This window comes from Arthrobacter sp. P1_A5, from assembly GCF_056406825.1.
Genome location: NZ_JBFTZL010000004.1, coordinates 1 through 83,857 on the forward strand (window position 1 = coordinate 1; position 83,857 = coordinate 83,857).

Genomic DNA, 83,857 nt, shown 5'->3' on the forward strand with positions numbered 1-83,857 from the left:
GATCCTCTGTCGAGGGCCTACTACGACCGGAAACGAACCGAGGGCAAACGCCACAACCAGGCCCTCATCGCCCTCGCCCGCCGCCGATGCGACACCCTCTACGCCATGCTCAGAGACGGCACCTTCTACGAACCACGACAACCCTCAGCCGCTTGACGAAAACCATAGAGGCACCCCCTGCCGCCGGGCGTGGTGTCAGCCGACGTGGACCCACGGACGCCGGGTGACGTCCGGCTCGGCCTCGCGCAACACTTCGCGCGTCACCGGGGCGATCTCGCCTTCGCCGAAAGCCAGGAACCGCAGGAGGTTGGTGAACGGGTTTCCCTCCGTCCAGCGGAAGTAGATGTGCGGCATCAGCCCGGTGACGTCGCGGATGTGCAGCAGCACGGAGGCGATCGTGTTCGGAACAACAGGCCCGTGGACCTCCAGGATCTGGTACCCGTGCCGGCTGACCCCGCGGACCTCGAGCGCGGTCTCGAAGTCCGAGGAGTCGTCCACCACGACTTCGAGGAACAGCGCCTGGGAGTCCAGCGGGAGGTGGCTGACCTCGATCGCGGACGTGAGCTTGTCCAGGTACGCCTGGGCAGTGAGCCGCAGCGGCTCATGGGCGATGATCGCGATGGGTCCGGATTCATTGGCGGCCAGGAATTCCAGGGCCGGGGTGTCCATCCGCACATGCGTGGCATGGAGCTCGAACGAGCGCCGGATGCGCGAGAGCAGGGAGATCACGATGATCCCGATGATAAAGAACGCGGCGATCCGGATGCCTTCGGGCCGCTCGAAGATGTTGRCCACCGTGGTGTAGATGAACACGACGGCGATGATGCCGAAGCCGATGCTGCGCTTGCGCTGCCGGTGGCTTCGTGCGGACAGCGTCACGGCAATCGCCGCCGACGTCATCAAAACCAGGACACCGGTGGCGTAAGCGCCGCCCTGGGCGTCGACGTCGGCGTCGAACAGCCAGGTGATCAGGAACCCCACAAGGGTGAACACCAAAACCAGCGGCCTGACCGCCCGGGCCCATTCCGGAGCCATGCCGTACCGGGGCAGATAGCGCGGCACGAGGTTCAGCAGCCCGGCCATGGCGGAGGCGCCGGCGAACCACAGGATGGCGATTGTGCTCAGATCGTAGACGGTGCCGAATCCGTTTCCCAGGTATTCGTGCGCCAGATAAGCCAGGGCGCGGCCGTTCGCCTGCCCGCCGGGCTGGAACTCCTGCGCCGGGATCAGGACCACTGTGGTGAAGCTCGTGGTGACGAGGAACGCGCTCATGATCAGGGCCGCCGTCGTCAGCAGCCGGCGCGCACCCTTGATCCGGCCCTGAGGGTTCTCCTCGGTGTCCGTGGCGTGGCCGCGGATCTGCGGCATCACGGCGACGCCGGTCTCGAAGCCGGACAGGCCCAGGGCCAGCTTGGGGAACACGAGCAGCGCGATACCCACCACCATCAGCGGGCTCCCGTGCTGGGTGGTCAGGGCCAGCCACCAGTTATCGACCGCCACCGGGTGCTGCAGGACCTCGATGATCGTTGTGATGACCACGACGACGTTCAGCCCGAGGTAAATGCCCACCAGGACGACGGCGACGCCGATCGCCTCCTTGAAACCGCGCAGGAACACCGCGGCGAGCAGAGCCAGCAGGAACAGCGTGACCGCGACGTTCTGGCCCTGCATCCAGGCGGGGGCGAACGGGTTCTCGAGCGCGTGCGCGGTCGCGTCCGCGGCAGAAAGCGTCATGGTGATCATGAAATCGGTAGCCGCGAACCCCAGCAACACCAGGACCAGGAGTTTCCCGCCCCAACGTGGCAGCAGCCGCTCCAGCATGGCGATGGACCCTTCACCGCGCGGACTTTCACCGGCCACCCGGCGGTACACGGGCAGTGCGCCCAGCAAGGTCACGGCCACCAGGACCAGGGTGGCCAGCGGCGAAATCACGCCGGCCGCGAGCGCGGCGATGGCGGGCTGGTAGCCCAGGGTGGAGAAGTAGTCCACGCCGGTCAGGCACATGACCTGCCACCACGAGTGCTTTTTCAGGTGGCTGTCGCTCACGGCCCCGGGCCCCTGGTGGATTCCCTTGGCGTCTTGGAGGCCGAACAGCAGCCAGTTCCTGAAGTGTTCCCCGGCGCCGGGCCGCGGCGCGGAGGGGTCTGCCGGGGGCCGGCTGAGGGTGGTCATGATGTCCTTTCCACGCGGCACACCGCGCCGCTTCCGTCCGAGACGCTACCAGCCCCGGAGGCCGCCGCTACCGTCCGGCGAACAATCCTGATGGTTCCTTAACGCGGCCCTCAAACCGGCGCTTCGGGTGCCCGTCCGGGTTCCCGCGCGTCGCCGGCCTCGCCGGACCCGCCACCGTTAATGCGGCATCAAGATCCAGGCCGCAACCATCAAGGAAGCGTTAAAACCGCCGGTTCGGGCCGGCGACGGGGTTTGACTGGAGCTGTCTCCCAACGGGGACACCGAGGAAAGGAATGCCCAATGGCTGATTTGGCTGTGATCGGAATCCTGATGCTGTCGATGGGATTCGTAATGTGGATCGGCCACGTCCTGGCCGGGATGGTCGGCAGTGCCGATGACCGGCCGGAGGGTGGCAAGTGAGCGCCGATGCGGTGATGTGGCTCGTTCTGTTGCTGGCAGGGCTGTGCCTCTTCGGCTACCTGCTGGCCGTCCTGATCCATCCGGAAAAGTGGTGAACGGATCATGACCTTCAACCCTGCGTCCTTTGCTGTCCAGGTGGCGGCGCTACTCATTGTCCTGGCGGCCATGCACAAGCCTCTGGGCATCTACCTGGCCCGGGTTTTCGAGGGCACGACGTCAGCCCGGGCCGAGCGCCTCTTCTACCGGCTGGCCGGGGTCGACGCCGGCACCGAGCAGACCTGGCCGGTCTACCTGCGCAGCGTTCTAGCGTTCTCGGCCGTCTCGATCCTGGCCGTGTTCGGCCTCCAACGGCTGCAGGGCGTCCTGCCCGGCAGCGGTTCGCTGCCCGGCGTCGACCCGTGGGTGGCCATGAACACCGCTATTTCCTTTGTGACCAACACGAACTGGCAGACCTACGTCCCCGAGACCACGGTAGGCATCTTCGTGCAGATGTGTCTGCTGGCGGTGCAGAACTTCCTCTCCGCCGCCGTCGGCATCGTGGTCGCCGTCGCCCTGATCCGGGGCATTGCCCGCACACGGACACAGCGGCTGGGCAACTTCTGGGTGGACCTGACCCGGACGACGTTCCGGGTCCTGCTGCCGCTGGCGTTCGTCGCGGCAGTGGTGATGGTCCTCGGCGGAGTGGTGCAGAATTTCTGGTCCACCGAGGTCACCAACCAGGCCACGGGCCTTTCGCAGAGCATTCCCGGCGGCCCCGTCGCCTCCCAGGAAGCCATCAAGGAGCTCGGGACCAACGGCGGCGGCTACTTTAACGCGAACTCCGCCCACCCGTTTGAAAACCCCAACGCCTTCATCAGCCTCTTTGAGGTGTTCCTGCTCCTGCTCATCCCCTCCGCCCTCCCGTATGCCTTCGGCCGGATGGTGGGCGACCAGCGGCAGGGCTACACGGTCGTCGCCGTGATGGGCACCCTGTGGCTGGCTTCGATTTCGCTGATGGGCTGGGCCGTCGCTGCCGGCCAGGGAACCGCGACGGCCGCCGCCGGTGGCCTCGGCGAAGGCTTCGAACAGCGCTTCGGCCCCGTGCCCAGCGCGATCTTCGCGACGTCCACCACCCTGACCTCCACCGGCGCCGTCAACACCGCCCACGATTCCCTGCCGCCGCTGGCCGGCGGAGTGGCCATGGTGAACATGATGCTCGGCGAAGTCGCCCCCGGCGGAACCGGGTCCGGGCTCTACGGCCTGCTGATCCTGTCCATCATTTCCGTCTTCATCGCCGGCCTCATGGTCGGGCGCACCCCGGAGTACCTGGGCAAGAAGATCGGACCGACGGAAATGAAACTCGCCGCCATGTACATCCTCGTCACCCCGAGCCTGGTGCTGGCCCTCGCCGGCATCACCGTCCTACTGCCGGACGCCATGGCCAACGCCCCAGCCACCGGCCCGCACCAGTTCAGCGAAGCGCTTTACGCCTTCACCTCCGGGGCCAACAACAACGGCTCCGCGTTCGGCGGCATCACCACGTCGGGCCCATACCTTTCGGTCATGATGGGCCTGGCGATGCTGCTGGGCCGCTTTCTCCCGATCGTCCTGGTGCTCGCCCTGGCCGGCTTCCTCGCCCGTCAGGGCAAGGTTCCCACGTCCGCCGGCACCGTCCCCACCCACGGCCCGCTGTTCGGCTCGCTGCTGCTCGGCGTGACGGTAATCCTGACCGCCCTGAGCTACTTCCCGGCCCTTGCCCTGGGCCCCCTCGCAGAAGGACTCCTCAAATGACCCGGTCCCACACGGCGTTAGCCACGGACACCGAAGCCCTGACCTACGCCGACGGAAACCCCCTTGGCACCCCCGGCGAGCACAAGCACCACACCAAAGCCCCGGCAAAACTGACACTCACGTCCGTCATAGCCGCCCTGCCCCTCGCGGTCAGGAAACTCTCCCCGCGGCAGATGATCCATTCCCCGGTCATGTTCATCGTGCTGGTCGGGGCCGGCCTGTGCACCGCGATCTCGGTGTACCGGCCGTCCGTGTTCGGCATCGCCGTGACGGCCTGGCTGTGGCTCACCGTCCTCTTCGGCACCCTGTCCGAATCCATCGCCGAGGGCCGGGGCAAGGCCCAGGCCGACAGCCTGCGCGCCAGCCGCAAGGGCGTCCAGGCCCGGCTCCGGCAGCCCGGCGGCGCCACCCGGGACCTGCCGGGGACGGAGTTGCGGCGCGGAGACGTCGTGGTTTGCGAGGCCGGGGACGTCATTCCCTCGGACGGCGAAATCATCGAAGGCCTGGCCAGCGTCGACGAATCCACCATCACGGGCGAATCAGCCCCGGTCATCCGCGAATCCGGCGGAGACCGGTCCTCCGTCACCGGCGGCACGAAGGTCCTCTCGGACCGGATCGTCATCCGCATCACCGCAGAGCCGGGCCAAACCTTCATCGACCGGATGATCAGGCTTGTCGAGGGCGCCGTGCGGCAGAAGACTCCCAACGAAATCGCGCTCCACGTACTGCTGGTGTCCCTGACCATCGTCTTCCTGGCCGTCACCATGTCACTGGCACCGTTCGCCGCCCTCGCCGGCGCCACGCCGTCCCCGATCGTGCTGGTCGCACTGCTGGTCTGTCTGATCCCCACCACCATCGGGGCCCTTGTCCCGGCCATTGGCATCGCCGGCATGGACCGGCTGGTCCAGCACAACGTGCTCGCCACCTCCGGCCGTGCCGTGGAAACCGCCGGAGACATCACCACCCTGCTGCTGGACAAGACCGGAACCATCACCTACGGCAACCGCCGCGCCGTCAATTTCTTCCCCGCCGATCATGTGGACCGGACCCAACTCATCGAAGCGGCCCGGGTCTGCAGCCTGGCCGACGAAACCCCCGAGGGGCGCTCCATCGTGGACCTCGCCGCGGACAAGGGCGTGACCGGGGCCGATCTGACCACCCTTGAACACAGCGCCAGCGATTTTGCCGTCGTCCCCTTCAGCGCCAGCACGCGCATGAGCGGGTTGGACCTTGACGGCCGGCAGATCCGCAAGGGCGCCGCCTCCACGGTTGCGGCCTTCGTTGCCGAGTACGGCGGGCACTCCCCGGCGGAGGTCGAGCACCGGGTCACGGAAATCTCGGCCCAGGGCGGCACACCTCTCCTGGTCGCCCAGGTGGGCAAGGACGGCAGCGCCGACGTCCTTGGAACCATCCACCTCGCCGACGTCGTCAAACCCGGCATGCATGCCCGCTTCGCCGAACTGCGGCAAATGGGCATCCGGACCGTCATGATCACCGGCGACAACCCCATCACCGCCAAGGCGATCGCCGCCGAGGCCGGCGTCGATGACTTTCTGGCCGAAGCAACCCCGGAGGACAAGCTCGCGGTCATCAAGAAGGAGCAGGCCGCAGGCCGGCTCGTGGCCATGACCGGGGACGGCACCAACGACGCCCCGGCGCTGGCCGCCGCGGACGTGGGCGTCGCCATGAACTCCGGAACCCCCGCCGCGAAGGACGCTGCCAACATGGTGGACCTCGACTCCGACCCCACCAAACTCATCAACATCGTCGGCATCGGCAAGCAACTGCTCATCACCCGCGGCGCCCTGACCACCTTCTCGGTCGCCAACGACGTCGCCAAGTACTTCGCGATCGTCCCGGCCCTTTTTGCCGCCGCCTTCCCGGGGCTAGGGCTGCTGAACATCATGGGCCTGGCCACCCCGTCTTCAGCCATCCTGTCCGCGGTGATCTTCAACGCCCTGATCATCATCGCGTTGGTTCCGCTCGCGCTTCGGGGGGTCAAATACCGTGCCGTCTCCGCCAACCAGGCACTGGCCCGGAACCTGCTGATCTACGGGCTCGGCGGCCTGATTGCACCCTTCATCGGCATCAAGATCATCGACCTGATGATCTCCCTCATCCCAGGAATCGGCTAGGAAAATCCCTATGAACACTCTCGCTGGCTACCTCCGGCAGGCAGGCACGGCCCTTCGGTTCTTGCTCTTCGCCACCCTGGTCCTCGGCCTTGCGTACCCGCTCGCCGTCTTCGGAACCGGACAACTAATCGCCCCGTACCAGGCCAACGGCTCCATCCTCAAAGACAGCGCCGGCGCCCCGGCCGCGTCCGCCCTGATTGTCCAGGTCGCGGCCAACGATTCCGGTGTCCAGGACCCCCGCTGGTTCCACGCCCGCCCTTCGGCTGCGAAGTGGGATCCGGCGTCGTCCTCGCCGTCCAACCTGGGCCCCAACGATTCGAAACTGCTCGAGGCCGTGACCGCCAACCGGTCCGCCGTCGCCGCGGCTGAAGGCGTGGATCCGGCAACGGTGCCCGCCGACGCCGTGACCGCCAGCGGTTCCGGACTGGACCCGGACATTTCATCCGAGTACGCCAGGGTTCAGACGGCGCGGGTGGCGGCAGCGAACGGCCTGGGCGCCGACGCCGTTGCCTCCCTGGTGGAGCAGCACACCAGCAGTGGGTTAGTCGCGTTTCTCGGCCAGCCGTCGGTCAACGTGACTGCCCTCAACCTCGCCGTGGCGGCGGCCGCACGGCCGTCGCAGCCGGCACAATCCAAGTGAGAGAATGACGGCATGGCACGTGGAACGCTGCGGATCTTCCTGGGCGCCGCGCCGGGTGTGGGCAAGACCTACGAGATGCTCGAAGAAGCCCACCGGCTCGGCAAGCGCGGCGAGGACGTCGTCGTCGCGTTCGCCATGGACCACGGCCGCAGCGAGACGCGGGCGCTGCTGGAGGGACTCGAAGTCATCCCGCCCAGGAGGCTGCCCTACCGGGACACGGAGTTTGAGGAGATGGATCTTGACGCGGTCCTGGTCCGGGCGCCAGGGGCCGCGGTTGTGGACGAATACGCCCATTCCAATGTCCCGGGCAGCCGGAATCCCAAGCGTTGGCAGGACGTTGCCGTGCTCCTCGACGCCGGCATCAATGTTCTCTCCACGGTCAACATCCAGCATCTGGCGTCCTTGGGGGACGTCGTCAGCGCCATCACCGACGTCCGCCAGGCGGAGACGGTGCCGGACGACGTTGTCCGCCGAGCGGATCAGATCCACCTCGTGGACATCTCCCCCGAGCTGCTCCGCCAGCGCCTGGGCGACGGCAAGATCTACGCGGCCGACAAGATCGACGCGGCCCTCTCGAACTACTTCCGGCTGGGCAACCTCACGGCGCTGCGCGAACTTGCCTTGCTGTGGCTGGCCGACCGGGTGGACGAGGGCCTCGCCAAGTACCGGGCCGAACAGGGCATCGATGAAAGCTGGCCAGCCCGGGAGCGGATCGTCGTCGGGCTGACCGGCGGCCCGGAAGGGGAAGTCCTGATCCGCCGGGGGGCCCGCATCCTCAACCGGGTCAACGGCGGGGACCTGCTGGCGGTCCACGTCCGGGCCGCTGACGGCGTTGCCGGCGAATCCCCCCAGGCGCTTGAGGCCCAGCGCCATCTCATCCTGGACCTGGGCGGCAGCTACCACATCGTGACCGGGGAGGATCCGGCCGCCGCCCTGCTGGACTTCGCCCGCAGCGTCAACGCGACCCAAATCGTCGTTGGCATCTCCCGGCACAAGAAGATCGCCGGGCTGATCGGAAACCTCCTCGGCGGCGGAGTAGGCACCCGGGTAGTCCGCGATTCAGGCGACATCGATGTCCATATGGTCTCCCACCCCCTCGGCGGCCGCGGAACCCGCCCGTCACGGCAGCGCGACTTGGGCCGGGTCCGGGTCGCCGTCGGGTTCGGCTTTGCGGTGCTGCTCCCGGTGGTCCTGCAACTCTTGCTGTCGCTCCTGAACCCGGAGCGGAACGTGGCCGCGGCCATGCTGGTCCAGCTCACCGGTTCAGTGGCGGTGGCGCTGATCGGCGGATTGTGGCCGGCCATCCTGGCCGCACTGTGGAGCAGCCTTCTGGTGAACTACTTTTCAACCCCGCCGTTGGGCAACCTCACCATCAGCGATCCCCAGAACTTCCTGGCCCTGCTGGTGTTTGTGGGCGTCTCAGCCGCCGTTGCCGTTGTGGTGGACCTATCGGCCCGCCGCTCCAAAGAGGCCGCGCGGGCCCGCGCCGAAGCCACGACGCTCGGTGACCTGACGCGCAGTGCCGTCGGCTCGGATGACACGGTTCAGGCATTGCTGGAGCAAGCCCTGAGCGTCTTCCAGGTGCGCGGTGCTGCTGTTTTCAGCCTTGGCTACGGCCTCGCGGACGGCGACAGCGGCGCAGGACCAGACCGGCGATGGCAACTTCAGGCCGCCGTGGGAGAAATTCCGGCCCTGCCCGCCGGCGCGCCAGGGGACGATGCCACCGGCGACAACGTCGAAGAAATCGACGCTTCCACGCGCCTGGTGCTCTTCGGACGGATTCTGCCGGCCAGCGACCGACGTCTCCTCGGCGCGTTCGGTGTTCATCTGGCGGCCCAGCTGGAACGCCAGCAGTTGGTGACCAGCCGGCGGGAGATGCTGCGATTGGCCGAAAGCAACACGATGCGGACCTCCATCCTCCGCGCAGTCTCCCACGACTTGCGCACCCCCTTGGCCGGGATCAAGCTTGCCGTCGGCGGGCTGCGCCACGACGACGTCCATTACACCAAGGAAGAGGAACACGAACTGCTGGCAACGATCGAGGAGTGTTCGGACCGGTTGGACGCGCTGGTGGGCAATCTGCTGGACATGTCCCGGATCACCTCGGATGCCGTCAATCCCCTGCTCAAACCCGTGCGGTGGTACGAGGTCATACCGGGTTCCCTGAGCGCCGTCCCCGCGGGCCGGGTGCGCGTGGACCTGCCTCCGAACATGCCGGAGGTCGACGCCGACCCCGGCATGCTGGAACGGGTGATTGCGAACATCGTCGAGAATGCCGTGAAATACGCTCCAGATTCGGACATCGTCCTTGTTGGGGCGGCTGGCGGCCTCAGCCCTGCGACTCTCGAAGGGCGCCCTGCCGGGGAGCTTCGGGTCATCGATCACGGCCGGGGAATCCCGGCGGAGAGCGTCCTGGAAATGTTCCGGCCCTTCCAGCGGCTCGACGACACCCCGCAAACCAGCGGGATCGGGCTCGGGCTTGCGGTGGCGAAGGGGTTCACGGATGCCATGGGTGGCAGCCTGACCGCAGAAGCCACACCGGGCGGAGGGCTGACGATGATTATCCGGCTTCCGTTGTCCACGGGAACCCCATATGACGGGCACCGCGCCCAGGCCCCGTTCGAGCCCCGGTCGCTGGTGGCGCGCCGCGGTCATGCGCTGCCCCTTACGTCCGGACCGGACACCGCATGACGGCCGTCCTGGTCGTCGACGACGACCCGCACCTGTTGCGGGCCCTGCGCATTACCCTGCAGGCCCACGGCTACACCGTCACCACCGCCGTGGACGGGACCTCGGCGCTGCTGGCCGCCACCCAGAACCCGCTCTCACTCATCATCCTGGACCTCGGCCTGCCTGACATTGACGGGACCCGTGTCCTCAAGGAGCTGCGCGGGTTCAGCAGCGCGCCGGTCCTGGTGCTCTCCGCCAGGCACGGCTCCGAAGACAAAGTCGAGGCTCTCGACGCCGGCGCGGATGACTACATCACCAAACCGTTCGGCCTCGACGAGCTCCTGGCCCGGCTCCGGGCGCTGCTGCGCCGCAGCGTCGAACCGGAGCGCGAAACAGTGGTCAGGACCGATGCCTTCACCGTGGACTTGGCCAAGCACCGGGTGACCAGGGACGGCGCGGACGTCCGACTGACCCCCACGGAATGGAAGATTCTGGAGGTTCTGGTCCGCAATCCGGAAAAGCTCATCACCCAGCAGCAGCTGCTCTCCAGGGTCTGGGGTCCGGCCTACGCCAAGGAGACCAACTACCTCCGGGTTTACATGGCGCAGCTGCGGCGCAAGCTGGAGCCGGATACCGCCAGCCCGCGCCATCTGCTCACCGAGGCCGGCATCGGCTACAGGTTCATGCCCTGATGGTTTTCCGATGCCGCCGCCTGCAATGGATACTGGGGCAATGACTAATCGCAGCCCGCTGAACAGGGACGATGCCGGTCCGTCGCCACTGCCTGAGATTCCGGCGCAGCTGCGGGCTGTCCTGAACGGAATCCCGGCACTCGTGGGCTATTGGGACACGGGACTCCGCAACCGCCTGGCCAACGACGCCTACTGCGAGTGGTTCGGTTTCGCACCCCAGCAGCTTCACGGCATGCATGTCCGGGACGTGCTCGGCGAGACCGTCCTGAAGGCCAACCTGCCGCACATCGAGGGGGCGCTCGCCGGGAAGCGGCAGCAGTTCGACCGGACCCTGGTGGATGCCGCGGGCCAGTCCCGCTTCACCGAGGTGACCTACACCCCCGATACCCAGGACGGCGCGGTGCAGGGCTTCTTCGTCCTGGTCACGGACATCACCGAGCGTGTCCTGGCCGACCGGCGCCGGCAGCGGGACATGGACCGGTACCGCGCCCTGGCGCGGAGCGTCCCCGGCGTCTTCGTCCTCCTCTTCGACGCCGAGCTGCGCTACCTGATCGCCGAAGGCCAGGAGCTGGAGACCTTCGGCTACCGCAGGGAAGAGCTCGAAGGCCAGCGCATCCAGGACGTGCTCAAGGGCAATCTCGCCAGCGAGCTCGAGCCGCGCTATCTCGCGGCCCTCGCCGGCCGCGAGGTGTCCTGGAGCCGGCAGATCGGCCACCGCACCTACCGGCTGAACGCCGGGCCGGTCTACTCCGACGACGAGGCCGCGGCCGGCATGGTGGTGGCGGTTGATATCACCGAGCGCCTGCAGCAACAAAAGGTTTGGGAGGCTTTGCACGAGATAGCCACCGAAGTTGCCCGCAACGCGGCCCCCGCTGCCATCTCTGAGCGGGTCGCCGCGATTGTCCGCGACCTGTTCAACGTCGATTCCGCCGCCGTCGTCCGTTTCACGGGCGCGTCGTCGGCGGAAATCGTCGCCATGGCGCCGACGCTGCCGCCGACGCTGAGCCGGCGGCAGATCTTCGCCCCGACGGACGAGTCGGCCACTGTCCGGGTGGCCGTGACCGGCAAGCCGGCCCTGGTTCGCTACCGGGCGGAAGGTGGACCGGCAGCGGAGCAGATGCGCGCCGGCGGCTTCCAGTCCGCGGCGGCGGCGCCGATCCGGGTCGGCGGCAGCCTGTGGGGCGCCGTGAGCCTGACGTCGAAGTCGCGCACCGGGGTTACGGAGGCGATGATGGAGCGGCTGGCCCAGTTCGCGGAGCTCGTCGAGATCGCCATCGGCAACACGGAGGCCCGGACCGACCTCGAACAGCAGGCCACTACCGATGCCCTCAGTGGCTTGCCCAACCGGCGGGCCCTGGAACGGCACCTCGCCGAGCATGTTGAGCTGGCCCTGAGCCGCGGGACAAGCCTGAGTGCCGTCGTCCTGGATATCGACCACTTCAAGAGGGTCAACGACACCCACGGCCACCTGACGGGCGACGTGGTCCTGGCGGAGGTCGCGGCCAGGCTCCGGGCGGTCGCCCGCGCCGAGGAGATCGTGGCCCGGTTCGGCGGCGAGGAGTTCGTGTGGCTGCTCCCGGCGACGGACGGCGCCGAGGCCCTGCGCGCCGCCGAACGCGCCCGCAAGGCCATCGCGTCCGAACCGTTCGGGGAAGTGGGTTTCCTGACGATCTCTGCCGGAGTCTGCGAGCACAGTGACGCCGCGGCCGGCTCGCTCCTGGACTGCGCGGACCGGGCCCTGTACGAGGCCAAGAACGGCGGCCGCAACCGCACGTCCCGCTACGGCCACGCCAGCCCGGCGGTTCAGCCCGCCCCGGCCGGGCAGGCACGGAACAGCCCGGCACAGAACGGGCAGGCACGGAACGGCCAGGCGCGGGACGGCGCTGGCACACTCGGAGCCTAGACGAAAGCGGACTTTCCCGTCACGGCCCGCGCCACGATCAGTGAATTGATTTCGTAGCTGCCCTCATAGGTATAGAGAATCTCGGCGTCGCCGAAGAGCTTGCCCATCTCATAGTCGCTGCTGATGCCGTTGCCGCCCATGAGGGACCGTCCCATCGCCACCGAGGCACGCGCCAGCCGCGTGGTGGTCGCTTTGGCCATGGCGGCCTGGACCATCTCGAGCTTGCCCTCTTCCTGGATGCGCGCGAGCTGGGCCATCAGGGCCAGGGAGGCGGTCGCGTTGCCCAGGATCTCGGCGAGCTGCTGCTGGATGAGCTGAAAGCGGGCGAGTTCCTTGCCGAACTGGCGGCGCTTCAGCGAATAGGCGCGCGCGACGTCGAACGCGGCCAGCTGGATGCCGGCACCCTGCCAGCCCACCCAGGCCCGCGAATCGCGCAGGAGCTCGTTGGCCTTGGAGAAGCTGGTGGCGCCGGGCAGCAGGTTGGCCGCCGGGATCCGGACCTCGTCGAGGACGATGTCCGCGTTCTGCATGATGCGCAGGCCGATTTTGTTGGCGATCTTCGTTGCGGTGTAGCCCGGACGGTCCGTCTCCACGATGAAGCCCTTGATGTGCTGGTCAGCGACGTCCCGGGCCCAAACAAGGGCGAAGTCCGCGATGGTGCCGGCGCCGATCCAACGCTTGGCGCCGTTGAGGACCCACTCATCGCCGTCCAGCCGCGCGGTGGTTTCCAGGCCGCCGGCGATGTCCGAGCCGTGGTCCGGCTCTGTCAGGGCGAACGCCCCGAGCTGGGTGAACGCGGTGAGGCCAGGGAGCCAGCGCGCCTTCTGTTCCTCCGAGCCGAGCTCGTCGATCATGCCGACGATCAGCTCGTTGTGGATCCCGACGAGCGCCGAGAGGGACACGTCGGCGCGCGCCACCTCGACATACATGAGCCCCTTGAAGAGCTTGGACGTGCCGTCCGTCTGCAGCCCGCCCAAACCGTATTTGCCGAGTTCGGCGAGCAGCCCGAAGGGAAACTCCTCGCGGTTCCAGTAGTCGATTGATGCGGCCCGGATCCGGGACTGCAGGAATTCCCGGACCTCCTGGTAGCGGAGCTGTTCGTCCGGCGGCAGCAGGTCCACGATGTACATGAGGTCGGCGTCGGGAAACGGCGGCTCCGCCGCAGCAACGGGGGCGGCGACCGCAGTAGCGGATTCGGCTGTGTCTGATCCCGCTCTGTTTTCGGCTCTGTTTTCGGCTCTGTCTTCCGCTCTGTTTTCGGCTGGCGCCGACGGTCCGCTGGCACGTCCTTGTGGCTGCACGGGCACGTATCCCTTCGTCATGCAACGCCTGCAGAGCAGCGTCGCCCTTCCAAACCCTTGGATGTCCTAGTATATTGCACAGTGACGGGGATCACTAGGCAGGCACCGTGCCGGGCCGGTGGATCCCAGGCAACGGCGCCGTGCCACCGACCGCCCGGAACGGCAGCGCCAGAGGACTTCGAAAGGTGCAACATGACCGTGACTGAGGAATTCCGGGCCGCGCGAGACCGGCTGCTTGCCCTGCGCGGGGACTACGACGGCGCCCGCAACGAATTCCAGTGGCCCCGCTTTGAGGAGTTCAACTTCGCACTGGACTGGTTCGACCAGCTCGCCGCGGACCCGGCCAAGGCGGACAAGCCTGCGCTGGTGATCGTTGAACAGGACGGGTCCGCGACCCGGCGCAGCTTCGCTGACCTCTCCCGGCGCTCGTCCCAGGTGGCCAACTGGCTGCGCGGGGCAGGTGTGCGGCGCGGGGACCGGATGATCATCATGCTCGGCAACCAGGTGGAGCTCTGGGAACTGATGCTGGCCGGCATCAAGCTGGGGATCGTCATGATTCCCACCACCACACTGATGGGACCGGCCGACCTCCAGGACCGGGTGGAACGCGGCGGTGCGGCCTGGGCCGCCGTCGGCAGTGCCAACATCGCGAAGTTCGCCGACGTCGCCGGCCAGTACACGCTGATTGAAGTTGGCGCCGGCGCCGGGGACCCCGCCGCTGCCCAGGCCAATGCCCTGCAGTACTACGGGGCAGATGCTGCCGCGGCCGGTGCGGATTTCACCCCGGACGCCCCCACCCCGGCCGACGAGACGCTCCTGCTGTACTTCACCTCGGGCACCACGTCCAAGGCCAAACTCGTCGAACACACGCACACCTCCTACCCGGTGGGACATCTGTCCACGATGTTCTGGATCGGTATGGAACCGGGCGACGTGCACCTCAACGTGGCCTCGCCGGGCTGGGCCAAGCATGCCTGGTCCAATGTGTTCACCCCCTGGATCGCCGAGGCGTGCGTGTTCATTTATAACTACGAACGCTTCGACGCCAGGGCGCTCATGGAGCAGATGGACCGCGAATCCGTGACCAGCTTCTGCGCCCCGCCGACGGTCTGGCGGATGCTGATCCAGGCCGATCTCACACTGCTCAAGAATCCGCCCACCAAGGTGGTGTCCGCCGGCGAACCGCTCAACGCCGAGGTGATCGACCAGGTCCACCGCGCATGGGGGCAAACCATCCGGGACGGCTTCGGCCAAACCGAATCCACCGTGCAGATCGCGAACACGCCGGGCCAGCCGATCAAGATCGGCGCCATGGGCAAGCCGCTGCCCGGCTACGACGTCGTGCTTGTGGACCCCGCCACGGGTGAGGAGGCCGACGACGGCGAGCTCTGCCTGCGCCTCGACCCCCGCCCCGTGGGGCTCATGAAGGCGTACTACGGCGACCCGGACAAGACGGCGGAGGCTTTCCGTGACGGCTACTACCACACGGGGGACATGGCGAGCCGGGATGAGCGCGGCATCATCACGTATGTGGGCCGCGGCGACGACGTCTTCAAGTCCTCCGACTACCGGCTGTCCCCGTTCGAACTGGAGAGCGTGCTGATTGAGCACCCCGCAGTGGCGGAGGCCGCCGTCGTCCCCTCCCCTGACCCGCTCAAGCTGTCAGTGCCGAAGGCGTTTGTGGTCCTGGCCGCTGGCCACCAGCCGGGCCCCGAGCTGGCCGAAGACATCCTGCGGTACTGCCGGGAGCACCTGGCGCCGTTCAAAAGGATCCGCCGGCTGGAGTTTGCCGAGCTCCCCAAGACGATCTCCGGCAAGATCAGGCGCGTGGAGCTGCGGCACAGCGAGGAAGTGCGCCACGGCGGCGGGCCCGTCCCGGAAGGCCTCGGCATCGAGTACTCCGACTCCGATTTCCCCGGGCTCAAGGGGCAGGGCTGAACATGGGAACACCGCTGCCGCGAGATCCGATTGCCGACGCCCGGCTGAACTGGGAGCGCCACGGCTGGTCCGACGTCGCCGCCCCGATGGCCGCCATCACCGCCATCATGCGGACCCAGCAGATCCTGCTCGGCCGGATCGAGGCGGTGCTCAAGCCGTTCGGGCTCACGTTTGCCCGGTACGAGCTGCTCGCGTTGCTCAGCTTCGCCCGCAGCGGGGCGCTGCCCATGAACAAGGCGAGCGCGCTGCTGCAGGTCCATCCCACCTCCGTGACCAACGCTGTGGACCGGCTCCAGGAGGCCGGGCTGGTGATCCGCTCGCCGCACCCCACGGACGGCCGCACCACCCTGATCGAGCTCACCCCGGAAGGCCGCACCCTGGCCAAACGGGCGACGGCGGTGCTGAACTCCGAGGTCTTTGGCCAGTCCGGCTTCGCGGACCAGGACGTGGACCAGCTGATCCGGATCCTGGGCACATTCCGCCGGAACGCCGGTGATTTCAGCGGCTGACGCCCGGGTGCCGGGCGATCGGGAGCGTTCCTTCGGCGGTATTCCTTCTGCCTGCCCGGCGTCAGCTTGAGACGAACCGGCGTTCGAGGATCTGCCCGGGCCATTCCTTGACCTTGATCGTTTCGGTGCGCCGGTAGCCGGCGGATTCGTAGAAGCGGACCAGGTCGCCCTGGCCTCCCCCATAGCAGTCAACCCGCAGGAGCGGCACACCCAAGCGCTTGGTCTCGTCATCCGCCAGCCAGGCGACAGCCTCGTCGAATAACGCCAGAACGGCATACGACTGGCCCCGCCATGAGGACTGTGACTCAGAGCGTGAGCACACCCTCGGGGTGTGGATCCACACCCAGCGGTACAAAAACCGCCGCAATGAACTGGACCCCGTGAAGGTCAAACTCCTGGACGCTGCCGCTCCCGGTTGGCAGGCCGGGAGGACCGGGGGCCGCCCGCGCCGGCGGTGATCTGGAAGGCCGCGCTTCCCGGGAGGCCAGCGGCCAGGACGTCACGCCGGCTAGTACCCTTAGAGTGGTTCTCCAGTCCCCCCAGCTTGGAGAACCGGGAGCCTCCGCGCTTGAGTCCCTGGATTCGCGCGGAGGCTTTCCTCATACTCCCGACCAAGACCGCGCTCAAAGTGCCATCAAGGGCCGGGCCGGCGCACGTCAGGCGGCCGGCACGGCGCCGCGGACTCCCGCGGCCGGCCGGCCGGGAAGCGGCGTGACCTTTTCCGGGCCCTGGTGTGAGATGAGTTGAGGACCGGCAGGTGCCTCGAGCACGGCGAGCGGGAGTTCGCGGTGGACCAGGTAATCGCACGCGGCCGGGCCGGTCATCCTCAGGCCCGGGCACCTGCGTCCACGGTATTCAATGTGGACATCGGCTGCGCGCAAACCTGCTCTGAACGCCCTGCCACTAACTGGTGCAAACCCTCCAAGCCCGCACCAGCTCAGATACAAGCCATACAGTTCCTCCACGCTGAGACCGCCGTCCGGATCCGGTGCGACGCACTCAGTGAGGAAATCTTCCAGTGGTGTCTTCGTCATCGTGGCCTCCTGCATCCTGGCGGCAAAGCCGCTCAAATGAAACAGCAACAGCATGAATGTGAAGCATGACCAACCCAGAAACACTAAAAAATCTAGAAGCACCAATCCCCACTGTCAACCAGATTTTCCGGAGCGAGCCAGGCCTGCCCGCACGGAGCCGTGGGGCAGTCCACAACCCTGAAGGAGAGCCGCAGCAAGGCCCGCAGGGGTTGTGCCCACTGGGGTCAGGTGGAGCCCTCCGCGCAGCTCAGGCTGTCCCCATTGGCGTGCAACCCGTTGATTGTCGGAGCCCTCCCCCATACTGAATCCAGCGGCTGAGAAGTATCGGTAATCCGTTGAGTAGCTTCTCAACGAATAGCCTCCGAATTCGCCCGGTTAGCGGTCCTCGGCGTCACCCAGAGCTGGTAGCGGACTACCTCCCGCCGGAAGATGAACCAGATCCACGCCAACAGCAGCATCCCAACTCCAAGGTCCACACTGTTTCCCGTTCCCGTTGAATCGATCCCTGTCCCGGGTACCAATACGATGTATAGGCCAACGGAACCCAGGAGCGCGCGCACTGCGAGACTTAGCTGCCGGTGCCGGGGACGCCAATTGGTGTGGCCCCACCGCAAGGAGGAGCGCTCCGCTAGAACCCGCCTGCCACAGCCAATGCCAAGAGCGATGCGCCGGACAGGACCAGCAGGGGTTCGTGCATGGAATCCTCTTCGAAGATACTGAGGCCAGACTACAAGTGGCCGACAACGGTTCTGAACGCTGGGACGGCGAGAAGCCCAGGGTAAAGATTCTTCCGGGGCGGACGGTCCGGCCCCCGCAGGGTCAGTTTTTCAGGTTGAGCTTTCCGCGGGCGATGCTGTCGGCGGAGTGGGCGGGATCCCCGTTGTACGGCTGATTGGAGATGTCGACGATGGGGTACTGGGCCAGGTCGATGCCGGCAGGGATGGTGAAGTTGCCGGATTCGTTGGCGAGGACGCCGAGGCTGACCATTTTGGTCAGGTCGGCGGAACCGACCCACACTCCCCGGAATCCCGTGATGTGGTCGTTGGAGAGCCGGATCATCAGTTGGCGGGTTCCATCCGGGAGTTGCTCCACCCGCGCGTCTCCGCTGCCGGTGTGCGCGGGCAGGGGGGACAGGGACGTTTGGGCGAGGACAATGGATGCTGGAGCCGTCTGGGTGGAGGAAGGGGACGGCGTGCCGGTGTGTCCGATGACTCCGGCGGCGACCCATCCGGCGGCCGTGCCGAGAATGATGCCGGCCGCGGCCGCCATCATCCAGAGTCCGGGACGGGCGGCCCGGTTTTTGGCGCTGGGCCGAATGGGAGCCGGTGCCGACGCTGTCTTGCTGCCATGGTTCAGGGGCGCTTGCGCCGTGGCCGGGTCGATGGCCGACCGCTCCGGAGGTGCACCGCGCGGTACGGAGTGCTGGTGCAGGGGATCCGTCGCCAGCGCCGGGGAGAGCCCGAGGGCCTGATGGATGGCGGTCCAGTTCTGGCTGCCGGGTTTTTCGAGTTCAACGCCTCCCGGGTCGAGGGTGGCAATGTGYACGGCGTGCCGCAGCCCTCGCAGGGTATCGCTGCACGTGGGGCAGCCGGCGAGGTGGGCGGCGTCGGCGTCTGTGCCTACGGGCTCGCCCAGGGCCAGCAGACTGAGAAGGTCCGCGTCAAGGTGTTCCATGTTCCACCTCCAGGCGGGTGCGCAAACGGGCGAGGCTGCGCCGGATGTGGCTTTTGACGGTGCCGAGCGGCAGGTTGAGGCGCGATGAGATTTGGTCGTGGGTCAGGTCTTCATAGAATGCCAGCCGCATTATTGCTTGCTGTGGGTCCCCTAATTTTTCCAGTTCTTCGTCCAGGGTTAGGCGGTCGGCGACCTCGTCGACGTCCCCCGCATCTGGCTGGGTGGCGGGGTCAACGACCAGGAGCGTGGCCGCTTGTTCGAGATGACGCTGGCGCGCGCGGGCGGACAACGCGTCGGAGATGGCATTGCGCGTGATCCCGATCAGCCAGGCTGGCAGCCGTGCCGCCTCAGGCCGGTAAGTGGTCCGTGATTTCCAAGCGCGGATGAAGACCTCCTGGGTGACGTCGTCGGCAGCGGCACGCTCTCCTAGGGATCTCAGCGCCAGCGTGTAGACCAGCGGACCAAACCGTCGGTATGCCTCCGCGAGGGCGCGTTCGTCGCCGCCGACAAATGCGCGATCGAGACCGGGGTCCCAGTCATGCGTTGCGGCAGCCTCCATCGGGCGCTCCTTTGAGCGATAAGCGGCCCTGTTGACCCACATTATGCCGCTAACGCGGGAGCTCCGCCACGGTCGAATGGCGGCGGTGGTCCGGGACGTCATTTCGCACGCCTGCCGGTGGGGCCGCAGTCGAAGCGGTCCCACCGGGCAAGAGGACGTGATGGCGGCACGAGCCCTAGGAGCCTACTCGTCGTCGCACTCGTCTCCTTGCGAGGCGGAGTCCACAACCTGTACGGCGACTTTGAGGTTCTTGGCGGCGAGGCTGCCCCAGGCGTAGACGATAGTGTTTTTCCCCTCGGTGATCCGGACGTTGGCCGGGCCGATCAGCGGGGACGTGGTTCCGGCCGCTGCGACCGACGCGGAGACAGTACCGGCCTTAAGGGTGAGGGTCTTTTGATGCGGGTTGGTGAGTTCTTTGACGACGGCGGTCCTTCCGGCGAGGACGTCGACGGCCGGGGCCGCGGCAACGTGCCGGACGGTCAGCTTGCCCTTTCCATCCGGGCTGGTCGAGGTGTCATTGGTGAAAAGTGTGGCCGTCGGTTTGCCGTTGGCGGCCAGGTGCGCGACCGCGGTGTAGTCCTGGCCTGCTTCCAGGTCGACCGTGACGGGGCCAATGACGGGGTTGGCCGCGCTGGTGGCGTTCGCCCCGGTGATGGCAATCTTGTGGTCTCCGTCGGGGACGTTCAACGGCCCGGCCACCTTCCCCGGCGTGAAGTTGTCCAGGGCGCGCTTGCCGTCGACCCAGACGTCCACGGTCAGGCCCGGGACGCCATGGAGGACGGACAGTTTCGCTGTGCCTTCGTCGTGGTGGTGCCAGGTGCCGGCCTGGGCGGGGGCAGCCAGGGTCAGTGCTGCCAGCAGCGTCATCGCTCCGGCGGCTGCAGTAAGTGTCTTGCGCATTTCCAACTCCTCATAAGGTGCCCGCATGGGGCGGTGGTTGTGCTTACACCCTTACTACCGGCCAAAGCCCGTACCCGGATGCACCCGCATGGAAGTTTTTTAACGGACCGGCTGCCTGGCGCAGGGGTATGGTTCCGCGGTCCACAGCGTAACCGGGCTGATTTACCACGCGGGGGCACCCTGCCCGCGTCCGCTTCTACGATCGGACCTTGCATCGCACGCGGCGCGGAGGGTGCGGGCCGTCAGGACGGGGGAATTTGGGTGGAGGAGGCGGTGCCAGCGGTGTTCTAATTGCTTGATGCGACGAAATCCGGCCCAGTTGGGGCCGGTTTGATCAGCTAGCCGATGCCACGCAGGGTGTGGAACTTGGGGGGCCGGCGGCGTTGGTCTTCCGCCGGAGATAGGAGATGTAGAGCTCGACGTTGTTGCCGCGCCGGTCGGGGTTTTCCGGGCCAGACGTGGTTCACGATTTCGGCCTTGCGCACGACGTTCCCGGGTATTCCATCAGCAGCTCCTTCTCCCCCACCATGTTCTTTTGCCTGCTGGCGGAGCATCGCGGAGCTGTGCCCGACGKAGCCCGCGCAACCCGAAGGGCAAGCACCTGATGGATTGCGGGGAGGAAATAAGCGCAGCGCCGACCACAACGCATCCGGTGCGCGGTCGTCCGCAGGACGGTTGCGCCCGTGTAGCGGGCACGTATGATCCAACGGACAGCAGCAAAAAGAATGAAAATGCTTGTGCTGTCCGAGCGCAGCGAGGCCCGTTTTGCCCTTGATGGGATCCGGGACGGCCTGGGGGTGATTCCCGGCGAGATCGTTCCGGATTCCTGGTCCTGGACGATATGAACCCGGGGTTCCAGTCCTACGTCAGCGAGCACCACAGTTCATATCGTCTAGGCCAGCGGGAGCTGAAGATGTCGTTCTGAACGGAGCCCACCGAGACGGGGTGGACGGTAGTCACATGCGTGACGTTCACGAACGAGAGTCGACCAGTCTTCTTCGACATCATTTACACCTATGCAACGTGGGCCCGCAGGGTTCCACAGGTATTACTCAGCGCGTACAGACAAAATGTTGATTCTAGCTGGGCATCAAACGCCACTTGGTAATCGGTCCGCCGGGGGCTGGGCCAGAGAGAAGCCGGAACGGATGAGCCGAAATACCTTCAAAATTCTGGGGCTGGACAGCGCGGCGCGACCCGCGGCGCTGATTCTCGCTGCGACCCTCGCGGTCGCGGCCACGGCCTGTGAGCCCACCCCGCCAGGAGGCGGGCCATCGCCGGGGCAGGACAAGACAACGGCCGCCCCCGGAACTCCTGCGACAACCCCCTCTGCAGAACCCACACAGGCCCAGGGGAAGCCCGGCCACGTCTTCGTGATCAACCTGGAGAACCACGATTACAACGATGTCTGGGGTGCTGGTTCGGCGGCCCCTTACTTGTCGAAGACCCTGCGCGCCGAGGGTGTGCTGCTCTCCCGGTACTACGGGATAGACCACAATTCCCTCCCGGACTACCTGGCCCAGATTTCGGGGCAGGGCTCGAACGCCATGACGCGCGCCGATTGCCCGGTGTATGCCGGGTTCAAACAAACCGGAACATCCGAACTTAGCCAGGTGCAGGGTACCGGCTGTGTGTACCCGGCCTCGGTTCCGACGCTTGCAGGCCAGCTCAGTTCCGCCGGCAAGACCTGGAAAGGCTACATGGAGGACATGGGCACTCCCTGCCAGCATCCCGAGCCCGGCTCTAAGGACGATCACCACAAGGCGAAGGAGGGCGACCAATACGCAACGCGCCACAACCCGTTCGTGTATTTTGAGGAAATAACATCGTCCCCGGACTGCCAGAAAAACGTGGTGGATTACACCCACTTCGCCGATGACCTGAAGTCCACGGACGCGACACCGAACCTTTCCTTCATCACACCCAACCTGTGCAATGACGGGCACGACAGCCCCTGCGTCGACGGGAACCCGGGCGGTCTCGAAAGCGCCGACGGCTGGCTGCAGCAGCAGGTTCCGGCCATCCTCGACTCCCCGGCCTACAAACAGGACGGGATGCTGGTGATCACCTTCGACGAAACCGAAGCCAAGACCTCCGGCCCGTCGGGCATCCCCGGGGGCACGGCCGGCGGCCGGGTCGGGGCGCTGGTGATCTCGCCGTTCACCAAGGGGGGCACGACGTCGGACAGGATGTACAACCACTACAGCCTGCTTGCCAGCATCGAGGACATCTTTTCAGTACCCAGGCTCGGCTACGCAGGCGCGCCGGGGCTGAACAGCTTCGGCCCGGACGTCTTCAACGCCCTGTAATCGCCCGTGGCACCGAATCTCCAAGCATCGCCGCTCCCCCGACCCGGGGCTCCCACACGGCAAGAAAAACCGCAGCTTCAGAACCTACTGTTGCGTTGTGGCACAGCAGCCCAGTCAGGGGCACGCCACAACGTCATTCAACCTCAGAATGACGAAGCGCACCCCAGAGACCGGCTCCACCTTCCTTAAAGATGGAGCCGGCCTGAGCGGCCCACCGAGAAACGCGCGGAGCGATGCCCTGCAGATAGCGATCGACTTCGCTCAACGGCAGCACGGGCTCTCAATGAAGGTGCTGAATTGGGTCCGCACATGCAGCGAAGTAGGACGTTTGTCTCCCGGAGAGGCCCACAAAAGGTATCCCCCAGGCTCCAGCGAGGATTCGGCTGCTGACCTACTCACCGCCACGCCTGCTGTGACTTTGCAGACGTCCGGCGCGCGCAAGCTACGCGGACTGATTGTATCCGCGCGCCGCCCGAGTCTGTACCTAGGACGCGTGCTGGCTTCGTGAGTCCAAGTAAGCAGCCCTTGTGCGCTCCGATGGCCCAGCGCGTCAGCTTAGGACCGGGGGCGAGGACCCCTAATACCCGGGCATTTTGTGCCGCCGCCGGCTGTAACCCTGCGGCTGATGTTGTCCGTAAGGGGGAGCCAATCCATTCGCTCTGGTCGGGGCAACTTTCCGTGTCAGGTGCGGTCCATTCTGCTCGAGCCTCGGTGTGGAGCGCTCCGGTCGTCGTGGTTCTGCTGTTCCCTCCCGGCGGCGTCGGCGCGCTGTTCGCGGAGTTCGCGGCCGCGGCGGATATCCTCTTCTTCGCGGGCTTGAATCTTGTCGCTTTGTTTGGTGTCGCGGGGCGGCAGCTGGATGGTCTTTTCGGCTTCGATGCCGGACTGGAGCTGGCGGCCGCGTTCCGTTTCGGCGTCGAACTCGGCACCGAACAACAGGGACATGTTCAGTATCCAGAGCCACAGCAGCGAGATGATCACGCCGCCGATAGTGCCGTAGGTCTGGTTGTAACTGCTGAAGTTGCCTACGTAGAACCCGAAGGCCACGGAGGCGAGCAGGAAGATCACTAAGGCCATCAGGGACCCGATGCTCATCCAGCGGAACTTGGGCTGCTTCACGTTAGGCGTGGCGTAGTAAAGGATGGCGATCACGACGATAACCAGGAGCAGCACCACGGGCCATTTCGCAATGTCCCAGACGGTCACGAAGGCCCCGCCGAGGCCGACCGCGTTCCCGACGGATTCTGCCACGGGGCCGGTCAGGACCAGCATGAGGGCGAGGAGGGCGACAATCATCACGGTGACGACGGTGACACCGAGCATGGTGCTCCGGAGTTTGATGAAGGGCCTGCCTTCGTCAACTTCGTAGATCCGGTTCATTGCCCGGCCAAACGCGCCCACGTAGCCCGAGGCGGACCAGAGCGCGACGAGAATGCCAATGAGCAGCGTAAATCCGGCCGAGGAGGAACTGGTGAGCTGCTCGAGGGGCGCCCGGACGGCGTTCACCGACTCGGCAGGGGCGAAGCGCTGAACGATCTCGAGCAGCGTTGCAGTGGTCTTCTCGGCTTGCCCGAAGATGCCAAGCAGGGACACGAAGGCCAACAGGGCAGGAAAAAACGAGAGTACCGCGTAGTAGGTCAGGGCCGCGGCGAGGTCGGGGCACTGGTCCTTGGTGAACTCCCGCAGGGTCTTCTTGGCGATGTACCGCCACGAGTGTTTGGTGACATCGGCGGGGCTGTCGGGCTTGCGGGGATCGTCGGGGGCGGGCGCCGTGTGGGCTTTGGCCGTGCTGCTCTCCCCTGTCTCGGCGTCGGTGGCGGTGCCATCTTCTGCATTGGAAAGGTTCTTGGCCATGGAAATTTTCCTTCGTGAAGTTAAGTGCAGAGGCCGGCCGCCCAGCGCATCAGCGGGGGCAGCCGGCCGGATCCTGATCAGAGCCCTTAGGCCTGCTGCACGTTGTCCTTGGCCTCGGTGGCCCGGTCCTTGACGTCCGCCACGGCACCCTGGCCTTCGGCCTTGACATGATCGGTGGCGTCGACGGCGGTGGCTTTGACGTTCGCCACGGCCTCCTGGGCCGGTTCCTTCAGCCCTTCGGCCACGTGCTTCGCCGCCTCGGTCAGTTCCGTGGTGAGCGGCTCCGCGGCCGTCTTAAGAGCATCCGCGGCCTCGCGCTCCTTCTGGCTGGCCGGGATCAGGGCAGAGACCAGCAGCCCGGCGCCGAACGCGATCAGACCTGCCGCCAGCGGGTTGCCCTGCGTCCTGGCCTTGACCTGCGCAGGGGCGTCGCCGACGTGCGTACCGGTACTGGCCGTGGCCGAGTGCACGTTGCCGGCAGTGTGGTCCGCTGCGCCCATGACTTTCTCCTTTACTCCAAAGACGGCGTCCTTGACGTTCTCTTTGACTTTGTCAGTTTGCCGCTGGACGATGTGCGACGGTGTGACCTTGTCCGCTACGGCATCGACGTTGGTACCCAGCCGGGCACGGGTTGCTTCGATATCTGCTCGGATGACATCCGGGTTTTCACTCATCGTGTTTCCTCGCTGAATCTAGGTGTTGGGTTTGAGCGTGGGCGGGATTTCCTGCAACGTCTCAGTGGTCTGGGGCATCCCCTTGACCGCCTTGAGTTCCTTGCGTCCGGTCGAGGACAGGATCGCGGCAACGGCGCCCCAGATCACGGCGAGAACCACGGCGGACCAGGCAGGCCCAATGACGTAGCCCAGAGCCCACCAGAGCGCCAGGGACAGGAACAGGAGCACGAAATGTCCAGCGACGGCGGCGCCCGCCAGCATCCCCGCACCCTTACCGGCCCGCTCGGCCGACTGCTTGAACTCGACCTTGGCCAGCTCGACTTCCTGCCGCATCAGCGTGGACATGTCCCGTGTGACATCACCCAGGAGATCGCCGAGGGAGGCGGATTCCGCTTTCGCCTGTGCGGCTGTGGGAGGTGGCTCCGGCATCTGGCTGCTCACAGCTGACCACCCTCCCGGTTCGGAAAGGGAACGTTGTCCCGAATGGATCCGTCGGCTGCGGTACCCGGCGGCAGGGTGTGGGCCGAAACGGGACCCGCTGTGCCGGGGAGGGCCGGTTCGTCGAAGAAGCGGTCACCGGAGCCGGCGGCGATGACGGTTTCCTGGTGGGCGGGGGGCGTTGCCGGGGTCGAGAGACGAGCGGGTTTCGACGCCGCCTGCTGCGTGTCCGGGGCTCCGGCTTGCAGGCTTCGTCCCAGCCGGCCGGCGAGCAATCCGGCGCCGGCTGCGACCAGGAGGAATGTCCCCGGCCGCTGCCGTGCGAACGACTTCACTTCCTCCAGCAGGGATCCGGGATCCCGGTTTTCAAGCCAGGAAGCCACGGACTGTGACCGTTCGGCGGCCTGACGGATGAGGTCAGCCGCGACGCCGGGCTCCTCGGATGCGTCTGCCATGGTGTGCAGCTGCGAAGAGAGGGTGCGGATTCCCTTGGCGGCTTTCTGCTGCTGCGCGCCTGCCTGATCCGTCAGGTCTGCCTTTGCCTGGTAAAGGAGATCCTTGGCGTTTGTCTTCGCCTCTGCCGCGACATTGGCAGCCTCGGCCTGGGCGGTTTCGGCCACGTTCTTCGCTCTCCCTGCAGCGTGTCCCGCCACTGCGGCGGCTTCATCCTTTGCTGCTTCTTTCGTGGAGGGAGAGCTTTCCACTCCACCGGAGGGCGCTGCCACGGTATGCGCATACTCGCCCGTGGGCGGCTCTGGAGTGGCCTGGGTCCATTGATTCTCTGTCATCGTTGCTCTCTTTCAGGAAGGGCCCGCCGGCGAATGTGGAACGCGCGGCACCGGATGAATTAGGCCAGATGAATTAGTAAGCACGGCTACCAATTAGATAGTAAGCATACTTTCCGTTTGTTGCGCAAGAGGTGCCGGTCGGAACAAGAAAAAATAGTAAGTAGGCTTGCCAAACTGTTACTAAGCATGCTTATGGTGGGGTCCTGCAGCGTTCCACCCGAAGGTGCTGCAGTCCCAAACCGCATCACAGATCCAAGGAGACATTCATGCTCGCCAAGGAACATATCGATGACCTGCTTCGGCGCAACGGAAGCGTCCTGTCCACTGACGGGGACAAGATCGGGTCCATCGGCCAGGTTTACGCGGACGACGACAACGGCCAGCCCACGTGGGTCACGGCCAAGACCGGATTGTTTGGCACGTCCGAATCCTTCGTCCCGCTGGAAGGAGCCCGTACCGAAGGCGGCGACCTCGTCGTCCCGTACACCAAGGACCAGGTCAAGGATGCGCCCCGGGTGGACACCGACGGGCACCTTGAACGCGCCGAAGAGGACCGGCTCTATGCCCACTACGGCATCGGCGACGGGAACCGGACGTACACCGATGCGGCAGCCGGTCGGGACGGGGACTACCGCGACGCAGACTACGCGGACACCGGCGGGGGCGCCGTGGGGCGCGACACCTCGGGACCCACCACCGACGATGCCATGACCCGTTCGGAGGAACGCCTGAACGTCGGCACCGAACGGCAGGCTGCCGGACGGGTGCGGCTGCGCAAGTACGTCACCACTGAAAATGTCACCCAGACCGTTCCCGTGGAGCGTGAAGAGGTCCGCCTCGAACGTGAGCCCATCACGGACGCCAACCGCGGGTCGGCGCTGTCCGGCCCGGACATCAGCGAGGAAGAACACGAGGTCGTCCTCCACGAGGAACGCCCCGTTGTTGAGAAGGAAACCGTCCCGGTCGAACGGGTCCGTCTCAATACGGAAACCGTGACCGACGAAGTAACCGTCGATGAGGACATCCGCAAGGAACGGATCGAAACCGACGGCGACGACGGCACGCGCCGATAGCGGTCGTGGGCGGGCCAGGGGTACGGCTAACGCCGGACCCCTGGCCTGCCCCTTCTGGTTGATCCTCGTCCCGCTCACGGAAGGCCGTAATCGATGCCCCTCGACCCCCAGGTCAACGCCCGGGACGGCTACCTGCTCCTCTCTACGGCGGCGCGCCTGGTTCAGCGCCGCCTCGATGAGGCACTTGCCCCGCTGGGCCTGACCCGGGCCGCAGTCATCGCCCTCCAAGCCGTATCACCCCACCCCATGAACCAAGAACAGCTCGCCGCGAAGGTCCAGGTTCAAAGCCAGACCCTGGGCCGCGTGCTGGCCCGTCTGGAGGCGGGAGGCCTGATCACGAGGACACGAAACCCCCATGACCGGCGGCAATTCCAGGTAGAGATAACTGACGCCGGGGAAGCGGCACTCAAAGCAGCCCTCGAGGCTGAAAGCGCCGCCGTCTCGCCAGACTTCGACGGATGGGAAAACCTTCTCGAACAACTCTCCCGGTTCGTGAACACCTTCCAAGATCCCCGACAAGCGCAGGGTCCGCCCCGCAACTGACACGACACACTGTCAGGTGGGACGCCCTCACGGGTCCATGCCGGGAGAAACCACGGCGCCCGCTCCTCCGATTTCCCGATTGATCCATTGGGCCCGGGGCAGGGCTTGTTCGTGGGCTTCGGGGTCCAGGAACGGAGCCGGAGGCCTACGGATCTACCTCCCGCCCGCCGGGCACATCTGGGTGCTGCACCCGGCCTCACGGCCTACGACGAACCGGTACGACAGACACGGAAAACAGATCATTCTGCGCAACAACGCGTTCAGGAAAGCCGTCAGCCACGGCGAAGGAATTCATCTACGGCACCCAGCCCTTCCTGCTGCAGCCTCCGTGCCAGCTCACCGAACTGGATGGCCAATTCGGCGCTGACGCGGATGGCCAAGGACCCTGCCTCGACGCGCCCTGCGAGGAACGGGTGATCCGTGCTCAGTCTGCTCACCGGGCGGAAGAAAATCGATTCTGACGTCGCTTCGGGAGAGTTCCCCCCGCCACGTCGATGTCCTGCAAAACTCCACCGCACCTTTTAATAGGACACCCCCGCTGATCCATGCTGTCCAGCCGTAGTGCTAGACCCATGGCCCGGCGCCTTCTTCACCCCCGGTTGACGCCGTTTCGTCTGCACACATATGAACTCGAAGCAGCGGAGCCTCAGGCCGCGCGGCCGCAATAACCAACTGGCGGGAGGGGAAGCAGGGGGCCCAAGACCGGCTTAGTCCGTCTTGCGTGTTTCGGCCTAAACGCCCGGTCCGCGGCCTTCACACCGACTCGGCTCGACCACCAGACACTAGGTCGGGCCCAAAAGCCCCTCGTGAACCGGGCTGAGTGCGCAGTTTTAATAGCGTCCGGCACGGTTCACCCGGGGAGTGAGCCTAGTAGAAGTGGGCCCGGCAGATCACTTAAGGGAGGATGCGTGATGGGCAGCGCAAGCGGTCCTGATGATGCGCGACGGCTCGACGCAGACTGGGACGGCACTCCTGAACCCCTGGATCAAACGGAAAGTCGCGCTTCTGACCACAGTGCTGACGCCCTCTACGAAGAGACGGACCGTGTTTTCGCCGATGGGGAGAACGACGGGTACTTCGATGAAACAGGCCGCCCGGTCGACGGCATGTTGCCGGAAGACCCGGCCACCGCTGTCCGTGAAACCGTGGTCGCCCGAGAAGAGGAGCGGTTCGGCGGCATCAAGATCGGCTCGGCCTTCTTCGGCTGGCTGGTCTCGACCGCAATGGCTGTTTTGCTAGTTGCTCTGGTTGCGGCGGCCGGCAGGGCCGGTATTTTGCCCGTCACGGACCCGCTCGCCCGAGCCGGCCAGAAATCGTCAGATGACATGACCGGTATGTTCATACTTCTGTCGCTCCAGTTCCTCGCCTATTTTTCGGGTGGCTACGTGGCAGGACGGATGGCGCGTTTCAACGGCGTCGGCCAGGGGCTCATGGTCTGGCTGTGGGGCGTCATCGGATCCGGTGCGGGGGCACTGCTGGCGTTCATGGGACAATTCAATGTCCTGACCACGATCAACAGTTTCCTTCGCCTACCATTGGTCGAGGGGCCGCTCAGTCTAGATGGCGTCATTGCGGCCATCGCGGTGGCCGCCATAGCCCTGATAGGCGCCGTGCTGGGCGGACTCACCGGGGTTCACTACCACCGGAAAGTGGACCGTGTGGGCTTTACTCCGACAGAGGAGTACTACCAGCCCTAGGACGCACCTTTCCCGTGCGGTACCAGGACTGGCGAGTTTGAGCAGTTACTGCTGGCTCCCGCTCTGAGCCTGCCCTGCTGGAACGGCATTCCTCCCCTTCGCTCTGCTTTGGCCTGTGAGTCGCAGCGCTAAATGGCCGCGTTTTCACAGCGCTATTTGTGGCCTTTGCTGCACGTAAGCCGATCCCCCACCGCGACAGGATGCTTGCAGGCATCCCGCTGATCTAGCGGAATGACAGCGCGAGGCCGAGCATGGCGATGGCGAGTATTGGGAACAACCAGTTAGTTATCTGAACGATTGCCCGCGCGCCTCTTCCGGTGATGTCCGTCGTCCCGGAGAGCGGATCGGTGATGTCGTTGTCGTCCTCGGAGTGGGCTGACCGGATGGTGTTCATGGTTGAAAGTGCCACCATCACGAGAGCGCTGCCTATGAGCCAGGGCAGCGGGTCGATCGCCAGCCATGCTTCGGCCCGGCTCGAAGGGGTCGCGAAGGCTGAGAGGAGACCTGACAGGACGCAAATAGCGGTGATTCCGATACAGACCCAGATGCGCCGTATGAAGGCGTCGAGGTAGAGCGGCAGGAAGGCCAGGAAAACGACTGGTGTAGCGAGGAGGGCTAGCTGCGCCGGTGAAACCAGCAGCGGTTCCGACCGTGTCCAGGACACCATTGCCTGATTGAAGAGCAGGAAGGCCAGGAGTCCGAGCAGTGACGGCCAGAGTGCTTTTCGCACCCAGTCGTGCTTCGGCTCGGACGGGAGTTCAAGCGCGGCAGCGTAGTCTCGGGCTGGCCCGAACGCTTCCTCGGCCCGTTGGCCGGTGTCGCCGAGGAGCTCCCTTGTGCTTGCGATGGTGTCTCCGATGGCGCTCCCGTGCACCTGGCGTAGACGTAGCTCCATGACGAGCTGGTCGAACCATTTCTTATCGTTGGTCTGCTGCGTCATGCGGGGATCTCCTTCGTGAGCCGCTCGGGGTCGAGGTAATGGGTGCTGGTGACGGCGAAGCGGAGCCAGTCAGCGCTCAGGCGGGTGAGTTCGGCGCGGCCCTGATCTGTCAGCGCGAAATACTTGCGGCCGGGACCGCCGTCGCCGGCCCGCCATTCCGTGGTTACCAGGCCGGCAGTCTCGTATCGGGTGAGGAGTGGGTACAGGGTCCCGCCCTTTATGGTGCCGAACCCATGGTGCTCTAGTTCGCTGATGATCGCGTATCCATAAGAGGGCCCGGCGGATAGTGCACGGAGCGCAAGGAAGCCAAGCGTGGCCCGGAGCCAATCACTTGGCCAGTCCGCGCTTCCTGTGGGTTGCGGATCAGAGGCAGGAACATTCATGACTAGATCTTCTATCTAAGTAGTTAGCCTGTCAAGACCACTTCCAGCTGGGCGTGGATGGGCACCGGGTGCGACACCAGCACATGCCCGTAAGCCGGTCCCCCACCGCGACACCCTCGACCCGCTCCCCCGCCGTGAAAATCCCATACAGATGCTGGGATCCAGGATTCGCGTATACCCCGCCCGCAAAACTGTCCCGCTTAGGTGACTCAACAGCTGCAGTTGCACCCACAACTGCGCACATCCTCGGCTACGGCCGGGCGTCCACGAATGACCAGGATCTGACCGCGCAGCGCCACGGCCTAGCCGCCCTTGGCGTCCCCGTTGAGCGGATCTACGTCGACCACGGACTGACCGGCAGAAACAAGGAACGGCCCGGACTCGGCGAAACCGTGACTTTCGGCGCTATTTGGCGTCGTTTTGTGATCGCTAAATGGCGCCCAGAGCACGGCGCGAGGGCCTGGCCTAATCCCTCCGTCTCGTATCCCTGGGGTTTTGAGGCACAAAGGTTTCGAGACACCGAATCGGGTTAAGAGAACGAGTCGGCTGAGAGGGAACGTCTAGTGGAAACTTCTCGCCTAAGGGCAGCAGCGCGCGTGGACCTAATCCCCGTCCTGATTCCCGGCACGATCCTGGAGGACTGACCGCCGGTACGTGCTTGGCGTGAATCCCAGGGTCTTTTGGAAGTCGTTCGTCAGATGGGCATGGTCGGTGTAGCCGAATTCGGCAGCTATCCCCGCGAGGTCTGCAGCCTGGTCGGTCCGTGACCGATCAGCGGCCTCCTGCAGGCGGCGCCGTCGAATGAGCGCGGACGGGCTCAGGCCGATGTACTTCCCCGCCACCCGTTGAAGGGTTCTCGGCGACACAAACAGACGCGCCGCAACGTCCTCAATGCGGAGCACGTCGCTGCACGTTCCGATAATGTCCATCATCGCGTTGGCAAGAATGCCCTCCTCTGACACCTCCGGACGCTGCGCTACCAGCCAACCAGCGAAAGCCTCCACAGCGTGTTGCCGACGCTCCTGTGGATCGGGTCCGCCCATGGGCTCCGACACTGAGGCATGCAGATCCGCAAGCGGCAGTGGCAGCTGGGAATCCCGCAGGCTCCCTGGATCGTGCGTGAAACGCGGAACCAGCGCGGGACGCAGGAGAGCCCCCACCGCCCAGCCCCGGCCTGTGAGGTCGCGATGTGATCCACGTGTTGTCGGGCCTGCGAACTCAACACGATCCTTCTGGACAACAAGGTTGGATGCAGGGAATGCGATCAGATGCTGGCGTGACGTGTGCCCCGGCTCAATGTCCCATTCGGGGATCCAAAACCACTGCACCAGGTCCGACACGGACTCCGGCGCGGGCACACGGTGAAACGTGGGAAGCCGGGCAGGGTAGAGGATTCCCTTGAACGAAACCACCATGGGCGGATACTCCTTATCCAGGCTGTCGCAATTCACCAAGCCGCTGGGCGGACGCGTGCGTACCGTGAGATCTATGAGTGATACTACAAGCCCCGAACTGACCGCAGCCGCCGACGGCAAGCACACAACATCCGGCATCCCGCACGGCTTCACGAGCCTCACGCCATTCCTTGCGATTCCCTCGGCGAAGGAGGCGATCACGTTCTACCAGGACGTTTTCGGCGCCCGCACCGTCAATGCGACCGAGATCGGCGGAATGGTGGTCCACGCCGAGCTGGACTTCGGTCAGGGACGGCTCCAAATCGGTGAGCCCAACCCGGACTACCACCTCGTCCCGGCGCCGAACGGCGAGGATGATTGCTACTCCGTCGGCTTCTACTGCGCGGATGCGGACGCCCGCGTCGCGCGCGCCGAGCGGGCAGGAGCTACCATCCGGGAGCCGCTGTCCACCTTTGTGTCAGGAGACCGATTCGCCAGCATCCGCGACCCCTACGGTGTGCGCTGGTCCATCATGACTCGGGTCGAGGACCTCTCCGAAGAGGAATGCACACAGCGCGTTGCCGGCTGGGCCGCCAAGCAAAGCTGAACCGGCGCATCCCAGCCCACAACTTTCATCACGATCGGTGTCACAACAAAGACTTTCGCTACGGCTCACAGGGGCTGACAGAGGCTGCAACTATGCTCTCCAGCATGCACTCTTTCACCCGCCGCGGGCTGCGGTCACACCGCTTTCCGGAAGTAACCCGCCAGGACATCGCTGCCTTCCTCGCTCTGGACGAGAACAAACAATTCGAAGACTTGCGCACTCACCGCACCCGTGCAGCGCACCTGAGCGGCGGCAGCCTGGGCGCCTACACCGCGCTTTACGTTGGCGTCATCCTGGTTGCCCTCCCATTGCTCGGCCCGGCAACAGCATCATGGGTAGGACCTTTCGCCTCATCTCTGTGCATAGCCCTGATAATCCTTCTCGCCGGCTGCTGGATCGCCTACTCGTTCGTCCAGGACCAGCACGACATGGCACGCGCGGCCACCCGTCTTGCGTTCTACGAAGAAGCCCTCAAAACCCAAATATGAAAATCACCCCCTGAGAACCAGGGCTGATGCCCGAAACCGCAAACTCTTCGCGAGATTCAACTGGACCTCAAGCTGTAGCTGCTGGGCCTAGAGGAGGTACCGGTAAACCGTGGCGCGGGAGACTCCGAGCATCTTGCCGATGTCGGAGGCACTGACCCCTTTGYCCTTGAGTTGTCTGACCCGGGCAGCGGCCGCGTCATCGACTTTGCGGGGCCTTCCGCCGTGGCGGCTGTTGGCCGCGGCCGCTGCGAGGCCGGCTCTTGTGCGTTCGATCATCGTGTCACGCTCCAGTTGCGCGAACGCGGCCATGATCGTCAGCATGGCGGTGCCCATGGGCCCGGTAGTGTCGAGTCCTTCGGTCAGGGCCCGGAAGCCTGCTCCCCTCTCCCGGATGTTCTCGATGATGTCCAGGACGTGCCTAGTGTTGCGGCCCAGGCGGTCCAGTTCCACACGGTGAGTACGTCGCCGGCCTCCAGCCGGTCCAGAGCTCTGGACAGCTGAGGGCGTTCCACCGTGGAACCGCTGACGCCGCTATCGGCGAAGGTCCGGGCTGCGCCGGCGGCCTGGAGTGCAGTGAGCTGCAGATCGAGGTTCTGTTCCGCGGTGGAAACCGTCGCGTACCCGATAACGGCCACGGCCGACCCACCATTCTCTTAATCCCGATCAAATTGCCTTTATGAGGCAATCTGTTGTTGGACGGCATTCTGAGACTGTGGAAGGGCGTGTCGAACCGCCAATTCCTCGCCATTCCTCACGCCACCTCAAAAGCAATCCGAGCGTCTCAGTATTGGATCCTTTTCAAGACGGTACGGCCAGCCCGGCGGTGGCATGCATGACTGAGGACTTCGAGTGCCATTTCAGAGCTTCACTCCTGACGAGGTTCCCGAAGATTTGTTGTGTCGCCGTGCGGAAGTGCAAGTCGCCTGAGAGCTCCTGTGGCGTCACCCGGACTTCGTGGTCCCGGCACACCTCGAACATCTGGCGAGGATGTTCTGCGTCGGCTGCCGGCCATCGAGCAGAGGAGTCCGGCGTGACGTCTGACCGGCGCTGTTTTAGGGGACTGAAAGGGTGCGTGTGAGCTGCTGGGCTGAACGCTGGACCATGTGAGCGAGGGCCTCTACGTCGAGTTCGGGCAGGCGGAGTCTGGTGACGGTGGCGGTGATGGATCCAGCGATGGTGCCGTCGACGAAGTAGGGGGCACTGACGCCGAAGGCGTCGGGAATGCGCTCACCCTCGCCGGTCGCCCATCCGCGCTCCCGTATGGTTTGGAGATCGTTTTCGAGGGCTCGCCGGTCTGTTTGGGTGCGTTCGGTGAGGGGTTCGAGCGTGAGCGCGTCAAGATCACCGGGGGGACAGTGGGCGAGAATGGCTTTCCCGCCTGCGCCGGCGTAGAGGGGAATAGCCACACCTGAAGCAAGACCGTAGTGCAGAGGCCGGACGCCGTCCACCACTGTCGTCATCACGGCCTGTCTGGTGTCGGCATGGAATTGGATGAGTCCGATGGTTTCACCGGATTCCTTGGCAAGTCCGCGGAGAATGGGATGTGCGACAACAGCTGTGTCCACCGAAGGACCCAGATGGGCTGCCCAGTGAAACAGGCGGGGGCCGGGGTGCAGTGTGTCGTGGTGCTGCAGAGCCAGTCCTGTGGTCAGGGCGGTGGAGACCAGGCGGTTGGTGGTGGCTATGTTGGCTCCAATTCCGCGCGCGAGCTCGTAGCCGGTGGGCAGCCCGTCGGGTTCGGCAACCAGCGCGGTGACCAGACGGGCAAGGCGTTCCACGGCAGTGGAACCGGGAGGGTACGTGATGGGTGTCAGATTCCCCGATGCTTGATTTCCGGCACATGCGGCTTCGATGTCGCGGGCCGCTTGCCGCGCCATCGGGCCGAATCGGGCAAGGTCCTCGTCGCCGGTGAGAAAGCTTGGACGGGTGATCGAGACGGATCCGGTCAGTCCGTGACATTGAAATGACGCTGCAGCACCCGCGGCCAGGGGAAATTGCTGCCCGACGCTGATCGTGTATCCGGCGCGGCGGTCCTCGGTGAGGAGTCGTTCCAGTTCGGCGCGCTCGGTGACGGTATCGGGAGTGTGCGCCTCCAGCTGCCGTTCACCCAGGGCGCCGATTCCCAGTCGGCCCAGGATCGAGCGGCCGGTTGCGCCGGCGTGGAGGGGCAAGACCGTCCCGGGCTCGAGCAGATACTTGATGGGTCCGGGCCGCCGCCGGCAAGCGACAACAACGGCGCTGGGTCGTGGTGCGTCGTGAACAGCGATAAGGACAGTCGCATCGGATTGTTCGCCCAGGCGTTCAATGATCGCTTCAGCGCTGCGCAGCAGCGGGTGGCGTGCGTGCAGTGCGGCACCTAGGACACGCAGCCGCGGTCCGACCTGATAGTTTCCGTTGCCGCTGACGGCCGCCAGCCCGTGTTCTTCCAGGCCGAGCAGGACACGGTTAACGGTGCTGCGGCTCGCGCCCAAGGCCAGTGCGAGTTCACGTACGCCGGTCGCATCTGGGCGGGTCACCAAGGCGTGCAGGACCTCAACAATGCGCTCGTTCCCTGCTACGCCACTCTCGCTGACCACGGTTCCACCACTCTCTTGATACTCCGGGTCCCCCTCGGGGCCGGATCTGCTTTCACCACGCTACCGTCAGCGAAGGCGGCAGCGGTGGAGGGACAGACGCATTCGTCCCCGCCATGGGCGCTTGACAGCACACCATGGCGCACATCACACTTGAAATACATATTAGGACACTGTCCCATTTTTTATAGGAGCAAAGATGCCCCAGGTTAGTCAGTCCGTTCCCCCGGTAGCGGACGCCGTTCATCTGAAAAAAGCGAAGAAGGCCACCGCTGTCGCGGCGTTCGGCACCTTCATCGAGTACTACGACTTCAGTGTCTTCGGCTATGTCGCCGCGACGCTCGCCGTGGTGTTCTTCCCCAGCGGCGATCCGGTGGCGGGCCTGCTCAATACCTTCCTGGTCTTTGGCACGGCCTTTCTGGTCCGGCCGCTGGGCGCGATCTTCTTCGGACGCATCGGGGACCGCCTCGGACGGCGGGCCAGCCTCATCGGCTCGGTCATCCTGATGAGCGCAGCTGCCGGGTTCACCGCGCTGCTGCCGACGTACGCGCAGATCGGTATCTGGGCACCGATCCTGCTGGGCCTGCTGCGGATGCTGCAGGGCCTCTCTGCAGGCGGTGAGATCGGCGGCGCGGCCACCTATATCCGCGAGTGGGCCCCGGTCGAGCGCCGCAACCTCTATATCTCCTTTATTCCCAGTGTTGGTGTGCTCGGCAAGGCCGGCGCTGCGGGACTGGCCGCCCTGGCGGCCACGTTCGTGCCCGCGGCGGAGATGGAGTCGTGGGGATGGCGGATCCCGTTCCTGCTCGCGATCCCGCTGGGCATCCTCTGCCTGATCATGCGGCTCAAGATCGAGGACAGTCCTGAATTTACCCAGAGCGCGGGCAAGGGCCAGACGACCCGGACCCCCGTCGCTGATTTGTTCCGGAACCACCGCTCGCGCCTGACGAAGGTCTTCTTCATCTCCCTTGTGCAGAACATCGGCACCTACCTCGGCACCGTCTACGTGGCCGTCTACTTCAGCACCGTACTGCACTTCTCCAAAGCCGAGGCAGCGACCATAGTCCTGATCGCCGTCACCGCCGCGGCGCTTCTTATCCCCCTCGCCGGCCAACTCGGCAGCCGCATCGGCAGCAAACGCCTGCTGACGGCCTCCTACATCGCCTACATCGCGCTCACGTTCCCCTCCTTCATGCTCATGAATGCCGGCTCGGTGTCGCTGGCGATCTTCGGACTGCTCCCGGCATGGTGCCCTACGCCCTCTGCCAGGCCGGCACCTACGCGGCCATGCCGGAGTTCTTCCCCGTCGAGGTCCGCCACACCGGCGTCGCCTTTGGCCACAGTGTCGGGGCCGTGCTCGGCGGTGCCGGCGCCCCGTACGTGGCTACCTGGCTGATCGACAGCACGGGCAACAGCATGATCCCGGCCTACATGCTCATCGCCTTCGGCGCCCTGGGCCTGGCCGTGCTGCTCGGCACGGTACGCAAGAACACCCTGACCCCTGCCTCCCATCTCTACCGCTAGGAACACCGTGCCGACCTTTTACGTCTCTGACGAGATCCACACCGATGTGCGGGCAGAACTCAGCGCGCTGGGCCAGGTCCATCTGGGCTACGGCCCGGACGCCGTCCGCTACCAAGACGTCCGCGACGGTATTGACGCCGTCCTGCTGCGCGCCGAACTCTTCGACCGGGAAAAGATCGACAGTTCCCCCCGGCTGCGCATCATCGCCCGCCACGGAGTAGGAACGGACAACGTCGATATCGAGGCGGCCACCGACGCAGGCATCTGGGTGACCACCACTCCGGGCAGCAACAGCCGCGCCGTCGCCGAGCACGTCTTCGCCCTCCTGCTCTCCCTGGCAAGGAAGGTCCCCTACGGGGCCGCCCAAACCACTTCCGGGCAATGGGCGTCCGCCAAACCCCAGATGAACGGCTTCGAACTGCACGGCCGCACCCTCGGACTGCTCGGATTCGGCAACATCGCCCGCATGGTCGCCGGAATTGGGCAGGGATTCGGCATGCATGTCCTGGTCCACGATCCCTTCGTAGAAGAATCCGCCATCCAGGCCGCAGGTGCCTCTCCGGCGACTATCGATGAGGTTCTCGCCGGCTCTGACGTTCTCAGCCTGCACATGCCGCTGACCGAACAGACCGCCCAAATCATTGATGCCGAGGCCCTGGCACGAATGAAGCCAGGATCGGTGTTGATCAACACCTCCCGCGGCGGCCTCATTGATGAACAAGCCCTGGCCCGGGCGTTGCAGGACGGCCATCTGGGCGGGGCCGGGCTCGATGTCCTTGAAGGGGAGTCCGTGGACATGAAGGACCCCATCGCACACTCCAAGATCCAGATCGCAGGGGTGCCGAACCTGATCGTGACCCCGCATGTCGCCGGCCAAAGCGAAGAGGCCTTTCTTGCCGCCGGAAGCGGCGCGCTGCAGGCCATCCGGCAGGCCCTCGCCGGCCAGCGGCCAGCACACGCAGTGAACACCATCGCTGCCCCCGCCCACGCCTAACAGAGGGAAGAACGTCGTGCCGTCCCACCAGCCGGCGCGCATGCCCGGCCCGAACCAATCCCTAGAACCGCTTCATTGCGTGACGCAGCGGCCCAAATTCGCACCGATCGAGCTAGCGAGAGACACCATGTTTATCGACGCATCAACCAAATCACTCACCGTCAGCCCCCGTCCAACCAACGCTCCCTCAGGGCTCATCAAAAGCCTGAAGAGGTACCCCACAGCCAATGTCGGTGACGCCATGGACCGGCTCAACCTCATGGACACCGGCATCGCATCACAATGGGCCAACGCCCGGTGTGTGGGTCCGGCACTGACCGTGCTGACCCGGGAGGGCGACAACCTGGCCATTCACCGCGCCCTCGACGACGCCGAACCCGGTGACGTGCTGGTCATCAACGCCCTCGGAGGAACAACACGGGCCGTATTCGGCGATCTCCTGGCCGAAATCTGCCTCGCCAAAGGCATCGCCGGTGTCATCATCGACGGACTGACCCGCGACCGCGCGGCAATAAGGGAACTTGGCCTGCCCGTCTGGGCCCGCGGGGCCTCACCGGCAGGACCCGCCAAATACGGGCCCGGCGCCGTCTCCGTGCCGGTGGCCTGCGGCGGCACCGTCGTCAACCCCGGCGACCTCATCACAGCCGACGATGACGGGGTCGCCGTCATACCCGTCGAACGCGCCYAGGGCATCCTCACCAGGCTCGCGGACATCGACAAATTCGAGGAAGATCTCCGGGTGAGAATACGGAACTCCGCCGTACGTGCAGCAGCGCCGGCCATGGCAAGCACCAACTAAGAACCCCAGCGGCGCTCATCGTCTAACCCGCCGCCATCACCACCTCCCCGACTCCCGGCCGGGATGTCATCGACAGAAACACCGGTGGCCTCTGTGGCATAAGCCCAGAGGCCACCCCCGGCCACGCCGCATCAGGTCCACTTCCGCATCGCCCACCAAGACCGAGGAAAACGAGAGATGACCAGATACCGCCATCACGAATGGGCACGCCTCATCGGCGCCCCGGTCGAAATCCAGAAACATGGTGAAGTCATCCGCACAGGGATCGTCGACGACGCGATGCCCGACTCCTCCATGATCTGGATAGCATCCGACGAAAAGTCCACCAGGATACTCTTCGAAGCCGCTCAAGGCTTCCAGGTCTGGGTTGAACCCAGACAACTCGAAGGAATCTCCTCCTACCGCATGACCACTGGCGCCCTTCACGACTAAACCGCTTCGAGCCGGGAGTGCGGTCAGCAAATCGTGCACCGTCCTGCATTTTGTCAACGGCCGTCTGCATCAAACGGCAGCTACTACAGCGCTGAGGCCCACTGAAGTCGATTTCGGCGCTATCTCCAGCATCTCAAATACGATCGATATCTTTAGTCGTCTGCGGGCCGTCCGTCATGTAGTTCACGTGGGTTTGGAGCTCTGGTTGCTTCGTTGTGGATGGGTTAGCGTCTTGTCCGTCCACGAGGCAGCTGACAGGAGCGGCGATGCGGGTATCGAAGGTGTTGGATCCGGCAAGCAATGCGGTGTCGTACACAGTGGTCGGCGTGGCCGGTGTTGTAGAACCGGTGGAGCGTTACCTCCGGTATTTGGCCGAGACTGAGCGGTCACCGAACACGATCAAGGCCCACGCCCACGATTTGAAGGACTGGTTCGTTTTCCTGGACGAATACGGGCTCGACTGGCAGTCGGTGAAGCTGGAAGACGTGGGGGCGTTCATCCGGTGGCTGCGACGTCCGCCGGACATGCGTGGCCAGGTCTTCTCGGTGCTTCCCACGATCGGGCACCATTGCGGTGAGGCGACGGTGAACCGCAAGCTTTCCACCGTATCGATCTTCTATCAGCATGCCGCCCGCCATGGCCTTGACCTCGGCGAGTTGATCACGTGCTGGGACCCGTCCGCCCGCCAGGGTGGCTGGAAACCCTTCCTGCACCACATCAGCAAGGGTGCCGCGAAACAGCGCCGGGTGGTGAAGCTTCCCGTGACGGCAAGGATTCCCCGCCTGCTGGCCCCCGACGAGGTCCAAAGCATTCTGGATTCGTGTGAGCATCTCCGGGACCGGTTGCTGTTCGCGCTGCTCCATGACGCCGGTATCCGGATCGGTGAGGCTTTGKGGCTCCGACATGAGGACATCGCCGTAGCCGAACGGGAAGTCACTGTCTGCCGGCGCAACAACACCAACGGTGCGCGCGCAAAGTCGCCCCATTCGCGAACCGTCCCCGTCACCGCCGAACTGATCCGGCTGTATGCCGACTACCTCGACGTCGAATACGGTGACCTGGATTCCGACTACGTCTTCGTCAACCTGTGGGGCCGGCCCTACGGGCAGGCAATGACATATGCCGCCGTCCACGACCTGGTGCGGCGGCTCCGGCGGCAGACGGGCATCGCCTTTGATCCGCACTGGTTCCGGCACACATATGCCACTCGGATGCTCCGGGAGAACGTCCCGATCGAAGTGGTCTCTAAGCTGCTGGGCCATGCGAGCCTGACGACGACGGTCAACACCTACGCCCATATCTCCAGCGATGACGCCCGCCTCGCGCTGGCCGATGCGGGCTGGTTCGCCTCCAATACGGTGACGATATGACGACCCTGCATCCCGTGCCCTCACGAAACGACCCACTGCCGGTCCGGACGGGCCCCCGGGGGAAGGCTTACCCGGATGCCGCGCCTTGGGAGACCGAGTTTCCCAAGGACGTCTGGCATGCGAGAGACCTCGGTATCAACGCCCGTAGCCTGGTCACGGTCCACTTCGAAAACATCACCCGGCCCTGGTTGAAGCAGCTGGCCAAACGATGGGCCCGCTGGCGGCTGACGACCGGACTAACAGTGGAATCCGCGGTGCTGGGAACCAAAGCCGTGGAAAGCTTCAATGCCTTTCTGGATTCAACGAGGATCCCGGTCACCGGCACCGCCGATATAGACCGGGAGGTGATCGAAGGGTTCCTGGCATACCTGCACACCCATACGGCCGGGACGACGACGTACCGGATGCGGATCGGCCAGTTCAACACGTTTCTCCTCACCATGCGCCGTCACGGATGGGTGACCGATCTGCCCAGTACGGCCCAGATCTACACCGAGGACTATCCCAAAGAGACGGTCCGGCAACCCCGGGCGTTGAGTGAACACGTCATGGCCCAGCTGGAAGACCCTGAAAATCTTGCCAAAATGGCCAGCCCGCATCACCGGCTGATCACCGTGATTCTGATCCGGTGCGGGCTGCGGATCAGCGACACCGTGGCCCTGACCCAGGACTGCATTACTCGGGACAAGGACGGTGCCCCGTATCTGCGGTATCTGAACCACAAGATGAAACGCGAGGCGCTCGTCCCCATCGATGAGGAACTCGAACGGGCCATCGCGGAGCACATCCTCTACGTCAACGGCACGGGCAACTCCGGGACACGCCAGCTTTTCGCCCATGACCGGGTGGACGTTTACGGCGCCGGACACCTCAGCCCAGGCTCTTACAGCACCGCTCTTCGGCGATGGGTCAGGGACTGCAACGTCACCGACGAAAACGGCACCCCTGCGGTGGTCAGCCCGCACCGTTTCCGCCACACGCTGGGCACCAGACTGATCAACCTCGACGTCCCGCAGGAGGTAGTCCGCCGGATCCTGGACCACGATTCCCACCAGATGACGGCCCACTACGCCAGACTCAGCGACACAACCATCCGGCGGCACTGGGAAGCTGCACGGAAAGTCAACGCATCCGGCAGCGTCGTCGAACTTGATCCCGACGGTCCCCTCGCCGAGGCCGCCTGGTCCAAACAGCGCCTCGGCAGGGCGACCCAGGCACTTCCCAACGGTTTCTGCGGCCTCCCGGTCCAGAAGACCTGCCCGCATGCCAACGCCTGCCTGACCTGTCCCATGTTCATCACCACCGCCGACTTCCTCCCGCAACACCGCGAACACCGGACGCAGGTCGTGCAGATCATCTCCGCAGCCGAAGCTCGCGGCCAGCAGCGGCTCGCCGAAATGAACACACGGGTGCTCGGCAACCTGGACCGCATCATCCAAACACTCGACAACGGAACGCGAGAAGGCCCCAGCCACTTACTCGAGGAGGACAACCGTGCGGGCAGATAACAGCCGCCACATCCGGCTGGCCGCGGAGCGTCGGCACGAACTCACCCGTTCCAAAGCCGTCGCCGCACTCCGCGATCTCCAAAACCAGGGCGGCCCCGTCACCTTCGAAGCCGTCGCCGCCGCCGCCGGCGTATCCCGCTCCTGGCTCTACACCCAGCCCGACCTCCGGGCGGACATCATCGGGCTGCGCGAGGACCGCCCACAACAACCGCGCGCACGCCGAAGCAGCGCCAGCACGGACTCCCTGCGCGCCCGACTCAGCGCATCGCTGGAACGGAACCGCGAGCTCTCCACAGAAATCGAGCACCTCAGACACCAGTTGGCGCTTGCACTGGGACACTCGCGGAGTCGGAACACCAGCGGACCCTAAGGGAACCCGGTGTCGAACGCTGTACCTGGTTCTGCTGGACGTGTATTTTCTGCATCAGAGACAAAAGTGAGCGGGGGACTCAAAATGCAAGAAGCGGATGCGGGGGCGGAGTCACGCTGGACTAAAGCAGCGTCGAGGGCGGAGGGCTTGACTGACCTTGGGATAGGTGGGGCGGTCCGCCGGTACTTTTTGGTGCATTTCCCATTGACGGTTTTGGCTGGACTTGTCGTCGGATTCGCCCTGGCCTCCCTTTGGCCGGACGTCGCCGAGGGTTTCCTTCGGTCCGGGTTGTATCTAGGCTCGCTACTGGGAGGCCTCGGCGTTCTTGTTGTTGGCTGGGTCTATGGAAGCAAGAAAGTGTCCCCCATGGTCCGGGACCACCCAGTCGGAGTCACGTTGGGCTTGACGGCAGAGGAAGTGAAGCACGTCCGACGCCAGGTTCTGGGCAAAGAGCCGATCGACATCAACCACATATCGGTCCTCAGAGGTGCGGCAGTTCAGATCCGGGCGGGTCTGGCCAAGCAATTGCTCTGGTCGCCCGGTCTCTTGATCTACTTCGCCGGGCAATCCCTGTCTCGAGGCATCCACTCCTTCCTAGACGTCATGATGATCGTGCTGCTGCTGGCCATGGTTGTGCTCTCAAGTCTTACGGCCCGCCAGTTCCACCAAACCGGCTTGTTCCTCACCTCCACGTCCCCCACTGGATCCGACGACCCGAACTGATCAGGATGTTGTGCGGCCGTCGCGTCACCGAATACCTGGGAATAGTGGAGCAGTCGGGCCATTAGACGCTTCCAGCCGCAAAGGAACCGTTTACTGGCGGAGAGACCGCAATTGCCACTGCAAACGACTTCAAAAAACGACGCTGAGGCTGCAGCCGTTCAGCAATCAAGCATCGGACGTGTCACGATTCTCAGTTTGCTCCTCGGGCACGCGGGCCTGTGAGAGATGTGTCGTGGACACTTTCCACATCGGATGTGCCGCGCCATCTAGGCACCGACGAAGAGGGACTAAAGATATCGGTCGTATTTGAGATGCCAGGGAGACGACCGAAACCGATTGGGCTTCGACGCTGCAGTGGTTGCCGTTTGGTGCAGAGACGTTTGACGGCGGCCACGGCGGCTGAGTGGGCGATTTTCCCGCTCACCAGATCCTGATGCCAAGCGTTCCGCCACGGTCAGCAGCGCCGGATTGTGGGCATGGATCGCAGCGCCCGAATCGGAGGACATATCGTCGCCGTCCAGTCCGTCATCCCTGCGGCGCAGCCAGTACGCCCAACAATCTCCCCCGCCATGCTTGCTCTTGAAACGAATGCCCAGAGGCAAGCTCCCGTCGTCCAGCTCCTGGTCGCGGATCCACGTGGCGATAATGGTCGTCGCCGCCCGGTTCTCACCGTGGAGGACGCCGAGGGTGAGCTGAGATATGCCGAGTTCATCGCTGATCTTCTCGCCGATACCGCCCCCTAGGTGTACTGAGCCATCAGGTTGGTGACACCCGGGTGATGGGTGTGGTTCCGATGCCGGTGTGGATTCGTTCAGTGTTGTAGTGCTGGAGCCAGGGCGCAAGTGCGGATTGGCGGTCGTTACTGCTGGTGAAGACCTGCCGGTGGGCCCATTCGGTTTGCAGGGTCCGGTTGAAGCGTTCGGCTTTGCCGTTGGTCCAGGGGCAGTGGGGCTTGATGAAGCGCTGAACTGCTCCGAGATCTGCGACTGCCTGACGGAACATTGTGGAGTTGCGGTAGGCGAAGGCGTTGTCGGTGATGACGCGTTCGATCCGTTGGATGCCGTGGCCGGCGAAGTAGCCCGCGGCGCGGGTGAGGAACCCGGCCGCTGTGGCGCCCTTCTCATCGGGAAGGACCTCGGCGTAGCCGATGCGGGAGTGGTCATCGATCGCGACGTGGACGTAGTCGTAACCGATTCCGCGTCCCTTGACCTGCTCCGAGCGGCCGTGGGCCCGCCAGCCGCCGCCGTCCGGGATGCGTCCGAGCTTCTTGACGTCCAGATGGACCAGTTCCCCGGGCCGTGCCCGCTCGTACCGCTTCGCCATGGTCCGGGCGGCGCGGATCGGGGCACCCGTCAGCGGATCGCAGTCCGCCAGCCGCGGGACCCCGTGCCGGTGCAGGATCCGGGACACGGTCCGGGCCGGGACGCCGGTGAACGCGGCGATCCGCAGCGGACCGAACCGTAACGACCGCCGGGCGTCCAGGACGGCTAGCTCACGGTCGGAACTCGTCCGGGCCGGTGATGACCTCGGCCGGCTTGAGCGGTCCGGCAGACCGGCTGCGCCCTCGGCGCGGAATCGTCGGATCCACCGGTACGCGGTCTGCCGGGACACGCCCAGTTCGGCAGCGATATGGGCGACCGGGCGGCCGGCGGCCACCCGGTCAACGATCAGGAGTCTTCCATGAACCGTCAACCCGGCATTAACGTGGGACACGAGGACCTCCGAGCGCCAAGTGTGTGAACTAGACAGCTCCACTTAGCCCGGAGGTCCTCCTCGTTTTCAAGCCCCACATGTCAACAACGTCCCGGCTCAGTACACCTAGGGCTGCGATGGAGTCAGGGTGCTCGACATCAACCCACCAACCTGCGTTATCCAGGCTGAGCTGGTAGGTGCTGCGCCGGTCGCGCCAGTGCCGCGGCATCTTGACCTGGTTGCCCCAGTCGTCTTTGACGCCCTTGACGCAGTCCTCCAGGGTCATCCCCATGAAGTCGGCTCCTTTTGCATCGGGTGCTTGGCGCCAAGCTTCAAGGTGTAGCCGGACAGCACCTCCGCGAAGGCGATCTCGTCATTGTCGGAAATGTAGACCGTGGAGCCGGGAGTGTCATAGCGGCTCCAGCCTGCCGGCTCATCACCGCTCAGGCGCCCGCGGATCCAAGGCACCGCGGTTGGTGGTGGTAACCCTGCGGCCGGACCGGAAGTCATCCAGGACCCAGAGCGGATCTAATGCTGCTTCGCTATTCGACTGAAGCTGAGCGTAGCCTCATGGACCGGACGTTGGGCAATCCCGAGCATGTATCGTCGGCAACGGTGGTCGAATTGTTGGAAGCCGTGAAGAACGAGATGATCCTGTCCCCTAACTCCGAGCGTGATGCGGCCCTTGCCTCGGTGACAACCATGCAACGCGAAGCGCCTTTCAGTCGTTTCCACGGCAAAATGTGGTTCCCGTTCAAGCTGCGATTGCTGTGCTAAGTGGGCTCAAATCTGATTGACATTCCCACCCCGCCGGCAGCAGGAACGCCAAGATCCCAACCGGCGTGTCGCGCCAGGCAGGTCCCCCGTTGCGCAGGCCTCCCAGCGGGCTGACCCCGTTTGGTTGCCGTACCTATTTTGCCCGGCAGGTGGCCGGAGTATCGTGGTGCGGAGCTGGCCGGGCCGGTCCCGTCCGGCCAGGCAGCAAGCAGTGCTCACAGCGCGTCCATTGGCGATCGCCTAGGAGTGGCCATGACTTCGCCCAGCGTCCCTATACCGCAGCCCCCCACGAGGCCGGTGGTCGGCAATTTGCCGGACATCGACTCCAGCAAGGGAATCCTGGGAATAGTCGAGCTGGCGGAGCGGTACGGCCCCATAGTCCGCATCCAGTTCTTCAACCGCAGTATCGTCGCCATCTCTTCCCAGCAGCTCGTCAACGAGGTGTGCGATGAGTCCCGGTTCGGCAAAGTGCTGGGCGTTGCCCTGCGGCAGGTGAGGCAGTTCGCCGGCGACGGCCTGTTCACCGCAGATACACAGGAACCCAACTGGCAAAAGGCACACCGGATCCTGATGCCGGCGTTCGGGCCTGCAGCGCTGAAGCGGATGTTCGCCGGCATGGACGACATCGTCGAGCAGCTGCTGCTCAAGTGGGAGAGGCTGGGCCCCACGGCGCGGATCGACATTCCGGACAGCACCACCCGCCTGACGCTGGACACCATCGCCCTGTGCTCGTTCAACTACCGGTTCAACAGCCTCTACCGGGAGGAGATGCACCCGTTCGTCGGCGCCATGGTCCGCGCCCTGGTTGAATCCGGGGACCGGGCGCGCAGGCTCCCAGTGCAGAACAAGATCATGCTGCGCAGGCGGCACCAGCTCGAGGAAGACCATGCCCTGATGTTCGAGGTCGCCGAACAGATCATCAGCGACCGGCGGCGCAACCCCAGCCCGCCGGGCAGCGAAGACATCCTGGACACCATGCTCAGCGCGGCGGACCCGGTGACCGGTGAGCGTTTATCCGATGAAAACATCCGCTATCAGATGGTCACATTCCTGATTGCCGGGCACGAGACTACCAGCGGCTTGCTGTCCTTTACACTCTACGAACTGCTGCGCCATCCGGGCGTCCTGGCCAAGGCGCGCGCACAAGTGGACGAGGTCCTTGGCACCGAAAGCGCCAGGTTCGAGCACCTGCCCCGGCTGGGGTACCTGGACCAGATCCTTAAGGAAACGCTTCGGCTGTGGCCCACCGCCCCGGCGTTCAACGTGACTCCTTACGAGGACACGACGCTCGGCGGCCGCTACGAAGTCCCCGCGGGCCAGCCCATCATGATCCTGATCCCGCAACTGCATCGGGACAAGGCGGCCTGGGGCGAGGACGCCGGCATCTTTGACCCTGAGCGGTTCTCCCCGGAACGGGCCGCCGAAATCCCCGCCAATGCCTGGAAGCCCTTCGGCAACGGGCAGCGCTCCTGCATCGGCCGGGGATTTGCCCTGCAGGAGGCCATGCTCTTCCTGGCCAAGCTCCTGCAGCGCTTCGAGGTCACGGCGGCGGACCCGGGCTATGAGCTGCAGATCAAACACACGCTGACCATGAAGCCTGAAGGGCTGTTCATCCACGTGCGCAGGCGGGACGTCACCATCGCGGCCAGCCCCCGGGCCGACGTCGAACAGGCACGGCAGGCCGAAGCCGCAGCGGCGGCCGCCGCGCCCAACGGCGTCCCGATCCGGGTGCTCTACGGTTCCAATGCAGGCACGTCCAAGGACTTCGCCCAGCGCCTCGCCAACGACGCCGGACGGCGCGGCTACAGCCCCACCATCGGTCCGCTCGACGAGGCGGCCGGCGGGCTGCCCACGGAGGGTCTCGTCGCGATCGTGACGTCCTCCTACGAGGGGCAGCCGCCGGACAACGCCCGAAAATTCGTGGCCTGGACCGAGGGCCTGCGGCCGGGCGCCCTCGCCGGGGTGCGGTACACGGTCTTCGGCAACGGCAATAAGGACTGGGCGCGAACGTACCAGGAGGTCCCCAAGGCCATCGACGCCCGGCTCGAGGCAGCCGGTGCCACGCGGATCTATGCCCGGGGCGAGGCCAACGCCCGCGGCGACTTCTTCGGCGATTTCGACGAGTGGTACGCGGGATTCTGGCCCGCGGTGGACGCCGCCCTGGGGCAGCGGACCAGCCCGCCGACAGCGCAGCCCGAGCTGGAACTGCAGTTTGTCGGGAACGTCCGGGATCCGATGCTGCGCCAGAACGGGCTGGCGCTGGGCACCGTCGTCGCGAACCGGGAACTGGTCGATCTGGCCAAGCCCGGCGCCCGGTCCAAGCGGCATGTCGAGATCGCCCTGCCCGAGGGGATGAGCTACCGGACCGGGGATTATCTGGCCGTGCTGCCCCTGAATCCCAGCGAACTCGTGCAGCGGGCCCTGGCCCGTTTCAACCTCGATTACGACTCGCACGTCCARCTGGCCATGGAGCGCGGGGACACCTTCCTGCCCACGGGCGCGCCGGTGGCCGTGGGCGAACTGCTGAGCAGCTACGTGGAGCTCGCAGTCCCCGCCACCCGCACCCAGCTCGAGGACCTGGCGGATGTCGCGGCCGATCCTGCCCACCGCGCCGAACTTGAGGCCCTGGCCCAGGACCGCGGGCGGTACGCGGCCGAGGTCCTCGACAAGCGCGTTTCCCTCCTTGACCTGCTGGAGACGTATCCGTCATGCCAGCTGTCGTTCACCTCGTTCCTGCAACTGCTGACCCAGCTGACCCCCCGGCGGTACTCCATCTCCTCGTCCCCGCTCTGGAGCCCCGACCACGTGACCCTGACCTTCGCCGTCATCCAGGCTCCGGCGTGGTCCGGCCGCGGGGTCTTCGAAGGGGCCTCGTCCACCTACCTCGCCCAGGCCAGGCCCGGGTCAAGGGTCGCGGTTACTGTCCGCCCCTCGAACGCGGCCTTCCACCCGCCGCCCTCCCTGGCGGTCCCGCTCATCATGGTCTGCGCGGGGACGGGGCTAGCCCCCTTCCGCGGGTTCGTCCAGGACCGGGCGCTGCGGGCCGAGGCCGAGGAGACGACGCCGGCACCTGCCCTCCTGTTCTTCGGCTGCCGCGCCCCGGACACCGACTTCCTCTACCGCTCGGAACTCGCGTCGTGGGCGGACCAAGCCAACCTCGATCTGCGGCCGGCCTTTTCCACCGCACCCGAGGACGGCCTGAAATACGTCCAGGACAGGCTCTGGGCAGACCGGGCCGACGTCGTCGAGCTGGTCCGGCAGGGCGCCACGGTCTATGTCTGCGGCGACGGCAAGCACATGGCGCCGCAGGTAAGGGACACGTGCGCCCTCATTTACCAGGAAGCGACCGGCGCCTCCAAGGCGGATGCCGAGGCCTGGATGGATGAAGTGGAGCGCACCCACGGCAGGTACGTGGCCGACATCTTCACCTGAGGCCGGCCGGTGCCGCCTAGCGGTGGTTGAACTCCGGCTGCCGCTTCTCGGTGAAGGCGGCCATGCCTTCCTTCTGGTCCTCCGTGGCGAACAGCGAGTGGAACACGCGCCGTTCAAACAGCACGCCCTGGGCAAGCCCGGTCTCAAACGCGGCGTTCACCGCTTCCTTGGCCACCATCGCCACCGGCTTGGATTTGGACGCGATCACCTCGGCGGCCTTCAGCGCCTCCTCGACGACGTCCGCGGCGGGGACCACCCGGGACACGAGGCCCGCGCGTTCGGCCTCCTCGGCGTCCATGAAGCGGCCGGTCAGGATCATGTCCATCGCCTTGGACTTGCCCACTGCCCGGGTCAGGCGCTGCGAGCCGCCCATGCCGGGGAGCACGCCAAGGTTGATTTCCGGCTGGCCGAACTTGGCGTTGTCCCCGGCGATGATGAAGTCGCACATCATCGCCAGCTCGCAGCCGCCGCCGAGCGCAAAGCCGGACACGGCTGCCACGACGGGGATGCGGAGCCGGGTGAAGTCTTCCCAGCCGCGGAACCAGTCCGCCGCGTACATGTCCATGTAGCCCTTGGACTGCATTTCCTTGATGTCCGCGCCGGCCGCAAAGGCCTTCGCCGAACCGGTCACCACCACGGCACCGACCCCCGGGTCCGCGTCCATCCCGGCGACTGCCTTCACCAGCTCGTCCATCGTGGCCTTGTTCAGGGCATTGAGGGCCTCGGGCCGGTTGAGCGTCACGAGGCCCACGCGGCCGCGGCGCTCCACCAGGATGTTTGCGTACTGTTCCGTCATGGGTGGTCCCCTTAGGTGGTGCTGGTCTGGTTCTGGTTCTGATGTTGCGCGTTGGCTTCGGTCCGAAAACTAGTGCCCGGCCGTGCCTGCCTCGGATTTGCCTGCTTCCGACTTTTCCCGGATGTCGGTGATGATGCCGGAGAAGTCCCGGCCGGCACCGCCTTCCGCGGCAAACGTATCGTAAATTTCGGCCGCGAGCGGCCCGAGCCGGGCCGCGACGCCGGTGCTCTGCAACGCGTTGAGGGCCAGGTTGAGGTCCTTTGCCATGAGCGCCCCGGCGAAGCCCGGCTGGTAGTCCCGGTTGGCGGGGCTCGTCGGGACCGGACCSGGCACCGGGCAATWGGTGGTSAGCGMCCAGCAYTGKCCMGASGMGGYGGARGCGACGTCGAACAGCGCCTGGTGGGTCAGGCCGAGCTTCTCGCCCAGCACAAAGGCCTCACTGACGGCGATCATCGAGACGCCCAGGATCATGTTGTTGCAGATCTTGGCCGCCTGGCCGGCACCGTGCGCGCCGCAGTGGACCACCCGCTTGCCCATGACTTCCAGCAGGGGTTTGACGGCCTCGAAGTCCTCGGGAAGGGCACCGACCATGAACGTGAGCGTGCCGGCTTCGGCGCCCACCACGCCTCCGGACACGGGGGCGTCGACGGCGCGGTGGCCAGCCGCGACCGCGAGTTCTGCGGCCTCGCGGGCCTCGTCCACGTTGATGGTGGAGCAATCCAGGAACATGGTGCCCGGGGCGGCGGCTTCGAGCAGTCCGGGCGCACCGCCGGCACCGCGGTAGGCGTCAAGGAGGTGCTTGCCGCTGGGCAGCATGGTCAGCACGACGGCGGCGCCCGCCACCGCCTCGACAGCCGTCCCGGCAGTGGGAATGCCGTGCTCCCGGGCGGCGTCCAGAGCCGCCGGCACGACGTCGAAGCCGGTCACCCGGTAGCCGGCCTTGACCAGGTTGACGGCCATAGGGCCGCCCATGTGGCCCAGGCCGAGGAAGGCGATGGTGCCGGTAACCGGGGCTCCTGCGTCAGACATGGTTCTTCTCCTTGTTCTTCTCCGCGTTCTTCTCCTTCGGAGAGAGTTTTAGTTCGCGCCCGCCCAGCGGGGCGAAGTAGGCCGCGACGTCCGTCCCGGTGACCTCGGCGAGGGTGGCGGGTTTCCAGCGGGGATTGCGGTCTTTGTCCACCACCTGGGCGCGGATGCCTTCGCGGAAGTCCGGGCCGTCGAGGAAGCGCAGGCCGACGCGGTACTCCTGCTCCAGCGCCTGCTCCAGGCTCAGGCCGCGGACCCGGCGCAGGGATTCCAGCGCCACCTTGACCGCCGTCGGCGACTTGGCCTCGATGGTGTCCGCGGCTGCGGCGGCCTCCCCGGCCGCCTCTCCACCAAAGGCCCGCAGCCGGCGCAGGATTTCCCCGGCGTCGTCGCTGGAGTAGCAGGCGTCGATCCATTCCTGCTGTGCGGCCAGGGCTGAAGCCGGTGCCGGTTCGGCAAATCGGGCGACGGCGGCCTCCGCCTCCTCGGTTTCGAGCGCTGCCGCCAGGTCCGGCAAACGGCCGGAGGGCACGAAGCAGTCGGCGAGGCCCAGGAACAGCGCGTCCGCGCCGCTCAGATGGGCTCCGGTCAGGGCCGCATGGGTGCCGGTCTCCCCCGGCGAGCCGGCGAGCAGCAGGGTGCCGCCGACGTCGGGAACAAACCCGATCGTCGTTTCGGGCATGCCCGTGCGGGTGCGTTCGGTGACGATCCGTACGGAGCCGTGGGCCGAGATCCCCACGCCGCCGCCCAGCACCAGCCCGTCCATGAACGCGACGTACGGCTTGGGGTATTCGGAGATGAGCAGGTTCAGCCGGTACTCGACCGCCCAGAAGTCCGCGGTGGCGTCCCCGCCGTCGAGCATGTCCCGGTAGATGGCCACGATGTCCCCGCCGGCGCAGAGGCCCCGGTCCCCGGCGCCGCGGACCAGTACCGCGGCCACGGCGTCGTCGTCGGCCCAGAGCGTGAGCTGTTCGAGCATCGCGGCGGCCATGCCGGCCGTCAGGGCGTTGACGGCCGCGGGCCGGTTGAGCGTCACGACGCCGAGGCGGCCGCGCCGTTCAAACGTCACTTCCCCGGCCAAGGGTTCGCCGGCCGCTGCTCCACTGTCCGCCACCCGCGCAGCCTCCGCCCCCATCAGCTGCCTTCCGGCATGATGAAGCTGGCGCCCTGGCGGATACCGGACGGCCAGCGGCTGGTGACCGTCTTGGTCTTCGTGTAGAAGCGGAAGGCGTCGGCCCCGTGCTGGTTGAGGTCGCCGAATCCGGACGCCTTCCAGCCGCCGAAGGTGTAGTACGCAATCGGCACGGGGATGGGGACGTTGATGCCCACCATGCCCACCTGGACCCGGCTGGCGAAGTCGCGGGCGGCGTCGCCGTCGCGGGTGAAAATGGCCACGCCGTTGCCGAACTCGTGTTCGCTGCAGAGCCGCAGGGCCTCATCGTAGTCTTCGGCGCGGAGCACGCTGAGGACCGGGCCGAAGATTTCCTCCTTGTAGATCTTCATGTCCTTCGTGACGTTGTCGAACAGCGTGGGTCCGACCCAGAAGCCGCCGTCGTAGCCTTCCACCTTCAGGCCGCGGCCATCGGTCACCAGGCTGGCGCCTTCCTCGACGCCGGAGGCGATGTAGCCTTCGATCCGGTCCTTTGCGGAGGCCGCCACCACCGGGCCGAAATCGGAATCCTTGGCGAGGCTGTGGCCGACCTTGAGGCCGGCGATCCGCTCCTGCAGTTTCTCCACGAGGACGTCCGCGGTCTTCCGGCCCACCGGAACGGCCACCGAGATCGCCATGCAGCGCTCGCCCGCGGAGCCGAAGCCTGCCCCGATCAGGGCGTCCGCGGCCATGTCCAGGTCCGCGTCGGGCATGATCACCATGTGGTTCTTGGCGCCGCCGAAGCACTGCGCGCGCTTGCCGTTCGCCGCGGCGGTGGCGTAGATGTACTGGGCAATGGGCGTGGAGCCGACGAACCCGATGGCCTGGACCCGGGGATCCTCCAGCAGCGCGTCCACCGCTTCCTTGTCCCCGTTGACGACGTTGAAGACGCCGTCGGGGAGGCCCGCCTCGGTGAAGAGCTCGGCCAGCCGCAGCGGCACGGAGGGGTCACGTTCGGAGGGCTTGAGGATAAAAGCGTTGCCGGCGGCGAGAGCCGGCCCGGACTTCCACAGCGGGATCATGGCCGGGAAGTTGAACGGCGTGATGCCGGCAACGACGCCGAGGGGCTGGCGCATCGAGTGCACGTCGACGCCGGTTCCGGCGTTGTCCGAGAACTCGCCCTTGAGCAGGTGCGGGGCGCCGGCGGCGAATTCGACCACTTCGATGCCGCGCTGGATGTCACCCTTGGCGTCCGGGAAGGTCTTGCCGTGCTCGGAGGACAGCAGGGTGGCGAGTTCGTCCATGTGCTCGTTGACCAGGTCCACGAACTTGAGCAGGATCCGGCCGCGGCGCTGCGGATTCATCGCGGCCCATTCCACCTGCCCCTTTTCGGCGCTGGCGATCACGTTGCGCACTTCCTCGGTGCTGGCCAGCGGCAGCCGGGCCTGGACCTCGCCGGTGCAGGGATCATAGACGTCGCTGAACCGGCCGGAGGTACCCTCAACCCGCTGCCCGTCAATGTAATGGGATAGTTCTCGAACCATGACCGAATGCTCCTTTGCATGTGACCTAGATCATCTCTTCAGCCGAATATACTCGGACTTCCTACTAATTTCCAGAGGACGGAGCCGGCCGGCGGCTTCGTCCGGGGGCCAAGTTCGGTAAGTTAGGGACTGTGAAGATTGCTACCTGGAATGTGAACTCGCTCCGTGCCCGCGCCGACCGTGTAGAGTCCTGGCTTCAGCGCACGGACTGCGACGTCCTGGCCATCCAGGAAACCAAATGCAAGGACGAGAACTTCCCCTGGGAGCTCTTCGAGAACATGGGCTACGAGGTGGCGCACTTCGGCCTGAGCCAGTGGAACGGCGTCGCGATCGCCTCCCGGGTGGGACTCGACGACGTCGAACGCACCTTCCTGGACCAGCCCGTGTTCGGCAAGAGCGGCAAGGACGCCGTGCAGGAAGCCCGCGCCATCGGCGCCACGTGCGGCGGCGTCCGGGTCTGGAGCCTCTATGTCCCGAACGGCCGCGCCCTCGACGATGAGCACATGCCCTACAAGCTCAACTGGCTGGACATCCTGAAAACCCACGCCGGCACCTGGGTCAAGGAGGACCCCCAGGCGCAGATCGCGCTGATGGGCGATTTCAATATCGCGCCGCAGGACGATGACGTCTGGGACATCGACTTCTTCCGCGCCAACGCCATGACCCACGTCAGTGAACCTGAGCGGGCCGCCTTCCACGCCTTCGAGGAGGCCGGCTTCCAGGATGTCGTCCGCCCGTACACCCCGGGGCCCGGCGTCTACACCTACTGGGATTACACGCAGCTCCGCTTCCCGAAAAAGGAGGGTATGCGGATCGACTTCATCCTCGGCTCCCCGGCCCTGGCGGCACGGGTCACCGGTGCGATGATCGACCGCGAGGAACGCAAGGGCAAGGGCGCCTCGGACCATGCCCCGGTGATTGCGGAACTGGCGGACTAATGGCTGCCGGCCAGGGAAGCGTCGTGATCCAATGACGGGGAGCATCTACCACGGACAGTCCGGGCTGCCGTTCTCTTCCGCGCTCCGGATCTACGAGCCCCTCGAGGCGTTCCCCGAACAGCAACGGAAGACCCTGGAGGCCGCCGGCGCCGGCCAGGCGTCCCGCGCCGCTGTGGAGAACGCCGAGCTGCTGGCGTCCCTGGGCCGCATCACCCGGCCCGACGGGGATCCGTTTCCCACCGGCCGGACCGATCTGGTGCGCGTTGTCGCGGTCCCGGCCAGGCGGGCCCCGTCCGGCGCAACGCTCGACGCCGTCAAGTCCGGGACAGCGGCCGCCCCGCAGCCCGACCGGTTGCTGTACTGCCCCAGCCAGCTGGTCCTCCGCGCCGGGCTGGCCGCCAATGCCCTGATGGAAGGCATCCACGGGCCCCTGGCCCAGCTGCTGATCCCGGAAGAACAGCGGGACAAACACCAGGAACGCATTGATGAGGTGCGCGCCCACGATGGCCTGAGCCGGGTCCACACCAGGGCGTCCACGTGGGGCATTCCGTTCAGCTGGTTCTGCCTGTTCCAGGAATCGGATCCCACCGACGTCGTCGAAGCCGACGGCCACATTGTGACGGTCCGCATCCGCGCCGGCATCGGCAACGCGCTGGAGCGGGTGAGCTACGCGGTGGCGCACCTGGCCCTCGCCGCGCCCGATCTCGACATGCTTGAGGATTTGACCCAGCTCACGGAATGGCTCGAGCTCTTCCACCCGGACTCGGCAGTGGAACTCGACTACGGCGGGGTGGCTGACAAGGTTTATCCGGATGATTCGCCGCTGGACGTACGCCTCGGCATCGAGTGCTTGGCGGAGGGGGACATGACCGGCGCCGCCGCGGCCTACCGCCGGCTGGCCTCGCGTTGGGTGCCAATCCGCCAGCTGGCCCGCGCGTCCTAGCCCGGCCCGAACGCCGCTAGCGGAGCCGCGCGGACTGGCGCAGCGGCGGCGCCGTCGTCGTCCGGATAATCAGCCGGTGCGGCGCCACAGCCGACTGCACGGAGCCGGAAATGCCGTCGAGCTCGTCCAGCAGCATTTTGGTGCCGAGTTCGGCCTGCTGGTCCGGGCGCTGCCCGACTGTGGTCAGGCCCATGGCCTCGGCGAAGTCGTGGTCGTCGATGCCGATGACCGAGAGGTCCTCCGGGACGCGCACACCGGCTTTGTTGGCCTCGAAGATGATGCCCATGGCCATCTCATCGGAGGCGCAGAAGATTGCTGTGGGCTTGGGACCGTCGGCGGCCCAAAGGCGGCGGAATGCCTCCTGACCGCTGCGCACGGTGAAGTCCCCCCAGAGGTCCCATTCGGCCCGGACGGGCAGCCGCGCCTCGCCCATGATGTCGTGGAAAGCCTGGATCCGGACCCTGGGGACGTCGAAGTTGAGGTCGGTTTCGTCGTCGCCGTGCAGGAGCGCGATGTCCGTGTGGCCCAGCCCGATCAGGTGGCGCACTGCGGTGGCGGCCGCGGCGTAGTCGTCGATGCCGATGTAGGGGCACTCCTCGACATGACCTCCCACCACCACCAGCGGGATGTCGATTTTCTGGAGATGCTCGATTTCCTCGTGGGTGAGCGCCATGCAGAGGACCAGCAGGGCGTCGATCTGCTTGTAGACCATGGTCTTGCTGAAGAGCCGCTCACGGTGGCTGCCGTGGCCGCCGAGGTTGAAGAGGGAAAGGTTGTACTGCCGGGAGTGCAGTTCCCGGTCGGCGCCCTCGATGGCCTTGGAGAAAAACCAGCGGCTGACGAACGGGGCCAGCACGCCGATGGTTTTGGTCCGGCCCGTCGCCAGGCCGGACGCCGAGGACGACGCGACGTAGCCCAAGGATTCGGCGATGCCGAGGATCTTCTCGCGGGTTGCCGGGGAAACACGGGGCAGTCCCCGGACGGCCCGGGATACGGTGGCCGTKGACACGCCCGCWGCGGCGGCGACATCCTCAATGCTGACSCCSGWGTGGCCGCCGCGCTGCGCCCGTTCCGTCCGTGCCACCTGTGCCCCCTAATTAACGGTCCGTGGAAGCCTGGCGGCTGCCCGCAGACGTGTTTCGCCCGCCTCCCCCGGCGGCTGAATAATCCTGCCCGGCTGCTGCCCGGCTGCCTAGCCGCGCCGGCTGGCCGTCCGGCGCGGCAAACGCCGGCGCAGCCGGATCATCCCGTAGAGGGCCAGGAGCATGGCGAGYAGGCCCAGGGCCCAGAAGAGGGCCGGCTGGGCGGTCACTTCCATCCAGACAGTGACCACCAGCAGCACCACGGCCCAAAAGCCGAGGAACCCGATGATGATGTCGAAGTCCTCGCCGGAGCGCACCTTTCGACGCGTCGCCGGCACGTGGCCCTGGTTCTGCTCGTCAGTCATCACGCCTCAGTCACTTAACCGCGCCGGCCGTGAGGCCCGCGACAATCTTACGCTGGAACACCAGCACCAGGATGACCAAGGGAATGGTCACAATGGTGCCCGCAGCCATGATCGCGGTGTACGGAATCTGGTTCGGCTGCGCACCGGCGAAGCTGGCAATGGCCACTGTGACCGGCTGCGTYGCGTCGGACGAGAGCTGGCTGGCGATCAGGAATTCATTCCACGAGGAGATGAASGCCAGGATGGCSGTSGTGAAGATGGCCGGKGCGGCCAGCGGCATGATGACCTTCCGGAAGGCCTGTCCCTGCGTGCAGCCGTCCACCCGGGCCGATTCCTCSAGCTCCCACGGCATCTCCCGGAAGAAGGASGTCATGGTGTAGACCGTCAGCGGCAGCACGAACGAGATGTTCGGGATGATCAGGGCCTGGTAGGTGCCCATCCAGCCGATGTTCGTGAAGAGCTGGAACAGCGGGGTGATGAGGGCGACGCCGGGGAACATGGAAGCSCCSAGGATGAAGCCCAGCACRAGGTACTTGAACTTGAAGTTCAAGCGGGCCAGKGCGTAGGCGGCAAACACGCCGATCACCAGCGACACCASGGTGACGACGGTGCCGATGAACAAGCTGTTCAGCAGTGCCTGGCCRAAGTGGTTGCCGAAGGASGTGTCGAAYGCCGTCCTGAAGTTGTCCAGCGTGATGTGRGTCGGCAGGATCGAGGTGTCGTAGGTGTAKCCGACGTCGCGGAACGCCGTCACCACCATCCAGTAGGCCGGAGCCAGGCACCAGAASAGGATCACGACCGCRCTGATGTAGGTCCGGCTCTGGGCCCACTTCTCGCGGTTCTGSGCRRCCTTCCGCCCCCGGTCCTGCTCKGCGCGCAGCTCGGTTGCGGCGCTCGTCGCGGCGGTCATTTCTTCCCCTTACCTGCGCCAGTCTGCTGCTCCACGACGTTCGCTCCGAGGAAGCGYACGAAGATGAAAGCCACCAGAAAGATGATGATGAACGTGATGGTGGACAAAGCCGCCGCCGCGTTGAAGCCCTGCCTGATCTGGTTGATCACCAGGATGGACAGCGTGGTGGTGTTGTTCGCWCCGCCGGTCAGGATGTACGGGAGGTCGAACATGCGCAGCGCGTCCAGGGTGCGGAACAGGATGGCCACCATGAGCGCCGGYTTCACCARCGGCAGGGTGATCATCCGGAACCGCTGCCAGGCTGAGGCGCCGTCGACCTTGGCCGCCTCGTACACTTCCGCGGGAATCATCTGCAGSCCGGCAAGAATCAGCAGCGCCATGAACGGCGTGGTYTTCCAGACGTCCGCGATGATCACGGCCCACCTGGCCGGCCATTCGCTGCCGGTCCACAGGACGGACGTGTTGAAGAGTTTGTTGCCGATGCCTTCGAAGGCGAAGATGAACAGCCACAACTTGGCCGTCACGGCGGTGGGGATGGCCCACGGCACCAGGACAGCCGCGCGGACCAGGCTGCGGCCCCGGAAGGCCCGGGCCATGATGACGGCCATCCAGAAGCCGAGCACTGTCTCCAGGGCCACCGTGACGATGGTGAAGAAGAACGTGGTGCCGGTGGCGGACCAGAACTGCGCGCCCAGGGTTCCCGGCGGGCAGTCCACGGTCCCGCCGTCCGGAGCCGGGCATTGCTGGAAGATCCAGTTGTAGTAGTTGGAGAAGCCGGCCGGGCCACCCTCAACGAAGAGACCCGTAGCGGGGTCCAGACCGGCATCTTTTTGGAATGACATCACAATGGCGGTGATGATCGGATACACGATCACTACCGACAATGCGAGGATGGTCGGCGCCAGGAGCCAAGCTGCCCAGCGCCCCTGCGTCGCGATGCGGTTGTCCTCCCCAACACCCTTGGGTGCGTGGTGGATCGGTGCCCCGCCCGACGTCGGTGCCTTGACCGACGTCGGGCCTACTTCAGTTGCCATGATGGACCTACTGTCCCGCGCTAGCGGACTCGATGGACTTCTGCATGTCGGACAGGGCCGCGTCTACAGTCTTCTCGCCCTTGATGGCCGAGTACGCGTTTTCCTGGATGGCCTTGGTGACGGCCGGGTAGAACGGGGTGACCGGGCGCGGCACGGCGTTCTCGATCGAGGTCTTCAGGACCGGCAGGTACGGCAGCTTGGCGACGAGCTCCTTGTCGTCGTAGAGCTTGCCGAGCACCGGTGCGAGCGAACCCTGCGTGGCGAAGAACTTCTGGGTTTCTTCGGTGGTGAGGAACTTCAGGAAGTCCACTGCGGTGGCCTTGTTCTTGGAGTAGACGCTGATCGCGGCGCTGTGGCCGCCGAGGGACGAGGCGCCCGGACCGGTCTTGCCGGGGAGTGCGGTCATGCCCAGGACGTCCTTGACCTTGGAGGAGCCTTCAGTGGTGGCCAGGTTGTAGACGTAGGGCCAGTTGCGCAGGAACAGCAGCTTGCCGTCCTGGAATGCCTGGCGGCTTTCCTCTTCCTGGAACGTGATGGCTTCCTTCGGGATCGAGCCGTCTGCGTAGGCCTTGGTCAGGTTGGCCATGCCGGCCTTTGCCTCCGCGGTGAGCAGGTTGGGCTTGCCATTCTCGTCCAGCACGGCTCCGCCGGCGGAGTTGATTGCCTCGGAGGCGTTGACGGTGAGCCCCTCATATTTCTTGAACTGGCCGGAGTAGCAGCCRATGTTGTTGGYCTTGGCGATGGAGCACATGCTCATCATCTCGTCCCAGGTCTTCGGGGGCGTGGGGACCAGGTCCTTGCGGTAGTACAGGATGCCGCCGTCGGATGATTCCGGTGCCGCGTAGAGGGTGCCCTTGTAGGAAGCGGCATCAACCGTCGGCTTCAGCATGGCCGAAGTGTCCAGCGCCATCTTGTCCTTGAGCGGCTGCAGCCAGCCCTTGGCGGCGAATTCGGCGGTCCAGACGACGTCAACGCTCGCGACGTCGTAGCCGGGGTCCTTGGCCTGGAAGTGCTGGACGAGGTCGTCGTGCTGCTGGTCGGCCTGGTCGGTCTGCTCCTTGAAGGTGACCTTTTCGTTCGGGTGGGCGGCGTTCCACTTGTCGATCAGCGGGCGGACCACGTTGCTGTTGTCCTTGCCCTGAACGTAAGTGATGGGGCCGCGCCCGTCCAGGCCCTGCGAGGCGGCGTCGCTGCCGCTGGTAGTGCCGCCCCCTCCGCCGCCACACGCCGAAAGGGTAATAGCCAAAATGCCTGCCGTTGCGACGGGAAGTAGGAAATTGCGGGTTTTCATACTGGAGTGCTCCTCGCTGAGTACCGGTGAAAAACGGCCGTACTGATCGTGTGCCGACCATCACAGTAATCAACAGGTACCCCGAATGCAAGCGTTTACATCAAACCTTTATGCAAAGGAGATCCCGTGGCCCGTCGGCCGGCCGGCCGACCCGCGGCGCGCCTGCCGGGAAGGCTGCCTCAGCCTCACGGCCGGCTCAGCGGACCCGCTCGGAACGGCCGAACCGCGACCGCGCGCCGGATCCGATGTGGATCAGCACCGGCGTGCGTTTGCCGATTACCGCGTCGAGCGCCTCTACCAGGGCGGAAACTTCGGCGGCGAGCCGGTGCGGGGCAACACCCTGGCGCGGTTCCACCCGGATCTTGAGGGCCGGCTCCCCGCTGATTTTGTAGGCGGCTACCGTAACGCCGGCCAGGTCGGGCCGGTCCGCGAGCGCTGCGCGGAGCGTCTGCTCCGCCACGCCGCCGCTGATTCCGACGTTGCCGGGCACTTCACCCGGGTCCTCCTCTGCCACGAGCAGGCTGGTCCGGCCCGTACCCTGTTGGGCAATCCAGGCGATCATCAGGCCCATCACCACCAGCAGCGCCAGGCAGATGACAAGCCACAGCCAGCTCCCCTGGCGGCGGGGGAATTGCGTCCGTTCGAACAAATCGAGCCAGAAGCTCAGGACACCGCCGGCCCACTCATGCCACCACACGCCGACAGCCGGGACGCTCGCAAGCAGTATCAGGAGGACGCCGATGGCGAGGAGGAGGATGCCAAGGATGCCGATCAGTACGCGGTTCAGCGCCCGGGGGGTGTTGTTCATGCCCCCACCACCCCGGCTGTGGATACCTGGATCCGCACTTCCGGCATCGGCCAGGGGCCCATTTCCTCCACTTCCCGGCGCACAGCCTCCAGGACGGCGTCCGGGCGCAGCGGCACACCGGAGGTCGGCCGGACGTTGACCGTGATCCGGTTCCGCGACACGACCACCATCACCTGTTCCTTGGCCACGTTGGCGGCCAGCCGGGCCCGGCGCGCCAGGGCAGCGGCGATCACCTCATCGTCCACCACGACGGCGGCCCGGCGGTCCGGGAGCAGGTGGCGTGCCCGCCGGCCGGGCAGCACGGCATTGAGGAAGAAGAACAATCCGGCCATCGCGATCACAGCGCCCGTGACGCCGAGCAGAAGCGGCGGGATTCCCGCCGGGAGCGCTACTACCCGCTCGGCCGCGGTCTGCGGATCCACGAGCCACGGCGGCTGCCCGATGGCACGGACCCCCGTCTCAAGCAGCGCATAGCCGAACAAGGCCATGACCAGGCCGGCCGCGATCACGGACACAACAGCGCGCGATGTGTGCGTCTCCCGTTTCACTATCCGGCCCATGCCCGCGGCGCCGGAACCCAGCGGCGCGCTCCCCGGCACCGCATCGGTGTCGTGCCCGGCGGAGTCGATTCCGGCGTTCTGGGTGTCCTGGCTCAATGTACCCGGCCTCCCCCGCGCACGGCGGCCCCGCTGATGCGGATGTCCACCCGGCTCAGCTGCGCTCCGGTCAGTTCCGTCACGCGGTGCAGAATCTCGGCCTTGGCGGCGACGGCACGCTCCCAGATGGAACCACCGAATCCGGCGACGCGGCCGGGGTCCCGGACCACAGCGGTGAGGTTCGGGACCGCGACGGGCATGACAAGCGACAGCGCGAGCAGCCCGTCATCGTCCGACCAGTCGGCGCGGACGTCGTGCGCCGGGACACCGAGGGCGTCCCCCGCGGCCGCCCGGGCCACGCTCGTCAGGGCCTGGGTGCTAATGCGGTTGTGCCCGGCCATCGCGGTGCCGGGGATCGGCGCTTCAGCCGTGATGCTCATGAGGAGGAACGCCGGCCTGTGAGGGCGTCAAACACGCTGCGCAGGTCCAGCTTCCCCTCTGCGGCCCGGCCCAGGAGGGCGCCGATGGCCATGAAGAACAGGGCGCCGAGGAAGCCCCAGGCACCGAACTGAAAGGACATGAAGGCCACGAAGGCGCCCATGGCGATTCCCACTACCGTCAGACTCATTAGATTGCCTCCCTGACTGGCCGGGMCTCGGCGGACGCGGCCGGTTTGGCCGGGCCGGGCACATAAACGTCGTTGATCTCGATATTGACCTCGATCACTTCGAGACCCACCAGTTCCCCGACGGCGGCGTAGACGACGGCGCGGACCTGGTCCGCTAGGGCCTGCAGGGGGGTGCCATACACCGCAACAAGATCGATGTCGACGGCGGCCTGCGTTTCGCCGACTTCCACGCGGACGCCCGCTGCGTGATCGGCGTTGCCGACGGCGTCGCGGATGGCCCCGAGGGCGCGTGAGGGTCCTGAGCCCAACGAATAGACGCCGGGCACCGATCGGGCGGCGATGCCCGCGACCTTGGCGACGGCGGTTTCCGCTATGACCGTGCGGCCGGTGCCGGCCGGCGCGGACAGACCGTCCGCAGGACTGACCAGGGCGCCGGGACCGGGCTGACCTGCTGCGAGGCCGGCAACGTGTTGACCGGCCGCGGGACCGGCGACGGGTTGAGAATTCTGGTATTCCATAACGCACTCCCCCTTCTCTTTGACACAACCCTAGTCCCTGCCTGGGGGCCCGTGGGGGAATCTTGCGGCGCCATCCCACAGTCCACGCAGGTGGGGGCGGGAACGGGCGGCCCGCGTTGGGGACAAGGCCGGCCGTTTGTCGGCTGCGGGATGTCAGCCGCGAGCCGACGCGGGCGTTGGCCTGGCCGAACCCCCTACTTGCAGTTGATGGCGATCCAGGTCGTGACCGGCGCCATGGCGGCCTGGAGCTTTCCGCTGGAGAAGACCGTCTGGTCGGTGACGCCGGCAACGGCCACCTCCTTGAGGTTGGCGAAGTCGGCCTTGAGGCTGTCCGGGACGCGTTCGGCCGTCTCGGCCAGCTCCGTTTTGAACTGTTCCAGTTCCGCCGTCTTGCCTTGGGCGGCCGACAACGGAAGGAGCGTGGCGCCGGTTGCCTGCTCCGAGATCTTGGAGCAAGCCTCGGCGGCGCTGGTGAAGCCGCCGAACGGTCCCGAGGTTCCGCTGGGGCTCGGCGTGGCGGACGCCGAAGCAGTGGACTCGCCCCCGGCGGACGTGCCCGCGGCGGACGAAGGCGCGCTGCCGGCCTGCGGGGCCGAGCACCCGGTTAGCGCCAGGGCTGCGAGGAGGGCGGTTGCGGCGAGAGGACGGGCAATATTCTTCGAAGTCACGTTGCAGAATCACTTTTCGGTTGAGGTTGCGCCGCCCGCCCGGACCGGGCTGCCGGCGGCTTTGGTGTTCTTTCCCCAGCGTGCGAGTCTAGCCCGGCCGGCTGGACGGCCCCCAAACGGTCGCCGCCGTCGCCCGCCCCTCGCCGCCCGTCTCCCCCGTCGATAAAGCGGAGCAGGAGATGGTGTTAAAGAAGAAAAGCACCAGTTCTCAAAGAACTGATGCTTCCCAGTGGTGGCTCCGACCGGCGTCGATCCGGTGACCTTTCGATTTTCAGTCGAACGCTCTACCAACTGAGCTACAGAGCCTAGGTGACATGTCACCTTGAAGGCCGGAATTTCTTCCGGCAATCAGAGCGACCCTGACGGGACTTGAACCCGCGACCTCCGCCGTGACAGGGCGGCGCGCTAACCAACTGCGCTACAGGGCCTTGCTTGTTTACTGCTTGTTCTTGCTGTCTGCGATATCGCTACCGCAGATTTTCAAGGCCTTTAGCCTACCAGACTTTTTTACCCGGTTTGACCAGTTCCTTGCGTACCCCCAACGGGATTCGAACCCGTGCCGCCGCCGTGAAAGGGCGGTGTCCTAGGCCGCTAGACGATGGGGGCCAGGACGCCATCCGGTGAAACATATCAGGGCAAAAATTAAGGGCCGAAGCCTGTCRTTTTTGTCCTTTCGGGTTCCTCCGAACTGGACTATAAAACTATAAGGGCAGACCCCCGGATTATCCAAAATCGGCCCCTCCCGCCGATACAAAAGCCGGGCCAAGATGGGGGCGGAGCCGGGCAGAGTGGGTGCAAGATGGACTGATGGATGCCGTTGATGCCCTCAATGAGATTGCGTTCTGGCTCGAACGCGGGCTCGCCCCCACCTTCAAGATCCAGGCGTTCCGCAAGGCGGCCGGGATTATCGGCGCCCTGGACTCGGAGGAGGTCGCAGCGCGGGCACGCAACGGCCGGCTCAAGAGCATGAAGGGGATCGGCGACAGAACGTTCGACGTCATCCGGCAGGCGGTCGACGGCGGCGTGCCCGACTATCTTGAGGATCTGCGCCAACGCGGGCAGCAACCCCTGGCGACCGGCGGGGCCGAACTGCGCTCGGCCCTCCGCGGGGACCTGCACAGCCACAGCGACTGGTCCGACGGCGGATCCCCGATCGGACTGATGGCTGACGCCGCCCGGACACTGGGCCGGGATTACCTCGCCCTGACGGACCACTCCCCCAACCTCAAGATCGCCAACGGCCTGAGCGCCGAACGCCTTCGGGAACAACTGGACGTTGTTGCGGACATCAACGCGGACGGCGGCGACTTCCGCCTCCTGGCCGGGATTGAGGTGGACATCCTGGAGGACGGCACCCTGGACCAGTCCCCGGAGATGCTGGACCGGCTGGACATCGTGGTGGCGAGCGTCCACTCGAAGCTCCGCTCCGACCGGAGCACCATGACCGAGCGGATGCTGGGCGCCATCAATGATCCGCACACGAACGTCCTCGGCCACTGCACCGGCCGGCTGCTGCAGGGGTCGAGGGGAACCCGCCCGCAGTCCGAGTTCGACGCCGCGCGCGTGTTCGCGGCGTGCGCCGGCAATAATGTGGCCGTCGAAATCAATTCCCGCCCCGAACGGCAGGATCCGCCGGACGATCTGATCCGGCTGGCCCTCGATGCCGGCTGTCTGTTCAGCATCGACAGCGACGCCCATGCGCCGGGCCAGCTGGATTTCCTGCAGTACGGTGCCGAGCGCGCGGCCTCGAACGGGGTTCCCGCCGAGCGGATCGTCACCACCTGGCCGCTGGATCGGCTGCTGGAGTGGGCCGGAAGCGGCAAATAGCGGCCGGACAGCTGTCCTGGGCCGGGCCCCAGTGCTACCCCAGCCCGGGGATGCCCAGCCCGCCAATGCCTGCCCGCCGAGGCCCAGACCGCCAACGCCTAGGGCCGGGACGGCTCCGGTCCTTCGGGCCGCCACGGCGTGGACCTGGGCAGCCAGCGCGGGACGTTGCTGCGGTATTCCTCGTACGCCGCACCGAACTTCCGGGCCAGTGTGGGCTCCTCGTACTGCCGGACGAAAGCCACCACCGGGATGGCGCCGATGCCCAGGGCCAGGAAGAGCTTCGGCTGCCCCAGCAGAAGCCCCTGCCCCGCGACGGCCGCGGCAATGGACACGTACATCGGATTCCGCACGTACCGGTAAAGGCCGCCAACCACCAGTTGCCTGGGCGGGGCAAATGGCGCGGGGGTCCCGATGCCCTCGACGGCGAAATGCACAAAGGAGTTCGCGATGACGGCGGCGCCCGCACCGATCATCATGGCGCCCGCGATCTGCGCGGGCACCCCGCCGGGGACCGGGGACTCCACTTTCCAGCGGGTCAGCAGCCACGGCACCACACCGGCGGCGGTTGCGGGGGCGATGGCGAAGACGGCTGTGCCGATGGCTGCACGCCGTCGTTCGCTGGCCGAGGCTGCGGATGCTGTCATACCAGCCATCGTGACCCCGCCACGTTGAACGGACAAGGGCCCACCGGCCTAACCCGGGGACGGGGGATCAGCCTGAACTTTCCCGACACTTTGCGTGGGCGCGCGATGGGCGGCGCGCTGCGGGAGGAGCGCGGCGGGGAGGAGCGGTGGGTGGTCGAGGTTCAGGTGAGCAGCAGCACGGCAAGGGTGACCATGACGACGGCGATTCCGGCGTCGAGCACGCGCCAGGCCGTCCGGCGCCGGAACAGGGACGTCAGGAACCGCGCTCCCGCGCCGAGGGCGGTGAACCAGGCAATGCTTCCCAGGCCGGCCCCGGCGGCGAACCACCAGCGCCCGGCTTCGCCCTGGGCGGCAGCGAGGGACCCGAGCAGCAGCACCGTGTCCAGGTAGACGTGCGGGTTCAGCCAGGTGAAGGCCAGGCAGGTGCCAAGGACGGCGGCCCGGCCGGCGGCGGGCTTGTTGCCGGGATTCTCCATCTGCTCCCCGCGGACCGCGCGCCGGGCCGCGAGCGCCCCATAGGCAAGGAGGAACGCCGCCCCTGCCCACCGGATCACGACGAGGGCAGCCGGCGCCCGGTCCAGGAGGATGCCGATGCCCGCGACGCCCAGCAGGATCAGCACGAGGTCCGAGACCGCGCAGACTGCCACCACCATGACGACGTGCGAGCGCTGGATGCCCTGCCGGAGGACAAAAGCGTTCTGCGCGCCGATGGCAACGATGAGGGACAGTCCGGCGGAAAGACCGGAAAACAGGGGAAGGATCACCACTCCACGGTAGGCGCCCGCCAGAGATGAAAACAGTTAAAGATTCTGCTGATACGTAAGATGGGCTAATGATGGAGATCACCCCCGAACAGGCCCGGACGCTGGCCGCGATTCTGACGCACGGGAGCTTCGACGCCGCGGCCGCGCACCTGTCCGTGACGCCGTCGGCGATCAGCCAGCGGGTCCGGGCACTCGAGACCGCCGTCGGCCGGCCGGTCCTGACCCGGGCGCGGCCGCCCGGACTCACGGAGTCCGGCGAGGCCGTGGTGCGCTTCGCCCGGCAGCTGGAAATGCTCTCCGCGGACCTGGCCGAGGAGCTGCAGCCGGAACACCCCCGCGGAGGGACGCGCCTGACGCTGGTGATCAACAGCGATTCCTTGCACACCTGGGCGTTGGCCGGCCTCGCGGGGGCCAGTCACAACGTCCAGCTCGAGATCCTGCGAGAAGACCAGGAGCACTCGTTGGATCTGCTGCGCGCCGGAGCCGCCGCGGCCGCCATCACGGAAACAGCCCAGCCCGTGCCCGGCTGCTCCTCGAGCAAGCTGGGCACGATGCGCTATTTGCCGGTGTGCGCTCCGGACTTCGCCCGCCACTGGTTTGGGGAGGGCGCGACCGGCGCGACGCTCGCCGCGGCTCCCGTTGTGGTCTTCGACCGCAAGGACGACCTGCAGGACCGCTGGCTGCGCCGGGTCAGCCGGGCTTCCCTGCAGCCGCCGCGCCACTATGTGCCGGCCGCCCAGGAGTTTGGCGATGCCATCCGCTGGGGCATGGGCTGGGGCATGATGCCCGAGATCGAAATCGGCGAGGACCTATTGGCCGGCAGGCTCGAGGCCCTCGCCCCGCGAGCGCACGTGGACGTTGCCCTCTACTGGCAGCAGTGGCGGCGCGGCTCGGCGGCGCTGAACGACGTCGCGGCCGCCGTCCGGACGGCGGCACGCGTCCTGCGCTGAGGCCATTCGGGATTGGCAGGATCTCGACTAGACGTGACCGATTCCCGCCAGCCGGGAGGAGGCGGGAACGGCTACATTGGCAGCATGGCAACAACCGCCGCATCCGGCCCCACTCCGTCCGCAGGCCCCCACGAAGGGTCTCCGCACGCTGCCCCCGCACCCGCCCCGCAACCCGCGCCGCCCCCTCCCGGGCAGCCGGCCACGATCAGCAGGCTCGGCATCGCCGCCGTCGTCGTCACCGTGGTCCTGTGGGCCTCCGCCTTCGTGGGCATCCGGGCCGTGGGCCCGAGCTTCTCCCCCGGGTCCCTGACCCTCGGCCGGCTGACCGTTGCCGCCGTCGTGCTGGGCCTGCTGGTGGTGCCCAAGCTCAGGGGCCTGCCCCGGGGCCGCGAGTGGTTGCCCATCCTGGCCTATGGCGTCATGTGGTTCGGAGGCTACAACGTGGCCCTGAACGCCGCCGAGCACATGCTCGACGCGGGCACGGCCGCCCTGCTGATCAACGTCAACCCCATCCTGGTCGCCGTCATGGCCGGTGTGATCCTGAAGGAAGGGTTCCCGCGCTGGCTCATCATCGGCAGCCTGATCGCGTTCGGCGGCGTGGCCGTGATTGCGCTTGGTTCCGGCCAGCGGTCGACGGCGGACGTGGCCGGCGTCCTGCTTTGCCTGCTTGCGGCCGCGCTGGCGGCCGTGAGCGTGATCGTGCAAAAACCGGTGCTCCGCAAGTTCCCGGCCGCCCAGGCCACCTGGTTCGGCATCATGGTGGGCGCCCTGTGCTGCCTGCCCTTTAGCGGCCAGTTGGTCACCGAGCTGCAGGCCGCTCCCCTGCCGGCCACCCTGGGCCTGGTCTATCTGGGCATCTTCCCCACTGCGATCGCATTCACCACGTGGGCCTATGCGCTCTCAATGATTGATGCGGGACGCCTCGCGGCCACCACCTACCTGGTCCCGGGCACCACAATCCTGATCTCCTGGCTGGTTCTGGGCGAGATTCCGACCATCTGGGGCCTGGTGGGCGGCGTGATCTGCCTTGTGGGCGTGGGGCTGACCCGGCGCCGGTCCCGCTAGAGTTTGCCTATGCCCTCCTCCCTCCCGCCCGGCCTGCCGATCGTTCCGAACGGCGGGGACGGCAATGCCGGCGGGGACGGTGGTGACGGGTCGGATGACGGCCCCTTCCCGATGTCCGAGGCCGATTTCGAGGCTGCCGTGAGTGACGCCCTCGACCGGATCCCGCCGGATCTGGCAAAGACCATGAGCAATGTCGCGATCTTCATCGAGGACGACTACACCCCGCAGCCCGGGGAGGATCCGGACACCGTGCTGCTGGGGCTCTATGAGGGGGTGCCCCTGACCGAGCGGGACTCCTGGTGGGACGCCGGCTCGCTGCCGGACCGGATCACCATTTTCCGCCAACCCATCCTGGACATCTGCACCTCCCGGGAGGACGTGATCGAGGAAGTCACCGTCACCGTGGTGCACGAGATCGCCCACCACTTCGGCATCAGCGACGCGCGCCTGCACGAGCTCGGCTGGGGATAGCCTTGTAGGCATGGGACACGACCACAGCCACTCGCACGGCCTGACCGCCACCGGCAAGCACCGCAAGCGCCTGGTCGCCGTCCTGGCCATCACGCTCGCCGTGGTGCTCGTGCAGACGATCGGTGCGGTGGTCTCCGGCTCCCTGGCCCTGCTCGCCGACGCCGGACACATGCTCTCGGACGCAGCCGGCGTCTTCATCGCCCTGCTGGCCGCATGGATCGCCACCCGGCCGGCCAGCGATCTGCGCACCTACGGTTACCAGCGCGCCGAAGTTCTGGCGGCGCTGGCCAACGCACTGGTCCTGATCGTCATCTCGGTGGTCATCTTCATCGAGGCCATCCGCAGGCTCGGCACCACCCCCGAGGTCCACACCGACGTCATGCTCGCCGCGGCGGTCCTCGGCGCCGTCGCCAACCTGGTCTCCCTGCTGATCCTGCGCGGCGCCCAGAAGGAAAGCCTGAACGTCCGCGGCGCCTACCTCGAAGTCCTGGGGGATCTGCTGGGGTCCTTTGCCGTCATCGCGGCGGCGGTGGTCATCATGGTCACCGGGTTTCAGGCGGCCGACACCATTGCCTCGATCCTCATCGCCCTCATGATCCTGCCCCGTGCCTGGCACCTGCTGCGCGACGTCGTGGACGTGCTCCTCGAGGCCACGCCCAAGGGCGTGGACGTTCAGATGATCCGCGACCACATCCTGGCGGTGGACGGCGTGGTATCCGTCCACGACATCCATATCTGGACCATTACCTCTGGTGTCCCCGTCTTCTCCGCCCACGTGGTGGTGGAGGACGCAGCGCTCGGCGCCAAGGGCGCCGACCGGGTCCTGGACAAACTCACCAGCTGCCTTGGCTCCCATTTCGACACCGAACACTGCACATTCCAGCTCGAGCCCACCACGCATTCAGAGCACGAGGCCCACCAGCACGCCTGACCGTCGGCAGGACACGCCCGTCACGGACGTGGCCAAATGACACTGGTGTTGTTTATGTTATTCATGTGACTCGTGTTGCCAAAGTAGCCTTTGGCACGTAGCCTCATGCCTGCTGGGTGATCCGCAGAGGGCTTTCACGCGCCAAATCCGACCTCGCTCACTTCAGCCTGAGACTTCAGCGAGGTTGCCCATGAGTTGGATCCGATCCGGCCGCAAGACGGCTGTGCTCTGCACCGCCGTCGTCCTCCTCGGAACCCTCGCGCTCCCGGCCCAGGCCGCGCCGCTGACCACCGCGCTGATTTCTTCGCAGCTTTCTGCGCAGGGGCGCCCGCCGCTGGAGACTGCCGGCCGGGTTCCGGCGTCGCCGGAGATCCCCTCACCGGAAGAGATCGCTGCCGCCAAGTCCAGTGCGAGCTCGACGGCGGCAGAGGTCACCAGGATCGACGGGCTTCTGGCCGACGCGTCGGCCGGCCAGGAAACCAGCCTCGCCGCATCCCTGCAAGCAAACAACGCGTACGGCGAGGCCCTCGTGGAGCTGGCCACACGCCGTGACGCGGCGGCTGTGGCGGCCGCCAGGGCTGCCGCGGCCGGGGCAGAACAGGCCAAAACCCGCAAACAGCTCGGCCAGCTGGCCGGTGACCTGTACCGCAACGGCGGCCTGAACCCGGCCCTCAGCAGCTTTGTCAGCGGCTCCGGGCGGGCCCTGGAGGATGCCGCCACGCTGGAGGCCGTAACGGCCGGACGCGCGCGGGCCTTCGAGTCCGCGGAAAACGCGGCCACGGCCGCGCAGTCCCTGACCGAAGCCGCAGCCGACGCCAACCGCGCCGCCGACGAGGCCGCCGCGACTGCCGCGGACCGCAAGGCCGACGCCGACCGCGCCGACGCCGCCCAGCGCCAGGTCGTGGCCGATGCCAAAGCGCAGCGCAGCGCGCTCGTGGACCAGTTGGCAAGCCTGAGAAACACCACCGCGGCGCTGGAATCGGCCCGGGTGGACGCCCTCGACCGCCAGCGCCAGCAGGCTCGGCTCGCAGCACTGACCGCGGCGGCGGGCCCCGCGCCGCAGCCTGGCACGGGTTCACAGCCGGCACCAACAGCTCCGGGACGGGACGATTCGGCAGCAGGACAGCCAGCCGCTCCGGCTCCCGCCGACGTGCCGGCCCCCGCTGCAGCGCCCGCACCCGCACCCGCACCCGCGCCGGCTCCGGCATCCGCGCCGGATCCCGCGCCAGTACCTGCTCCGGTCCCCGCACCGATTCCTGCCCCGGTTCCGGCGCCAGTACCTGTTCCGGTTCCGGCGCCGATTTCTGGCGGGTCAAACCAGACCGCGATTTCGGTGGCGCTCGGCAAGACCGGATCGCCATTCTTCTACCAGTACGGCGGAACCGGGAGCTATGGGTTTGACTGCTCGGGCCTGGTGCAGAATGCGTTCGCCGCGGCAGGGAAGTACCTGCCCCGCACTGCCTCCCAGCAGTTCGCCCAGGCCCCTGTCCATGTCCCGCTCTCCCAGGCGCGTCCGGGCGATCTGTTCGTCTGGGGTTCGGCCCCGGGCTTCTACCACGTGGCCATCTACCTCGGCGGCGGCCGCGTGGTCCAGGCGCTGAACCCCGACGCCGGCATTACCGTGACCGATGTTGCCGCCATGTCCGGGATGCAGCTGTACGGCTACGCGGCCCGTTACTGAGACTGGCGGCTAGGAGAGCACGTCCTTGGTGATGAACCTGCCGTAGGCCAGCGCGCCGAAGACGGCGACGTAGCCGCCCTGGAGGAGGGCATTGGCGGCAAAGGAATCCCAGGAAACCGGCTGCCGGAGCAGATCGCCAAAGTCCAGCCAGTAGTGGCTGAAAAGCCAGGGATGCAGCCACTCGAGTTGCGGCAGCGCGTCCAGGACCTGCGCGACGACCGAGAGCACCACGGTGGCCGCCATGGCCCCCACCGGAACATCGGTCAGGGTGGAGATGAACAGCCCGATCGCCGACAACCCCAGCAGCGAAACCGCCAGGTAGGCGGCGATCAGCAGGAGCCGGACCATGGCCTCGCCGGTGCCGATCGTGTCGCCGGAGAGCAGGGTCACCGGCCCCACGGGGAGGAGCGCCGCGCCGATTCCGGCCCCGGTCAGGGCAACCACGAGCGGGGCAACGATCACGAACACGGCCGCCCCGGCATATTTGACGATCAGCAGGCGGATCCGCCCGGCGGGAGCCACCAGCAGGTACCTCAGGGTCCCCTGTCCAGCCTCCCCGGCGATCGTGTCTCCGGCCACGACGCCGACGGTAAGGGGCAGGAACAGCGGAACGGAGACCACCATTGCCGTGACGCCCACGAACAGGCCGTTCTGGGCGATCCGATCCAGGAAGGCCGGCCCGCGGCCTGCCGGCACGGCCGAGGAGACCCGCACCGCCACCGCGATCAGAATCGGGATGGCCGCCAGCGCGCACAAMATGGCCCACGTCCTGCGGCGGCGGAACAGCACCCCGAGCTCGGACGCCAGCAGGTCACCGGTCAGGGACCCGCGCCGGACCGGCGCAGCGTAGGCCCCGCCGTCCCCGCCAGCGCCTGCGGCCGCGCCGCTACGGCCCGGCGCCGGGGCAACTGACGGGCCGGCTGCCGGATCGCCCGCGGATGAGCTGTTACTGGACAACGTCGAACCCCTCCCCCGTCAATGCCACAAACCGGTCCTCAAGGCTGGCCTGCTCGGTCGCGAAGCCGCGGACCCGGACCCCCGCCGCCACGAGGGCCGCCACCACGGCTTCCGGCTGCACGGCCGCCCGCTCCACGGACCGGGATGATCCTCCGTCTTCCTGGGCTGCCGGAGCCCCAGCCGGACCCGCAGCCGGAGCCCCAGGCAGTGACGCGAACAGGGCCGCGTCGGTCCCGGAGCCGGCGGCACCGGAACCAGCGCCACCGGGAGTACGGCCGTCGGTGCCCAGGGTCGCGGTCAGGCCGAGGCCGGCCAGCACCTGCGCCGCGGTAACCGGATCCGGGGTCAACACGCGGATCCTTGCCTGGCCGGCCCCGCGCAGTTCCGTCAGGGTTCCCTGCGCCACCAGCCGGCCAGCGCTCATGATGGCCGCATGGGTGCAGATCTGCTCGACCTCGGCCAGCAGGTGGCTGGAGACGAACACCGTGGCGCCGTCGGCCGCGAGCGATCGCACCAGGCTCCGCACCTCACGGGTGCCCTGCGGATCCAGCCCGTTGGTGGGCTCGTCCAGCACCAGCAGTTCCCGCGGGGCGAGCAGGGCGTTGGCGATCCCCAGCCGCTGCTTCATCCCCAGCGAGTAGGCCCGGACCAGCTTGTCCGCGGCGTGCGTCAAACCCACCCGTTCCAGGGCCGAGTGGACGCGGGCACGCCGCGTCGCGCCCGAACCATAGGGGTCCGCGGCGTCCATGCGGCGCAGATTGGCTGCGCCGGAGAGGAAGGGGTAGAACGCCGGTCCTTCCACCAGCGCCCCGACCCGGGGCAGCACGTCATTGAGTTTGCCGGGCATCTCCTCGCCCAGCACGCGCATGGAGCCTCCGGTGGCCGTGGCCAGGCCGAGCAGGAGCCTGATGGTGGTGGTCTTCCCCGAACCGTTCGGGCCCAGGAAACCAAAGACCGCGCCTTTCGGCACGGCCAGGTCGACGCCGTCGACAGCCATCTGCTGGCCGAACCGTTTGGTCAGGCCCGTGGTCTCAATGCTCAGCTCGGCCGCCGGCCCGGCGGCGCTCACGCGGCCGTCACCGGATGGTCAGAGAGCAACCGTCGGCCACCGGATACCGCGCCGGACATCACTTCTGTGCGGCAGCGGTCTGGAGCCGCTCCAGTGGCACGGAGCCGGCGACGACCCGGCCGTCGTCGAGCACCAACACGTTCACCAGCGCGGTGGACAAAAGCCGGCCGCCCTGGACCGGGACGGTGGCCTGTTCGAGCAGGGCCGTGGCGTCCGACGCCGGGCCGGCCGTTCCCGCCGGGAACTCAACAACCGAGTCCCAGCCGGAGCCGGTGACTGCCGGCTTGCCGGCGCGGTCCTTGGCCGCCGGCGCCGTCGCGTTCCCGGCGTCGTTTCCGTGCTTGTGCTCCTTTACCGGAATCTCCTCGACCGTGGCACCCGGCGGCGGGGTGAATGTGAAGACCGACGCGTCGGGGGCCCCGAGGGTCAGGCTGGTGTAGGCGACGCGGAAGGCGGGATCCGACTGTCCGCGAGCCTTGATCTCGACGCCCAGCGGCAGACCGGTCTGGCCGTCAACGGCTACTGCGATGGACCCGACCAGCGTCGCATCGGACTTTGGTGTCAGCACCAGGTTGTAGGCGGGCCGGCCGGCTACCTGGACATCGGCTCCCACCGCCACGTCGGTGCCCGGTTCGATCTTGGCCAGTAGCATCGCGGCGAGCTGGTCGGGGGTGGCGGTGACGTCGCTGCCGGCGCTGTGACGGCCTGTGTCACCGGCGTCGTTGGCCGGGAGCTGGGCATGGGCGGCCGTGTTGTCCTTGGAGTTGTAAAACCACACGTCGTTGCCGTGGCGGATGGCGTTGCGTTCGGCCAGCCGGTCCATCACCTGGACGCGGGCGTTGTCCGGGCCGTCGCGATAAACCCGCGCGGTGTGCGGCCCCGTCAGCAGTTCGAGCCATGCCGTACCTGACGGGGCCGAGCCGGCACCGGTCTTGGGCAGCTCGGGAAGCCCGAGCGCAGAAGACTGTTCCAGGGTTCCGGAGAGGGCGGGCTCGCGGTGCTGGGCAATCAACTGCAGCACCTGCTCCGGCGTCTTGGGCGGCAGGGGATCCCCGGCGCTGGCGGGCAGGGATCCGGCCAGCGCGCCGGCGGCAATAACGGCAGGAACGGCGGCAGCAGGCAGCCAGCGCAGCCACGTGCGCGTCATCGCGACCGCGCTCCGGAAAGAGATGTTCCAACTATCCGCGCCTGGGGAATGCGCGCTTCAGTGCAGCTCATAGGTCAACAGTACGCCTGGCCCCGGCAGCCCGGTTATCCTACTTCAGCACATTAATGGTCAGTTCCACGGCGCCCAGCAGGAACGCGAGCACAGAGGTGCCCAGGCCCGCCACGAGCAGCAGGCCGGGATGGGCCAGACCCACCACCACCCGCCTCAGCCGCGGCCTGTCCCGCAGGAACTTCTTGGGCACGGCGCCCGGTTCCGGCGTTTGTTTCCAGCCCCGGAGCCGCCGCAGGAACCAGGCGCAGCGAATGATGAAGGCCAGCCACAGTACGGAGACCACCAGCGGGATCGCGGCCAGCAGGAGGTTGAAGCCCACCGCGGTGACCTCGCGTTCGGACGCCCCGACGAGTGACTGAAGGGTCGTTGAGATCGAGGCGCTCATGACCACGGACACGCCCCACACGAGGAAGGCGGCGATCAGGGCCAGGAAGCGGACGAAGAAGTGGCCCAGGACCGAGTCCCGGCGCGGCTTCAGGTAGCGGCGCGGGGTGGCGTGCAGAAGGGCGATGCTTGCCAGCAGCGTCGGCAGGGCGGCGAGGCCAACCAGCACATACCAGGACCAGCCGGCCAGATCCAGGAACTCGTCGGCCACGATCAGCACCGCCCAGAACCCGGCCCACGCCCAGCCGGCGGTGAGCGGACGCCCCACGAACCACTCCGGCAGCCACGCGTCCGGGTCCGCGGGCGCGGGGGTCGCGTCAGTCGCAGGCGCGGGGCTGCCGGGCGGCCGGGTGTCAGGCGCCGGTATGCCCGTCGCGGGAACTCCGGCGCTCCCGGGCTCCCGGCCCTCGGAGCCGCGCACTTCGCTCATGGCCCCACTGTAGCGAGCCGGCCGACACCATGGTGCGGAGCCCGCCGCCGTCGGCGGTCCGGCGCGAAGTGGCCGGCGTCAGGGTGACGGCGTCAGGGTGCCGGCGGCGTTGACGGCGTCACGGTGCCGGCGGCGCCGTCGACCGTAATGCTGTGGCCCGTGGCGATCCTCGACGTCGCGTCGGGGACCCCCACCACTGCGGGGATCCCGTATTCCCGGGCGACGACGGCGCCGTGGGAGTTGGGCCCGCCCATTTCCATCACGAGGCCGCCGGCCGTCAGAAACAACGGCGTCCAGCCCGGATCGGTGGACGGCGCCACGAGGATCTCGCCCGGTTCCAGGTGCGCGCCCTGGGGGTCCAGGATCACCCGGGCCCGGGCCGTGATGGTGCCGGCCGAGGCCGGTGTGCCGGAGAGCCGCCCCGCGCCGCCGTCAGAACCCGCCGGCCCCCTTCCGCCGGCTGTGGTCTGCACCGCCTCCGGCTCGGTGCCGTCCGAGAGCAGCACGCGGGGAATGTGCCGGCGGCCCAGTTCAGCCGCGTACGCCTCCCGACGCCGTGCCACGAGCCCCTGCAGCGCGGCGCCGCCGAGCCCCCGGTGCGCGTCAGCCAGGTCGAGGAAGAAGATATCGTCGGCCGCATCGAGGGCCCCGGCCGCGGCGAGTTCGGCCCCGACGGCTGCGAGCTGCTCCCGGACGGCGCCGAGCGCTTCCACGAGGTGGTACTTGGGCAGCTCCCGCAGCCCGGCGAACATCCGGGTCCGCCGCAGCGCGGCCCGGGCGAGTGCACCGCGAAGGCGGCTGCGCTGCGCCGCCGCTTCCACCAGCCGGGCCACCTGTGCCTCCGCCTCTCGGGCCGCCTTGCCGAACTGCCGGTCCGGGGCGAGCGCGGGATCATCCATGCGCAGATAGTTGGCCAGGACCCCGAGGATGTGGGTCGGGTCATCAGACCAGCGGGGCATGCCGACGTCGATCTCCGCCACGGCGCGGTGGCCGTACCGGCCCAGGAAGTCCCGCAGCCCCGACTGCACGACGCCGGGCAGGTCCCCCGCCCGGTAACGCCGGGCTATCTCGGGCAATGCGGCTTCCCCGAACACCGCCGCCGACGCCGGGTCGTTGCGGATGGCAGTAGCCAGCGACCACAGGTCAAGGTCCATTTCGGTGGTCACGTTGTTGGGCAGCCCCCGCAGGACTTCCTGCAGCGCCCCGTTCCCCGGTTTCCCGGCGAGTTTTCCGGCCACGGCCAGCAAGGCGAACCCCAGGGCGGGCAGCGGCAGGATCGCGGGAACCACGGGAAAGACATGCTGGCCAAGGATCCGCTCGATGTGGTCCAGGCGCTCCGTGGCGGTGGCGCCGGCGGGCACAGCGAGTGCCGCGCGGAGCTGTTCTCCCACACGGTCTGCCCGGCGCAGTGCCGCCTCGGGCCGGATGAGGCCGCGGATCAAGGTCTCCGGGACCTTCGCCCGCGCCGCCACCGGGGCGACGTGGCGCAGGAGCCCCCACGGCATTGTTGTGGTCACGGAGAACCGCGGATCGGCGAAAAGGTTGCGCAGCACGGTGGCCGAACGCGCCTCCATGACGTCAAACACGCGGGGGACAATGGCGCGCCCGGTCTGGCTCCGGAGAACCGGCGTGAGATCGAAGAAAATCCGCTGGCCTGCCTCCGCGTACGGCGCGGGCCCGTCACGGGGCACCGGCACCGGGAAATGCGCCGCCCCCGCAACCGAAGACGCAATCAGCCGGATGCCGGCGAGTCCCATCGGGGTGAGGGGCCGGGTCAGCCCCTGGGCCAGGCTGAAACATAAATACACGCGTGGCGTCGGCCCGGAGGGAGGCCGGTCCGGCATCGGATAGAGAGTGGTGATGGGTCTGGACTGCGTCAGCCACACGGCACCGTCCCGGCCGATGGCCCATTCGAGGTCCTGCGGCGAGCCGAAGTGCACCTCCGCACGGCGGCCCAGGAGCTCCAGTGCCGCCAGTTGGGCGTCGTCCAGGCTGGGCGCCAGCCCGGCGTCAGGTTGCGCCACCCGCTCGGTGCCGCCGCCGGGCAGGGGACGAATAATGATGCCCTTGTCCCCAATTCGCCGCTCAAGGATCCGTCCCGTGGTGCCGTCGAGCACGAAGTGGTCAGGGTTGACCGCCCCGGACACCACGGCCTCCCCCAGCCCCGGGCTGGCGTCGATGACGGCCTCGTGCCGCCGGCCGGTCACGGGATTGGCTGTGAACAGCACCCCGGCCACGGCCGCGTCCACCATGCGCTGGACCACCACGGCGAGGGCCACCGCCGAGGGCTCAATCCCCTGCACCGCGCGGTAGGTCACCGCGCGGTCTGTCCACAGGGAGGCCCAGCACCGGCGGACGGCAGCCAGCACGGCATCCGCACCCACCACGTTCAGGAAAGTGTCCTGCTGGCCGGCGAAGCTGGCAAACGGCAGGTCTTCGGCGGTCGCGGAGGACCGCACAGCGACCGCCGTGTCGGTGCCCAGCGCCGCATAGGCGGCGCGCACGGCGGCGTCGATGCCGGCGGGGACATCGGCGTCGAGCACCAGCGCGCGGGCCTTCGCCGCAAGCGCAGCCAGCCCCGCCAGGTCGTCGGGGGCTGTTGCGGCGAGGGCGCGGTGCACGTCCGCCAGCGCCGGGGATGCCGTGGCGTCCAGATACGCACTGGTGGTCAGGCAGAAGCCGGCGGGCACCGGTAGGCCGGCGCGTGCCAGTTCGCCCAGGTTCGCCGCCTTCCCGCCGACGGTGGCCAGCATGTCCGGGCCAAGGCGTTCAAGGGCCAGGACCGGCCCGTCCTCGGCAGGATCCGGCGTCCCGGGGTGCTCCATCCGTTAACCGTCCTTCCGACGCCGGGCCCGTCGCCTTCTAGGAGTCGCCGAGCATCGGGCCGAAGCTGGCTCTGTCCGCCAGCCGCGGGTCGTCGCGGTCCGGCACCACCATGACCGGGCCCTTGGCGTGGTGGAGGACGCCGTCAGACGTGGAGCCCAGCAGCATCCCGGTGAATCCGCCGCGCCCTCGGGTGCCGACCACCACGAGCTCCACGTGCCGGCTGGCGTCGACGAGGATGTCGACGGGCGAGCCGTCGACGAGCTGCGTCTCCACCTGCAGGGCGGGGAAGTAGCTCCGCAGCCAGGCCACGCCGGCGTCGAGCTGTACCTTGATGTCGGCGAACAGTGCGTCGCGGTCCATCGGGGTGGGCACCCATGCCAGCGAGCCGGTGTACTGCGGCACCGCGCACACCACGCGGAGCCGGGCGGAGAGCCGCTCGGCCTGCGCTGCGGCCTCCAGCACGGCGACGCGGGCCTGCTCGGAACCGTCGACACCGACGACCACGACGTTCTCCACCGGCTGGCTGCCCGACTTGGCACGTTCGGCGAGGACATGCTTGTCGTCTGTGGTTTCGCCCAGGCGGTCCGCGCAGATCAGCGGCACGGTCACGGTGGGGCACTTCGAGTGGGCGGGCAGCGCGCTGCTGACGGAGCCGAGCAGCCGGCCCACGAAGCCACCGCGGCCGCGGGTGCCGAAGACCAGAAGCTCCGCGGTTTCGCTGATTTCCAGCAGCACGCCGGACGCGTCCCCGTTTTCGACGGACGCGTCGACGTCGATGTTGTAGAACGCGATCTTGTCCATGGCGTGCTTGAGGATGGCTTCGGCGCCCTCGCGGATCACGGAGTCGTCCACCGTGGCGTAGCCGCCGTCGAGCCCGGAAGCGGCGAAGATCGGAACGGAATAGGCGGTCACGATGTGCAGCGGGCGGCGACGGCGTTCCGCCTCACGGGCCGCCCACACCAGGGCGCAGTGGCTGTGGTCCGAGCCGTCCACTCCCACGACGATTCCGCGGGGCGGCGCCGGCTCGCCACCGGTCTCCCATGCCGGGTCCGGATGCACCTGTTCACGGCCCATAGGGTCCGCCTCCTCGCGATTCTTGCCTGATGTTGCGGCTATTCTGCCAGAAGTACTGCCGCCCGGCGTCCACCGGCGAGGCGACCCGGAATCTGCGTGCAGGAACCCCTGATTTTCCTCACTATTCTCGGTTAATTGCGAACATTCAAGACGGCGGCAAGGCCTCCCCGGCCGCCCGCGGCGGAAGGATTTACGCAGAGTTAACACGCCGTTTCCCGGCCCCGAAATTCAGGCTTTTGAGCCGGTTTCCGCTGGAGCGGGGGCAAGGAAACCGCCGGAATCCGGGACCACAGCCAATGTCCTACCTCCCCTATCCACGGGCGGGAATCTTAGGTATCCTTCGAGGCATTGCTGAACCGAGACTGGTGTTCCAGAAAGCAGCCGCTGGGGCTGTGGAACCAGGCACGGGTTGGCGTCCGGGGTTTCCCCCGCGACTCGCACCATTTCAAGGAGGTACCCTGCAGTGTCGAGCATGCCTTTGTACGGCGGGATTGAGCGGACCACCGCCGTAGTCATCGGGACGGGGCTCTCCGGCTTGGCTGTGGCCAGCGAGCTCCAGCGCCGGGGCGTTGCGTCCATCATTGTGGACGGGCTCGACCTCCTGGGTGCCGGCCATCCGGCCAACACCTCCTCGCTTCAGCGCTGCGACGCGGCGGACGCCGCCAGCCTGAGGGAGCGCAATGAAATCCTGCGGCACCTGCGCAACTACGCCGCAAGCCACAAGCTTGACGTGCGGAACAACATCCGGGCCCTGCAGCTGGACCTCCTGGAGGCCGGCACGGACGGCTCACCCACCGAGAAGTGGGCCGTCCAGACCCCGGGCGGCGTCCTGCTGGCCGACCACCTTGTCCTGACCCGCTGCGCCCACAGCCAGCTGCGCCGCATGCTCTCGGAACTTGGCATGGCAGCCGGGCAGAACCTCATGGCGGCAATGCATGCTCTGGGAATGTACCTCGTGGGGGTGGGCGAGCTCATTACCCCGACGCCCAAGGAAGTCCTGCGCCAGGCCAAGGTGGTGGGACAGGCAATTTCCGCCAAGGTCCACCCGAACGGGATCCCCGCGCTGCTGCCCGGCGGCTTTGCCCTGGCCGCCCCCGCCTAGCACCGCTTTGGCCGCGTTGCCGGAGTCAGGTTGGCTTATTTCAGCCTTCGGTGTCGCCGCCCTCGTCCGGGGTGAGGCGGCGTTTCGCCATCAGGCCCAGGGCCACCAGGATGCCGACCCCGACGGCGACGAAGACCATGACGCTCCAGGGAAACTGCTGCGACCCGGCCGGCGCAGGGGCTGGCGCGGGCGTGGTCCCCGGCTGGGCAGTGCCCATCGTGGGGACCGCCGCAGCCGCCGTCGTGCCTGCCGCAGCCGCCGTCGCGGTGAAGGTGAAGCTGCCCTCGATCGGGTGACCGTCGGAACTGGCCACCCGCCAGTGCACGGTGTACGGCCCCGCGGGGGCGCCGGACTTCAGCTTCTGCGCAGCGACGTTGTCCACGATTTCCACGGGACCGTCCGACCAGTTGGCGCCGGCGGCGTCATTGACCACGATCTGCGACCCCAGGGCAAGCGGATTGTGGTTGAACGTGACCGAGACCTGCTCCGGCGGTGCCGCGACGGTTGCTCCGGCAGCCGGGCTGGTGGACTCCGCGGTATCGTGCGCCGACGCCGGGCTCACTGCTCCCAGCAGGACGGCCACAAGGACGACGGCGCCCAGGAGGGCACTGCGAAGCTGGCGGATACGGCGCATGGGCAGGCTACTCCTAGTGTTGGCTTCCTTACAGACTAGGCGAAAACGCAGGGTTGGCCCTCGGGCGCCAAATAAGATATATGCAACACCCATCACTCCCGGAGGACTAATGCAAGACCTAATGCTCAAGCAGGGCTCGGCACTCGACCGGTATTTCAAGATATCCGAGCGGGGGTCGAACGTCTCGCGCGAGATCCGCGGAGGGTTCGCCACGTTCTTCGCCATGAGCTACATCGTGGTGCTGAATCCGCTGATCCTCTCCGGGCCGGACTCCTCGGGCGCCACGCTGGGCTTCCCCGCCGTCGCCGCCGTCACCGCGTTCGTGGCCGGCATCCTGACCATCCTCATGGGCGCGTGGGCCAAGCATCCCTTCGCCCTGGCCACCGGGCTCGGCGTGAACGCGTTCGTCGCCGTCACGGTGGCCACGAACCCCGGCCTGACCTGGCCGGACATGATGGGCCTGGTGATGCTCTCGGGCATCACCATGCTGATCCTGGTCCTCACCGGCTTCCGGACGGCCGTGTTCAAGGCCGTACCCGAGGGGCTGAAGACCGCGATCGTGGTGGGCATCGGCCTGTTCATCGCCCTGATCGGTCTCGTCAACGCGGGCTTCGTGCGCCGCGTCCCCGATGTCGCCGGCACCACCGTCCCGGTCGGCCTGGGCTTCGACGGCAAGCTCCTGGGCTGGCCGACCTTCGTGTTCGTCTTCGGCCTGATCCTGACCATCGCGCTGGTGGTCCGCAAGGTCAAGGGCGCCATCCTGATCGGCATCGTGGCCTCGACCATCCTGTCCGTGATCCTGGAATCCATCCTGCACATCGGGCCCAGCTTTGACGGCAAGACCCACAACCCGCAGGGCTGGTCCCTCGTGGCACCGCAGTTCTCCGAGTGGACGGCCCCGGACCTGTCCCTGATCGGCAAGGCCAACCCCTTCGGCGCCTTTGAACACCTCGGCTTCGTCGCGGCGACCCTGCTGGCGTTCGTGATCCTGCTCAGCATCTTCTTCGACGCCATGGGCACGATGGTGGGACTGGCCACCGAGGCCGGCACCATCGACAAGGACGGCAACATCCCCGACGTCGACCGTGTGCTGCAGGTGGACGCCCTGGGCGCGATCATTGGCGGCGGCGCCTCCGTCTCCTCGAACCAGATCTACGTCGAGTCCGGTGCCGGCATCGGCGAAGGCGCACGCACCGGCCTGGCCTCCGTCGTCACCGGCCTGCTGTTCCTCGTGGCGATGTTCTTCACCCCGCTAATCAACCTCGTGCCGTTCGAGGCCGTGGCCCCCGCCCTCGTGGTCGTCGGCTTCATGATGGTCTCCCAGGTGGGCAAGATCGACTGGCAGGACTGGGGCATCGCGATTCCGGCCTTCCTGACCTTCACCCTCATGCCGTTCACGTACTCGATCGCCAACGGCCTGGGCGCTGGCTTCATCAGCTTCGTGCTGATCCGCCTGTTCGAGGGCCGGGCCCGCGAGGTGCACCCGCTCATGTGGGCCGTGGCGTCCGCGTTCCTGCTCTTCTTCGCGATCGGCCCGATCGAGGCCGCCCTGGGGATCCACTAACGCAGCCCCGCCCGCGGTCACGCCCACCCGGCGTGGCCCACCCGGCGGCGTTTAAGCTCAGTTTCCGGGATTCCGGACAGTCCGACGGCGGCCCGGCTGGTTTTCCGGCCCGGGCTGCGGTGAGCTAGGGGCATGGTTTCTCCCGCGCTCCCCGTTGATGTCCCGCCCCAGCCCTGGACCGGCAGGTTCGACGGCGACGGCGACGAACACCGGCGCTGGTGGCAGGCGGTGACCCCCTACGCTCCCGGCACGGTTCCGGCGGGTGTCCCTGCTGGACGCCCCGCCGTCATCCTCGGCTTCGGCAGCGACGCCGGGGTGCGGCGCAACAA

Annotated in this window: 82 protein-coding genes, 3 tRNA genes and 3 pseudogenes; 40 read left to right on the top strand and 48 right to left on the bottom strand. The window is 66.7% G+C overall.

Annotated features, from left to right (window positions below):
- A pseudogene (locus tag AC1D1S_RS01940) lies at positions 1–156 on the top strand (IS110 family transposase); the annotation flags it as partial.
- A gap of 39 nt (positions 157–195) precedes the next feature.
- Here AC1D1S_RS01940 and AC1D1S_RS01945 read toward each other — a convergent pair.
- Positions 196–2,172, bottom strand: a complete 1,977-nt coding sequence (locus AC1D1S_RS01945; RefSeq protein WP_476993591.1) for an APC family permease — start codon at positions 2,170–2,172, stop codon at positions 196–198.
- Positions 2,173–2,588: 416 nt separating this feature from the next.
- On the opposite strand from AC1D1S_RS01945, the gene AC1D1S_RS01950 reads away from it, so the two are divergent.
- The 7 genes from AC1D1S_RS01950 to AC1D1S_RS01980 are packed head-to-tail and all read left to right on the top strand — an operon-like array spanning position 2,589 to position 12,402.
- The gene (locus AC1D1S_RS01950) at positions 2,589–2,687 is read left to right on the top strand and encodes a potassium-transporting ATPase subunit F (protein WP_018775954.1); all 99 of its coding nucleotides are present in this window, start codon (positions 2,589–2,591) and stop codon (positions 2,685–2,687) included.
- A 7-nt stretch (positions 2,688–2,694) separates the two neighbouring features.
- Positions 2,695–4,362: a potassium-transporting ATPase subunit KdpA gene (kdpA, locus tag AC1D1S_RS01955; RefSeq protein WP_476993592.1), complete on the top strand. Its 1,668-nt coding sequence runs from the start codon at positions 2,695–2,697 to the stop codon at positions 4,360–4,362.
- Positions 4,359–6,497: a potassium-transporting ATPase subunit KdpB gene (kdpB, locus tag AC1D1S_RS01960; protein ID WP_476993593.1), complete on the top strand. Its 2,139-nt coding sequence runs from the start codon at positions 4,359–4,361 to the stop codon at positions 6,495–6,497. Before kdpA ends, kdpB begins: the two co-directional genes overlap by 4 nt.
- 10 nt (positions 6,498–6,507) lie before the next feature.
- A complete protein-coding gene (locus tag AC1D1S_RS01965; RefSeq protein WP_476993594.1) occupies positions 6,508–7,137 on the top strand; it encodes a potassium-transporting ATPase subunit C in 630 nt (209 codons plus the stop codon).
- 12 nt (positions 7,138–7,149) lie between these two features.
- Complete coding sequence (locus tag AC1D1S_RS01970; protein ID WP_476993595.1) at positions 7,150–9,828, top strand: DUF4118 domain-containing protein; 2,679 nt, start codon at positions 7,150–7,152, stop codon at positions 9,826–9,828.
- Entirely contained in the window at positions 9,825–10,499 is a 675-nt protein-coding gene (locus AC1D1S_RS01975; protein WP_243181416.1) for a response regulator, read from the top strand. Before AC1D1S_RS01970 ends, AC1D1S_RS01975 begins: the two co-directional genes overlap by 4 nt.
- Positions 10,500–10,539: 40 nt before the next feature.
- Positions 10,540–12,402: a sensor domain-containing diguanylate cyclase gene (locus AC1D1S_RS01980; protein WP_243181415.1), complete on the top strand. Its 1,863-nt coding sequence runs from the start codon at positions 10,540–10,542 to the stop codon at positions 12,400–12,402.
- On the opposite strand, the gene AC1D1S_RS01985 is transcribed toward AC1D1S_RS01980, so the two are convergent.
- A complete protein-coding gene (locus AC1D1S_RS01985; protein ID WP_243181414.1) occupies positions 12,399–13,532 on the bottom strand; it encodes an acyl-CoA dehydrogenase family protein in 1,134 nt (377 codons plus the stop codon). The two genes, AC1D1S_RS01980 and AC1D1S_RS01985, sit on opposite strands and share 4 nt — an antisense overlap.
- 363 nt (positions 13,533–13,895) lie before the next feature.
- Here AC1D1S_RS01985 and AC1D1S_RS01990 point away from each other — a divergent pair, with 363 nt between their 5' ends.
- Positions 13,896–15,641: an AMP-binding protein gene (locus AC1D1S_RS01990; RefSeq protein WP_476993596.1), complete on the top strand. Its 1,746-nt coding sequence runs from the start codon at positions 13,896–13,898 to the stop codon at positions 15,639–15,641.
- Between the two features lie 2 nt (positions 15,642–15,643).
- The gene (locus AC1D1S_RS01995; RefSeq protein WP_028277447.1) at positions 15,644–16,150 is read left to right on the top strand and encodes a MarR family winged helix-turn-helix transcriptional regulator; all 507 of its coding nucleotides are present in this window, start codon (positions 15,644–15,646) and stop codon (positions 16,148–16,150) included.
- Between the two features lie 61 nt (positions 16,151–16,211).
- Here the strand turns inward: AC1D1S_RS01995 and AC1D1S_RS02000 are convergent, their stop codons facing one another.
- The 5 genes from AC1D1S_RS02000 to AC1D1S_RS02020 form a co-directional block, all read right to left on the bottom strand.
- Positions 16,212–16,472: a hypothetical protein gene (locus AC1D1S_RS02000; protein WP_243181412.1), complete on the bottom strand. Its 261-nt coding sequence runs from the start codon at positions 16,470–16,472 to the stop codon at positions 16,212–16,214.
- Positions 16,473–16,806: 334 nt separating this feature from the next.
- Positions 16,807–16,974, bottom strand: coding sequence for a hypothetical protein (locus AC1D1S_RS02005; protein ID WP_476943359.1), 168 nt, complete (start codon positions 16,972–16,974; stop codon positions 16,807–16,809).
- 1,029 nt (positions 16,975–18,003) lie between these two features.
- On the bottom strand, positions 18,004–18,858 hold the full coding sequence (locus AC1D1S_RS02010; RefSeq protein ID WP_476993597.1) for an anti-sigma factor: 855 nt from the start codon (positions 18,856–18,858) through the stop codon (positions 18,004–18,006).
- Positions 18,845–19,417, bottom strand: coding sequence for an RNA polymerase sigma factor (locus AC1D1S_RS02015; protein WP_476943360.1), 573 nt, complete (start codon positions 19,415–19,417; stop codon positions 18,845–18,847). The genes AC1D1S_RS02010 and AC1D1S_RS02015 overlap by 14 nt, the downstream gene beginning before the upstream one ends.
- A 183-nt stretch (positions 19,418–19,600) precedes the next feature.
- On the bottom strand, positions 19,601–20,317 hold the full coding sequence (locus AC1D1S_RS02020; protein WP_243181408.1) for a DUF4397 domain-containing protein: 717 nt from the start codon (positions 20,315–20,317) through the stop codon (positions 19,601–19,603).
- A 1,148-nt stretch (positions 20,318–21,465) separates the two neighbouring features.
- Between AC1D1S_RS02020 and AC1D1S_RS02025 the strand changes: the two genes are divergently transcribed.
- Positions 21,466–22,626, top strand: coding sequence for an alkaline phosphatase family protein (locus AC1D1S_RS02025; RefSeq protein WP_243181407.1), 1,161 nt, complete (start codon positions 21,466–21,468; stop codon positions 22,624–22,626).
- A gap of 681 nt (positions 22,627–23,307) precedes the next feature.
- On the opposite strand, the gene AC1D1S_RS02030 is transcribed toward AC1D1S_RS02025, so the two are convergent.
- From AC1D1S_RS02030 to AC1D1S_RS02045, 4 genes are all read right to left on the bottom strand, one after another.
- Positions 23,308–24,480, bottom strand: a complete 1,173-nt coding sequence (locus AC1D1S_RS02030; RefSeq protein WP_476943361.1) for a YihY/virulence factor BrkB family protein — start codon at positions 24,478–24,480, stop codon at positions 23,308–23,310.
- Between the two features lie 86 nt (positions 24,481–24,566).
- On the bottom strand, positions 24,567–25,154 hold the full coding sequence (locus AC1D1S_RS02035) for a DUF3618 domain-containing protein (RefSeq protein ID WP_476943362.1): 588 nt from the start codon (positions 25,152–25,154) through the stop codon (positions 24,567–24,569).
- 18 nt (positions 25,155–25,172) lie between these two features.
- Positions 25,173–25,583, bottom strand: a complete 411-nt coding sequence (locus tag AC1D1S_RS02040) for a phage holin family protein (protein ID WP_476943371.1) — start codon at positions 25,581–25,583, stop codon at positions 25,173–25,175.
- 8 nt (positions 25,584–25,591) lie between these two features.
- Entirely contained in the window at positions 25,592–26,380 is a 789-nt protein-coding gene (locus AC1D1S_RS02045) for a hypothetical protein (RefSeq protein ID WP_476943363.1), read from the bottom strand.
- A gap of 266 nt (positions 26,381–26,646) precedes the next feature.
- Between AC1D1S_RS02045 and AC1D1S_RS02050 the strand changes: the two genes are divergently transcribed.
- Both AC1D1S_RS02050 and AC1D1S_RS02055 read left to right on the top strand, forming a co-directional pair.
- Positions 26,647–27,453, top strand: coding sequence for a DUF2382 domain-containing protein (locus tag AC1D1S_RS02050; protein WP_476993598.1), 807 nt, complete (start codon positions 26,647–26,649; stop codon positions 27,451–27,453).
- Positions 27,454–27,546: 93 nt separating this feature from the next.
- A complete protein-coding gene (locus tag AC1D1S_RS02055) occupies positions 27,547–27,996 on the top strand; it encodes a MarR family winged helix-turn-helix transcriptional regulator (protein ID WP_243181401.1) in 450 nt (149 codons plus the stop codon).
- A gap of 272 nt (positions 27,997–28,268) precedes the next feature.
- Here the strand turns inward: AC1D1S_RS02055 and AC1D1S_RS02060 are convergent, their stop codons facing one another.
- Positions 28,269–28,433 (bottom strand): hypothetical protein, encoded by a 165-nt coding sequence (locus AC1D1S_RS02060; RefSeq protein ID WP_476943365.1) that lies wholly within the window; start codon positions 28,431–28,433, stop codon positions 28,269–28,271.
- A gap of 474 nt (positions 28,434–28,907) precedes the next feature.
- On the opposite strand from AC1D1S_RS02060, the gene AC1D1S_RS02065 reads away from it, so the two are divergent.
- The gene (locus AC1D1S_RS02065; protein WP_476993599.1) at positions 28,908–29,693 is read left to right on the top strand and encodes a hypothetical protein; all 786 of its coding nucleotides are present in this window, start codon (positions 28,908–28,910) and stop codon (positions 29,691–29,693) included.
- A gap of 223 nt (positions 29,694–29,916) precedes the next feature.
- Here the strand turns inward: AC1D1S_RS02065 and AC1D1S_RS02070 are convergent, their stop codons facing one another.
- Together AC1D1S_RS02070 and AC1D1S_RS02075 are read right to left on the bottom strand one after the other, a co-directional pair.
- Positions 29,917–30,633, bottom strand: coding sequence for a hypothetical protein (locus AC1D1S_RS02070; protein WP_243181398.1), 717 nt, complete (start codon positions 30,631–30,633; stop codon positions 29,917–29,919).
- On the bottom strand, positions 30,630–31,016 hold the full coding sequence (locus AC1D1S_RS02075) for a PadR family transcriptional regulator (protein WP_243181397.1): 387 nt from the start codon (positions 31,014–31,016) through the stop codon (positions 30,630–30,632). The genes AC1D1S_RS02070 and AC1D1S_RS02075 overlap by 4 nt, the downstream gene beginning before the upstream one ends.
- Positions 31,017–31,099: 83 nt before the next feature.
- On the opposite strand from AC1D1S_RS02075, the gene AC1D1S_RS02080 reads away from it, so the two are divergent.
- Positions 31,100–31,549: a recombinase family protein gene (locus tag AC1D1S_RS02080; protein WP_476943367.1), complete on the top strand. Its 450-nt coding sequence runs from the start codon at positions 31,100–31,102 to the stop codon at positions 31,547–31,549.
- A 69-nt stretch (positions 31,550–31,618) separates the two neighbouring features.
- On the opposite strand, the gene AC1D1S_RS02085 is transcribed toward AC1D1S_RS02080, so the two are convergent.
- The gene (locus AC1D1S_RS02085; protein ID WP_476943368.1) at positions 31,619–32,431 is read right to left on the bottom strand and encodes a helix-turn-helix transcriptional regulator; all 813 of its coding nucleotides are present in this window, start codon (positions 32,429–32,431) and stop codon (positions 31,619–31,621) included.
- A gap of 73 nt (positions 32,432–32,504) precedes the next feature.
- On the opposite strand from AC1D1S_RS02085, the gene AC1D1S_RS02090 reads away from it, so the two are divergent.
- Both AC1D1S_RS02090 and AC1D1S_RS02095 read left to right on the top strand, forming a co-directional pair.
- On the top strand, positions 32,505–33,017 hold the full coding sequence (locus AC1D1S_RS02090) for a VOC family protein (RefSeq protein ID WP_476993600.1): 513 nt from the start codon (positions 32,505–32,507) through the stop codon (positions 33,015–33,017).
- A 104-nt stretch (positions 33,018–33,121) separates the two neighbouring features.
- Positions 33,122–33,505, top strand: a complete 384-nt coding sequence (locus tag AC1D1S_RS02095; protein WP_476993601.1) for a hypothetical protein — start codon at positions 33,122–33,124, stop codon at positions 33,503–33,505.
- An 87-nt stretch (positions 33,506–33,592) separates the two neighbouring features.
- Here the strand turns inward: AC1D1S_RS02095 and AC1D1S_RS02100 are convergent, their stop codons facing one another.
- The 3 genes and pseudogenes from AC1D1S_RS02100 to AC1D1S_RS02110 all read right to left on the bottom strand — a co-directional run bounded on the left by AC1D1S_RS02100 (position 33,593) and on the right by AC1D1S_RS02110 (position 36,081).
- Positions 33,593–33,814 (bottom strand): helix-turn-helix domain-containing protein, encoded by a 222-nt coding sequence (locus tag AC1D1S_RS02100; protein ID WP_476993629.1) that lies wholly within the window; start codon positions 33,812–33,814, stop codon positions 33,593–33,595.
- Positions 33,791–34,140: pseudogene (locus AC1D1S_RS02105) on the bottom strand (recombinase family protein); the annotation flags it as partial. The pseudogene AC1D1S_RS02105 and the gene AC1D1S_RS02100, both read right to left, overlap by 24 nt.
- 417 nt (positions 34,141–34,557) lie before the next feature.
- Positions 34,558–36,081, bottom strand: coding sequence for an IclR family transcriptional regulator (locus AC1D1S_RS02110; RefSeq protein ID WP_476993602.1), 1,524 nt, complete (start codon positions 36,079–36,081; stop codon positions 34,558–34,560).
- 196 nt (positions 36,082–36,277) lie between these two features.
- Between AC1D1S_RS02110 and AC1D1S_RS02115 the strand changes: the two genes are divergently transcribed.
- The 10 genes from AC1D1S_RS02115 (at position 36,278) to AC1D1S_RS02160 (ending at position 44,541) form a co-directional block, all read left to right on the top strand.
- Entirely contained in the window at positions 36,278–37,474 is a 1,197-nt protein-coding gene (locus AC1D1S_RS02115) for an MFS transporter (RefSeq protein WP_476993603.1), read from the top strand.
- Positions 37,459–37,602 carry a hypothetical protein gene (locus AC1D1S_RS02120; RefSeq protein ID WP_476993604.1) on the top strand — a complete coding sequence of 48 codons (144 nt, stop codon included), beginning with the start codon at positions 37,459–37,461 and terminating at the stop codon, positions 37,600–37,602. The genes AC1D1S_RS02115 and AC1D1S_RS02120 overlap by 16 nt, the downstream gene beginning before the upstream one ends.
- Before the next feature lie 7 nt (positions 37,603–37,609).
- Positions 37,610–38,596 (top strand): hydroxyacid dehydrogenase, encoded by a 987-nt coding sequence (locus AC1D1S_RS02125; protein ID WP_476993605.1) that lies wholly within the window; start codon positions 37,610–37,612, stop codon positions 38,594–38,596.
- Between the two features lie 127 nt (positions 38,597–38,723).
- The gene (locus AC1D1S_RS02130) at positions 38,724–39,395 is read left to right on the top strand and encodes an RraA family protein (RefSeq protein ID WP_476993606.1); all 672 of its coding nucleotides are present in this window, start codon (positions 38,724–38,726) and stop codon (positions 39,393–39,395) included.
- A 177-nt stretch (positions 39,396–39,572) separates the two neighbouring features.
- Positions 39,573–39,827, top strand: coding sequence for a hypothetical protein (locus tag AC1D1S_RS02135; protein WP_476993607.1), 255 nt, complete (start codon positions 39,573–39,575; stop codon positions 39,825–39,827).
- Between the two features lie 266 nt (positions 39,828–40,093).
- Positions 40,094–41,197: a site-specific integrase gene (locus AC1D1S_RS02140; RefSeq protein WP_476993608.1), complete on the top strand. Its 1,104-nt coding sequence runs from the start codon at positions 40,094–40,096 to the stop codon at positions 41,195–41,197.
- Entirely contained in the window at positions 41,194–42,705 is a 1,512-nt protein-coding gene (locus tag AC1D1S_RS02145; RefSeq protein WP_476993609.1) for a tyrosine-type recombinase/integrase, read from the top strand. Before AC1D1S_RS02140 ends, AC1D1S_RS02145 begins: the two co-directional genes overlap by 4 nt.
- Complete coding sequence (locus tag AC1D1S_RS02150; protein ID WP_476993610.1) at positions 42,692–43,075, top strand: DUF6262 family protein; 384 nt, start codon at positions 42,692–42,694, stop codon at positions 43,073–43,075. Before AC1D1S_RS02145 ends, AC1D1S_RS02150 begins: the two co-directional genes overlap by 14 nt.
- A 417-nt stretch (positions 43,076–43,492) precedes the next feature.
- On the top strand, positions 43,493–43,798 hold the full coding sequence (locus AC1D1S_RS02155) for a hypothetical protein (protein WP_476993611.1): 306 nt from the start codon (positions 43,493–43,495) through the stop codon (positions 43,796–43,798).
- A 569-nt stretch (positions 43,799–44,367) separates the two neighbouring features.
- Complete coding sequence (locus AC1D1S_RS02160) at positions 44,368–44,541, top strand: hypothetical protein (RefSeq protein ID WP_243181387.1); 174 nt, start codon at positions 44,368–44,370, stop codon at positions 44,539–44,541.
- A 13-nt stretch (positions 44,542–44,554) separates the two neighbouring features.
- Here the strand turns inward: AC1D1S_RS02160 and AC1D1S_RS02165 are convergent, their stop codons facing one another.
- The 3 genes from AC1D1S_RS02165 to AC1D1S_RS02175 are packed head-to-tail and all read right to left on the bottom strand — an operon-like array spanning position 44,555 to position 45,958.
- Positions 44,555–45,511, bottom strand: coding sequence for an IS481 family transposase (locus AC1D1S_RS02165; protein WP_476993612.1), 957 nt, complete (start codon positions 45,509–45,511; stop codon positions 44,555–44,557).
- 28 nt (positions 45,512–45,539) lie between these two features.
- Positions 45,540–45,782 (bottom strand): hypothetical protein, encoded by a 243-nt coding sequence (locus AC1D1S_RS02170; RefSeq protein ID WP_476993613.1) that lies wholly within the window; start codon positions 45,780–45,782, stop codon positions 45,540–45,542.
- The gene (locus AC1D1S_RS02175) at positions 45,773–45,958 is read right to left on the bottom strand and encodes a hypothetical protein (RefSeq protein WP_243181384.1); all 186 of its coding nucleotides are present in this window, start codon (positions 45,956–45,958) and stop codon (positions 45,773–45,775) included. Before AC1D1S_RS02175 ends, AC1D1S_RS02170 begins: the two co-directional genes overlap by 10 nt.
- A 102-nt stretch (positions 45,959–46,060) precedes the next feature.
- Between AC1D1S_RS02175 and AC1D1S_RS02180 the strand changes: the two genes are divergently transcribed.
- Together AC1D1S_RS02180 and AC1D1S_RS02185 are read left to right on the top strand one after the other, a co-directional pair.
- Entirely contained in the window at positions 46,061–46,267 is a 207-nt protein-coding gene (locus tag AC1D1S_RS02180; protein WP_243181383.1) for a hypothetical protein, read from the top strand.
- Positions 46,268–46,519: 252 nt separating this feature from the next.
- Complete coding sequence (locus AC1D1S_RS02185; RefSeq protein ID WP_476946810.1) at positions 46,520–49,699, top strand: bifunctional cytochrome P450/NADPH--P450 reductase; 3,180 nt, start codon at positions 46,520–46,522, stop codon at positions 49,697–49,699.
- Between the two features lie 16 nt (positions 49,700–49,715).
- On the opposite strand, the gene AC1D1S_RS02190 is transcribed toward AC1D1S_RS02185, so the two are convergent.
- The 4 genes from AC1D1S_RS02190 to AC1D1S_RS02205 all read right to left on the bottom strand — a co-directional run bounded on the left by AC1D1S_RS02190 (position 49,716) and on the right by AC1D1S_RS02205 (position 54,155).
- Positions 49,716–50,495 (bottom strand): enoyl-CoA hydratase, encoded by a 780-nt coding sequence (locus AC1D1S_RS02190; RefSeq protein WP_223914579.1) that lies wholly within the window; start codon positions 50,493–50,495, stop codon positions 49,716–49,718.
- A gap of 69 nt (positions 50,496–50,564) precedes the next feature.
- Positions 50,565–51,524, bottom strand: a complete 960-nt coding sequence (gene mmsB / locus AC1D1S_RS02195) for a 3-hydroxyisobutyrate dehydrogenase (protein ID WP_476993614.1) — start codon at positions 51,522–51,524, stop codon at positions 50,565–50,567.
- Complete coding sequence (locus AC1D1S_RS02200) at positions 51,517–52,656, bottom strand: enoyl-CoA hydratase/isomerase family protein (RefSeq protein WP_476946812.1); 1,140 nt, start codon at positions 52,654–52,656, stop codon at positions 51,517–51,519. The genes mmsB and AC1D1S_RS02200 overlap by 8 nt, the downstream gene beginning before the upstream one ends.
- A complete protein-coding gene (locus tag AC1D1S_RS02205) occupies positions 52,656–54,155 on the bottom strand; it encodes a CoA-acylating methylmalonate-semialdehyde dehydrogenase (protein ID WP_028277451.1) in 1,500 nt (499 codons plus the stop codon). The genes AC1D1S_RS02200 and AC1D1S_RS02205 overlap by 1 nt, the downstream gene beginning before the upstream one ends.
- A gap of 131 nt (positions 54,156–54,286) precedes the next feature.
- Between AC1D1S_RS02205 and AC1D1S_RS02210 the strand changes: the two genes are divergently transcribed.
- Positions 54,287–55,093, top strand: coding sequence for an exodeoxyribonuclease III (locus AC1D1S_RS02210; RefSeq protein ID WP_476942639.1), 807 nt, complete (start codon positions 54,287–54,289; stop codon positions 55,091–55,093).
- Between the two features lie 31 nt (positions 55,094–55,124).
- Positions 55,125–56,036 (top strand): DUF8083 family protein, encoded by a 912-nt coding sequence (locus AC1D1S_RS02215; protein ID WP_243181377.1) that lies wholly within the window; start codon positions 55,125–55,127, stop codon positions 56,034–56,036.
- Between the two features lie 16 nt (positions 56,037–56,052).
- Here the strand turns inward: AC1D1S_RS02215 and AC1D1S_RS02220 are convergent, their stop codons facing one another.
- The 14 genes from AC1D1S_RS02220 to AC1D1S_RS02285 all read right to left on the bottom strand — a co-directional run bounded on the left by AC1D1S_RS02220 (position 56,053) and on the right by AC1D1S_RS02285 (position 64,542).
- Entirely contained in the window at positions 56,053–57,120 is a 1,068-nt protein-coding gene (locus AC1D1S_RS02220; protein ID WP_476993615.1) for a LacI family DNA-binding transcriptional regulator, read from the bottom strand.
- Between the two features lie 108 nt (positions 57,121–57,228).
- Entirely contained in the window at positions 57,229–57,483 is a 255-nt protein-coding gene (locus AC1D1S_RS02225; protein ID WP_243181375.1) for a hypothetical protein, read from the bottom strand.
- 10 nt (positions 57,484–57,493) lie between these two features.
- Entirely contained in the window at positions 57,494–58,393 is a 900-nt protein-coding gene (locus AC1D1S_RS02230) for a carbohydrate ABC transporter permease (RefSeq protein ID WP_476993616.1), read from the bottom strand.
- Positions 58,390–59,427 carry a carbohydrate ABC transporter permease gene (locus AC1D1S_RS02235; protein ID WP_476993617.1) on the bottom strand — a complete coding sequence of 346 codons (1,038 nt, stop codon included), beginning with the start codon at positions 59,425–59,427 and terminating at the stop codon, positions 58,390–58,392. Before AC1D1S_RS02235 ends, AC1D1S_RS02230 begins: the two co-directional genes overlap by 4 nt.
- A 7-nt stretch (positions 59,428–59,434) precedes the next feature.
- Positions 59,435–60,718 (bottom strand): ABC transporter substrate-binding protein, encoded by a 1,284-nt coding sequence (locus AC1D1S_RS02240; RefSeq protein WP_476993618.1) that lies wholly within the window; start codon positions 60,716–60,718, stop codon positions 59,435–59,437.
- A 196-nt stretch (positions 60,719–60,914) separates the two neighbouring features.
- Complete coding sequence (locus AC1D1S_RS02245) at positions 60,915–61,526, bottom strand: hypothetical protein (RefSeq protein WP_459383680.1); 612 nt, start codon at positions 61,524–61,526, stop codon at positions 60,915–60,917.
- Positions 61,523–62,182 carry a DUF6286 domain-containing protein gene (locus AC1D1S_RS02250; protein ID WP_243181371.1) on the bottom strand — a complete coding sequence of 220 codons (660 nt, stop codon included), beginning with the start codon at positions 62,180–62,182 and terminating at the stop codon, positions 61,523–61,525. The genes AC1D1S_RS02245 and AC1D1S_RS02250 overlap by 4 nt, the downstream gene beginning before the upstream one ends.
- Complete coding sequence (locus tag AC1D1S_RS02255; RefSeq protein WP_476993619.1) at positions 62,179–62,562, bottom strand: hypothetical protein; 384 nt, start codon at positions 62,560–62,562, stop codon at positions 62,179–62,181. Before AC1D1S_RS02255 ends, AC1D1S_RS02250 begins: the two co-directional genes overlap by 4 nt.
- Complete coding sequence (locus AC1D1S_RS02260; protein WP_243181369.1) at positions 62,559–62,750, bottom strand: hypothetical protein; 192 nt, start codon at positions 62,748–62,750, stop codon at positions 62,559–62,561. The genes AC1D1S_RS02255 and AC1D1S_RS02260 overlap by 4 nt, the downstream gene beginning before the upstream one ends.
- Positions 62,750–63,268: an Asp23/Gls24 family envelope stress response protein gene (locus AC1D1S_RS02265; protein WP_476993620.1), complete on the bottom strand. Its 519-nt coding sequence runs from the start codon at positions 63,266–63,268 to the stop codon at positions 62,750–62,752. Before AC1D1S_RS02265 ends, AC1D1S_RS02260 begins: the two co-directional genes overlap by 1 nt.
- Positions 63,269–63,462: 194 nt before the next feature.
- On the bottom strand, positions 63,463–63,936 hold the full coding sequence (locus AC1D1S_RS02270) for a hypothetical protein (protein ID WP_476993621.1): 474 nt from the start codon (positions 63,934–63,936) through the stop codon (positions 63,463–63,465).
- Between the two features lie 230 nt (positions 63,937–64,166).
- Positions 64,167–64,242: transfer RNA gene (locus tag AC1D1S_RS02275), tRNA-Phe, on the bottom strand.
- 48 nt (positions 64,243–64,290) lie between these two features.
- Positions 64,291–64,364, bottom strand: a tRNA-Asp gene (locus tag AC1D1S_RS02280).
- Positions 64,365–64,469: 105 nt separating this feature from the next.
- Positions 64,470–64,542, bottom strand: a tRNA-Glu gene (locus AC1D1S_RS02285).
- A 201-nt stretch (positions 64,543–64,743) separates the two neighbouring features.
- Between AC1D1S_RS02285 and AC1D1S_RS02290 the strand changes: the two genes are divergently transcribed.
- A complete protein-coding gene (locus AC1D1S_RS02290; RefSeq protein WP_476993622.1) occupies positions 64,744–65,763 on the top strand; it encodes a PHP domain-containing protein in 1,020 nt (339 codons plus the stop codon).
- 98 nt (positions 65,764–65,861) lie between these two features.
- Here the strand turns inward: AC1D1S_RS02290 and AC1D1S_RS02295 are convergent, their stop codons facing one another.
- Positions 65,862–66,407 (bottom strand): methyltransferase family protein, encoded by a 546-nt coding sequence (locus tag AC1D1S_RS02295; RefSeq protein WP_476993623.1) that lies wholly within the window; start codon positions 66,405–66,407, stop codon positions 65,862–65,864.
- A 161-nt stretch (positions 66,408–66,568) separates the two neighbouring features.
- Positions 66,569–67,171 (bottom strand): LysE/ArgO family amino acid transporter, encoded by a 603-nt coding sequence (locus AC1D1S_RS02300; RefSeq protein ID WP_243181364.1) that lies wholly within the window; start codon positions 67,169–67,171, stop codon positions 66,569–66,571.
- A gap of 68 nt (positions 67,172–67,239) precedes the next feature.
- On the opposite strand from AC1D1S_RS02300, the gene AC1D1S_RS02305 reads away from it, so the two are divergent.
- The 5 genes from AC1D1S_RS02305 (at position 67,240) to AC1D1S_RS02325 (ending at position 72,269) form a co-directional block, all read left to right on the top strand.
- Complete coding sequence (locus AC1D1S_RS02305; RefSeq protein ID WP_243181363.1) at positions 67,240–68,121, top strand: ArgP/LysG family DNA-binding transcriptional regulator; 882 nt, start codon at positions 67,240–67,242, stop codon at positions 68,119–68,121.
- Between the two features lie 84 nt (positions 68,122–68,205).
- Positions 68,206–69,186: a DMT family transporter gene (locus AC1D1S_RS02310; protein ID WP_476942646.1), complete on the top strand. Its 981-nt coding sequence runs from the start codon at positions 68,206–68,208 to the stop codon at positions 69,184–69,186.
- 9 nt (positions 69,187–69,195) lie between these two features.
- The gene (locus tag AC1D1S_RS02315; RefSeq protein WP_476993624.1) at positions 69,196–69,657 is read left to right on the top strand and encodes a metallopeptidase family protein; all 462 of its coding nucleotides are present in this window, start codon (positions 69,196–69,198) and stop codon (positions 69,655–69,657) included.
- A 10-nt stretch (positions 69,658–69,667) separates the two neighbouring features.
- Positions 69,668–70,588: a cation diffusion facilitator family transporter gene (locus AC1D1S_RS02320; RefSeq protein ID WP_243181360.1), complete on the top strand. Its 921-nt coding sequence runs from the start codon at positions 69,668–69,670 to the stop codon at positions 70,586–70,588.
- A 190-nt stretch (positions 70,589–70,778) separates the two neighbouring features.
- Positions 70,779–72,269 carry a C40 family peptidase gene (locus AC1D1S_RS02325; RefSeq protein WP_476993625.1) on the top strand — a complete coding sequence of 497 codons (1,491 nt, stop codon included), beginning with the start codon at positions 70,779–70,781 and terminating at the stop codon, positions 72,267–72,269.
- A 9-nt stretch (positions 72,270–72,278) separates the two neighbouring features.
- Here the strand turns inward: AC1D1S_RS02325 and AC1D1S_RS02330 are convergent, their stop codons facing one another.
- The 6 genes from AC1D1S_RS02330 to AC1D1S_RS02355 all read right to left on the bottom strand — a co-directional run bounded on the left by AC1D1S_RS02330 (position 72,279) and on the right by AC1D1S_RS02355 (position 80,228).
- Complete coding sequence (locus AC1D1S_RS02330) at positions 72,279–73,091, bottom strand: ABC transporter permease (protein ID WP_476993630.1); 813 nt, start codon at positions 73,089–73,091, stop codon at positions 72,279–72,281.
- Positions 73,092–73,215: 124 nt separating this feature from the next.
- Positions 73,216–74,295, bottom strand: coding sequence for an ABC transporter ATP-binding protein (locus AC1D1S_RS02335; RefSeq protein ID WP_476993626.1), 1,080 nt, complete (start codon positions 74,293–74,295; stop codon positions 73,216–73,218).
- Positions 74,296–74,353: 58 nt separating this feature from the next.
- Positions 74,354–75,442 (bottom strand): LolA family protein, encoded by a 1,089-nt coding sequence (locus AC1D1S_RS02340; RefSeq protein WP_476993627.1) that lies wholly within the window; start codon positions 75,440–75,442, stop codon positions 74,354–74,356.
- Positions 75,443–75,551: 109 nt separating this feature from the next.
- Complete coding sequence (locus AC1D1S_RS02345) at positions 75,552–76,328, bottom strand: hypothetical protein (RefSeq protein WP_476993628.1); 777 nt, start codon at positions 76,326–76,328, stop codon at positions 75,552–75,554.
- Positions 76,329–76,420: 92 nt separating this feature from the next.
- Positions 76,421–79,153, bottom strand: coding sequence for a PEP/pyruvate-binding domain-containing protein (locus tag AC1D1S_RS02350; protein ID WP_476945424.1), 2,733 nt, complete (start codon positions 79,151–79,153; stop codon positions 76,421–76,423).
- 37 nt (positions 79,154–79,190) lie between these two features.
- On the bottom strand, positions 79,191–80,228 hold the full coding sequence (locus AC1D1S_RS02355; protein ID WP_243181353.1) for a universal stress protein: 1,038 nt from the start codon (positions 80,226–80,228) through the stop codon (positions 79,191–79,193).
- 472 nt (positions 80,229–80,700) lie between these two features.
- Between AC1D1S_RS02355 and AC1D1S_RS02360 the strand changes: the two genes are divergently transcribed.
- Entirely contained in the window at positions 80,701–81,330 is a 630-nt protein-coding gene (locus AC1D1S_RS02360) for an NAD(P)/FAD-dependent oxidoreductase (RefSeq protein WP_043436212.1), read from the top strand.
- Positions 81,331–81,370: 40 nt separating this feature from the next.
- On the opposite strand, the gene AC1D1S_RS02365 is transcribed toward AC1D1S_RS02360, so the two are convergent.
- Complete coding sequence (locus AC1D1S_RS02365) at positions 81,371–81,964, bottom strand: copper resistance CopC family protein (RefSeq protein WP_243181352.1); 594 nt, start codon at positions 81,962–81,964, stop codon at positions 81,371–81,373.
- A gap of 121 nt (positions 81,965–82,085) precedes the next feature.
- Here AC1D1S_RS02365 and AC1D1S_RS02370 point away from each other — a divergent pair, with 121 nt between their 5' ends.
- Positions 82,086–83,528: an NCS2 family permease gene (locus tag AC1D1S_RS02370; RefSeq protein WP_028277143.1), complete on the top strand. Its 1,443-nt coding sequence runs from the start codon at positions 82,086–82,088 to the stop codon at positions 83,526–83,528.
- Between the two features lie 132 nt (positions 83,529–83,660).
- A pseudogene (locus AC1D1S_RS02375) lies at positions 83,661–83,857 on the top strand (formimidoylglutamase); the annotation flags it as partial.

Coding starts and splice junctions, on each gene's coding strand:
- kdpA (WP_476993592.1), top strand. CDS start 2,695: ATGACCTTCAACCCTGCGTCCTTTGCTGTCCAGGTGGCGGCGCTACTC.
- AC1D1S_RS02370 (WP_028277143.1), top strand. CDS start 82,086: ATGCTCAAGCAGGGCTCGGCACTCGACCGGTATTTCAAGATATCCGAG.
- AC1D1S_RS02095 (WP_476993601.1), top strand. CDS start 33,122: ATGCACTCTTTCACCCGCCGCGGGCTGCGGTCACACCGCTTTCCGGAA.
- AC1D1S_RS02315 (WP_476993624.1), top strand. CDS start 69,196: ATGCCCTCCTCCCTCCCGCCCGGCCTGCCGATCGTTCCGAACGGCGGG.
- AC1D1S_RS02205 (WP_028277451.1), bottom strand. CDS start 54,155: ATGGTTCGAGAACTATCCCATTACATTGACGGGCAGCGGGTTGAGGGT.
- AC1D1S_RS02050 (WP_476993598.1), top strand. CDS start 26,647: ATGCTCGCCAAGGAACATATCGATGACCTGCTTCGGCGCAACGGAAGC.
- AC1D1S_RS02215 (WP_243181377.1), top strand. CDS start 55,125: ATGACGGGGAGCATCTACCACGGACAGTCCGGGCTGCCGTTCTCTTCC.
- AC1D1S_RS02290 (WP_476993622.1), top strand. CDS start 64,744: ATGGATGCCGTTGATGCCCTCAATGAGATTGCGTTCTGGCTCGAACGC.
- AC1D1S_RS02090 (WP_476993600.1), top strand. CDS start 32,505: ATGAGTGATACTACAAGCCCCGAACTGACCGCAGCCGCCGACGGCAAG.
- AC1D1S_RS02310 (WP_476942646.1), top strand. CDS start 68,206: ATGGCAACAACCGCCGCATCCGGCCCCACTCCGTCCGCAGGCCCCCAC.
- AC1D1S_RS02245 (WP_459383680.1), bottom strand. CDS start 61,526: ATGAACAACACCCCCCGGGCGCTGAACCGCGTACTGATCGGCATCCTT.
- AC1D1S_RS02345 (WP_476993628.1), bottom strand. CDS start 76,328: ATGAGCGAAGTGCGCGGCTCCGAGGGCCGGGAGCCCGGGAGCGCCGGA.
- AC1D1S_RS02360 (WP_043436212.1), top strand. CDS start 80,701: ATGCCTTTGTACGGCGGGATTGAGCGGACCACCGCCGTAGTCATCGGG.
- AC1D1S_RS02015 (WP_476943360.1), bottom strand. CDS start 19,417: ATGGAGGCTGCCGCAACGCATGACTGGGACCCCGGTCTCGATCGCGCA.
- AC1D1S_RS02325 (WP_476993625.1), top strand. CDS start 70,779: ATGAGTTGGATCCGATCCGGCCGCAAGACGGCTGTGCTCTGCACCGCC.
- AC1D1S_RS02180 (WP_243181383.1), top strand. CDS start 46,061: ATGGACCGGACGTTGGGCAATCCCGAGCATGTATCGTCGGCAACGGTG.
- AC1D1S_RS02135 (WP_476993607.1), top strand. CDS start 39,573: ATGACCAGATACCGCCATCACGAATGGGCACGCCTCATCGGCGCCCCG.
- AC1D1S_RS01995 (WP_028277447.1), top strand. CDS start 15,644: ATGGGAACACCGCTGCCGCGAGATCCGATTGCCGACGCCCGGCTGAAC.
- AC1D1S_RS02020 (WP_243181408.1), bottom strand. CDS start 20,317: ATGCGCAAGACACTTACTGCAGCCGCCGGAGCGATGACGCTGCTGGCA.
- AC1D1S_RS02065 (WP_476993599.1), top strand. CDS start 28,908: ATGGGCAGCGCAAGCGGTCCTGATGATGCGCGACGGCTCGACGCAGAC.
- AC1D1S_RS02295 (WP_476993623.1), bottom strand. CDS start 66,407: ATGACAGCATCCGCAGCCTCGGCCAGCGAACGACGGCGTGCAGCCATC.
- AC1D1S_RS02190 (WP_223914579.1), bottom strand. CDS start 50,495: ATGACGGAACAGTACGCAAACATCCTGGTGGAGCGCCGCGGCCGCGTG.
- AC1D1S_RS02075 (WP_243181397.1), bottom strand. CDS start 31,016: ATGAATGTTCCTGCCTCTGATCCGCAACCCACAGGAAGCGCGGACTGG.
- AC1D1S_RS02005 (WP_476943359.1), bottom strand. CDS start 16,974: ATGACCGGCCCGGCCGCGTGCGATTACCTGGTCCACCGCGAACTCCCG.
- AC1D1S_RS02365 (WP_243181352.1), bottom strand. CDS start 81,964: ATGCGCCGTATCCGCCAGCTTCGCAGTGCCCTCCTGGGCGCCGTCGTC.
- AC1D1S_RS01985 (WP_243181414.1), bottom strand. CDS start 13,532: ATGTACATCGTGGACCTGCTGCCGCCGGACGAACAGCTCCGCTACCAG.
- AC1D1S_RS01975 (WP_243181416.1), top strand. CDS start 9,825: ATGACGGCCGTCCTGGTCGTCGACGACGACCCGCACCTGTTGCGGGCC.
- AC1D1S_RS02350 (WP_476945424.1), bottom strand. CDS start 79,153: ATGGAGCACCCCGGGACGCCGGATCCTGCCGAGGACGGGCCGGTCCTG.
- AC1D1S_RS02200 (WP_476946812.1), bottom strand. CDS start 52,656: ATGGGGGCGGAGGCTGCGCGGGTGGCGGACAGTGGAGCAGCGGCCGGC.
- AC1D1S_RS02045 (WP_476943363.1), bottom strand. CDS start 26,380: ATGACAGAGAATCAATGGACCCAGGCCACTCCAGAGCCGCCCACGGGC.
- AC1D1S_RS02080 (WP_476943367.1), top strand. CDS start 31,100: ATGCCCGTAAGCCGGTCCCCCACCGCGACACCCTCGACCCGCTCCCCC.
- AC1D1S_RS01980 (WP_243181415.1), top strand. CDS start 10,540: ATGACTAATCGCAGCCCGCTGAACAGGGACGATGCCGGTCCGTCGCCA.
- AC1D1S_RS02340 (WP_476993627.1), bottom strand. CDS start 75,442: ATGACGCGCACGTGGCTGCGCTGGCTGCCTGCTGCCGCCGTTCCTGCC.
- AC1D1S_RS02025 (WP_243181407.1), top strand. CDS start 21,466: ATGAGCCGAAATACCTTCAAAATTCTGGGGCTGGACAGCGCGGCGCGA.
- AC1D1S_RS02355 (WP_243181353.1), bottom strand. CDS start 80,228: ATGGGCCGTGAACAGGTGCATCCGGACCCGGCATGGGAGACCGGTGGC.
- AC1D1S_RS02255 (WP_476993619.1), bottom strand. CDS start 62,562: ATGAGCATCACGGCTGAAGCGCCGATCCCCGGCACCGCGATGGCCGGG.
- AC1D1S_RS01990 (WP_476993596.1), top strand. CDS start 13,896: ATGACCGTGACTGAGGAATTCCGGGCCGCGCGAGACCGGCTGCTTGCC.
- AC1D1S_RS02055 (WP_243181401.1), top strand. CDS start 27,547: ATGCCCCTCGACCCCCAGGTCAACGCCCGGGACGGCTACCTGCTCCTC.
- AC1D1S_RS02320 (WP_243181360.1), top strand. CDS start 69,668: ATGGGACACGACCACAGCCACTCGCACGGCCTGACCGCCACCGGCAAG.
- AC1D1S_RS02070 (WP_243181398.1), bottom strand. CDS start 30,633: ATGACGCAGCAGACCAACGATAAGAAATGGTTCGACCAGCTCGTCATG.
- AC1D1S_RS02260 (WP_243181369.1), bottom strand. CDS start 62,750: ATGAGTCTGACGGTAGTGGGAATCGCCATGGGCGCCTTCGTGGCCTTC.
- AC1D1S_RS02160 (WP_243181387.1), top strand. CDS start 44,368: ATGCTTGCTCTTGAAACGAATGCCCAGAGGCAAGCTCCCGTCGTCCAG.
- AC1D1S_RS02170 (WP_476993613.1), bottom strand. CDS start 45,782: ATGGGGATGACCCTGGAGGACTGCGTCAAGGGCGTCAAAGACGACTGG.
- kdpB (WP_476993593.1), top strand. CDS start 4,359: ATGACCCGGTCCCACACGGCGTTAGCCACGGACACCGAAGCCCTGACC.
- AC1D1S_RS02040 (WP_476943371.1), bottom strand. CDS start 25,583: ATGCCGGAGCCACCTCCCACAGCCGCACAGGCGAAAGCGGAATCCGCC.
- AC1D1S_RS02115 (WP_476993603.1), top strand. CDS start 36,278: ATGCCCCAGGTTAGTCAGTCCGTTCCCCCGGTAGCGGACGCCGTTCAT.
- AC1D1S_RS02305 (WP_243181363.1), top strand. CDS start 67,240: ATGATGGAGATCACCCCCGAACAGGCCCGGACGCTGGCCGCGATTCTG.
- AC1D1S_RS02030 (WP_476943361.1), bottom strand. CDS start 24,480: ATGGCCAAGAACCTTTCCAATGCAGAAGATGGCACCGCCACCGACGCC.
- AC1D1S_RS02145 (WP_476993609.1), top strand. CDS start 41,194: ATGACGACCCTGCATCCCGTGCCCTCACGAAACGACCCACTGCCGGTC.
- AC1D1S_RS01965 (WP_476993594.1), top strand. CDS start 6,508: ATGAACACTCTCGCTGGCTACCTCCGGCAGGCAGGCACGGCCCTTCGG.
- AC1D1S_RS01970 (WP_476993595.1), top strand. CDS start 7,150: ATGGCACGTGGAACGCTGCGGATCTTCCTGGGCGCCGCGCCGGGTGTG.
- AC1D1S_RS02035 (WP_476943362.1), bottom strand. CDS start 25,154: ATGAGTGAAAACCCGGATGTCATCCGAGCAGATATCGAAGCAACCCGT.
- AC1D1S_RS02085 (WP_476943368.1), bottom strand. CDS start 32,431: ATGGTGGTTTCGTTCAAGGGAATCCTCTACCCTGCCCGGCTTCCCACG.